This is a genomic window from Stenotrophomonas sp. YJH_SMC_14-1 (genome assembly GCF_059372275.1).
In genome coordinates this window covers 901,601-989,936 of sequence record NZ_JCAFVK010000002.1, presented here as the reverse complement: position 1 = coordinate 989,936, position 88,336 = coordinate 901,601, and the positions used below count along the sequence as shown (strand labels likewise).

General features: G+C 67.2%; 78 protein-coding genes, 1 other RNA gene and 1 riboswitch (1 of these 80 only partly in view). Of the genes, 38 read left to right on the top strand and 41 right to left on the bottom strand.

Annotation, left to right across the window (positions count from 1 at the left end; all coding sequences use genetic code 11):
- Window positions 1-548: 548 nt before the first annotated feature.
- Window positions 549-1,292, bottom strand: coding sequence for a basic secretory protein-like protein (locus tag AC5P9P_RS09440; protein WP_329772813.1), 744 nt, complete (start codon window positions 1,290-1,292; stop codon window positions 549-551).
- On the bottom strand, window positions 1,289-4,633 hold the full coding sequence (locus AC5P9P_RS09435) for a GH92 family glycosyl hydrolase (RefSeq protein WP_495232706.1): 3,345 nt from the start codon (window positions 4,631-4,633) through the stop codon (window positions 1,289-1,291). The genes AC5P9P_RS09440 and AC5P9P_RS09435 overlap by 4 nt, the downstream gene beginning before the upstream one ends.
- A gap of 421 nt (window positions 4,634-5,054) precedes the next feature.
- Between AC5P9P_RS09435 and AC5P9P_RS09430 the strand changes: the two genes are divergently transcribed.
- Genes AC5P9P_RS09430 through AC5P9P_RS09420 form a run of 3 tightly spaced genes read left to right on the top strand, consistent with a single transcriptional unit; the run spans window position 5,055 to window position 7,695 of the window.
- Window positions 5,055-5,252, top strand: a complete 198-nt coding sequence (locus AC5P9P_RS09430) for a zinc-finger domain-containing protein (protein ID WP_005410967.1) — start codon at window positions 5,055-5,057, stop codon at window positions 5,250-5,252.
- Window positions 5,253-5,267: 15 nt separating this feature from the next.
- Window positions 5,268-6,383, top strand: coding sequence for a glycosyltransferase (locus AC5P9P_RS09425; RefSeq protein WP_495232705.1), 1,116 nt, complete (start codon window positions 5,268-5,270; stop codon window positions 6,381-6,383).
- Complete coding sequence (locus tag AC5P9P_RS09420; protein ID WP_033835646.1) at window positions 6,364-7,695, top strand: O-antigen ligase family protein; 1,332 nt, start codon at window positions 6,364-6,366, stop codon at window positions 7,693-7,695. Before AC5P9P_RS09425 ends, AC5P9P_RS09420 begins: the two co-directional genes overlap by 20 nt.
- A gap of 46 nt (window positions 7,696-7,741) precedes the next feature.
- Here AC5P9P_RS09420 and AC5P9P_RS09415 read toward each other — a convergent pair whose 3' ends face one another.
- A complete protein-coding gene (locus tag AC5P9P_RS09415) occupies window positions 7,742-8,659 on the bottom strand; it encodes an LpxL/LpxP family Kdo(2)-lipid IV(A) lauroyl/palmitoleoyl acyltransferase (protein WP_033835645.1) in 918 nt (305 codons plus the stop codon).
- 60 nt (window positions 8,660-8,719) lie between these two features.
- Between AC5P9P_RS09415 and waaA the strand changes: the two genes are divergently transcribed.
- Both waaA and AC5P9P_RS09405 read left to right on the top strand, forming a co-directional pair.
- Window positions 8,720-10,018 carry a lipid IV(A) 3-deoxy-D-manno-octulosonic acid transferase gene (gene waaA / locus AC5P9P_RS09410; protein ID WP_049403581.1) on the top strand — a complete coding sequence of 433 codons (1,299 nt, stop codon included), beginning with the start codon at window positions 8,720-8,722 and terminating at the stop codon, window positions 10,016-10,018.
- A 216-nt stretch (window positions 10,019-10,234) separates the two neighbouring features.
- On the top strand, window positions 10,235-11,452 hold the full coding sequence (locus AC5P9P_RS09405) for an amino acid transporter (RefSeq protein ID WP_495232704.1): 1,218 nt from the start codon (window positions 10,235-10,237) through the stop codon (window positions 11,450-11,452).
- A gap of 87 nt (window positions 11,453-11,539) precedes the next feature.
- On the opposite strand, the gene AC5P9P_RS09400 is transcribed toward AC5P9P_RS09405, so the two are convergent.
- The 3 genes from AC5P9P_RS09400 to AC5P9P_RS09390 form a co-directional block, all read right to left on the bottom strand.
- Complete coding sequence (locus tag AC5P9P_RS09400; RefSeq protein WP_033835642.1) at window positions 11,540-12,898, bottom strand: TolC family outer membrane protein; 1,359 nt, start codon at window positions 12,896-12,898, stop codon at window positions 11,540-11,542.
- Between the two features lie 16 nt (window positions 12,899-12,914).
- Window positions 12,915-13,562, bottom strand: a complete 648-nt coding sequence (locus tag AC5P9P_RS09395; protein ID WP_033835641.1) for a protein-L-isoaspartate O-methyltransferase family protein — start codon at window positions 13,560-13,562, stop codon at window positions 12,915-12,917.
- Window positions 13,563-13,698: 136 nt separating this feature from the next.
- The gene (locus AC5P9P_RS09390; RefSeq protein ID WP_033835640.1) at window positions 13,699-14,379 is read right to left on the bottom strand and encodes a TetR/AcrR family transcriptional regulator; all 681 of its coding nucleotides are present in this window, start codon (window positions 14,377-14,379) and stop codon (window positions 13,699-13,701) included.
- Between the two features lie 117 nt (window positions 14,380-14,496).
- On the opposite strand from AC5P9P_RS09390, the gene AC5P9P_RS09385 reads away from it, so the two are divergent.
- Window positions 14,497-15,618 (top strand): efflux RND transporter periplasmic adaptor subunit, encoded by a 1,122-nt coding sequence (locus AC5P9P_RS09385; protein WP_033835639.1) that lies wholly within the window; start codon window positions 14,497-14,499, stop codon window positions 15,616-15,618.
- Window positions 15,619-15,622: 4 nt separating this feature from the next.
- Window positions 15,623-18,784 (top strand): efflux RND transporter permease subunit, encoded by a 3,162-nt coding sequence (locus AC5P9P_RS09380; RefSeq protein WP_005410957.1) that lies wholly within the window; start codon window positions 15,623-15,625, stop codon window positions 18,782-18,784.
- Between the two features lie 158 nt (window positions 18,785-18,942).
- On the opposite strand, the gene AC5P9P_RS09375 is transcribed toward AC5P9P_RS09380, so the two are convergent.
- The gene (locus AC5P9P_RS09375) at window positions 18,943-19,848 is read right to left on the bottom strand and encodes a LysR family transcriptional regulator (RefSeq protein ID WP_049432929.1); all 906 of its coding nucleotides are present in this window, start codon (window positions 19,846-19,848) and stop codon (window positions 18,943-18,945) included.
- A gap of 117 nt (window positions 19,849-19,965) precedes the next feature.
- Here AC5P9P_RS09375 and AC5P9P_RS09370 point away from each other — a divergent pair, with 117 nt between their 5' ends.
- Window positions 19,966-20,739, top strand: coding sequence for an SDR family oxidoreductase (locus AC5P9P_RS09370; RefSeq protein WP_033835636.1), 774 nt, complete (start codon window positions 19,966-19,968; stop codon window positions 20,737-20,739).
- A 73-nt stretch (window positions 20,740-20,812) separates the two neighbouring features.
- On the opposite strand, the gene leuB is transcribed toward AC5P9P_RS09370, so the two are convergent.
- The 9 genes from leuB to ilvC form a co-directional block, all read right to left on the bottom strand.
- Window positions 20,813-21,874, bottom strand: a complete 1,062-nt coding sequence (gene leuB / locus AC5P9P_RS09365; RefSeq protein WP_033835635.1) for a 3-isopropylmalate dehydrogenase — start codon at window positions 21,872-21,874, stop codon at window positions 20,813-20,815.
- Window positions 21,864-22,442: a 3-isopropylmalate dehydratase small subunit gene (gene leuD / locus AC5P9P_RS09360; protein ID WP_033835634.1), complete on the bottom strand. Its 579-nt coding sequence runs from the start codon at window positions 22,440-22,442 to the stop codon at window positions 21,864-21,866. The genes leuB and leuD overlap by 11 nt, the downstream gene beginning before the upstream one ends.
- Window positions 22,442-23,860: a 3-isopropylmalate dehydratase large subunit gene (gene leuC / locus AC5P9P_RS09355; RefSeq protein ID WP_005414408.1), complete on the bottom strand. Its 1,419-nt coding sequence runs from the start codon at window positions 23,858-23,860 to the stop codon at window positions 22,442-22,444. Before leuC ends, leuD begins: the two co-directional genes overlap by 1 nt.
- A 60-nt stretch (window positions 23,861-23,920) precedes the next feature.
- Window positions 23,921-24,700, bottom strand: coding sequence for a class I SAM-dependent methyltransferase (locus tag AC5P9P_RS09350; RefSeq protein ID WP_033835633.1), 780 nt, complete (start codon window positions 24,698-24,700; stop codon window positions 23,921-23,923).
- Between the two features lie 10 nt (window positions 24,701-24,710).
- Window positions 24,711-26,297, bottom strand: coding sequence for a 2-isopropylmalate synthase (locus AC5P9P_RS09345; protein WP_049403576.1), 1,587 nt, complete (start codon window positions 26,295-26,297; stop codon window positions 24,711-24,713).
- Entirely contained in the window at window positions 26,294-27,385 is a 1,092-nt protein-coding gene (locus AC5P9P_RS09340; RefSeq protein WP_033835631.1) for a threonine dehydratase, read from the bottom strand. The genes AC5P9P_RS09345 and AC5P9P_RS09340 overlap by 4 nt, the downstream gene beginning before the upstream one ends.
- A gap of 96 nt (window positions 27,386-27,481) precedes the next feature.
- A complete protein-coding gene (locus AC5P9P_RS09335) occupies window positions 27,482-27,733 on the bottom strand; it encodes an ACT domain-containing protein (RefSeq protein ID WP_005410947.1) in 252 nt (83 codons plus the stop codon).
- Window positions 27,717-29,453 carry an acetolactate synthase 2 catalytic subunit gene (ilvG, locus tag AC5P9P_RS09330; RefSeq protein ID WP_049403575.1) on the bottom strand — a complete coding sequence of 579 codons (1,737 nt, stop codon included), beginning with the start codon at window positions 29,451-29,453 and terminating at the stop codon, window positions 27,717-27,719. Before ilvG ends, AC5P9P_RS09335 begins: the two co-directional genes overlap by 17 nt.
- 39 nt (window positions 29,454-29,492) lie before the next feature.
- Complete coding sequence (gene ilvC, locus AC5P9P_RS09325) at window positions 29,493-30,467, bottom strand: ketol-acid reductoisomerase (RefSeq protein WP_005410945.1); 975 nt, start codon at window positions 30,465-30,467, stop codon at window positions 29,493-29,495.
- A gap of 657 nt (window positions 30,468-31,124) precedes the next feature.
- Between ilvC and ggt the strand changes: the two genes are divergently transcribed.
- Window positions 31,125-32,843, top strand: a complete 1,719-nt coding sequence (gene ggt / locus AC5P9P_RS09320) for a gamma-glutamyltransferase (protein ID WP_049453159.1) — start codon at window positions 31,125-31,127, stop codon at window positions 32,841-32,843.
- 638 nt (window positions 32,844-33,481) lie between these two features.
- Here ggt and AC5P9P_RS09315 read toward each other — a convergent pair.
- Window positions 33,482-35,059, bottom strand: a complete 1,578-nt coding sequence (locus AC5P9P_RS09315; protein ID WP_049431212.1) for a BCCT family transporter — start codon at window positions 35,057-35,059, stop codon at window positions 33,482-33,484.
- Between the two features lie 220 nt (window positions 35,060-35,279).
- A riboswitch (TPP riboswitch) is annotated at window positions 35,280-35,380 on the top strand.
- A gap of 82 nt (window positions 35,381-35,462) precedes the next feature.
- On the opposite strand from AC5P9P_RS09315, the gene thiC reads away from it, so the two are divergent.
- From thiC to AC5P9P_RS09285, 6 genes are all read left to right on the top strand, one after another.
- Entirely contained in the window at window positions 35,463-37,307 is a 1,845-nt protein-coding gene (thiC, locus tag AC5P9P_RS09310) for a phosphomethylpyrimidine synthase ThiC (RefSeq protein ID WP_012481195.1), read from the top strand.
- Between the two features lie 139 nt (window positions 37,308-37,446).
- Window positions 37,447-38,118 (top strand): ion channel, encoded by a 672-nt coding sequence (locus AC5P9P_RS09305; protein WP_005410941.1) that lies wholly within the window; start codon window positions 37,447-37,449, stop codon window positions 38,116-38,118.
- A 269-nt stretch (window positions 38,119-38,387) separates the two neighbouring features.
- Window positions 38,388-40,718, top strand: a complete 2,331-nt coding sequence (locus tag AC5P9P_RS09300; protein WP_049431208.1) for a winged helix-turn-helix domain-containing protein — start codon at window positions 38,388-38,390, stop codon at window positions 40,716-40,718.
- A 114-nt stretch (window positions 40,719-40,832) separates the two neighbouring features.
- Window positions 40,833-41,732: a helix-turn-helix transcriptional regulator gene (locus AC5P9P_RS09295; protein ID WP_005414398.1), complete on the top strand. Its 900-nt coding sequence runs from the start codon at window positions 40,833-40,835 to the stop codon at window positions 41,730-41,732.
- Window positions 41,733-41,781: 49 nt separating this feature from the next.
- On the top strand, window positions 41,782-44,745 hold the full coding sequence (locus tag AC5P9P_RS09290) for a TonB-dependent receptor plug domain-containing protein (protein WP_005410938.1): 2,964 nt from the start codon (window positions 41,782-41,784) through the stop codon (window positions 44,743-44,745).
- A gap of 178 nt (window positions 44,746-44,923) precedes the next feature.
- Window positions 44,924-45,130 (top strand): hypothetical protein, encoded by a 207-nt coding sequence (locus AC5P9P_RS09285; RefSeq protein ID WP_005410937.1) that lies wholly within the window; start codon window positions 44,924-44,926, stop codon window positions 45,128-45,130.
- A 57-nt stretch (window positions 45,131-45,187) separates the two neighbouring features.
- Here AC5P9P_RS09285 and AC5P9P_RS09280 read toward each other — a convergent pair whose 3' ends face one another.
- Window positions 45,188-46,309 carry an HDOD domain-containing protein gene (locus tag AC5P9P_RS09280; RefSeq protein ID WP_005410936.1) on the bottom strand — a complete coding sequence of 374 codons (1,122 nt, stop codon included), beginning with the start codon at window positions 46,307-46,309 and terminating at the stop codon, window positions 45,188-45,190.
- 152 nt (window positions 46,310-46,461) lie between these two features.
- Entirely contained in the window at window positions 46,462-46,998 is a 537-nt protein-coding gene (ppa, locus tag AC5P9P_RS09275) for an inorganic diphosphatase (protein WP_005410935.1), read from the bottom strand.
- A 184-nt stretch (window positions 46,999-47,182) separates the two neighbouring features.
- On the opposite strand from ppa, the gene AC5P9P_RS09270 reads away from it, so the two are divergent.
- The 4 genes from AC5P9P_RS09270 (at window position 47,183) to AC5P9P_RS09255 (ending at window position 52,389) form a co-directional block, all read left to right on the top strand.
- Window positions 47,183-47,656, top strand: a complete 474-nt coding sequence (locus AC5P9P_RS09270; protein ID WP_495232703.1) for a hypothetical protein — start codon at window positions 47,183-47,185, stop codon at window positions 47,654-47,656.
- A gap of 72 nt (window positions 47,657-47,728) precedes the next feature.
- The gene (locus tag AC5P9P_RS09265) at window positions 47,729-48,229 is read left to right on the top strand and encodes an RNA polymerase sigma factor (protein WP_005410933.1); all 501 of its coding nucleotides are present in this window, start codon (window positions 47,729-47,731) and stop codon (window positions 48,227-48,229) included.
- 104 nt (window positions 48,230-48,333) lie between these two features.
- Window positions 48,334-49,269: a FecR family protein gene (locus AC5P9P_RS09260; protein WP_033835624.1), complete on the top strand. Its 936-nt coding sequence runs from the start codon at window positions 48,334-48,336 to the stop codon at window positions 49,267-49,269.
- A gap of 201 nt (window positions 49,270-49,470) precedes the next feature.
- Window positions 49,471-52,389, top strand: coding sequence for a TonB-dependent receptor domain-containing protein (locus AC5P9P_RS09255; RefSeq protein WP_495232702.1), 2,919 nt, complete (start codon window positions 49,471-49,473; stop codon window positions 52,387-52,389).
- A 150-nt stretch (window positions 52,390-52,539) separates the two neighbouring features.
- Here AC5P9P_RS09255 and AC5P9P_RS09250 read toward each other — a convergent pair whose 3' ends face one another.
- Window positions 52,540-52,797 (bottom strand): DUF2789 domain-containing protein, encoded by a 258-nt coding sequence (locus AC5P9P_RS09250; RefSeq protein ID WP_495232701.1) that lies wholly within the window; start codon window positions 52,795-52,797, stop codon window positions 52,540-52,542.
- A gap of 107 nt (window positions 52,798-52,904) precedes the next feature.
- Here AC5P9P_RS09250 and AC5P9P_RS09245 point away from each other — a divergent pair, with 107 nt between their 5' ends.
- The 5 genes from AC5P9P_RS09245 to AC5P9P_RS09225 are packed head-to-tail and all read left to right on the top strand — an operon-like array spanning window position 52,905 to window position 55,857.
- The gene (locus AC5P9P_RS09245) at window positions 52,905-53,492 is read left to right on the top strand and encodes a biliverdin-producing heme oxygenase (protein WP_024957126.1); all 588 of its coding nucleotides are present in this window, start codon (window positions 52,905-52,907) and stop codon (window positions 53,490-53,492) included.
- A 31-nt stretch (window positions 53,493-53,523) separates the two neighbouring features.
- Window positions 53,524-53,991 carry a YbaN family protein gene (locus AC5P9P_RS09240; RefSeq protein WP_005410928.1) on the top strand — a complete coding sequence of 156 codons (468 nt, stop codon included), beginning with the start codon at window positions 53,524-53,526 and terminating at the stop codon, window positions 53,989-53,991.
- On the top strand, window positions 53,978-54,706 hold the full coding sequence (gene exbB / locus AC5P9P_RS09235; RefSeq protein ID WP_049403908.1) for a tonB-system energizer ExbB: 729 nt from the start codon (window positions 53,978-53,980) through the stop codon (window positions 54,704-54,706). The genes AC5P9P_RS09240 and exbB overlap by 14 nt, the downstream gene beginning before the upstream one ends.
- Window positions 54,707-54,715: 9 nt before the next feature.
- Window positions 54,716-55,141: a TonB system transport protein ExbD gene (exbD, locus tag AC5P9P_RS09230; RefSeq protein WP_005410926.1), complete on the top strand. Its 426-nt coding sequence runs from the start codon at window positions 54,716-54,718 to the stop codon at window positions 55,139-55,141.
- Complete coding sequence (locus tag AC5P9P_RS09225; RefSeq protein WP_231522123.1) at window positions 55,138-55,857, top strand: energy transducer TonB; 720 nt, start codon at window positions 55,138-55,140, stop codon at window positions 55,855-55,857. The genes exbD and AC5P9P_RS09225 overlap by 4 nt, the downstream gene beginning before the upstream one ends.
- A gap of 78 nt (window positions 55,858-55,935) precedes the next feature.
- On the opposite strand, the gene AC5P9P_RS09220 is transcribed toward AC5P9P_RS09225, so the two are convergent.
- Window positions 55,936-57,963 carry a sodium-translocating pyrophosphatase gene (locus AC5P9P_RS09220; protein WP_005410924.1) on the bottom strand — a complete coding sequence of 676 codons (2,028 nt, stop codon included), beginning with the start codon at window positions 57,961-57,963 and terminating at the stop codon, window positions 55,936-55,938.
- 308 nt (window positions 57,964-58,271) lie between these two features.
- Between AC5P9P_RS09220 and AC5P9P_RS09215 the strand changes: the two genes are divergently transcribed.
- Window positions 58,272-58,775: a hypothetical protein gene (locus AC5P9P_RS09215; protein WP_012481186.1), complete on the top strand. Its 504-nt coding sequence runs from the start codon at window positions 58,272-58,274 to the stop codon at window positions 58,773-58,775.
- Window positions 58,776-58,848: 73 nt separating this feature from the next.
- Here AC5P9P_RS09215 and AC5P9P_RS09210 read toward each other — a convergent pair whose 3' ends face one another.
- Window positions 58,849-59,238 carry a DUF488 domain-containing protein gene (locus tag AC5P9P_RS09210; RefSeq protein ID WP_033835619.1) on the bottom strand — a complete coding sequence of 130 codons (390 nt, stop codon included), beginning with the start codon at window positions 59,236-59,238 and terminating at the stop codon, window positions 58,849-58,851.
- A gap of 118 nt (window positions 59,239-59,356) precedes the next feature.
- Window positions 59,357-60,613: a 6-phosphofructokinase gene (locus tag AC5P9P_RS09205; protein WP_495232700.1), complete on the bottom strand. Its 1,257-nt coding sequence runs from the start codon at window positions 60,611-60,613 to the stop codon at window positions 59,357-59,359.
- 136 nt (window positions 60,614-60,749) lie between these two features.
- On the opposite strand from AC5P9P_RS09205, the gene AC5P9P_RS09200 reads away from it, so the two are divergent.
- From AC5P9P_RS09200 to AC5P9P_RS09190, 3 genes are all read left to right on the top strand, one after another.
- Complete coding sequence (locus tag AC5P9P_RS09200; protein ID WP_033835617.1) at window positions 60,750-61,313, top strand: adenylate kinase; 564 nt, start codon at window positions 60,750-60,752, stop codon at window positions 61,311-61,313.
- A 329-nt stretch (window positions 61,314-61,642) separates the two neighbouring features.
- Window positions 61,643-63,007 (top strand): UDP-N-acetylmuramate:L-alanyl-gamma-D-glutamyl-meso-diaminopimelate ligase, encoded by a 1,365-nt coding sequence (gene mpl, locus AC5P9P_RS09195; RefSeq protein ID WP_024957120.1) that lies wholly within the window; start codon window positions 61,643-61,645, stop codon window positions 63,005-63,007.
- Window positions 63,004-63,582 (top strand): LON peptidase substrate-binding domain-containing protein, encoded by a 579-nt coding sequence (locus AC5P9P_RS09190; RefSeq protein ID WP_012481182.1) that lies wholly within the window; start codon window positions 63,004-63,006, stop codon window positions 63,580-63,582. Before mpl ends, AC5P9P_RS09190 begins: the two co-directional genes overlap by 4 nt.
- Before the next feature lie 149 nt (window positions 63,583-63,731).
- On the opposite strand, the gene AC5P9P_RS09185 is transcribed toward AC5P9P_RS09190, so the two are convergent.
- Window positions 63,732-65,729, bottom strand: coding sequence for a bifunctional DedA family/phosphatase PAP2 family protein (locus tag AC5P9P_RS09185; RefSeq protein ID WP_033834485.1), 1,998 nt, complete (start codon window positions 65,727-65,729; stop codon window positions 63,732-63,734).
- 85 nt (window positions 65,730-65,814) lie between these two features.
- On the opposite strand from AC5P9P_RS09185, the gene AC5P9P_RS09180 reads away from it, so the two are divergent.
- Together AC5P9P_RS09180 and AC5P9P_RS09175 are read left to right on the top strand one after the other, a co-directional pair.
- The gene (locus AC5P9P_RS09180) at window positions 65,815-66,477 is read left to right on the top strand and encodes a serine/threonine-protein kinase (RefSeq protein WP_012481180.1); all 663 of its coding nucleotides are present in this window, start codon (window positions 65,815-65,817) and stop codon (window positions 66,475-66,477) included.
- Window positions 66,474-66,980: a DUF2867 domain-containing protein gene (locus AC5P9P_RS09175; RefSeq protein ID WP_049431197.1), complete on the top strand. Its 507-nt coding sequence runs from the start codon at window positions 66,474-66,476 to the stop codon at window positions 66,978-66,980. The genes AC5P9P_RS09180 and AC5P9P_RS09175 overlap by 4 nt, the downstream gene beginning before the upstream one ends.
- Window positions 66,981-67,031: 51 nt before the next feature.
- Here AC5P9P_RS09175 and AC5P9P_RS09170 read toward each other — a convergent pair whose 3' ends face one another.
- Entirely contained in the window at window positions 67,032-67,715 is a 684-nt protein-coding gene (locus tag AC5P9P_RS09170) for a hypothetical protein (protein WP_049403917.1), read from the bottom strand.
- Between the two features lie 108 nt (window positions 67,716-67,823).
- On the opposite strand from AC5P9P_RS09170, the gene AC5P9P_RS09165 reads away from it, so the two are divergent.
- The 3 genes from AC5P9P_RS09165 to AC5P9P_RS09155 all read left to right on the top strand — a co-directional run bounded on the left by AC5P9P_RS09165 (window position 67,824) and on the right by AC5P9P_RS09155 (window position 70,838).
- Entirely contained in the window at window positions 67,824-68,642 is an 819-nt protein-coding gene (locus AC5P9P_RS09165) for an SDR family oxidoreductase (protein ID WP_288469217.1), read from the top strand.
- A 93-nt stretch (window positions 68,643-68,735) separates the two neighbouring features.
- Entirely contained in the window at window positions 68,736-69,728 is a 993-nt protein-coding gene (locus AC5P9P_RS09160; RefSeq protein WP_049431194.1) for a YiiG family protein, read from the top strand.
- 159 nt (window positions 69,729-69,887) lie between these two features.
- Window positions 69,888-70,838, top strand: a complete 951-nt coding sequence (locus AC5P9P_RS09155) for a YiiG family protein (protein WP_065185337.1) — start codon at window positions 69,888-69,890, stop codon at window positions 70,836-70,838.
- Between the two features lie 61 nt (window positions 70,839-70,899).
- Here the strand turns inward: AC5P9P_RS09155 and AC5P9P_RS09150 are convergent, their stop codons facing one another.
- Window positions 70,900-71,772 (bottom strand): ion transporter, encoded by an 873-nt coding sequence (locus AC5P9P_RS09150; RefSeq protein WP_049403922.1) that lies wholly within the window; start codon window positions 71,770-71,772, stop codon window positions 70,900-70,902.
- A gap of 63 nt (window positions 71,773-71,835) precedes the next feature.
- Between AC5P9P_RS09150 and AC5P9P_RS09145 the strand changes: the two genes are divergently transcribed.
- Window positions 71,836-73,062 (top strand): acetylornithine transaminase, encoded by a 1,227-nt coding sequence (locus tag AC5P9P_RS09145; RefSeq protein ID WP_288469218.1) that lies wholly within the window; start codon window positions 71,836-71,838, stop codon window positions 73,060-73,062.
- Between the two features lie 53 nt (window positions 73,063-73,115).
- On the opposite strand, the gene AC5P9P_RS09140 is transcribed toward AC5P9P_RS09145, so the two are convergent.
- Window positions 73,116-73,718 (bottom strand): HAD-IA family hydrolase, encoded by a 603-nt coding sequence (locus tag AC5P9P_RS09140; protein ID WP_288469219.1) that lies wholly within the window; start codon window positions 73,716-73,718, stop codon window positions 73,116-73,118.
- Window positions 73,719-73,840: 122 nt separating this feature from the next.
- Between AC5P9P_RS09140 and azu the strand changes: the two genes are divergently transcribed.
- Entirely contained in the window at window positions 73,841-74,290 is a 450-nt protein-coding gene (gene azu, locus AC5P9P_RS09135; protein WP_005410908.1) for an azurin, read from the top strand.
- 123 nt (window positions 74,291-74,413) lie between these two features.
- On the opposite strand, the gene hemL is transcribed toward azu, so the two are convergent.
- Window positions 74,414-75,703, bottom strand: a complete 1,290-nt coding sequence (gene hemL / locus AC5P9P_RS09130) for a glutamate-1-semialdehyde 2,1-aminomutase (RefSeq protein ID WP_495232699.1) — start codon at window positions 75,701-75,703, stop codon at window positions 74,414-74,416.
- Window positions 75,704-75,719: 16 nt separating this feature from the next.
- Window positions 75,720-76,346, bottom strand: a complete 627-nt coding sequence (gene thiE, locus AC5P9P_RS09125) for a thiamine phosphate synthase (RefSeq protein WP_005410906.1) — start codon at window positions 76,344-76,346, stop codon at window positions 75,720-75,722.
- 67 nt (window positions 76,347-76,413) lie between these two features.
- Here thiE and AC5P9P_RS09120 point away from each other — a divergent pair, with 67 nt between their 5' ends.
- A complete protein-coding gene (locus tag AC5P9P_RS09120; protein WP_012481171.1) occupies window positions 76,414-76,605 on the top strand; it encodes a rubredoxin in 192 nt (63 codons plus the stop codon).
- Between the two features lie 78 nt (window positions 76,606-76,683).
- Here the strand turns inward: AC5P9P_RS09120 and AC5P9P_RS09115 are convergent, their stop codons facing one another.
- The 8 genes from AC5P9P_RS09115 to AC5P9P_RS09080 all read right to left on the bottom strand — a co-directional run bounded on the left by AC5P9P_RS09115 (window position 76,684) and on the right by AC5P9P_RS09080 (window position 80,759).
- The gene (locus tag AC5P9P_RS09115) at window positions 76,684-77,529 is read right to left on the bottom strand and encodes a SirB1 family protein (protein ID WP_049431179.1); all 846 of its coding nucleotides are present in this window, start codon (window positions 77,527-77,529) and stop codon (window positions 76,684-76,686) included.
- A gap of 144 nt (window positions 77,530-77,673) precedes the next feature.
- Window positions 77,674-78,117 carry a DUF192 domain-containing protein gene (locus tag AC5P9P_RS09110; RefSeq protein ID WP_005410903.1) on the bottom strand — a complete coding sequence of 148 codons (444 nt, stop codon included), beginning with the start codon at window positions 78,115-78,117 and terminating at the stop codon, window positions 77,674-77,676.
- Between the two features lie 21 nt (window positions 78,118-78,138).
- Window positions 78,139-78,786 (bottom strand): ribose-5-phosphate isomerase RpiA, encoded by a 648-nt coding sequence (gene rpiA / locus AC5P9P_RS09105; protein ID WP_111172499.1) that lies wholly within the window; start codon window positions 78,784-78,786, stop codon window positions 78,139-78,141.
- 22 nt (window positions 78,787-78,808) lie between these two features.
- Window positions 78,809-79,288 carry an EVE domain-containing protein gene (locus AC5P9P_RS09100; RefSeq protein WP_005410901.1) on the bottom strand — a complete coding sequence of 160 codons (480 nt, stop codon included), beginning with the start codon at window positions 79,286-79,288 and terminating at the stop codon, window positions 78,809-78,811.
- Window positions 79,285-79,878, bottom strand: coding sequence for a 5-formyltetrahydrofolate cyclo-ligase (locus tag AC5P9P_RS09095; RefSeq protein WP_033834478.1), 594 nt, complete (start codon window positions 79,876-79,878; stop codon window positions 79,285-79,287). The genes AC5P9P_RS09100 and AC5P9P_RS09095 overlap by 4 nt, the downstream gene beginning before the upstream one ends.
- Window positions 79,879-79,961: 83 nt before the next feature.
- A non-coding RNA gene (ssrS, locus tag AC5P9P_RS09090) (6S RNA) lies at window positions 79,962-80,147 on the bottom strand.
- Window positions 80,148-80,244: 97 nt separating this feature from the next.
- A complete protein-coding gene (locus tag AC5P9P_RS09085; RefSeq protein ID WP_329772766.1) occupies window positions 80,245-80,541 on the bottom strand; it encodes a cell division protein ZapA in 297 nt (98 codons plus the stop codon).
- A complete protein-coding gene (locus AC5P9P_RS09080; protein WP_005410898.1) occupies window positions 80,538-80,759 on the bottom strand; it encodes a TIGR02449 family protein in 222 nt (73 codons plus the stop codon). Before AC5P9P_RS09080 ends, AC5P9P_RS09085 begins: the two co-directional genes overlap by 4 nt.
- A 153-nt stretch (window positions 80,760-80,912) precedes the next feature.
- On the opposite strand from AC5P9P_RS09080, the gene AC5P9P_RS09075 reads away from it, so the two are divergent.
- Complete coding sequence (locus AC5P9P_RS09075; RefSeq protein ID WP_005410897.1) at window positions 80,913-81,461, top strand: YecA/YgfB family protein; 549 nt, start codon at window positions 80,913-80,915, stop codon at window positions 81,459-81,461.
- Between the two features lie 5 nt (window positions 81,462-81,466).
- Window positions 81,467-82,789 (top strand): aminopeptidase P N-terminal domain-containing protein, encoded by a 1,323-nt coding sequence (locus AC5P9P_RS09070; RefSeq protein WP_087944448.1) that lies wholly within the window; start codon window positions 81,467-81,469, stop codon window positions 82,787-82,789.
- Window positions 82,790-83,348: 559 nt separating this feature from the next.
- Here the strand turns inward: AC5P9P_RS09070 and pepQ are convergent.
- From pepQ to hemW, 4 genes are all read right to left on the bottom strand, one after another.
- Complete coding sequence (gene pepQ / locus AC5P9P_RS09065; protein ID WP_231522119.1) at window positions 83,349-84,680, bottom strand: Xaa-Pro dipeptidase; 1,332 nt, start codon at window positions 84,678-84,680, stop codon at window positions 83,349-83,351.
- A gap of 75 nt (window positions 84,681-84,755) precedes the next feature.
- The gene (locus AC5P9P_RS09060) at window positions 84,756-85,130 is read right to left on the bottom strand and encodes a PilZ domain-containing protein (protein WP_005410894.1); all 375 of its coding nucleotides are present in this window, start codon (window positions 85,128-85,130) and stop codon (window positions 84,756-84,758) included.
- Entirely contained in the window at window positions 85,127-87,406 is a 2,280-nt protein-coding gene (locus tag AC5P9P_RS09055) for a DUF1631 family protein (protein ID WP_495232698.1), read from the bottom strand. The genes AC5P9P_RS09060 and AC5P9P_RS09055 overlap by 4 nt, the downstream gene beginning before the upstream one ends.
- A 202-nt stretch (window positions 87,407-87,608) precedes the next feature.
- Window positions 87,609-88,336: the 3' portion of a radical SAM family heme chaperone HemW gene (hemW, locus tag AC5P9P_RS09050; protein ID WP_288469223.1), read on the bottom strand. The gene runs 499 nt beyond the window's last position; only the last 728 of its 1,227 coding nucleotides appear in the window; the start codon falls outside the window, past its right edge; it ends in the stop codon at window positions 87,609-87,611.

The window sequence follows — 88,336 nt, the reverse complement described above, 5'->3', positions numbered from 1 at the left end:
GGCGGACAAGAAGTTCTCGACTAAACGGCGTCAAACGGGCATTTTTATGGTGGTTCATCCGGGCTCTTTGGGGACTGGATAGGTGTGGTAACCACCATTTTCCAAAGATGCCCCGGATGAACAACCTACCGAGAGATCACAACTAGCAGTCGACTCTACCGGTCCCGATGCCGGTCCCACCGCTGCCACACGCGCTACGCAACCCGGTCATGTCCCTGCAACGCCGTTGCGGCCCAATACGTCCACGCGGCCTGGCCGTGGGAAGGGACCGGACCGGCCTTCCCACCCTGGGCCCGACCAACTTTCCATGGGCGAGGGTGTCATGCGCAATCGAGTGACGCGGCGGTACTTCCAGCAGCTGTTCGCGCTGTATGCCGGCTTCGTGCAGTCGCGCTGAGGCGTAGACGCCAGCGAGGTAGAGTCGACCGTTGGTCGACTATCGCGCGAAGCGCGGGGTTTTCGGGGGCCGTACGAAAGGCAGTCGACTAACAGTCGACTCTACCCAGTCGACTCTACCCAGTCGCCGCAATACCCAGTTGATCGCCCAGTCAGCGCCGCTTGCCGCGGCGCGCTGGTGCCGGCGGCGGTGCATCCGAACGCGGCTTGGCGTACTGCGTCCACAGCGCCGGCAGTGCCTTGCCGGTGTGCTTCTGCCACAGCGCCGGCGTATAGCGGCCGTCGCGCAGGGCCTTGTCCAGCGCCAGCACCAGGCCGGGATACTCGGCCTCGGCCCATTTCAGGAACGCGCCGGTCACCCGGTAGCCGCTGTCGAAATTCTGCCCCTTCTCGACCTTGCCCGGCAGCACCCAGCCTGCGGCGGCATTGTCCATGCCGTAGCGGTCGCGTGCGTAGTCGGCGATGCCTTCCACCAGCCAGCCCGGCACCCGTGCATCGTCGTAACCTGGATAGCCCTGCACGATGTGCATCGCCTCATGGGTGACCAGGTCGATGTCGTTCGGGTGCTGCGCCAACCAGCCTGGGTTGATGGTGATCGTCGCTGCCTGGTCCTTGTCGCCGACGAAGGCGATGCCGGTGTAGGCCGGATCGATCACAATGCGCACCATCGCCGGCGCGGCCGGGTGGAAGTCCGCGCGTTCGCGCAGGTAGGCGAAGAAGAACGTATCGATCACCCGCTTGCGCTGCGGCGCGGCCAGGGCGCCACGGGCGTCCTGGTAGTTCAGCGTCACGCCGTCGCGGGTCAGCTGCGTATCGAACGCCTGGGTCTGGCCGAAACTTGAGAAGGACAGGGCAACAAGGGCCAGAGGCAGAAGACGGTCGCGCATGCCGCTCATTGTACGGTGCCGGCAGCCAGCAGTTCGATCTCCGCCAGTGGCAGCCGTGCCGGTGCCGCCAGGCGCAGGCGGTATTCGCTGTAGCGGCCGGGTCTGGCGATGCGGAACGGACGGGTCTGGCGGGCGGATTCGAAGTCTTCGCCGCTGCGCTGGTCGAGCACGGTCCAGCTGCCGCCGCCGTTGCGCGCCTCCAGCGTCCACTCACCGCCCTGGATGCGGCCGTCGCCGCTGGTGAGCGTGTACATCGTCGGCGTGCCGTCGCTCAGTCCGGTCAGCGCGATGGTTGCGCCGCCGCCCAGGCCCACGGTGGTACTCGCATCGTCATCGACCAGTGCGGGCAGGGCGCGGCCATCGGCCAGCGTCGCCTTCGCGCCGCTGCCGAGCAGGTCGCGCAGCAGCTGCGGGCGCTGGCCGCGCGCGGTCAACGAGCGCGGCACATCGTCCACGCCGCTGCCCCAGCGCGAGGGACGGGGTCCCATCACGAAGTCGAGGGTCGCGCCCTTGGCGATCAGGTCGTGTGGCACCCAGGTCTTCGTCCACGGCTTGCCGTTGATCTTCAGCGACTGCACGTAGACGTTCTCGCGCGAGTTGTTGGCCGCGTTCACGGTCAGCACCGCGCCACCCTGCAGCTCCACTCGTGCATGTTCGAAGGCCGGCGAGCCGATCACGTACTCCGGGGCGCCCATGCGCAGCGGGTACAGGCCCAGCGAGGCCAGCACGTACCATGCCGAGGTTTCGCCGTTGTCCTCATCGCCCGGATAGCCCTGGCCGATCTCGCTGCCGACGTAAAGCCGCGACAGGATCTCGCGCACGTGCTGCTGGGTCTTCCACGGCTGCCCGGCATACAGGTACATCCACGGGATGTGGTGCGCCGGCTGGTTGCTGTGCGCGTACATGCCCATGCGTACGTCGCGCGCTTCGGTCATCTCGTGGATGGTGCCGCCGTAGGAACCGGCCAGTGCCGGGTCTGCGGTTTCCGGCGTGGCGAAGAAGGTATCCAGCTTCGCCGCCAGCTTGTCGCGGCCACCGTACAGCGCGGCGAGGCCTTCGCCGTCATGGGCGGCAGTGAAGGCGAAGGTCCAGCCGTTGGATTCGGTGTAATCGTGGCCCCACACGCGCGGGTCGTAGTCCTTGGCGTCCACGCGCCAGCGGCCATCGGCCCTGCGGCCCTGGAAGAAGCCGGCGGCAGGGTCGAACATCGTCGCGTAGCTGGCAGCGCGGTGGCGGAAGTAGTCGGCTTCGGTGCTGTAGCGCTCGCGTGCGGCGGGTGCGGTCGCGCGCTTGGCCAGCGCATCGGCCATGTTGGCGATGCCGAAGTCATTGAGTGCGCCTTCCATCGTCCACGACATGCCCTCATGCACGTCGGCGCTGGCGTAGCCCCGGAAGGTCGAACGGTCCATGCCCTTGCGGCCGACATGGCGGTCGGGTGGTACCACGGTCGCGTTCTTCAGCGCGGCGGCGTAGGCCTCGCCCGGATCGAAGCCGCCGACGCCCTTCAGCCACGCATCGGCGAAGGCCACGTCCGAGCTGGTGCCGACCATCAGGTCCGCGTAGCCCGGCGACGACCAGCGCGCGATCCAGCCGCCAGCGCGGTACTGCTCGATGAAACCCTGCACCATCTGCCCGGCATCGTCGGGCGTGAACAGCGCGTAGGCCGGCCAGGTGGTGCGGAAGGTGTCCCAGAAGCCATTGTTGACGAACACCTTGCCATCGCGCACGGCGGCAAAGGTGCGGGTCGCGCTGCCCTCGGTGTTGTCATCGCTGGCGCTGGCCTGGTTGGCGTAGCGCCACTCCGGTGCGGCGGCGCTGCCCACGTTCTCATGGCCGGAATTCGGGTACAGGAACAGCCGGTACAGGCTGGAATACAGCGTGGTCTTCTGGTCGTCGCTGGCATCGCCGATGTCGAAGCGGGCCAGGCGTGCGTCCCATGCATCCTGCGCACGGCCGGCCACGCTCTCCAGCGTATCGGTGGCGGCGATTTCCAGCGCCAGGTTTTGTCGTGCCTGCTCCACCGAGATCAGCGAAGTGGCGATGCGCATGGTCACCCGCCGGTCGCTGCCGGCATCGAACTTGATGTAACCGGTCGGTCGGCCGGTGTCGAGGCGACCGCTGCTGCGCCAGGGTCTGTCGAAGCTGGCTGCCACGTACATGCGGCTGGCGCCGTTGGACAGGCCGCTGCGCGTGTCGGTGTAGCCGGACAGCGTCTGCGTGGCGGCGTCCAGAGTCAGGCCACCGCGGGCATCGACGTTGTCGAACAGCAGGTTGGCGTCGCCTCCCTCCGGGAAGTCAAAGCGGAACAGCGCGGCATGGTCGGTCGGCGCGATCGATGCCGCGACGCCGTTGTCGAAGCGCACGTCGTAGCGGTAAGGGCGGGCGCTTTCGTGGCTGCGGTCGAACGACAGGGCACGTTTGCGGCGGTCAGCCTCCGGCACGCCACGACTGGCCGATGGCATCACCTGGAAGGTCTGGCGGTCGCCCATCCACGGGCTGGGTTGATGGCTCAGCGCAAGCGCCTGCAGCTGCGGACGGTTCTGAGCGTCGTTCTGCTCGTTCCAGCGGTACAGCCAGTTCAGCGCACCGGCATCGGTGACCGGGGTCCAGAAGTTGAACCCGTGCGGCACCGCCGTGGCCGGGAAATTGTTGCCACGCGAGAAGGTGCCGTTGGCCTGCGTACCGCGGGTGGTCAGCACCCAGTCGGAGACGCGCGCTGGCTGCTGCCGTGGCACTGCGTCCAGGCGAACGTCATCAATCCAGCCGGAGACCGGTGCGCCGTCGGCACTGGCCACCTCCAGTTCGATCGCCACCACGCGGCGGCCCTTCAGCGCGGGCACATCGCCCAGCCGCACCGCCTTGCGCGCCCATTGCTGCGGGTACAGCGTCTTCGAGTCGCCCTGCGCGCGGGCGCCGAGGGCCACCCCATGCTGGTCACGCGCAGCGCCGGCCGAAACCCGACTGCCATCGTCCAGCAGCAGGTCCAGAGACACATAGGTCGAAGCCACGGTGTCCTTGCCGACGATCTCCGGCAGCACCAACCACGACAGGGTGGTATCGGCCTCGATGGTCACGTCCGCCTTGAACAGTTCGCGCCGCACATTGCCACCTTCACTGCTGTAGCGCAGTGCGTGCAGGCCGCTGTAGCCGACATTGCGCTTGGCGGCGTAGGGCGCCGCGGGGCCATTGCCGATCATGACCTGCAATGCGCCTGCGGCCGGTTCCGGAGCCGGCTGGCCCGGCTCGAACGAGCTCTGCAGTCCCTGTGCCAGCACCGGCATCGCGGTAGTCGCACAGGCCAGGGCCAGGGCGAGCGGAAGCAGGGCGCGGCGTGGATCGGACAGGGTCATGCAAGGGTCTCCCGGAAGGGCTGGCGGCGGGCAGAACCCGCATCGGCGGACACCACGGACAGCATCGCTCCGCCCGCCGCGATGGCAGTGGAAGAGGCGATGCCGGTCCGGTGGGGGCGGGCCATGCGATCGGGTCGGATTGGGGCAGGCCGGGTTACGACCTGGCCCGATCCTGCAACAGCCGTGGCAACCTGACAAGTGCCATTTAGTTCGATCCAAATGCGGTAAATATCGTTGTCGGTGGTTTCCCGGGGTGAATCTGCAGGATCGGTCGGGAATTCCCGCCGGCACCTCATCCCGAAGTGGCACGCAAGGTCGCAGGGAATCGGCCCGGTACGCGCAAAGACCCGTTGCGGCGCAATGTCGGGGCGGCCTGGATGCTAGAATCACAGGCCTCGCAACCCGTTCATCGACATCCGCCATGAGCCATACCGCCACTGCGCCCGCCAACGCCGAGAAGCGCTACACCGTGCACCGCAGCGATCTGCCGCTGAGCTGCCCGACCCCGGAAATGGCGCTGTGGAACTCGCATCCGCGCGTGTACCTGCCGATCGAAGACGAGCCCAATGGCGAAGCGCAGTGCCCGTACTGCGGTTCCGTGTTCGTGCTGGCCGACTAAGCGGCCGCCCCTTCGATGCGCCGATTGACCGTGGTGCAGTTGCTGCCGGCGCTGCACTCCGGCGGCGTCGAGCGCTCGACCCTGGAAATCGCTGCGGCCCTGGTCGCCGCCGGCCATCGCGCGCTGGTGGTTTCCGCCGGTGGCCGCCTGGTGCAGCCGCTGCTCGACAGCGGTGCCGAGCACCTCACCCTGGACATTGGCCGCAAGTCGCTGCTGACCCTGCGCCACTTGCCGACCCTGCGTCGCTTGTTTGCCGAGGTTGGTGCGGACATCGTGCATGCCCGCTCGCGGCTGCCGGCCTGGCTGGGCCTGTACGCAATCCGTGCCCTGCCTGCCGCGCAACGCCCGCACTGGGTGACCACCCTGCATGGGCTGAATTCGCCCAGCCGCTACAGCGCGGTGATGACCAGCGGCGAACGCGTGATCTGCGTGTCCAACACCGTGCGCGATTACGTGCAGCGCCACTACCCGACCGTGCCCGAACAGGCATTGCAGGTGATTCCGCGTGGCGTCGATGTGGCCCAGTTCCCGCGCGTGGCGCGTGCCGATCGCCGTGCGCGGATGGCGCTTGCGGCAGAGCACCCATGGCTGGCGCAGGTTGAAGGCCCCTTGCTGCTGTTGCCGGGGCGTGGCACCCGTCTGAAGGGTCACGCACACGCATTGCAGCTGCTGGCGGATGTGCGCGCCGCCGGCGTGCCGGCACAGTTGTGGATGCTGGGCACCGATGAACCCGGCCGTGAAGCCTACGTGGCCGACCTGCGCCGGCAGGCGGCCGCGCTCGGCGTGGCCGAGGCCGTGCACATCAGCACGCCGACCGCACGCATCGCCCAGGCCTACGCGGCCAGCGACCTGGTACTGCAGCTGTCGGACAAGCCCGAAGCGTTCGGCCGCACCGTGGTCGAGGCGTTGTCGGTGGGCCGGCCGGTGCTGGGTTGGGACCATGGCGGAGTTGGTGAGCTGCTTCGGCAGCTGCAACCCGCAGGTGCCGTGCCGCTCGGCGATGCGCGGGCATTGGGTGAACGTGCGCTGGCCCTGCTGGCCCAGCCCCCGTCCTTGCCGACCCGCATCCCGTTTACCCTGCAGGCCATGCAGCGCGATACCCTCCGCCTCTATGCCGACCTCGCCGGCTGACCCCGCCGTCATCGTGCGCGACGACCGCGCCGGGCGCTGGGCGCCCTGGTGGGTGCTGGCGTACGTGGCGATGTGGCCGTTGCCAGGCATCGCCGAAACCGTGTTGGGCCTGGGCGCGCTGTACGCGGCGGCGCGCATGGTGACGCGCCGCCTGCAGCGCCGCCCGCATCTGTTGAGCACGGCGGCCTGGGCACTGACTTCGATCCTGTTCCTTGGTTACTGGCTGCCGCAGGCATTCTCCGCATTCGATGCGATCGATCCGGCGGCCTCGTGGACCAAGGCTGCTGCGGGCCTGCGCTATCTGCCCTTCATGTGGCTGGTGGCGATCGCGGTGGCTACGCCGGAGCGGCGGCGGCTGACCTTCGCGGGGCTGGCACTGATCACCGGCGCATGGACGCTGGATGCACTGGTGCAGGCGGTGGCCGGCACCAGCCCATGGTTCTGGTCGCTGGAACACCTGAAGCTGGCGGTCAGTGGCCACGCACTGTGCCCGGCCGACGAGGCCGCACTGGCAGATCGCCTCAGTGGCGCACTGGGACCGTGCAACCTGAAGTTCGGCCAGGTGCTGGCCAGCCTGTCGCCGTTCCTGCTGCTGCCCGCCGCGCGGCGCTTTGGCAACACGGGCTGGCTGCTGGCTGCGGCAGCGCTGGGCAGCGTGCTGCTGTTGGCCGGTTCGCGCGCCTCGTGGATCACCTTCGCGCTGGTGCTGGCCTACAGCGGCGTGCGCCAGTTCGGCTGGAAACGGCTGGCCGCGCTGGCGCTGGTGGCGGTGCTCGGCGCCGGTGCGCTGACCGCCAGCGTGCCGCAGCTGCGCGAGCGCTTCGCGCGTACGGCCATGGCCCTGGATGGGGGCGAGCGTGGTGTCGACGAGGCCCTGTCAGGGCGCGCGCGGATCTGGGAAGCCGCCGCCTGCATGATTGAAGAGCACCCGATCAATGGCGTGGGTGCACGTGGTTTCCGCGATGCCTATCCCGCTTGCGTGGCGGAGGAAGGGCCGGCCGTGTGGGGCAATGCCCCGGCGCTTCATGCCCATCAGATCGTGCTGGAAATCCTCGCAGAGACTGGAGTGATTGGTCTGTTGCTGTGGCTGGCGGCGGTGGCCCAGGCCTGGCGCGCATGGCGCTACGCGCCGGCAATGGCCCGCGAACGCGCGCGTCCGGCGATGCTGGCGCTGGCGGTGACCGTGTTCCCGCTGAACACCCATCTGGCGTTCTATTCGGCCTTCTGGGGTGGCCTGACCGTATTGCTGGCCGCGCTGTTCGCCGGCAGCCTGCTGGCGCGCGACGCGGATGAATCGCCGGCGCTGAAGTAACTGCGCATCCACGCCATGCGTGGATAGAGCCAATCCGCTCCCCGCGTTACTTGTAGAAAGCGCTCCGGCCACCCGGCTGCCGCTTGAATCGGCGATGGATCCAGAGGTACTGGTCGGGCGCCTCGCGCACCATCTCTTCGATGGCCTGGTTGACCCGCGTGGTATCGGCTTCCACGTCGTCGCTGGGGAAATTCTCCAGTGGCGCGCCGATCTTCAGGAAGTACTTCCCGCCTTCGCGGCGATGGAAATACGGGATCACCGCACAGCCGGTCATCCGCGCCAGCTGGTGGGTGGCGGTGATGGTCGAAGCGGTGTGGCCGAAGAACGGCACGAACACGGTGTCCTTGCCGCGCATGTCCTGGTCGGGCGCGTACCAGAGGAAGCCGCCCTTCTTCAGGTGGCGCACGGTAGCGCGGATGTCCTCATTGGCGAACATTGCCTTGGCGTAGCGCAGGCGGCCGAACTTCACCGCCCACTCGTACACCGGGTTCTTGTGCTTGCGGTACATGCCTGAAAGATCAACGTAGTCGCACAGCAGGCGCCCGCACATTTCCAGGGTCATGAAATGGCCGGACACCAGCAGCACGCCACGACCTTCCGCCTGCATCTGCCGTAGATGTTCCAGTCCTTCGATCTGCACCTGCGGGCGGATGCTGTCGATGCTGCCCCACCAGGCGCGGATGCACTCGAACACGCCCACACCCAGGGCATCGAAGCTGTCGCGCACCAGGCGCTGGCGCCAGGCCTCGTCCTTCTCGGGGAAGCACAGCTGCAGGTTGACCTCGGCGGCGCGGCGACGGCTGCCCAGCAGGCGCCAGGTGATCCAGCCGACGCCCCGGCCCAGCGCACGCTGCAGCATCCACGGCAGGCGGGCGATGGCGAAGGCGCCCAGCATGGCGGCGAACATCGGCCAGTTGCGGGGATCGCGCAGCGACGGGCGGACGGCGGTGGTGGCATCGGACATTGGCCCATTCTACCAAGGCGGCCGCGTGTCTTTCCCGGGGGGCTCCCGTATCCTTGCCGCATGCGTAAAGACCCTGTCGAATGGATCCTGCGCGGCCTGTACTCGGTCGTGCTCTACATCCTGCTGCCGATCACCGTGTACCACCTGGTCTGGCGCGGCTTCCGGGTCCGTGAATACTTCCGGCGCTGGGATGAGCGCTATGCCTCCTATCCGCAGCCCACCGGCCAACCGCGGGTCTGGCTGCACGCGGTCTCGGTGGGCGAAGTCAATGCCGCTGCGCCGCTGGTGAACGCGCTGCGCAAGGAGCGCCCGGACATCCGCTGGGTCATCACCACCATCACCCCGACCGGCTCCGAGCGCGTGCGTGCGCTGTGGGGCGACGCCCTGGACCACGTCTACCTGCCGTATGACGTGCCCGGCAGCGTCAACCGCTTCCTCGGCCACTTCCAGCCCAGCCTGGCGCTGATCCTGGAAACCGAACTGTGGCCGAACATGCTGTTCGGCTGCCGTGACCGTGGCATTCCGGTCTACATCCTCAACGCGCGCCTCTCGGCGCGTTCGCTGCGGGGCTACCGGCTGCTGGCGTCATTGATCCGCCGCGCACTGCGCACGGTCACCTGCGTGGCCGCGCAGTCGCAGGACGATGCCGAGCGTTTCGTGCAGCTGGGTGCCGCGCCGGAGCAGGTTCAGGCGCTGGGCAACCTGAAGTTCGACATCACTACGCCGGACGTGCAGGGCTTCGTCGAGCAGTTCCATGCCCGCGTGCCGGCCCGGCGGCCGGTGTGGATCGCCGCCAGTACCCATGATGGTGAAGAACAGGCGGTGATCGATCTGCATCGTCGCCTGCGCCGGCAGCACCCCGACCTGTTGCTGCTGTGGGCGCCCCGGCATCCCGAGCGCTTCCCGAAGGTGGAGGCGCTGGCGCGGGAGCAGGGCTGGAACGTGGCAACCCGGCGCGCGAAGCAGTGGCCGGAGGTTGGAACCGATGTGTTCGTCATCGATACCCTGGGCGAGCTGATGCCTTTCTATGCCTGCGCGCAGGTGGCGTTTGTCGGTGGAAGCCTGCAGCCGATCGGTGGCCACAACCTGCTGGAGCCGGCGGCGATGGGCACCGCTGCGGTGACGGGCCCGCACCTGCACAACTTCTCGGAGATTTCCCGCCGCATGCGCGAGGCGGGCGCGCTGTTGATCGGCGAAGACGTGCAGGCGGTCGGCGAACTGCTGCAGCACCTGCTCGAAGATCCGCAGGCACGCGAGGACATGGCGCGGGCAGGCTGCACGCTGATCAGCAACGGACGCGGTGCCCTGCAGCGTACGCTGGCGCTGGTCGGACCGCACCTGCCGCCGCCTTGCCGCTGAGTCCGAAGGGCCGGCGCACGCGACGTGACTGTCGTGAAAGACCGCGTCAATTCTGCTTAGCGACCTGGAATCTGTCGTAGCGGGACCGTGAGCTTCCTTGCCAACGTGCCTGCCGTCACATCGTGATGCGCATGGCGCGTATTCCGATACCGCCTCCCGGCACAGGCTGTCAGTCTGCTGTCGACCGCGCTTGGGCGGATATCAAGGGAACTTGCGATGGACAGCGACAGCAGCCCCGGCATCGATGAGCCCGGGTACGGCGATCGCCTTGTGGTGGTGGCACTGACCTTGCTGCTGGGAGGCGGCGTGGTCGCGCTGGTCGGGCAGCACACCGCAGCCCAGGCAGGCCCGGCCATCGTCCTGAGCCTGCTGCTGGCCGCGCTGGGCACAGGGCCGCTGCTGTACTGCCTGCACGTTCTGAACCAGCAAAGGCCCGCTGCCGATGGCCTGCATGGCGTGGTGCGGGACTGCTGGGGAGGCGTGCCGGCCGTTCTGCTCGGTGGCGCGCTGCTGCTGGAACTGGTGGTGACTGCCGCTGGCGTTGCGCAGTCCGTCGCCAACCATCTGCATGTTCTGCTGGCTGGTTGTGGAATCGAGGCCAGCAACGGGATGCCGGGTCAACTGATGGCTGCTGCCAGCCTGCTGTTGCTTGCAGCGGTCGGGTCGCTGCGGCCACACCGTGTGGTGCTGGTTGCCTGCGTGCTGCTGACGGTGAAGGTCGGCGCCGGCCTGCTGTTGCTGGTGCTGGCAGCCCGCCATGTGCACTACGCGTACTGGATTCCATGGCTGCCGCCGGCAACGGCACCCTATCGCTTCGGGATCGGCGGTGTACTGGCGGCGAGCGTGCCGCTGTACGGTGTGTTCGCCACCGTTGGCCTGGCGATGGGATTTCCTGGCATCGGCAGGCAGGCGAGGGCACGGCCGCCGCTGCTGCCGGCGTGCGTGCTGCTGGCCATGGTGCTGCTGATCGTACTGGCCGCGTTGCAGGCGGGCCTGGTCGAATTTCCGGCCCTGGCCAGCACGCGGCCTTTGTCGGTCGCCCTGCAGCATCACCCGCAGTTGTACTGGGCGATGCCCTTGCTGCCGCTGGCCGGAGTGGCAGGGTTGGTGGCGCTCATCCTGGTGCTGCTGATGTTGGCTGCGCGGGTGGCGATGCAGCTGTGGCCGACGGCAGGTGACCGATCCCTGGAGTTCCTGGAGAGACTGGTGCCGGTTGCCGTCGTCCTGTCGGCGGCATTGCTGGCGTTGTGGGCGCCCATGCGCAGCCTGCCGGTACTGCCTGGTCCGGCAACCCTGTTGGTGATGGGGGCCGTGTGCGTGGCCGTGCTGCGCGGACGGGCACCGCGGTCACGCGCCCTGCCGGTGCTGGCTCCCGTCGCCATCGCACTGTGTCTGCTGGCCGCAGTCGAACGGATGCGGGTCTGGCCCGGCTGACGGTCGGTGGGTGCATGCTTCCGTCCGCGCGACCAACAAAAAAGCCACCCTCGCGGATGGCTTCTTCGTGACCGGCAGGCTGACGACTCAGTGCGTGGTGGTTGCCGGGTTGCCCGCGTCCTGGGTCAGCAGGCGGTTGACGTCCTGCAGCTCGGCCACGTCCAGCGCACCCAGCGACTGGCTCAGCAGCAGGCGGTTCTGCAGGAAGGTGTAACGGGCCTGGGCGTAGTCCAGCTGCGCCGAGAACAGGATGCGCTGGTTCTGGATCACGTCCAGCACGGTACGGGTGCCGACTTCCAGGCCGACCTGCGAGGCGTCATAGGCGCTCTGTGCCGAGACCACCGCCAGGCGGCGGGCTTCCACTTCGCTGATGCCCTGTACCAGGGTCTGGTACGCATTGCGGGTGTTGCGGTCCAGGGCACGCTTCTGCTGCTCGTAGCCGTCCTGGGCAATGTCACGCTGGGCCAGCGCCTGGCGCACGCCGGACTGGGTAGCGCCGCCGGCGAAGATCGGCACGTTCAGGGTCAGGCCGATGCTGTTGGTGCGGGCGTCGGGGGACAGCGAGCCGGAGCCGGTGCTGTCGCCCCAGGTCGCGGTCTTGCCCCAGCTGCCGCCCAGCGACAGGGTCGGGTAGTGGCCACCACGCGCGGCCTGCACGCCGGCTTCGGCGGCGCTCACCTTCAGTTCCTGCGCCTTCAGCGCCGGATTCTGGGTGGTGGCCTGGTGCACCAGCTCGTCGATGTTGCCACGGTTGGCCGGCACTTCCGGACGGAAGTCGGCCGGCAGCCCACGCAGGTTGGTCACCGGCTGGCCGGTCAGTTCGGTCAGCGCCTGGTAGTTATCGGCCAGGGTGTTCTGCGCAACGATGGTGTTGGCGCGCGCCTGGTCGTACTGGGCGCGTGCTTCGTGCACGTCGGTGATCGGCGCCAGGCCCACTTCCAGGCGCTTGTCGGCGAAGTCGAACTGCTTCTTCGCAGCCGCTTCATTGGTCTGTGCGGCGTTCAGCGATTCGATCGCCACCAGCACGTTGAAGTAGGCCGCCGAGGTGCGCACGATCAGGCTGTCGTTGGCAGATTCGAGGGTGAAGTCCGCCGCCTTGCTCAGCTCACGCTGCGAACGCAGGTTGTTGATCTGGGTCCAGTTGAACAGCGTCTGGCTGCCATCGATCGTGTAATTGCGGCGCTTGTTGGTGAACGAGCCGGAGTTGATGTCGGCGTTCGGCTCGCTGCGCGTGCGGTTCAGCGTGGCCTGGCCGTTGATCTGCGGCAGCAGGGCGGCGCGCGCCTGCACGGCGCCTTCCTTGTCGACCAGCCGGGTCGATTCGGCGGCGGACAGCTGCGGATCGCCGTTGCGTGCCATTTCGTAGACCTGCAGCAGGTCGGCGGCATGGGCAGACAACGGCAGCAGGGCAGTGGCCAGCGCAACAGCGAGGGATCGGCGGATCATTGCGGCTTCCTTGGACTCAGAGGTGGAACTGGGGGGCCGGGGCGGCACCACGCAGGTAATCGATATCGGTCTCGAACAGGGACTCGGTGCTGCCGTCGGCCTTGACCAGCAGGGCCTCCATCGCCGGCGAGCGGCCGTGGATCACGAACAGGCGACCACCCGGACGCAGCCACGAGGCGAACTGTGACGGCACCACGTCGACCGCACCAGTGACACAGATCACGTCAAAGCGGCGTTCGGTCTGCCAGGACAGGGCGTCAGCCACTTCCACGCGGACGTTGGTGCCCAGGCCGGAGTCGTCCAGGCGGGCACGCGCGGCGGCGGCCAGCTCCGGGTCGATCTCCAGGCTCAGCACGTCGCGCGCCAGCGCGCCGATGCAGGCGGACAGGAAGCCGCTGCCGGTGCCGATTTCCAGCACTTCGTCACCCGGCTGCAGATCCAGTGCCTGCAGGGTACGGCCCTCGATGACCGGCTTCATCATCTTCTGGCCGTGGCCGATCGGCAGTTCGACATCGGCGTAGGCCAGCGCCCGGTGTGCATCGGCGACAAAAGCCTCGCGCGGCAGGCGGGCCAGGACGTCGAGCACCTTGATGTCCAGCACGTCCCAGGGACGGATCTGCTGTTCCACCATCAGTTCGCGGGCGTGGGCGTAATCAATCGTCATGAGGTTCAAATCCAGCGCAGTGGGCCGGCCATTTTACCGGTGCCGGAGGCCGGCGGCGCGCCCAGAGCATCAGCTGCCGGGTGGCCGGGGTCGCAGTGCCGGAAGTCATCGCGACCTCCGGTTCGTTCAGTTTTGGTTATTCAGCCGTCCCGGCCCCTCGCGGCGCATAGGCGCGCAGGAAGAAGTCGATGCTGGCGGTCACGTGGGCAAGAGGGTCGCACTCCACCGGTGACAGTGGCATGCCGCACATCATATGCATGTGCACTTCGCCCTTGACCAGGGTCAGGAACTGCTCGCCAGCCAGCGAATAGTCGGTGATTTCCAGCTCGCCGCGCTCGGCGCGTGCCCGCAGGAAGTCAGCCAGGGCCTCGCAGGTACGTTCCGGTCCTGCCTTCCAGAACAGCTCGCGCAGGCGTTCGTCGGTCTCCGGCGCCATCATCATGCGCTGGATCGAGATCGCCGCATCGGAAGTGATCAGTTCGAAGAAGGCCAGGCCGATGCCGATCAGCTGGTCGCGCAGCGGGCCGTCCGCGTCGGCCACGAACAGGGCATCGGGCAGCATTTCAACGCACTTTGACTGCACGGCCTCGGAGAACAGGGTCTCCTTGTCGCCGAAGTGGCTGTACACGGTCAGCTTCGAGACGCCGGCCTGGGCGGCAATGGCGTCCATGCTCACGCCGGTATACCCCTGTTCGATGAACAGTACCTTGGCTGCTTCGAGGATCGCCGCGCGCTTGCCCAGATCCTTGGGGCGCCCGGGTCCGGCGGCCTTGGCAGCGGGCTTGGCCGACGGCTTGCGGGAAGTGGAAGAACTCATCGCAACAATACTAGACCAAGCGGTTCGATATTTATACTATACCGGCCGGTTTATTAAATTGGGCCGGCAGTCGCGGCTCCCCCTTGTTGCAACCCTGCGTTTTCAGGACGTTGACCGATGAAGATCGTGCGCTGGATGGGCGGTATGGTGTGGGTGGCTGCGCTGGCAGCCTGTTCGGGACAGGAACAGGCGCCGCAGGCGGCCGTGCCGGTACTGGTGGTTCACCCCGGCGAACAGGCCGGACAGGCGCCGGCGGCATTCCCGGGCACGGTGCGTGCCCGTCAGGAAAGCCCGCTGTCGTTCCGCGTCGGAGGCAACCTGGTCAAGCGCCACGTCGATGCCGGCCAGCGGGTGAAGAAGGGCGACGTGCTGGCCGAACTGGACGTGGCTGACTTCGCGCTGCAGGCCCGTGCCTCACAGGCGCAGCTGGCTGCGGCCGAGGCCGACCTGGTGCGTGCCCGCGATGACCTGAAGCGCTACCAGGTGCTGGCCGACCAGCAACTGGTCAGCCGCTCGCAGCTGGACCAGCAGTCCGCGGCGTTCAAGGCCGCGCAGGGCCAGGCCAATGCGGCCCGCGCCAACCTCGATGTGCTGCGCAACCAGGCTGACTACGCGCAGCTGCGCGCGCCGGCCGATGGCGTGATCGCCAGCCGCGAGGCCGAAGCCGGGCAGGTGGTGTCCGCCGGCCAGACCATCTTCAACCTGGCCGCCGATGGCGGCCGCGAAGTGCTGATCGACCTGCCCGAGGCGACCATCCGCGACTACGCGGTCGGCCAGCCGGTCGAGGTGGAACTGTGGAACCGCCCGGGCCAGCGCCTGCCCGGTACGATCCGCGAGATCGCCGCCGCCGCCGATCCGCAGGCACGCACCTATGCCACCCGCGTCAGCCTGGCCGCCGATGCGCTGGCCGATGTCGAACTGGGCCAGAGCGCACGCGTCTACAGCAGCGCCGGTCGCCACGGTACCCTGCAGCTGCCGCTGGGCGCGCTGCAGCGCGGTGCCAACGGTGCCGCCAGCGTGTGGGTGGTCGATCCGGCCAACAGCACGCTGAAGGCCGCCTCGGTCACCACCGGTGCGTTTGGCAGCGAGACCGTGCCGGTGCTGTCCGGCGTGAACGCGGGTGACTGGGTGGTTGCCGCCGGTGGCCACCTGCTGCGGGCGGGCCAGCCGGTGATCGCCGTGGACCGGCAGAACCGCCCGGTGCTGAAGCCGGCCGCTGCCGCCAAGGCCAAGGAGTAAGCCGGTGCGCCGCTTCAATCTTTCCGAGTGGGCGCTGGCCAACCGCCCGCTGGTGCTGTTCGCGATGCTGGCCTTCGCGCTGATCGGCGCGTGGTCGTACAAGCACCTGGGCCAGTCCGAGGATCCACCATTCACCTTCAAGGCGATGGTGGTGCGCACGCTGTGGCCGGGCGCCACCGCTGAACAGGTCTCGCGGCAGGTGACCGAGCCGATCGAGAAGGCGCTGATGAACACCGGCGAGTACGAGTTCATCCGCTCCTATTCGCGCCCCGGCGAATCGCAGGTCATCTTCATGGCCCGCGACAGCCTGCGTTCCAGGCAGATCCCGGACCTGTGGTACCAGGTGCGCAAGCGCGTGGGCGACATCCGTGCGACGCTGCCGCGCGAGATCGTCGGTCCGTTCTTCAACGATGAGTTCGGCGACACCTACGGCAACATCTATGCGTTGACCGGCAAGGGCTTCGACTACGCGGTGATGCGCGACTACGCCGACCGCATCCAGCTGGAACTGCAGCGCGTGCCCGATGTCGGCAAGATCGACCTGGTCGGCCTGCAGGACGAGAAGGTGTGGATCGAGCTGTCCAACACCCGCCTGGCCACGCTGGGTGTGTCGATGCAGCAGGTACAGCAGGCGCTGGCCGACCAGAATGCGGTCACCGGCACCAGCTTCTTCGAGACCGCCACCGACCGCGTGCAGCTGCGCGTGACCGGCCAGTTCAACGACATCGAAGCGATCCGCCAGTTCCCGATCCGCGCCGGTGACCGCACCGTGCACCTGGGCGACATCGCCGAGGTCAAGCGTGGCTTCGCCGATCCGGCGTCGCCGAAGATGCGCTTCATGGGTGAAGAGGCCATCGGCCTGGCAGTGGCGATGAAGGATGGCGGTGACATCCTCAAGCTCGGCGCCAATCTCGATGCCGAGTTCGAGCGCCTGCAGAAGACCCTGCCGGCGGGCATGCAGCTGCGCAAGGTGTCCGACCAGCCGCAGTCGGTGGAAGAGTCGGTCGGCGAGTTCGTGCAGGTGCTGACCGAAGCGGTGGTGATCGTGCTGCTGGTCAGTTTCTTCTCGCTGGGCCTGCGCACCGGCCTGGTGGTGGGCGTGACCATTCCACTGGTGCTGGCGATGACCTTCTTCGTCATGCACTACTTCGACATCGGCCTGCACAAGATTTCGCTGGGTGCACTGGTGCTGGCGCTGGGCCTGCTGGTGGACGATGCGATCATCGCGGTGGAGATGATGGCCACCAAGATGGAGCAGGGTTACGACCGCCTGCGCGCGGCCAGTTTCGCCTGGGAATCCACCGCGTTCCCGATGCTGACCGGCACGCTGATCACGGCGGCCGGCTTCCTGCCCATCGCTACGGCGGCCTCGAGCACCGGTGAGTACACGCGTTCGCTGTTCCAGGTGGTGACCATCGCGCTGGTGGTGTCGTGGATCGCGGCGGTGCTGTTCATCCCGTACCTGGGCGACAAGATGCTGCCGGACCTGTTCAATCCGCAGCCGCCGAAGCCGGGCAGCGTGTCCGCGCGCTGGCATGCCAAGCGCCAGCAGTGGGCCGACCGCTATCCGGCGCTGGCCAACCTGATCGCGCCGCCGCAGCACGGGCACGACCACGATCCGTACCAGCGCCCGTTCTACCGCAGCTTCCGTCGCTTCCTCGATGGCTGCCTGCGCCACCGCTGGTGGGTGATTGCCGCGACCATCGCCCTGTTCGTGTTCTCGCTGATGATGTTCCGCTTCGTGCCGCAGCAGTTCTTCCCGGATTCGACCCGGCCGGAACTGATGGTGGACATCGAGCTGGCCGAGGGCGCATCGCTGCGCTCGACCCAGGCCCAGGCCGAGAAGCTGGAGAAGCTGCTGTCCAGCCGCGAGGGCATCGCGAACTACGTGTCCTACGTGGGCACCGGTTCGCCGCGCTTCTACCTGCCGCTGGACCAGCAGCTGCCGGCCACCAACTTCGCCCAGTTCGTGGTACTGGCCAAGGACATCAAGGCGCGCGAAAGCACACGTGACTGGCTGCTGCACGAGGTGATTCCGAAGTTCCCGGACGTGCAGATGCGCGTGACCCGCCTGGAGAACGGCCCGCCGGTCGGCTATCCGGTGCAGATGCGCATTTCCGGCGAGCACATCGAGAAGGTGCAGGCGATCGCGCGCCAGGTCGAAGCCAAGGTGCGCGAGAACCCGCACGTGATGAACGTCAACCTGGACTGGAGCGAGCCGAGCAAGGTGGTGCGGCTGGTGATCGACCAGGAGCGTGCGCGGGCGCTGGGCGTGAGCAGTGCCCAGGTCAGCCAGTTCCTGTCCAGTTCGCTGGCCGGGCAGTCGGTGAGCGTGTACCGCGAGGGCAACCGCCAGATCGAGATGCTGCTGCGTGGCCCGGCCGACGAGCGCAACCAGCTGGAGCTGCTGTCGAGCCTGTCGATGCCGACCGCCAACGGCGGCAGCATCACGCTGTCGCAGGTGGCGACGATGGAGTACGGCTTCGAGGACGGCATCATCTGGCACCGCAACCGCCTGCCGACGGTGACCGTGCGTGCCGACATCAGCGATGGCATGCAGCCGCTGGACGTGGTGCATCAGATCCTGCCGACGCTGGATGGCATCCGTGCCGAGCTGCCGAACGGTTACCTGCTGGAAACCGGCGGTACCGTGGAGGATTCGGCACGTGGCCAGAACTCGATCAAGGCCGGCATGCCGCTGTTCCTGGTGGTGGTGGCCACGCTGCTGATGCTGCAGCTGCGCAGCTTCTCGCGTGCGGCGATGGTGCTGGTGACCGCGCCGCTGGGCATCATCGGCGCGACGTTGTTCCTGCTGCTGTTCCGCGCGCCGTTCGGCTTCGTGGCACTGCTGGGCACGATCGCGCTGGCCGGCATGATCATGCGCAACTCGGTGATCCTGATCGACCAGATCCAGCAGGACATCGATGCCGGGCATGACCGCTGGCATTCGATCATCGACGCGACGGTGCGCCGCTTCCGCCCGATCGTACTGACCGCGCTGGCGGCCGTGCTGGCGATGATTCCGCTGTCGCGCAGCGCGTTCTATGGCTCGATGGCGATCTCGATCATGGGCGGCCTGATCGTCGGCACGGTGCTGACCCTGGTGTTCCTGCCGGCGTTGTACGCGGCATGGTTCCGGGTGAAGCCGGACGAATCCGGGGCGTAATGCCCCGGGTTCTGCGGCCACCGCCCTGGTAGGTGCCAACCTTGGTTGGCACTGCGGCACGCATCCACGCATGGCGTGGATCTACAGCAGCTGGTCTTTGCCCTGGTAGGTGCCAACCTTGGTTGGCACTGCAGCACGCATCCACGCATGGCGTGGATCTACTGTAGCTGCAGGCCGCTCCGTAGCACTGGCAGCAGCCATTCGATGAACACCTGCACGCGTTGCGCGCGGTGTTGCCGGTGCGGCTGCAGCAGGGTCACCGGTAACGGCTGCGCCACGTACTGCGGCATCACCTCCACCAATGCGCCTGACTGCAGTTCGGCCTGCACGTCGTAGCGCGGAATCTGCAGCAGCCCCAGCCCCGCCACACAGCACGCGATCGACGCTTCTGCACTGTTCACCCGCACCCAGCCGGGCATCGGCAATGTGCGTAGCTGCGTACCCTCCTGCCATTCCCACGCTTCCACCCGCGCCGTGGTCGGCGACGCGTAGTTCACCGCCCGGTGCTGCTGCAGGTCGGCAGGTTGCTGCGGCACACCGTACTCGCGCAGGTAGGCCGGCGCGGCCACGTTGACGAAGTCGAGCTGGCCCAGCGTGCGCGCGACCAGGCTGGAATCGCCCAACTGCCCGACCCGCAGCACGGCGTCGCAGCCGTCTTCGATCAGGTTCACCGCGCGGTCGGTCATGCCCAGGTCGACTTCCACCTGCGGATAGCGCGCGAAGAAGTCGGGCAGCGCCGGGGCGAGGATGCGGCGGCCGATGCGGCTGGGCACGTCGATCTTCAGCTGGCCCACCGGCTGCGCGTCGTCCTGCCGGAACAGCGCTTCGGCGTCTTCAACTTCGGCGATCAGGCGCAGGCAGCGGGCATGGAACACGTCGCCGTCGTGGGTGGTCGACACCCGTCGGGTCGAGCGCTGCAGCAGGCGGGTGCCGAGCCGCTGCTCCAGCTCCGCAATGGCTGCCGAGACGGTGGAGCGGGGCAGGCCGAGCTGGTCGGCGGCGCGGGTGAAGCTGGCGCACTCCACCACCCGGGTGAAGATGCGGAAGCGATCGATCCGGTCCATTGTTCGCTGGCTCTGGAAGGTTAAGTCAATGCGGCGGGCTTTATCCGCATTTTCTGCACGATATCGTCGTCAGGGCAGGGTTGCCACCCCGGGCAGCCCCCTCCCGAGACCGACGCCATGACCGACCATTCCCTCAAGGGCAGGACCGTGCTGATTGCCGGTGGCGCCAAGAACCTGGGCGGACTGATCGCCCGCGACTTCGCCAGCCAGGGCGCCAAAGCCATCGTCATCCACTACAACAGCGCCGCCACCCAGGCCGATGCAGAGGCGACCGTCGCCGCCGTGCAGGCCGCTGGCAGCAAGGCCGTTGCCCTGCAGGGCGACCTGACGTCGGCGGCAGCGATGGAGCGCTTGTTCGCCGATGCCGTGGCCGCAGTCGGCCGTCCCGACATCGCCATCAATACGGTCGGCAAGGTGCTGAAGAAGCCGCTGCTGGAGATCAGCGAAGCCGAGTACGACGAGATGAGCGCGGTCAACGCCAAGGCCGCGTTCTTCTTTCTCAAGGAGGCTGGACGCCACGTCAACGACGGTGGCCGCGTCTGCACTCTGGTCACCTCACTGCTGGGTGCGTTCACGCCGTTCTATTCCAGCTATGCCGGCACCAAGGCGCCGGTTGAGCATTTCACCCGCGCGGCGTCCAAGGAGTTCGGTGAGCGCGGCATCTCGGTGACTGCGATCGGGCCGGGCCCGATGGACACGCCGTTCTTCTACCCGGCCGAGAGTGCCGATGCGCAGGCGTACCACAAGACCGCGGCCGCGCTCTCGGCGTTCACCCGCACCGGCCTGACCGACATCGCCGACATCGTGCCGTGGATCCGCTTCCTGGTGACCGATGGCTGGTGGATGACCGGGCAGACCATCCTGGTCAATGGTGGGTACACCACCAAATAATGTAGCCACCCCATGGGTGGCTGCCCGCAATGTCCGGAGGGAGAGGCGCCACGCATGGCGTGGCGCTATCGGATCAGTTGAGTTTGGCCAGCACTGCGTCGGTGGCGGCTGCCGTGCTCACCGCCTGGCCCTTGGCGGCCAGATCGGCGGTGAACACGCCGTCGTCCAGCACGGCGTGCACGGCGGCTTCCACCGCAGCGGCTTCCGTTTCCAAACCCAGCGAATGGCGCAGCAGCATCGCGGCGCTGAAGATCGTCGCGTACGGATTGGCGATGCCCTTGCCAGCGATATCCGGGGCCGAACCATGGATCGGTTCGTAGATGCCGACCGCGCCCGGCTCGCCCAGCGAGGCCGACGGCAGCAGGCCCAGCGAGCCGGCCAGCATCGAGGCTTCGTCGGTGAGGATGTCGCCGAACATGTTCTCGGTGACGATCACGTCGTACTCGCGCGGCTTGGCCAGCAGATGCATGGCCATGGAATCGACCAGCTGGTGCTCCAGTGCAACGTCCGGGAATTCCTCGCGGCCGATGCGCGCGGCCACGTCGCGCCACAGGCGCGAGGTCTCCAGCACGTTGGCCTTGTCCACCGAAGTCACCTTGCCCCGGCGCTGTTGCGCCAGGCGGAACGCACTACGCAGCACGCGCTCGATTTCGGCCACGGTGTAGCGGCACAGGTCGCTGGCGCTGTCGGCATCGCGGGTCTTGTCACCGAAGTAGATGCCGCCGGTCAGCTCGCGCACCACCACGAAGTCCACGCCCTGCAGCAGTTCGGCCTTGATCGGCGACGCGTGCAGCGCGGCCTCATGGGTACGCACCGGGCGCAGGTTGGCATACAGGCCCAGCGCCTTGCGGATCGCCAGCAGGCCCTGTTCCGGGCGCACCTTGGCGTTGGGATCGGACCACTTCGGGCCGCCGACCGCACCCAGCAGCACCGCGTTGGCGACCTGGCAGGCAGTCAACGTAGAGGCCGGCAGCGGCTCGCCGTGGCGGTCGATGGCGATGCCACCGATGTCGTGCTCGCTGAAGGTGAAGGTGTGGTTGAAGCGTGTGGCGACAGACTTCAGGACGGCGACTGCCGCGGCGGCCACTTCCGGGCCGATGCCATCACCGGGCAGGACAACAATTTCAGCGTGCATGCTCACTCTCGTAGCGTTCGATTTCAGGGACACGGCCCAACAGATACCCCAACTGGTCGACGCCTTCCAGCAGGCAGGTCTGCGAGAAGCCATCCAGCGGGAAGGAATAGACGCGCCCATCGGGCGTGCGCAGCTCGCGCGCGGCCACGTCGATGGTCAGCTCGTCGTCCGGGCGCTGCATCAGCGCCTGCACGTCGGCTTCGTCCAGCACGATCGGCAGCAGGCCGTTCTTCAGCGAGTTGCCGCGGAAGATGTCGGCGATCTCGCTGCTGACGATGGCGCGCAGGCCGAGGTCGGTCAGTGCCCACGGTGCATGCTCGCGCGACGAGCCGCAGCCGAAGTTGCGGCCCGCCAGCAGGATGCTGCGGCCGGCGTTGTGCGGCTGGTTGAAGGCGAAGTCGGCCACCGGCGAACCGTCGGCCTGCCAGCGCCAGTCATTGAACGCGTTGCGGCCCAGGCCGGCGCGTTCGGTGGTGGACAGGAACCGCGCCGGAATGATCTGGTCGGTGTCGATGTTGGTCTGGCGCAGCACCACGCTGGCCGAGGTCAGGGTACGGGAACCGGCCATCACGCCACCTCCTGTGCGAACAGTTCGCGGGTATCGGCGACGTGCCCGTTCACCGCGGCCCACGCCGCGCTCATCGGCGAGGCCAGCAGCGTGCGCGAACCAGGACCCTGGCGGCCTTCGAAATTGCGGTTGCTGGTGCTGACGGCCAGCTGCCCGGGCGCGACCAGATCGCCGTTCATGGCGATGCACATCGAGCAGCCCGGCTCGCGCCACTCGGCACCGGCCGCGCGCACGATCTCGTGGATGCCTTCGGCCTCGGCCTCGCGCTTGACGATCTCCGAGCCCGGCACCACCAGCATGCGCACCCGGTCAGCGACGCGACGACCGCGCAGCACCTGCGCCACCTCGCGCATGTCGCTCAGGCGGCCATTGGTGCACGAGCCGACGAACACCACGTCCACCGGCGTGCCCGCCAGCGCCTTGCCGGCCTGGAAATGCATGTAGTCCAGACCCTTCTGTGCGGCGGCATCGTTGGCGGCGGGGATCGGTGCATCCACCGCGATGGCGGTGCCCGGATGCGTGCCCCAGGTCAGGGTCGGGCGGATGTCGGCGGCGTCGATGTGCACTTCGCTGTCAAAGCGCGCGCCGTCATCGCTGCGCAGCTGCTGCCAGCGTGCGACGGCCGCATCGAAGTCGGCACCCTTGGGGCCGCGCGGGGTAGCAGCGACGAAGTCGAAGGTGACCTGGTCCGGTGCCACCATGCCGGCACGCGCACCCGCCTCGATCGACATGTTGCACAGGGTCATGCGCTGTTCCATGTCCATCGCTTCGATGGTGCTGCCACGGAACTCGATGACGTGGCCGGTGCCGCCGTTGACGCCGATCACGCCGATGATGTGCAGGACCACGTCCTTGGCGCCGACGCCGGGCGCCAGCGGGCCATCGACGGTGATCGCGAAGGTCTTCGCCTTGCGCTGCAGCAGGCACTGCGTGGCCAGCACGTGGCCGACTTCACTGGTGCCGATGCCGAAGGCCAGTGAACCGAACGCACCATGGGTGGAGGTGTGGCTGTCGCCGCAGACGATGGTCATGCCGGGCTGGGTGAAGCCTTGTTCCGGCGCGATCACGTGGACGATGCCGCGGTTGTCCGAGGCCATGTCGAACAGTTCGATGCCGTGCTCGGCGCAGTTGCGTGCCAGGGTGGCGACCTGAGCTTCGGACGCAGCGCTGGCGTAGGGAAGCGTACCGTCGGCGGCAGGCGGCAGGGTTGGCGTGGAGTGGTCCATCGTCGCCTTGGTGCGGTCCGGGCGGCGCGGCGACAGGCCGCGCTCGCGCAGTTCGGTGAACGCCTGCGGCGAGGTCACCTCGTGGATCAGGTGCAGGTCGATGTACAGCACGGCGGGGGCGCTGTCGGTTTCGGGAACCACCACGTGGGCGTCCCACAGTTTGTCGTACAGGGTGCGGGGTGCGGAAGTCATGCGTATGCCTGGCAGAAGTACGAAAGAGCGAACATCAGTAAAGAAAACGGAACGGTCAAGTCAGCGACGGCGGGCGAGCACGCGCAGGCGCACGTAGTCGGCCAGCGGCTGGCCGGCGGCATTGCGCGGCAGCTCGGCCAGCAACGCGGTGGCGGCCTCGCGCACGGTAGCGCGGGCCTCGGCCGGCAGGTCGTCCAGCAGTGGTGCGGCGAAGACCCGCAGCCAGCCGGCCACGCCGGTCGGCAATGCGGTCGGGCGCGGCGTGCACTCGATCAGTTGCACCTGGAAGCCATGCTGGCGCAGGCGGTCGGCGTAGGCATCGGCGGTCGGGAAATACCACTGGAAGGTGCTGGCGCCATGGCCGTGGGCCACGCGCGCGGCCTGTACCGCCGCGATGATCGTGGCCACGTTGCCGTGGCCACCGAATTCGGCGACAAAGCGGCCGCCGGGGCGCAGGGCGCGGCGCACGCCTTCCAGCACGCGGTCCGGAGTCGTCATCCAATGCAGTGCGGCATTGCTGAACACTGCATCGAACTCGCTGTCGAACGACAGCGCGTGGCCGTCCATCACCTGCGCGTCGACACCGCGTGCGCGGGCGGCGACCACCAGTTCCGGCGAAGCATCCACACCGTGGATGCGTGCGCCGCTCAGCGCCAGCTCGGTACTGAGTACGCCATCGCCACAGCCCAGGTCGAGGATGCGCTCACCGGCGCGCGGGTCGAGCAGGCGCGATACCGCGCCGCCGAGCAGCGGCACGAAGCCGGCATCGATCGCATAGTCCTGGGCGTTCCACTGCTGGCCAGCGGCGCTGGCCGGGGTGGGGATGTCGAAGGCGCTCATGGCGGGGTCCTCAGGCGGTGGCGGCGGTGGCAACGTCGGTGTTGCTGTGGGCGGCAGCCTGGCGCTGGCGCAGCAGGCGGTTGGCCACATCCAGCCAGGCCAGCGCGGAGGCTTCGATGATGTCCTTGCTGGTGCCGGTGCCGTCGTACTCCACACCCTCGTGGCGTACGCTCAGATTGGCTTCGCCGCGCGCATCGGCGCCGATGCCGACGCTGTGCACGTGGTAACTGTCCAGCATCAGCTGCACGCCGGTGGCGGCCGACAGTGCGCCGAACAGCGCATCGACCGGGCCGTCGCCCTGCGCGGTCTCGGCCACGCGGTTGCCGTCCGGGTCGGACAGTTCGACCAGTGCGTTGGCGCGGCTGCCGACATCGCTGATGGTCATCGAGGCCAGGCGGTAGCCCTGTGCGTTGGAACCACCCTGCATCAGCGTCTGCAGATCGGCATCGGTGACCACGCGCTGCTGTTCGCACAGGCCCTTGAACTGCTCGAACACCAGCTTCAGTTCGTCTTCCTCCAGCCAGAAGCCCAACGCACGCAGGCGCGCTTCAACGGCGGCACGGCCACTGTGGCGGCCCAGCACCATCTGCGAATCCTCCCAGCCCACGTCTTCCGGGCGCATGATTTCGTAGGTGCCGCGGTGGCGCAGCATGCCGTGCTGGTGGATGCCCGATTCGTGGGCGAACGCATTGGCGCCGACGATGGCCTTGTTGCGCTGCACCGGCATGCCGACCAGGCGCTGCAGCAGCTGCGAGGTACCGACGATGCGCGGGGTGTTGATCGAACTGTCCTGCTCGTAGAAGGCCTGGCGCACCTTCAGCACCATCGCGATCTCTTCCAGCGAACAGTTGCCGGCGCGTTCGCCGATGCCGTTGATGGTGCACTCGACCTGGCGCGCGCCGCCTTCGATGGCGGCCAGCGAGTTGGCCACGGCCAGGCCCAGATCATTGTGGCAGTGCGCGCTGAAGATCACGTTGGTCGCGTTCGGTACATCTGCGACGCCGGCGATGACCTGCTGGAACATCGCGCGGATTTCTTCCGGCGTGGTGAAGCCGACGGTGTCGGGCAGGTTGATGGTGGTGGCGCCGGCGGCGATCGCCACGCGCGCGACTTCGATCAGGTAGTCCAGCTCGGTACGGGTGGCATCCTCGGCCGAGAATTCGACATCGTTGATATAGGAACGGGCCAGCGATACGTGCTTGCGTACCGACTCCAGTACCTGTTCGCGGGTCATGCGCAGCTTGTGCTCGCGGTGCAGCGGGCTGGTCGACAGGAACACATGCAGGCGCGGGTTGGCCGCGGCTTCCAGTGCGCGTGCCGAGGTCTCGATGTCGGCCTGCAGGCAGCGCGACAGCACCGCCAGGGTCAGGCTCGGGCGGCGCAGTTCGCGGCCGATCAGTGCCATCGCTTCGCGGTCGGACTGCGAGCTGGCCGGGAAGCCGGTCTCGATGATGTCCACGCCCAGTTCGTCCAGCGCACGCGCCATCACCAGCTTCTGCGGCGGGCTCATGCTGCAGCCGGGGGACTGCTCGCCGTCACGCAGGGTGGTGTCGAAGATGCGGATGCGCGGGGTGGTAATTCGTTCGATGGTGGTCACAGGGAAATCTCCTCGACAGCGGGCGTTGCGGCTTGCAGGTGGGAAGGGGAAGGCATGGGGGAGGGCGGCGCGCTGGCCTTGGCGGGCGAGCGGGGTGTTTCGCTGCGCCGTCGCCGTGGCTTGCGCGGCGGGCGCGGTCGGATGTCGGTAAGCAGGCCGGCCAGCACGCCGGCATCGATGTTCCCGCCGGACACCACCGCGCACTTGCGGCGGCCCGCGACGCGGCGGCCAGCGGCCAGCGCCAGCGCGCCGGCACCCTCGGCAATGATGTGTTCTTCCAGTGCCAGCCGGACCAGGGTTTCGCGCAGTTCGGCTTCGCGCACGATCACCACATCGTCCAGCAGCGAGGTGCACAGGCGACGGGTCAGGAAGCCGGGGATCTTCACCCGCACGCCGTCGGCCAGCGAGGCGACGGGTGCGATCTCGCGCACGTCGCCGCGGATCGCGCGTGCCATCGAATCAACGCCTTCCACCTGCGCGCCGACCACGCGCACGCCCTGTGATTTCAGCGCCAGGGCCACGCCGGAAGCCAGGCCACCGCCACCGATCGGCACGATCACCACGTCCGGGGCATGCGCGGCCAGCTCGATGCCGACCGTGCCCTGGCCGGCGATCACGTCGGCATCGTCGAACGCGGACAGGAAGCGGTAGCCGTGGCGTTGTGCCAGTTCGACCGCGAAGGCGTAGGCTTCGTCATAGCTGTTGCCGTGCTGGCGCACGGTCGCGCCCCAGTGGGCGACGCCGGCGATCTTGGTGGCGGGTGCACCATGCGGCATCACAGTGATGGCCGGCACATCCAGGCGATAGGCGGCCCAGGCCACGCCCTGGGCGTGGTTGCCGGCCGAGGCGCAGATCACCGGCCGGGTGTCGCCGCGTTCGCGGCCGGCCAGCAGTGCATTCAATGCGCCGCGCACCTTGTAGGAACCGGTGCGCTGCAGGTTCTCCAGCTTCAGCCAGGTACCGAAGCGTTCGGCGTGGTGCAGCGGGGTGGGCGGCAGGAAGCGGCGCAGGCGGGCCTGCGCTGCCAGGACGTCGGCGACGCTTACGTCGCCGACATCGCTTTCCTGGCTGGTGTCAGCGGCCGGCATGGGCCACCAGCGCGGTGCGGGCGACCGCCGCATGCGGGCACGGGCGGCGAAGAAGACGCCTCCGTACCGGCACCGTGGTCGCTACGGTACGGGTGTTCATGGCGATACTCCTTCCACGGCGGTGACCTGCACGGACACGCAGTCGTAGATCTTCTCGATCTGCCGGCACAGCGTTTCCGCCGGGCGCTGGCCATCGACGACCAGCTGCAGGTGCCAGCGGCCATCGTCGGCGGCCACCGGCGCACCGCTGATCGCACGCGGCGCAAAGCCGCGGCGTTCGGCCATGCCGATCACGCGCAGCAGCGCGCCTTCGGCCGGGTGCAGCACCAGGTCAAGCCGGTATTGCATTGGGGGTCTCCTGGCGGGCGTGGGCGGGATTGCTTTCCAGCATCGTGCTGTTGGCGGTGTTCGGCGGCACCAGCGGCCACACGTTGGCGCGTGCATCGATGGCCACGTGCAGCAGCGCCGGGCCGGGCTCGGCCAGCAGCGCGGCCAGGCCGCCTTCCACGTCGTCGCGGTTGTCGATGCGGGTGGCGGCAATGCCGAACACCTGCGCCAGGGCTACGAAGTCCGGGTTGTCGGACAGGTCGATCTCGCTGTAACGCTCGGCGAAGAACAGTTCCTGCCACTGCCGCACCATGCCCAGCGAACTGTTGTCCAGCAGCACGATCTTCACCGGCAGGCGGCAGCGGGCGATGGTCGCCAGCTCCTGCACGTTCATCATGAAGCTGCCGTCGCCGGACACCAGTACCACGGTGCGCTCCGGGCAGGCGAACTGCGCACCCATCGCCGCTGGCAGGCCGAAGCCCATCGTGCCCAGTGCGCCACTGGTCAGGTGGTTGCGGGGGTGGTTGAAGCGGCAGTGCTGGGCCACCCACATCTGGTGCTGGCCGACATCGCAGGCGATCACCGCATCGGCCGGGGCCAGCTCGCTCAGTCGCTTCAGCAGCGCCGGGGCGTAGATGTGCTGGCCCGGTGCGTCGTAGCGGGCCGCGAAGCGATCGCGGTGCTGCGCACAGCGCTTGCGCCACGCGTCCTGGTGGGCCCTGGGGGAGGGGAAGGCCGCACGCAGGGCACGGATGGCGTGACCGACGTTGCCAGGCACGGCGATGTCGGCAGTGCGCAGCTTGGAGATCTCGTAGGCGTCCGCATCGATGTGGACGACGCGGGCAAATGGCGCGAACTCGGCCAGCTTGCCGGTCGCGCGGTCGTCGAAGCGCGCGCCCAGCACCAGCAGCAGGTCGCTTTCCTGCACCGCCATGTTGGCGGCGCGGGTGCCGTGCATGCCCAGCATGCCCAGCGACTGCGGATGGTGGGCCGGCAGTGCACCGAGGCCGCGCAGGGTCATCACGGTGGGGATGGCACTGGCCTCGACGAAGTCGCGCAGGTCCTGCACGGCATCACCCAGGGCGATGCCGCCACCTGCGTAGACCACCGGCTTTTCGGCCGCCGCCAGCGCGGCGATGGCCTCGGCGATGGCGGCCTCGGCCGGCGCCGGCGGCGGTTCGACGCTGCTGGGCACATGCGCCGGCAGATGGCTGGCATCGGCCAGTTGCACATCCTTGGGCAGGTCGATCAGCACCGGGCCGGGGCGACCCTCACGGGCAATGCGGAACGCATCGGCCACCACGCGCGGCAGGTCATCGACGCTACGCACCAGCCAGCTGTGCTTGACGATCGGCATCGTCAGGCCGAACACATCCAGTTCCTGGAAGGCGTCGGTGCCCAGCAGCGGCGTGCCGACCTGGCCGGTGATGCAGACCATCGGTACCGAATCCAGCATCGCATCGGCAATGCCGGTGACCAGGTTCGAGGCGCCCGGGCCGGAGGTGGCCACGCAGACGCCCACCTGGTTGCTGGCGCGGGCGAAGCCGTTGGCGGCCAGGGCCGCGCCCTGCTCATGGCGTACCAGGATGTGCTTCAGCGACGAATCCACCAGCGCGTCGTAGAACGGCATGATGGTGCCACCGGGATAGCCGAACAGCGTGCGGACGCCTTCGGCCTCCAGCGCCTGGGTCAGCCAGCGCGCGCCGTTGGGCGGCGCGCTGCGATGTGTCGAAGAGTTCATGGGGGAACCTTGCAAAGCGGGTGGGGGAGGGCCGCGTGGTTACGCAGCCTGTCCTTGCAACCAGACCATCTTGGCGCGCAGTTCCTTGCCCACCTTCTCGATCGGGTGCTCCAGGTCGGCCTGCTTGAACCTGTTGTAGTTCGGCAGGCCCGCTTCGTACTCGGCCACCCAGTTCTTGGTGAAGGTGCCGTCCTGGATGTCCTTCAGCACCTCCTTCATGCGTTCCTTGGTGCCGGCATCGATCACGCGCGGGCCGCTGACGTAGTCGCCGTACTGCGCGGTCTCGGAGATGAACTCCAACATGCGCGAGATACCGCCTTCATAGAACAGGTCCACGATCAGCTTCAGTTCGTGCAGCACTTCGTAATAGGCGATCTCCGGCTGGTAGCCGGCTTCGACCAGGGTCTCGAATCCGGCCTGCACCAGCGCCGAGGCACCGCCGCACAGCACCGCCTGCTCACCGAACAGATCGGTTTCGGTTTCTTCCTTGAAGGTGGTCTGGATCAGGTTGGCGCGCGCACCGCCGAGGCCGGCGGCATAGGCCTGCGCATGCTGCGCGGCCTTGCCGCTGATGTCCTGGTAGACCGCCCAGATGCACGGCACGCCACGGCCGATCTCGTACTCACGGCGCACCAGCGCGCCGGGGCCCTTCGGCGCGACCAGCACCACGTCCAGGTCGGCACGCGGCTCGATCATCCCGTAATGCACGTTCAGGCCATGCGCGAACAGCAGGCATGCACCCTGTTTCATGTTCGGCGCCAGCACGTCGTTGTAGAGCTTCTTCTGCACCATGTCCGGGGTCAGCACGGCAACCAGGTCGGCGTCCTTCACGGCCTCGGCGGGCGCGATCACGGTGAAGCCATCGGCCTGCGCCTTGGCTTCGGTCGGCCCACCCGGACGCAGGCCTACCACCACGTCGAAGCCGGATTCGCGCAGGTTCAGTGCGTGGGCGCGGCCCTGGCTGCCGTAGCCGATGACGGCGATCTTGGTCTGGGGCAGGTCGTTGGTGCTCATGGGGGAGGTTCCTTGCGGTGGGAAGAAAAAAGAACGGCCGGTCGTCGAGGTGACGTGCCGGCCGGTCAGGGGAAAGCGGTGGAGGAGGCGCCGCGCATCGCACAGGCACAGCCACCACAAGGCGTGGTGGTGCAGGTCCGGGTTGTGCGATGAGCGTTGGTCATGGTGGTTGCGTCTGAAACCAGGTTCTGAAATGAAAAAACCCGCACCGGGGCGGGTGCGGGTTTTTGAAGAGTTCCGGTGTGTGTGTTGCTTACACGCTGGCTCGTCCCGCACCTGTTGGTTGGGTAATAAGTACGAGCACAAGAATCGAACGCAGCGAGGCGGCGCCGGTGTCGGCGGCTTCGATGTGGGTTCGCGGTGGCGTGTTGTGATGCAACATGTGATCGAGAGAAACACAGCCATTTCGGCGGTGTCAACCCTCGCGACGGATTTTCTATCGGTTTCCGCTGCATCCAGCGCAATTGCTTGCGGCACAAGGATGGTTGCTGCTGAAAGTGTTTCGGTGAACCCGAATTCACTCCTTTCGGGGCGGTTTTTGCGCGGAATCCGGTGGATTTTTCCGCCCAAGGATCAACGTCCATGACGTCTGTCCGATACCGCTTGAAGGCCGCACCGGCGAAGATCGGGGAACCACCCGTCCATCGGAACCCGACCGTGTCCCGACGCCTTGCCCGTTCCCTGCTCGCCGCCGCCGTATTGGCTGCCGTACCGGCGCTGTCCTTCGCCGCCGACCGCATCACCGGCCACACCTTCGCCACCCGTTCGGAGGTGATCGCCCCGCATGCGATGGCCGCGACCTCGCAACCACTGGCCACCCAGATCGCGCTGGACGTGATGAAGGGCGGCGGTTCGGCAGTGGACGCGGCGATTGCCGCCAACGCCGCGCTCGGCCTGATGGAGCCGACCGGCAACGGCATCGGCGGCGACCTTTTCGCCATCGTGTGGGATCCGAAGACGCAGAAGCTCTACGGCTACAACGGCTCGGGCCGCTCGCCGAAGTCGCTCACACTGGCCGAGTTCCAGCGCCGTGGCCTGAAGGACATCCCGGCCACCGGTCCACTGCCGGTGTCGGTGCCGGGTGCCGTCGATGGCTGGTTCGCGCTGCACGACCGCTTCGGTCGCAAGCCGATGGCCGACAACCTGGCGCCGGCCATCCGCTACGCCCGCGAGGGTCACCCGGTGGCCGAGGTGATCGCCTACTACTGGGACCGCTCGGTGCCCAAGTTGTCGCAGTACCCGGGCTTCAAGGAGCAGTTCACGATCAACGGCCACGCCCCGCGCAAGGGCGAGATGTGGAAGAACCCGAACCTGGCCAGCACCCTGCAGAAGATCGCCGACGGTGGCCGCGACGCCTTCTACAAGGGCGAGATCGCCCACACCATCGGCGACTACTTCAAGGCCAACGGTGGCTACCTGAGCTACCAGGACATGGCTGACCATCATGGCGAGTGGGTCGAACCGGTCAGCAGCAACTACCGTGGCTACGACGTCTGGGAACTGCCGCCGAACAGCCAGGGCATCGCCGCACTGCAGATCCTCAACGTGCTGGAAGGCTACGACTTCTCGAAGATCCCGTTCGGTTCACCGGAACACGTGCACCTGTTTGTCGAAGCGAAGAAGCTGGCCTTTGCCGACCGTGCGCGTTTCTACGCCGACATGGCGTTCCAGCCGGCACCGGTGCAGAAGCTCATCTCCAAGGAGTACGCCGCGCAGCGTCGTGCGCTGATCTCGATGGACAAGGCGTTGAAGGAAGTGCAGCCGGGCACGCCGAAGCAGCTGGAGGAGGGCGACACGATCTACATGACCGTGGCCGACGCCGACGGCATGATGGTTTCGCTGATCCAGTCCAACTACCGTGGCATGGGCAGCGGCATGGCACCGCCCGGTCTGGGTTTCATCCTGCAGGACCGCGGCGAGATGTTCGTGCTGCAGAAGAACCATCCCAACGGCTACGCGCCGGGCAAGCGCCCCTTCCAGACCATCATTCCGGCCTTCATCACCAAGGGCGGCAAGCCGTATGCCAGCTTCGGCGTGATGGGCGGCGCGATGCAGCCGCAGGGCCACGCGCAGATCGTGATGAACCTGGTGGACTTCGGCATGAACCTGCAGGAAGCCGGTGATGCACCGCGCATCCAGCACGAAGGCTCGACTGAACCGACGGGTCAGGCCACGGCGATGACCGATGGTGGTGAAGTGAATCTGGAAACCGGCTTCCCGTACGAGACCGTGCGCGCGCTGATGCGCAAGGGGCATCGCATCGTGTTCGCCGATGGGCCTTATGGCGGGTACCAGGCGATCATGCGCGATCCCGAGAGCGGGGTTTACTACGGCGCTTCGGAGAGCCGCAAGGACGGGCAGGCGGCGGGGTATTGAGGTTTCCCGGCCACCGGGCTGAGCCCCCTCTGCGGTGGTGGTTCGTGGAAGCGGGATCATGTGATTGGGCCGGGCGGGTGGGCTGTTCGGGGGACGCCGTGAATCCGTCCCTGGAGGCTTGGCAGCCGCATCCATGCGGCTGACACCCCCGCCCAGCCCACCCGCCCGGCCCCTGACAGTTTCCGTGGCCGCCACCGCAGGAAGAAAAGGAAGAAGATCAAAAGCAAAGGCAACAGCAACAGCCGCGCGCTGTGGGTTGGGGTCGGATCCGTTTTCCGAAGGAAAACGGATCCGACCCCTTCTTGTTTTCCGATACACCTCATCCACGCATAGCGTGGAAAACCCACCGTCACACGGAAACTGTCGGGGGTGGGGCGGCGTGGGCTGGCAGGACCGTTGGCGCCATGGGCCCGAGGCATGCCTCGGGCGGGTTGGGCAGGATGCCCAACCCCGGTCTTGCCATGTGCGCAGGACAGCGCACACGAGCAAGGCGCCATCGAGCCCCCAGGGATGGGTTTACGGCGTGTCCTGCCAGCCCACACCGCCCCGCCAAACTAGCAGCAACCCAGAGCTGCTTTTGAGGTTGCTGTTGTCGTTGCTTGAGAAAAGCGGTGCAGCCGCAGGCTGCAAAACAACCCTCAATCCTGATCGTGCGCGCGCGCTGCCTCGGCCTGCGTCTCCTCCTGCGCCGCCATCTCGCGTGCGATCCACGCATCGATCATGTGCCGCTGGCGCTGCGCCTGCCGTCGCTCGCGGGTGTACTCCTGGTCCAGCACCCGATACAGCGACACCATCACAAGAAGCATCAGCAGCGCGAACGGCAGCGCAGCGATGGTGATCATGCCCTGCAGCGCCTCCAGTCCCCCTGCCAACAGCAAGGAACCCGCCACGAGCGCAATGCCGACACCCCACGCCACTTTGTGCTTGCGCAATGGCTCGCCCGCGTCGTCCGTGGACATGCTGGCCAGCACAAGTACCGCAGAATCAGCCGAGGTCACGAAGAAGATCATCAGTAGCACCAGCGCAATGCACGACAGCAGCAACGGCAGCGGCAGGCTGTCGAACATAGTGAACAGCACCGTTTCATAGCCGTTGCCCAGTGCCTGCAGCAGGTCGGCCTGGCCGAAGATCTGCATCCAGATCGCGGTGCCACCGAACACCGAGAACCAGAAGAAGCCCAGCAGCGTCGGTGCCAGCACCACGCCGATCACGAACTCGCGAACGCTGCGACCGCGCGAGATGCGCGCGATGAACGAACCGACGAACGGTGCCCAGGAAATCCACCAGGCCCAGTAGAAGATCGTCCAGTCCGCGACCCAGGTGCTGGACGAGAACGGTGACATGCGCAGGCTCATCGTCACCAGCTGGTTGAGATAGGAGCCCAGCGTCGTGGTGAACGTGTTGAAGATCGCGCCAGTCGGGCCGAGTACCAGCACCAGCGCCAGCAGCAGCGCCGCCAGTGCAAGGTTGAAGTTGGACAGCCATTTCATGCCGCGGCCGACGCCGCTGAGCGTGGACGCCATGTACAGAACGAAGGCCACCGCAATGATCGTCAACTGCAGCGGAACGCCCGCCTGCACGCCGAATACGCGTTCCACGCCGGCTGCGATCTGCACCGTGCCGAAGCCCAGTGCTGTAGCCACGCCAACCGCAGTGGCGACGACAGCGGAGATGTTGACCACATGCCCGATCCAGCCACGATGGTGACGTCCGATGATCGGTTGCAGCATGTCGCTGATCTGGCCACGGCCGTTGCGGTTGAATTGGAACCAGGCCATTGCCAGGCCGATCAGCGCATAGATGGCCCACGGGTGCAGGCCCCAATGGAAGAACACGTAGCGCATGGCAGCACGGGCAGCGTCCATGCTTTCGGGTGCCAGCCCTTCCGGCGGCTTGCTGAAATGCGAGATGGGCTCGGCCGCACCCCAGAACACCAGGCCGATGCCCATGCCGGCGGCGAACAGCATCGACATCCAGCTGGCACGCGAGAACTCGGGTTCGGCGTCCTCGCCGCCGATGCGCAGGTTGCCGAAGCGGCCGAACGCCAGGTACATCAGGAACACCAGCGCCAGGAACACCACCAGCAGGTACAGCCAGCCGACACTGCGGATGACTTCTGCCAGCATCGACTGGACCACTGTGTTGAAGGGGCCGGGGGCGATACCGGCGAGCAGCACCAGCAGCAGAACCAGTGCGATGGAAACGCGAAACACCATGAAGGAGCTTCTCCGATCAAGGGGGATTGAGGGGAGCGAGCAGAGCTTGCGGCGAAGGGCCGGCGGCATGCAGCATGGACCGGGCAGGGGCCGCGAAGGCGGCGGGGAACGCATCGATCTCAGCGACGCGATGGCGTGCACGTTACTGAACGCGACGTCATGGTTCCGTTAACGAATGGCGACCTGGTCCCGGAGGCGGGCGGTCTATGCTCTAATGCGCACCAAGAAGCGGGGGTACCGGGCCATGTGGCCACGGTTGAGACAGTCCCTTGGAACCTGATCCGGCTCATACCGGCGTAGGGAAGCTTTGCAATGCAGCCGTGCCCGGACTCCGCCCAAGGACCGTCCGTGCGCGGGTGCCGTGCGCCGCCGCTTCGTCCCTGACCTTCCTGGACGATGCCCGATGAACGCACAGCTCTCCGCCCTGCAGCAACAGGCCCAGCAACTCTCCGCATCCGTGACCCGGCCCATTCCCGGCTCGCGCAAGATCCACGTGCCTGGTTCACGCCCGGATCTGCAGGTGCCGATGCGCGAGATCGCGCTGACCCGTACGCCGACGTTGTTCGGCGGCGAAGAGAATGCGCCGGTGACCGTTTACGACACGTCGGGCCCGTACACCGACCCGGAGGTGCGCATCGATCTGTCCGCTGGTTTGCCGGCACTGCGTCGCGGCTGGGTGGAAGAGCGCGGTGATACCGAGCAGCTTGAAGGACTGAGTTCTTCGTTCGGCCGCGATCGCGAGCATGACCCGAAGCTTGACGCGGTGCGTTTCCCCGCGCGCAGCCTGCCACGCCGTGCACGTGCCGGTGCCAACGTCACCCAGATGCATTACGCGCGCCGCGGCATCATCACGCCGGAAATGGAATTCGTCGCCATCCGCGAGAACCAGCGCCTGGACGCGATCCGCGATGCGGGCCTGCTGCAGCAGCACCCGGGCGAGGCCTTCGGTGCGTCGATCCAGAAAGTCATCACCCCGGAGTTCGTGCGCGACGAGATTGCACGTGGCCGTGCGGTGCTGCCCAACAACATCAACCACCCGGAAAGCGAGCCGATGATCATCGGCCGCAATTTCCTGACCAAGATCAACGCCAACATCGGCAACAGCGCGGTGTCTTCTGGCATCGCCGAGGAAGTGGAGAAGCTGGTGTGGGCGATCCGCTGGGGCGGTGACACGGTGATGGACCTGTCCACCGGCAAGCACATCCACGAGACGCGCGAATGGATCATCCGCAACTCGCCGGTGGCGATCGGTACCGTGCCGATCTACCAGGCCCTGGAGAAGGTTGACGGCCGCGCCGAGGCACTGACCTGGGAGATCTTCCGTGACACCCTGATCGAGCAGGCCGAGCAGGGCGTGGACTACTTCACCATCCACGCCGGCGTGCTGCTGCGCTACGTGCCGCTTACCGCCAAGCGTGTCACCGGCATCGTCAGCCGCGGCGGCTCGATCATGGCCAAGTGGTGCCTGGCGCATCACAAGGAGAACTTCCTCTACACGCATTTCGAAGACATCTGCGAAATCATGAAGGCCTACGACGTGACCTTCTCGCTGGGCGACGGGCTGCGCCCGGGTTGCATCGCTGATGCCAACGACGCGGCGCAGTTCGGCGAACTGGAAACGCTGGGTGAACTGACGAAGATCGCCTGGAAACACGATGTGCAGACCATGATCGAAGGCCCCGGCCACGTGCCGATGCAGCTGATCAAGGAAAACATGGACAAGCAGCTGCGCGAATGCGGCGAAGCGCCGTTCTACACGCTGGGGCCGCTGACGACCGACATCGCGCCGGGCTACGACCACATCACCAGTGCGATCGGCGCGGCGATGATCGGCTGGTTTGGCACGGCCATGCTCTGCTACGTGACGCCGAAGGAGCACCTGGGCCTGCCCAACCGCCAGGACGTGCGCGACGGCATCATGGCTTACCGCATTGCCGCGCACGCGGCCGACCTGGCCAAGGGTCATCCGGGCGCGCAGGTACGCGACAACGCGCTGAGCAAGGCGCGCTTCGAGTTCCGCTGGGAGGACCAGTTCCACCTGGGCCTGGATCCGGAAAAGGCCAAGGAATTCCACGACGAGACGCTGCCGAAGGACGCGCACAAGCTGGCCCACTTCTGCTCGATGTGCGGACCGCACTTCTGTTCGATGAAGATCACCCAGGACGTGCGCGACTACGCCGAGGCCGGCATGAAGGAGAAGTCGCAGGAGTTCCGTGCTGGCGGGGCCGAGGTCTACCGCCAGGGGTGACGGGTAACGGGTAGTGCCGGCCGCCGGCCGGCATTCCGTCGTGCACGGGACCGGGGGGAGTGCTGGCCAATGGCCGGCACTACCGTTCATCACGCCGCGCCCGGCTATCCTCCGCGCATCGCCCAGGGGAAAGGACGCCATGCCCGTTGCCACGACCACCCGCTGGCTGGCCATCGCCCGCCGCCATCCTTCGGCCTGGCTCCTGGCCGCCCAGTTGATCGCGGTACTGCTGTATCCCGCCCTCGATGACACCGCCGCTGGCCGGGCGGCGCTGGGCATGTTCGGCATGGCGGTACTCGGCCTGGCGCTGTGGGTGGTCCAGCGCAGTCCGCTGGGCACGTGGCTGGCATTGCTGCTGGCCATTCCATCGGTGGTGTTCTCGCTGGCTGGCGCCCTGCTGGACCGCAGCGCGCTGCTGACCACCGCGCAGCTGCTGGAAAGCCTGCTGTACTTCTATACGGCCGGGGCATTGATCGCCTACATGCTGCAGGACCATCGAGTAACACGCGACGAACTGTTCGCAGCCGGGGCAACCTTCACCCTGCTGGCCTGGGGGTTCGCCTTTGCATTCGCGGTGTGCCAACAGTGGTATCCAGGCAGTTTCCAGGGTGCGACTGCTGGCCCCGAGCGCAGTTGGATGGAGCTGCTTTATCTGAGCTTCAGCTTGTTGTCCGGAGTTGGATTGAGTGACGTCGTGCCGTTGCACCCGCAGGCACGGGCCCTGGTGATGCTCGAACAGTTCGCAGGCGTCATGTATATCGGCCTTGTGGTGTCGCGTCTGGTCGGGTTGACCATGCTTCGGCGCATGTGAAAATGAACGCCAGATAAAAATTTCGCGCCCAAAAGGGCGCGAATGGTGATGCAGATTATGTGAATGCGTCGGCGAGAGAGAGCCTGAGTGTCGACCCCGTCATAGGCGGGGTAACCGGCTTAGGCTAATATCCGGGGGCGTTATTGTTTTTGCGGTATGCGCCGATGCTTTGTGCGGAATCTGGCTTTTCGATGGCCCTGTCCAGGGACGGTGGGGACGGTATTGCTGGTGAGCCCTGCCCAGATCCCGTCCCTACTGTATAGCGGAAAATGAACAGCAGCGAACTCACGCCCATTGACGCCGACCGCGTGCAGGTCGGCGACTGTGTCATTACCTTGTCCTCGCGTGAGGTCGAGGTTGAAGGCGCGCGCCGTCCGCGGCGGCTGACGCCGAAAGCGCTGGGCGTACTTCGCGTGTTGATGCGGCAGCCTGGGCGCGTGGTCACCCGTGAAGAGCTGTTTGCCGAGGTCTGGCCCGATACGTTGCCGACCAATGACGTGCTGACCCAGGCCGTCACCCAGCTGCGCAAGGCGTTCGCCAACGACGACGACAATGGCCAGGCCTACATCGAGACCATCGCCAAGAGCGGCTATCGGCTGCTGGTACCGGTGCAGGCGCTGGACGACTTCGAGCCGGTGGCGGAAGTGGATGCGGTGGCCGTTGCGGATGTGATGCCGTCGCCGGACGGTGCCGGCACGATTCCGGCGCTGGCCGTGCCTGGAGCGCCTTCACGCCGGCGCGGCTGGCGCCAGCTGCGCCGCCAGCTGTTGTGGGTGCTGGGTGTGATGATGCTGGCCGCGCTGCTGGTCATGGCCACATTGTTGCTGCGGCGCGGGCCGGAGCCGAGTTCACCGGTGGATGCAGCGGTCGAGAACGGCGTGCGGGTGATCGGCAGCCCGCAGCGTCCCTATCGCCTGATCACCGCTACCAGTGGTTTTGAAACCTATCCCACACTTTCGCCGGACGGCTCCCAGGTTGCCTACGAAGGCGCCAACGAGGATGGCGCCGGAGGTGGTGTGATCAAGGTGCAGACCTCGGGCAATGCGCCGGCCCGGCAGCTGGCGCTGCCGCCCAAGGGGGCCAGTGACCGTTTCCCGAGCTGGTCACCGGACGGGCGCGAGATCGCTTTTGCCCGCTTTGGAGCCGACGGCGGTTGCCAGGTGCTGATCGCCAGTGCCACTGGCGGCGGCGTGCGCCAGGCGACCCGTTGCGATGGAACCGAGCTGCTCAGCTTCGACTGGACACCGGATGGCCGCGGCCTGGTCTTTGGCAGCATGGTGGGCCGCTACGCCCATCGCGGCATCCGTGTGCTCGACCTGGCCAGCGGCCAGTGGCGGGCGTTGGACTACGCGGTCGATCAGGATGATTTTGACTACGCGCCACGCTACTCGCCCGACGGCAAGTGGCTGGTGTTCGTGCGCAATCCACAGATGGGCGACCTGTGGCGGATGCCGGCCGGAGGCGGTGAGCTGGAGCAGTTGACCAACGAATCCGCCGAACAGCGTGGCTGGGCCTGGCTGGGCGATGGGCGCAGCATCGTGTTCGGCCGGCGCGTGGACAGCGAGGTGCGGTTGTACTACCTGGACGTGGAGCGCCGCACCTTGCGTGATGCCGGCCTCGACGACGCACAGTGGCCTGCGGTGTCGCGCCACGGCGACGTGCTGGCCTTCGTTCACCGCCGTGCCCAGTTCGGCGTGTTCAAGGTGCCGATGGCCGGCGGCAGCGCCGAGCGGCTGTTCGCGTCCAGTGGGCGCGACGGGCAGCCGATGGCGGCGCCCGACGGTCGCCAGCTGGTCTTCACCTCCGATCGTTCCGGCAGTTTCGCGCTGTGGTGGGCGGACATGCAGCGGCCCGACTCACTGCGGCCGATCGAGGGCCTGCGTCCGGAGGGGCGGCAGGCGCCGGACTGGTCGGCCGACAGCCGCCAGCTGCTGGTGGTCGGGCGTGACGAGCATGGGCGTACCGTTGTCTACGAGATCGCCCCGCGCGACGAGCACCTGCAACCGCTGCCGGTTCCGGTGGATCAGCCGCTGCAGGCCCTGTACGGGGCAACCCCGGAGCAGCTGCTGGTAGTCGAGCGCGATGCAGAGCAACGCACCCGGTTGAGCCTGTTCGATCGCAGCGTGACCCCCTGGCGCCGCCTGGCCAGTATCGACGGCGTCTCCCAGGCGCGTTTCGATCGGGGCAATGGCCGCGTGCTGTTCACACGCCTGGCGTCCGGCGGCTTGTGGTCGGTGGATGCGGCACTGTCCCCGGCCAGCGTGCAGCAGGTCAGTGAAGACCGGCCCAGCCGATGGCGCTATCGCACCTGGACGGTGGCGGGCACCGGAGGCATCGGGTATCTCGGCAACTCGACCGAATGCGGTACGACCTTGATCCATATCCAGGCCGGCACCGAAGCCCCCGAGCGCTGCCTGGACCGGCAGCGGCTCAGTGCGGGCAACGGCATCAGTGCCAGCGCCGATGGCCGGGATCTGTACGTCGCACTGGCGGTCAGCGATGGTGCCGACATCGGCGTCATGCAGCTGCCCCGGTCGGCGCCGGCACTGTTCCCGGCCTTTCTCAAGTCGTTGATCCTGAAGAAAAATATCTCTTCGTGATTTTTTCGTTGAGTTCTCGCCGCGAATTCGTGGCGATCTCGGCGGATTTTCCTGACGGGCTGACGCCTGATTAGGCAAAACGGAAGCCTGTATCAGGCAAACCCGTGGTGCCCCATGCGTCAACTCTCGCTGGCCGATCGTGGCCAAACCGTCTCCCTCGACAAGGCGCTGGACGATCTCGCGCCGACCTGCATGGGCGTGGCCCGGCTCGGCAGCCTGCAGACGGCAGGGTCAAGCTTCACTGTCTGGCTGCAGGTGCGGGGCAGTTCCTGGGTGGAAGCCAAGGAAGGGCGTTTCCGCCTGCGCCATGGTGAGTGGATTGCCTTCGAGAAGGAGTCGCGCCCGTTGGTGCAGGCCGGCCGTAACGGACTGTGCGTGGGCCTCAGCCTGACTGCGGAGGCGATGCGGGTGCTGTCCGAGATGGCCGACTGCGGCCTGTATGCCGGTCGTGGTCGCATGAGCCGCGGCGACGCCCGCGTTGCCCTGCGCCTGTGGCGCGATGCGCTCGACAGCGGCCTGCCGGCGCAGGCGCTGCGGCCCCTGCTGTTGCACCTGGCCGGCCTGCAGCGTGATCTGGCCGACAATGTACAGCGCTGCCCCGGTCGCTCACGCAGCCGCAAGCGCCAGGTGTTCGGCCGCATGCAGCGTGCCCGTCTCTATCTGGAGGGCAACAGCCACCGCGTGGTGCGGATCGGCGAGCTGGCCGAGCTGACCAACTTCTCCAGCTGGTACCTCTCCAAGACCTTCCAGAGCCTGTATGAAGAGAGCCCCCAGTCGCTTTCGGCACGGTTGCGCCTGGAGCGGGCCGCCGATCTGCTGCGCGACACCGACATGATGGTGGGCGAGGTCGCCGCGGCCAGCGGATTCGACAACTGCTGCAGCTTCGCACGGGCCTTCCGCGCCCGTTACGGGCAGTCTGCCTCCCGGTTCAGGGAAAACGGCGGCTTGCTCCCGCCACACTCTGCAAAGTCTACGGTTGGGTCGCGCAAATACAGCATCGCAACGCAATCGTAACGTGCTGGAGCGTTTTAACACGCTACTAACACGTACCTTGGAGAGATTGATGAACGTTCGCACCCCTGCCGTGCGGCTGGGCCTGCTGCCCGCCGGCATCGCGCTGGCGCTGGCACCGGCATTTGCTTCCGCACAGGAAGCCAGTGCCCCGACCACCCTTGATCGCCTGGAAGTCACCGGCTCCCGCATCCGCTCGGTGGATGTGGAAACCTCCCAGCCGGTCCTCACCGTAAGCCATGAGGACATCCAGCGTTCGGGCCTGGTCAGCGTCGGCGACCTGCTGCAGAACCTGTCCGTGGCGGGCACCCAGACCTTCAGCAAGGCGGCCGTGCTGGCGTCCAACCCGGAACAGGGCGGCCAGTACGTCAGCCTGTACAACCTGGGTGAGCAGCGCACGCTGGTGCTGGTCAACGGCAAGCGCTGGAGCACCAGCCTGGCCGGCTTCACCGACATGTCGACCATCCCGACCTCGCTGATCGAGCGCATTGAAGTCCTGAAGGACGGCGCCTCGGCGATCTACGGTTCCGACGCCATCTCCGGCGTGGTCAACATCATCCTGCGCAAGAACTTCGACGGCGCCGAGGCCAGTGCCTACTATGGCCAGAACAGCCACGGCGACGGTTCCAAGACCCAGTACAGCCTGACCCTGGGTGCCAGCGGCGAGCGCTCCTCGATCGTGTTCGGCGCGAACTACATCAAGGAAGATCCGGTGTGGGCCAAGGATCGTGGCCTGACCAAATACTCCTATGGCCAGGGCCACAAGGAAGACGGTCTGAGCCCGGCTGGCCCGTGGGGTCGTTTCACCGATCCGCGTGCCGAAGGCACCGCCGGTGCTGGCGAATACAACAAGGCTGGCAAGTGGGTCCCGAACACCTGGGTGGTCAACCACACCGGTTCCTGGGACACCCCGGTCGGCGTTGGCCAGCCGTCGAACAACTTCAACAACTACCACCTGATTGGTCTGGACGACTACTACAACGCCTCGCAGCAGATGATGCTGAACCAGGGCGCTGAGTCGAAGACCATGTTCACCTCGGCCAGCTACGACATCAACGACAACCTGCGTCTGAAGTCGACGGCGATGTACTCCGAGCGCGATTCCAAGCGCCAGATCGCCGGCTACCCGCTGACCGGCACCTCGCAGCCGCAGTTCCCGGTGGCGATCAGCAAGGACAGCATCTACAACCCGCTGGGCAACTGGGCCAACCCGGGCGCCGGCGTTGACATCGGTGGCTGGGGCCGTCGTATCTTCGAACTGCCGCGCATCACCCAGAACAACGTCAAGTCGCTGCACTTCGACGCGGCCCTGGAAGGCAACTTCGACTTCAACAACCGTCCGTTCGACTGGGATGTGGGCATCAACTACAACCAGTTCGACGTGACCCAGACCAGCTCGGGCAACATCAACCTGCTGGCCCTGAAGAACGCCCTCGGCCCGTCGTTCATCAACGCCAATGGCGTCGCCCAGTGCGGCACCGCTGCCAACCCGATCGCGCTGGGCACCAGCCCGGGCAGCTGCGTTCCGTTCGACCTGCTGGGCGGCGCCAGCGCCGCGACCCCGGATGCGCTGAAGTACATCAACACCCTGCTGAACTCGACCGGCCAGAGCAAGAGCAAGCAGTACTTCGCCAACATCACCGGTTCGCTGTTCGACATGCCGGGCGATGCGGGCGAGTTCGCCTTCGCTGCCGGTTACGAGCATCGCGAAGTGTCGGGCTACGATCACCCGGACGCACTGTCCTCCTCGGGTTACACCACCGAGCTGGCCGCGCAGCCGACCGAAGGCAAGTACAAGACCAACGAGTTCTACCTGGAACTGATGGTGCCGCTGCTGCGTGACCTGCCGGGTGCCAAGGAGCTGTCGCTGGATATCGCCAGCCGCTACTCGGACTACGACAAGTTCGGCAACACGGTCAACAGCAAGTTCAGCGTGACCTGGAAGCCGATCGACGACCTGCTGGTGCGTGCGACCTACGGCGAGGGCTTCCGTGCCCCGACCCTGGACGACACGTTCGGTGGTGGTTCGCAGACCTTCGACAAGTTCACCGATCCGTGTGATGCCGTGTTCGGCCAGCGCAGCAACCCGGCCGTTGCAGCCCGTTGCGGTGCTGAAGGCCTGGCGTCCGACTTCCGTCAGACCGACGCTGCCGGTCGTCCGATCAGTGCCCGTGACACCCAGGGTAACAACCCGTTCAACTCGGGTGTGGGCAACGACAAGCTGCAGCCGGAAACCAGCAAGACCCGCACCGCGGGCCTGGTCTGGAGCCCGAGCTTCGTCAGCGGCCTGAACGTCTCGCTGGACTGGTACAAGATCACTGTCGACAACGTGATCACCGCGCTGTCGGCGAACTACGTGCTGAACCAGTGCTACCAGAACGGTGTGCAGGCCTTCTGTGACCAGTACAGCCGTGGCGACGTCGCCAACGGCCAGCAGGTCACCGGCCTGAGCCGCGGCAACGCGAACCTGGGCTCGCTGGAAACCGAAGGCTACAACTTCGGCGTCCGCTACCGCATGCCGGAATACAGCTTCGGTACCCTGTCGTTCAACCTGGACACCAACTACCTGACCAGCTTCCGTCAGCAGGCCACCAAGGGTGCTGCATGGGATGACTACGCAGGCTACTGGAACTACCCGCGTGTCCGCGGCACCCTGGCCAGCACCTGGACCAAGGGCGACCTGTCGGCCACCTGGACCATGCGTTACTACGGCGGCTTCCGCGACTTCTGCTACGACCAGGAAAATGGCCTGGAGTGCAACCAGCCGGATTACTACACCGAGAACGGTGGCTGGAGCGGTGGCCTGGGTGCCAACAAGAAGGGCGCGATCGTCTATCACGACATCTCGGCCACCTGGCAGGCCCCGTGGAACGGCAGCGTGACCGTCGGTGCCCGCAACGTGTTCGGCAAGACTCCGCCGATCACCTACGCGGTGACCAACGCCAGTGCCGTGCAGCTGGACCCGATGCTGGATTACGACCGCTTCCTGTTCATCCAGTACAACCAGCGCTTCTGATCCATCGAAGCCTGAAGGCAAGACGAGGAGGGCGGGCCGCAAGGCCCGCCCTCTTTGCGTTTGGCAGAGCCGGGTCGGGAAACTCTGAATCGGGCGGTTCAGCGACAGGGTCACGCCTGTCGCAACTGGACCGCTGGTAGGTTCGCAGAGGTCCATTCCGGACCAAGGAGAGCGCGAAATGAACAACGCGATGCCACGTATGTTTGCTGCTGCAGTTCTCGCCGTCCTGAGCCTGGCCGGCAGTGTGTCGGCCGGTCCGCTGGTGTGTGCCAATGGCCGTTATTGCGCGGAGGTGCGCAGCAACTGCATCAAGGCCGGTGAGGATGCGGCGTACTGCCAGTTCCTGTTCGAGCGCTGCGTGTACGACCACTGCGCGCAGCCCTGATGCAACGAAGGCGCGTCCCTGCGGACGCGCCTTCATCGTGTGGATTGCCGGTGGAGCTCAGGCTTCGCTCGGCGTAAGCCCCATCAGGCTGTTGGCATGTTCGCGCCACTGCGGCAGCTTGTTGAGCACGCCCGCGCGCTGCAGATAGTCCTCATCCACCGGGTCGCCGTTGACCAGCGCCAGGGCCACATGCACCGCACCGGTCACCCAGAAGCTGCGGGTGTTGGCGCGCTGCGGCTGCAGGTGGAATGCCACCGCTTCGATGATCGGCATCGGCAGGCCCCACAGCCCCAGCAGGTAGGCACCGGCTTCGGCATGGCCCGGTCGGGTATCACCGGCCAGCGATGGCTCGGTGCGCTCGTTGCGTACGCCGGGCAGCAGCAGGCCGATGTCGGCCAGCAGTGCCGCGGTTGCGCCCAGTTCGGCACTGGATTCGGGCAGCAGGCGTGCGGCCAGGCGCGAGGCGAGCAGGGCGCGCTGCTGCAGCGAGTTGCGTTCGGCAGTCGACAGCGTCGGCGCCGAGAACACCTCACTGGCCAGCACCAGGTCACGCAGCGTGGCCAGGCCCAGCCGGGTGACCGCAGTACGCAGGTCGGCAATGGTGCGGCCCTGGCTGAAGAATGCCGAGTTCGACAACTGCAGCACCTTGGCGGCGATGGCCGGATCGGCGGCCACCAGCTTGGCCACGTCGGCGCTGTCGGCGTCGTCATCATGCTCCAGCGCCTGGGTCAGGCTCAGGTACAGGTGCGGCGGCGACGGCAGTTTCTCGATGCGGCCGATGGCATCGCGCAGGCGCGGGCTGTCCAGCACTTCGCGCAGCTCTTCCAGGCTGGTCAGCGCTTCCAGCAGTACTTCCGGTGCCAGTGGCAACGGCAGGAAACGGTGAGCGACACCGATCAGGCGTGCCGGCGGCGGCCGGTTGCCATGCTGTGCGTCCACCAGCGCGATGCGGATGGTTTCCGGACGCAGGGTCCTGATCTGGCCGAGCAGCGTGGTGGCATTGAGGTCCGGCAGCTGCGGGCAGACAATCACCGCGTCCACGCCCTGGGTGGCAACCGCGGTCATCGCGGTCTGGCCATCGGTGGCGGTCAGCGGCTGCCAGTCTTCCCCAAGATCGGCAATGAATTCGGTCAGCTCAGCCGGCAGGCTGGCTGCATCCCCAACAAGCAGAATACGCACGACACATTCCCCTGGCTGTCTCGACGATGGATGTCGATGACGTGTGAAGTGACGCAATTTACCTAATACGGCAGCAAGAGTGATGTGCCGTCATCATGAAACGTGACCCGCATCGCTCCGGCAGGGTACCGCCGGAGCGATCCGGTTCAGGCTCAGGCCTTGCTGTCGAGGTGGCGCTGGTGCGCCTCGATCAGGATCTGCTTGGCCTCAGCGGCGCCGCCCCAACCGTCCAGCTTGACCCACTTGCCCTTCTCCAGGTCCTTGTAGTGCTCGAAGAAGTGGCCGATGCGCTCCAGCCAGTGGCTGGACACCTGGGCGATGTCTTCAACGTGGGCGTAGCCACTGAAGATCTTCGAGACCGGCACGGCCAGGATCTTCTCGTCGCTGCCCGCCTCATCGCTCATCTTCAGCACGCCGACCGGACGGCAGCGCACGACCGAGCCCGGCACCAGCGGCAGCGGCAGCACCACCAGCACGTCGGCCGGATCGCCGTCGCCGCACAGGGTGCTCGGCACGTAGCCGTAGTTGCAGGGGTAACGCATCGGGGTGGACAGGATGCGGTCGACGAAGATCGCGCCGGTTTCCTTGTCCACTTCGTACTTCACCGGCTCCGAGTCCTTCGGGATCTCGATGATGACGTTGATTTCTTCCGGCGGGTTCTTGCCGGGCGAGACGAGTTCCAGACCCATGGTCGTGCTCCAGGTGGGGGATATAGACGGATAGCCCCCCATTTTATGCCTTTGCCGGGCGCTGTGCAGAGGGAGGGGCTGACCGCTGCGTGGGGCAGGGACCCACGTGGCAGGCCGGGGTTGGCTGATAGGGCCGGCCGGTGCGGGGGCGCAGGCTGGAACGACCTTGCCAAGGAGTCCGCCGATGAAAGTGTCTGCCCTGCCGTTCGCCCTGTTCTGCATGCTGCTGGTTGCGCCGTTGGCCCAGGCCTCTCCTTACGTGGACCTGATCGACTACCCGCGGCAGGAAGCCAACTGGGACCGCTTCTTTGCCCTGGAGGGACGTCTGCATTACGGGTTCGACGCGATCTGCGGCGATACCTTCTGCGAAGGCGAGTACAGCGATATCCGCGCCCTGCGCCTGCGCTGCTCGGTGGACGCGGTGCGCGGCACGGTGCATGAGTGCCTGTGGGCATTTGCCGCCAGTGACCTGGCTGTGTCGCGGCATGACGGTGCGATCGTCGCCCGGCAACCGACCTGGCTGTGCCGCCTGCCGCTGGTGCCTGGCACACCGGTGGAGGCCTTCCATGCCGCGCTCGCCGCCCGCAATCCACTGCATGACCCGTTGCCGGGGACCTCGCGGAGCGTCTATGACGGGCTGACCGGGTGCATCCATTGATGCGAACGTGACTGATTCTCATTAACGGAGTAGCATGCGCGGCGCCTTCCGTCTGTCGTCCCGGTTCCGCGCATGTCCTCCAATGCCGCCTCCCTCACCGAACTGCTGATCCGCGAGCGGCCTGCGCTGTTGCGCCGGGTGCAACGCATCCTGGGGGGCGACAACGGCGCCGAGGACGTGATCCAGGCGGTGTGGTTCAAGGCGCGTGGTGTCGATGACAGCCAGGCCATCGACAATCCGCGTGCCTACCTGTACCGGCTGGCCGCCAACCTGGCCACCGACCACGGCCGCGAATCGACCCGGCGCAACCGCCTGCTGGCCGACCACTACCTGTGGGGAGCGGACGAGGTCATCTCGACCGAGGAACAGGCCATGGCCCAGGACGAGCTGCAGCGTGTCCTGGATGCGGCCGGACACCTGCCGGAGCCGACTCGCACCATCTTCCGGCTCAACCGCCTGCAGGGCCTGACCCAGGCCGAGATTGCCCGCCGCCTCGGGGTGTCGGTGACCACCGTTGAGAACCATGTGCGCACCGCGTTGCAACGCCTGGCCTGGGCGCGCAGCGGCCGATGATCGCCCCGGCTTGGGGCTGGCCCTCGCTGAAACGTCTTGATCACTGGACCGTGGATGCGGTCTAGTTCCCCCGCCCGCGCTTGAATGCGCCTGTCCGCCAGCCGATGAGCCCGCCGAGCACGCTGCCCGCCGCCAATGACGATGCCCTGGCCGAACAGGCCCGGGGCTGGATTGCGTGGCTGGCCTCGGGTGACATCGGCGAGGGGCGCATGCACGAGTTCGAGCGCTGGCTGGCAGAGCCGGGGCACCGCCGGGCCTTCGAGCACGAGCGCACGCTGTGGCGCAGCGTCGGGCCACGCCCGCTGGCCCGGTGTGCCGAACGCCGCCGCCCGCATCGAATGCGCTGGGCGATGGCCGCTGCAGCTGTGCTGGCGATGCTGGTGGCATGGCCGGAGGCCTGGTTGCGGCTGCAGGCCGACCATCGCAGCTCGCACGTCGTGCAGAACGTAACGCTGCCCGATGGCAGCCGCGCAGTGCTGGATGCGGACAGCGCGATCGCCGTGCGCTTCGATGCGCACGCACGCGAGGTCGAGCTCCTGCGCGGGCGCGTCTGGTTCGAGGTCAGCCCGGATGCGCAGCGGCGTTTCAGCGTGCGTGCCGGCAATGGCGTGGTTGAGGACATCTCGACCGCGTTCACCGTCGCGCGTGGCGATGACGGGGTGGAAACCCAGGTCGGGCAGGGCAGGGTGCGTGTGGCCAGCCCGGCCGACGGTGGCTGGACCTACCTGCAGGCGGGCCAGCGTGCCGTCTATGGCGAGCGCAACGGCGTGACGCGTCTGCAGGATGTGGCGGCCGACAGCGTGGGCGCGTGGCGCCAAGGCGAGCTGCTGCTGGAGCAGGCCAGCGTCGCCGACGCCGTGCAATGGGTGGGGCGCTATCGTGCCGGCCCGACGTTCGTGCGCGGTGATCTGTCGCGATTGCCGGCGATCAGTGCGGCGCTGCGCATCGATCGCCCGGAACAGGCGCTGGACGCGTTGGCGGCGACGGCAGGTCTGCAGGTCACCCGCCTGCCGCTCGGCGTCGCCATCATCCATCAGTAGATCCACGCCATGCGTGGATGATGTTCCCGATGTGCCGGCCAACGGTCGGCACCCTCTGCGGCCGCAAATCGCCCTTGGGGTTGCCGCGCGCCCAACCGTCTTACCCCGCGAACGTACCCGCCGCCGCCACGTACGTCGCCGTGTCCGCCTGTGTTGCGGATGACGCCGCGCCTGCGGCACCGATTACCTGACAGGTTCCCCATGTTCGACTCCCATCGTCCGGGCCGCGCGCCGCGCCCGTCCCGCCTGTGCATTGCATTGCTGGCTGCCGGCCTGGCCAGTGCCACGCCATCCGTGCTGGCACAGAACGCCCGTGGCGATCACGCCGCCGTACAGCGCTTCGACATTCCGGCGCAGCCCCTGGACGAGGCGCTGCGCAGCTACATGCGCCAGTCCGGCGTGCAGGTCGTGTATCCGGCCATCCTGGCCCACGGGGTGAGCTCGCGTGCGGTCAATGGCAGCCTGCCGGCCAACGAGGCGCTGCAGCTGCTGCTGCAGGGCAGTGGCCTGGCGGTGCGCCGGGTCAGCGCAGATGCAGTCGCGCTGGAAGCGGCGACGCCGGCGCAGGCCGACAGCGGCGTGATCGTCACCGACACGCTCAGCGTGGCCGGCGACCGCGTCGACAGTGGCGCGACCAGCGACGAGGCGCGCCTGCTCGACAGCTATCGCAGCGTCGGTTCCACCACCACGCTCAACCGCACGCAGCTGGAGCGTTTCCGCGGTACGTCCAACGGCGACATCGTCAAGGGCGTGGCCGGCGTCACTGCCGGTGACCCACGCGTCGGCAATGGTTTCGACGTCAACATCCGCGGCATCCAGGGCCAGGGCCGCGTGCCGGTGATCATCGACGGTGGCCAGTCCAGCATCGATACCTACCGCGGCTACGCCGGTCAATCGCAGCGTACCTACCTCGACCCGGACCTGATTTCCAGCCTGACCATCACCAAGGGCCCGAGCCTGCAGGCCAACGCCTCTGGCGGCATCGGCGGCGTGGTCGAGATGGAGACGCTGAAGATCGGCGACGTGCTGCGCGAAGGGCGCGACTTCGGCTTGCGCGTGCGCGGCGGCCTGGCCAACAACAGCGCCAACAACCTGCCTTCCTACAGTGCCGCGCCGCGCAACGATCGCAGCGCCACCGGCAGTCAGTTCTTCAACGTGGCCGCTGCGGGAAACTGGGACCGCTTCGATCTGGTCGCCGCCTACGCCTACCGCGACAATGGCAACTACTTCTCCGGCAAGCACGGCTACGACGACTTCCCACAGACCCGGCGCACGCTGGCACCGCTGAATCCGCCGCGTACCGAGGTCTTCAATACCTCGGCGCGCTCGAAGTCGGCGCTGCTCAAGGGCACCTGGCGTATCGACGATGCACAGACCCTGGAAGCGGGCTACCGCCGCTACGAAGGCACCGCCGGCGAGATCATGGCCTCGCAGATCATCCGCGTCGATCGCGACCGCGTTCCGCAATGGGATCCGGGCCACGTCGACATGGACAGCTACACCCTGCGCTATCGCTTCCACCCGGACAGCGAGCTGGTCGACCTGCGCGTCAACGCCGCGTACGCCGACACCGACAGCGTGATGTACAACAGCCTGACCGGCATCACCCCGTGGTATTTCGATCGTCGTACCGAGTGGTACGACGCGCCCAGCTTCAGTGGTGACCCCGGCTACAAGGATGCCTACCGCAATCCGCTGCGACAGAAGCGCTTCGGACTGGATGCCAGCAACACCTCGAAGTTCGACACACGTGCTGGCGCGTTCACCCTCGACTACGGCCTGTCCTACAGCGACGAAGACATCGCGCCAGGCAGTTCGGGGCCGGTCATGCACGATGACCTGATCAACAACCGCTTCCTGCGCAACGCCGAGCGCAAGGAATACAGCGCCGTGGCCTCGCTGAAGTGGCAGCCCGATGAACACTGGGAACTGCTGGCCGGCGGCCGCTGGAACCGCGTGGATGTGCATGACCGCAACCGCCTGGCCACGCCCGATGCTTATGAGGTGCAGGGCCAGTACCGCTACACCGAACTGCTCAATGGCAACCCGGCGCTGCCGTCGTGGCGGGCCAAGCGCATCGCGCTGCTGAACTGGTATCCGGATGCCAACGGCAACTTCACCCAGGAATCGCTGCTGGCCTCGCCGTACAAGAAGGGCACGGTGGGCGACATCGGTGGCTGGAACTTCTACGACGCCGGCAAGGCGCAGGACCTGGAAGTGCCGGTCAGCTGGACCTGGTCGCAGCCGATCCGCCGTCGCGATACCGCGTTCTCGCCGACCGCCAGCGTGGCCTACCGCTTCAGCGAAGACACCATGGTCTACGTGAAGTACGCCGAAGGCACCAAGCTGCCGAGCCTGTTCGAGACCACGCTGGGCCTGTTCACCGCCGCCAAGCCGGTGGGTGAGTTGAAGCCGGAGCGCGCGCGCAGCTGGGAAATCGGTGCCAGCACCCTCCGCTATGACCTGTTCACTGCCGGCGATCGCCTGGCGCTGAAGCTGGCGTACTTCGATACCCGCATCGACGACCTGATCACCCGTGACTACCGCACGCTGTCGGCGGGCCTGATCCGCAACGTCGACCAGTTCAAGGTCTCGGGCATGGAGTTCCAGTCCAGCTATGACAGCGGCAAGGTATTTGCCGATCTGTCCGCACACTATTACTTCAAGGCCAAGACCTGCGCGCCGGACATCGCCGCCGAGCGCCGTGCCTATGGGGCGCAGCGCAGGAACGGCGAGCTGGCCAACACGCCCGACTGCGTGGACGGCGGCTTCGAGGGCTCGTACACCAATACCCAGAACCCACCGCGCTACATGGTCAACCTGACCCTGGGCTCGCGCCTGTTCGACGAGCGCCTGACCTTCGGCACCCGCGTGGTCCACAACGCCGGCCCGATCAGCAAGCTGGACAAGGACTGGAACGTGGGCCTGTCGGCGATCCAGCAGCTGTACCGGCCAACCACGCTGGTGGACCTGTTCGCCAGCTGGAGCTTCAACGACCAGCTGTCGGTGGAAGCCGGCGTGGACAACCTGACCGACCGCTACTACCTGGACCCGCTGGCCCTGGGCGTGATGCCGGCCCCGGGCCGCACCGCGCGGCTGGCGTTGACCTGGAAGTACTGATCGGTCGCGGATGAGTGGTGGGGTCGGATCCCTTTCCTGCGGAAAGGGCTCTGACCCCGGCGAGCCCCAACCGCCCTCGGTGGGTGCGGACCTTGGTCCGCACCGCTTCTGCCGTGCAATCGACAGCGCCGGGCCATGCCCGGCGTCTATTTACAGCCCGCTCGAAGCCTTTACCGCATCTTCGTGCAGCGACTCGTTCAGCTCATCCACCACCGTGGTCCATGCCGCATCGGCCTGCAGTGATTCGGACAGGAACTGGCGCTGGGCATCGTTCCAGTACGGTGCTTCGACCACTTCGACATCGGTGGCCAGCTGGTGCTCGCGGATGAAGCGGCCGATGCCCTCGGCGCTGGCATCCAGGCCCAGCTGCAGGAACAGGTTGGTCATGCGCGGTTCGGTGGTGATCATCGTCGGTTCCGGATGGACAAGGGGATGGCCCATTATCGGTGTAGACGGCCTTGGGGAAAGCCCCGTGGCAGACGTCTACAGCACGACGACCCCCTTGGCATTCCCCCATGAACGCACACATCGCCCCTGAAGAAAGCCGCAGCCTGCGGCTCAAGGCCGCCACCCGCGACAGCCACGGTGCCCTGGACAAGCGCATCATGGCCGGCGACATCTTCGCCGACCGCAGCAATTTCGCCCGTTTCCTGCGCGTGCAGTATCGCTTCCACCGCAGCATCGATGCGCTGTATGCCAACCCTGCGCTGGACGCACTGCTGCCGGACCTGGGCGAGCGCCGCCGCCTGACCCAGGTCGCGCGCGACCTGCAGGACCTGGAGCAGACCCTGCCGGGGGCTGACATCGCGGCGTTGCCGTCCGATCTGGAACTGCCCGCCGCGTTGGGCTGGCTGTACGTGGCTGAAGGCTCCAACCTGGGCGGCACCATTCTGTACAAGATGGCTGCCAAGCTCGGCCTGGACCGTGATTTTGGCGCCCGCCACCTGGCCGCGCATCCGGATGGCGCGGCGCGCCACTGGCGTGAGTTCACCGCGGCGCTGGACGCGGTACCGCTGAGTGCCGAGCAGGAGCAGCAGGTGATCGATGCGGCCGACGCCGCGTTCCGCAGCGTGCACGGCCACGTCGAAGTGGAATTCGCCTGATGCACGGCGCACGCCCACAGGTGCAGCGCTGATGCGCTGGCTCTGGTTCGCGCTGGGCTGGCTGATGGTCGGGCTCGGGGTGATCGGCGCGTTGCTGCCGGTGATGCCGACCACCATCTTCCTGATCCTGGCCGTGGGCTGCTTCGCGCGCAGCTCGCCGAAGTTCGAGCAGCGCCTGCTGGCGCATCCGCGCTACGGCCCGTCGCTGCGGTTGTGGCGCGAGCAGGGCGCGGTATCGCGCAAGGGCAAGGCGTTTGCCAGTGCCGGCATGGCGCTGGGCTTTGCCCTGTTCTGCTGGGGCGCGCACCCGTCCTGGCGCCTGCTGTTGGGCGTGGGCCTGTTCTTCGCGGTCAGCGCCGGCTACGTGCTGAGCCGACCGGCACCGCGGCTGGAACCCCATCCGGTCGTGGAAGTGGACGACGCCAATGATCCGCGCGCGGCCCGTCGTCGCGCAGCGACCCCTGATGCTGATGGAAACCGAGACGATGCTGCCTGCTGACCTGGTCCCCGTGGCCGCCCCCGCATTGACCCCGTGGGGCATGTACCTGGCCGCCGACGTGGTGGTAAAGGCCGTGATGATCGCGCTGGCACTGGCGTCGCTGGCCACCTGGACCATACTGCTGGCCAAGGGTTGGGAACTGACGCGCCAGGCCCGGCAGCTGCGTGCGGCGCGCGCGCTGTTGCTGCAGTCCGCACAGCTGCCGCCGCAGAGCGAAGAGGCAAGCCTGCAGCAGGGCACCGCGCTGGCGATGCTGGACGCAGCACGCACCGAACTGCGTCTGTCGCAGGATCTGGATAGTCGCGACGGCATCAAGGAGCGCATCGCCTCGCGCCTGGACCGCATCGAGCTGGAGACCGCGCGCGTGCAGCGGCGTGGCATCGGTGTGCTCGCCAGTATCGGCGCGGTGGCGCCCTTCGTCGGCCTGTTCGGCACGGTGTGGGGCATCATGAACAGTTTCATCGGCATCGCACACAGCAACACCACCAACCTGGCGGTGGTTGCGCCCGGCATCGCCGAGGCCCTGCTGGCGACCGCACTCGGCCTGGTCGCGGCGATTCCCGCGGTACTGGTCTACAACCATTTCAGCCGCGTGCTGGCCGGCCTGCGGGGCCTGCTCGGCGATCTGTCGGCGGCCGTGCAGCAGCTGGTCTCGCGCGATCTTGATCGTGCCGTGCCGCGTACCGCAGCGGCACCGCTGCGCGCGGTGCACTGAGGCGCGACGATGGCGATCAGGACCGCGTCCGACCGCGACGACGCACCGGAAGAAGCACACGAGATCAACGTCACGCCCTTCATCGACGTGATGCTGGTGCTGCTGATCATCTTCATGGTAGCCGCACCGCTGGCCACCGTATCAGTGCCCGTGCAGCTGCCGGCCAGCAGCGCCAGTGCCACGCCGCCCGAACAGGCGCCGGTGTATGTGACGGTGCAGGCCGATCTGTCGCTGCGCGTGGGCGAGCAGGCGGTGGCGCGTGACGGGCTGGCCGCTGCATTGCAGGCGGCCACCCACGGCGACACCGCGCAGCGCATCTTCCTGCGTGCCGATACCCGCGTGCCTTACGGTGAACTGATGGCGACGCTGGACGCGCTGCGTGGCGCAGGCTACTTGAAGGTGGCACTGGTTGGACTGGAGCAAGGCGCGCGATGAGCGGATTGCGGCGCTGGGCGACCAGCCTGGTGATCGTGCTGCTGGTGCACGCGCTGCTGATCGGCGCGGCCTGCTGGTGGGCGACGCGCGCACCGGTACTGGCTGCGACGGCGCCGCCCGCCGCGCTGATGCTGGAACTGGCACCGATGGCGCAGGCACCGCCGGTGCCGCCGCGCGAGGTCGCCACCGGTCCACTGCAGCAGCAACAGCAGCGGCAGGCGCCGAAGCCGGCCCTGCGCGAGCAACCGAAGGCGCCGGTGCAGCCGCAGGGTGACCTGCCACCGCCGCGTACACCAGAGCCGACGCCCTCGCCGGATGTCGCCGACGCCAATGTCGCGCAGACCAGCGCACCGCCACAGGTGGCCGCTGACGCCGCCGCGCGCTACGCCGCACCGCAGACCACGGCGGGTGAGCGCAGTCGCGCCGAGGCAAGCTGGGAAGGTCGCCTGCTGGGGCACCTGCAGAAGCATCGCCGCTATCCGCGCCAGGCCGAGCGGCTGCGCCAGCAGGGCGTGGTCTACGTGCGCTTTGCCGTGGCCCGCGATGGCGCGGTCTCGGGGTTGAAGCTGGGCCGCAGCAGTGGCTTCGCGCTGCTTGACCAGGAGACGCTGGACACCGTGCAGCGCGCCAGCCCGGTACCGGCGCCGCCGGCCGAAGTGGCCGGCGACCCGGTGGACGTGATGGTGCCGGTGTCGTTCTTCCTGCGCGGGCGGTGATTGACGGTGGGCTCGGATCCCTTTCCCCAGGAAAGGGCTCTGACCCCATCGAGGCCGTCATCCACGCATGGCGTGGATCTACAACAGCGGCACCAGCAGCAGCGCGACGATGTTGATGATCTTGATCAGCGGATTGATCGCCGGGCCGGCCGTGTCCTTGTACGGGTCACCGACGGTATCGCCGGTCACCGCAGCCTTGTGCGCCTCGCTGCCCTTGCCGCCGAAGTGGCCATCTTCGATGTACTTCTTGGCGTTGTCCCAGGCGCCACCGCCGGTGGTCATCGAAATGGCCACGAACAGGCCGGTCACGATCGTGCCGATCAGCAGGCCACCCAGTGCGCGTGGCCCCAGCAGCAGGCCGACCACCACCGGCACCGCCACCGGCAGCAGCGAGGGCACGATCATTTCGCGGATCGCCGAGCGGGTCAGCATGTCCACCGCCTTGTCGTACTGCGGCTTGCCGGTGCCCTGCATGATGCCGGGGATCTCGCGGAACTGGCGACGTACTTCCTCCACCACCGCACCCGCCGCGCGGCCGACCGCTTCCATCGCCATCGCACCGAACAAGTAGGGAATCAGGCCGCCGATCAGCAGGCCGATGATCACCGTGTGGTCGCTGAGGTCGAAGCGGAATTCCTGCCCCGGATGTGCAGCCTGCAGGTTGTGCGTGTAGTCCGCGAACAGCACCAATGCGGCCAGTGCGGCCGAACCGATCGCATAGCCCTTGGTCACCGCCTTGGTGGTGTTGCCAACCGCATCCAGTGGATCGGTGATGTCGCGGATCTCCGAGGGCAGCTCGGCCATCTCGGCAATCCCACCGGCGTTGTCGGTGATCGGCCCGTAGGCATCGAGAGCGACGATCATGCCGGCCATCGACAGCATCGCGGTGGCGGCGATGGCGATGCCGTACAGCCCACCCAGCGCGAACGCGCCCCAGATCGCCGCACACACGGCCACCACCGGCAGCGCGGTGGACTTCATCGAGATGCCGAGGCCGGCGATGATGTTGGTGCCGTGGCCGGTGGTCGAGGCCTGCGCCACGTGCTGCACCGGCTTGTACTGGGTGCCGGTGTAGTACTCGGTGATCCACACGATCAGCCCGGTCAGGACCAGGCCGATCAACGCGCAGCCGTACAGGGCCATCGGCCCGTGCACGTTGTCACCCATCAGGCCGGTAGTGATCGGGTAGAAGGCGATGGCGGCCAGCACGCCGGAGACGATCACGCCCTTGTACAGCGCGCCCATGATCGAGCCGCCAGGCTTCACTTTGACGAACAGCGCGCCGATGATCGAGGCGATGATCGATACGCCGCCCAGCACCAGCGGATACAGCACCGCATTGGCGCCTGCCTCGGCCAGCATCAGGCTGCCCAGCAGCATCGTTGCGATGACGGTCACCGCGTAGGTCTCGAACAGATCGGCGGCCATGCCGGCGCAGTCGCCCACGTTGTCACCCACGTTGTCGGCGATCACCGCCGGGTTGCGCGGGTCGTCCTCGGGAATGCCGGCTTCCACCTTGCCGACCAGATCGGCGCCGACGTCGGCGCCCTTGGTGAAGATGCCACCGCCCAGCCGCGCGAAGATCGAGATCAGCGACGAGCCGAAGGCCAGGCCGACCAGCGCATGCAGCGCCTGTTCCATCGGCAGGCCCATGCGCAGCAGCAGCGCGTAGTAACCGGCCACGCCCAGCAGGCCGAGGCCGACCACCAGCATGCCGGTGATGGCACCGCCGCGGAAGGCGACGTCCATTGCGGCGCTGATGCCGTGGCGTGCAGCTTCGGCAGTGCGCACGTTGGCGCGTACCGACACGTTCATGCCGATGTAGCCGGCCGCGCCGGATAGTACCGCGCCGACCGCGAAGCCGATCGCGGTGTACCAGCTGAGGAACACACCGACCAGCACGAACAGCACCACACCGGCCACGCCAATGGTCAGGTACTGGCGGTTGAGATAGGCACGCGCACCTTCCTGGATCGCCGTGGCGATCGCGATCATGCGTTCATTGCCGGTGGGTTGGCGCAGGATCCAGCGCGCCGAGACGATTCCGAACAGGATCGCGAGAATGGCGCAGCCCAGCGCCAGTGACAGCCCGTGACGTTCCAGCATTAGACCCCTCCGCAGAATGGATGTAGGCATCCAGTGGCGATGAACGGCACCACGAGGGGGACGACGGGCTGCAGCCTGGAACCAACCCGTACCGACCTTGGCGGTCGTCCGACGTATGGCGGTGTTCAGCATTCCCTGGTGCCCGCAGTATGCGTGCCGCGCACTGTAGAGTCGAGCCGTGCTCGACTGGCTTCTGCGAGCCGCAGCGCATGCCGCCAGTCAATGGGCTTGATTCGAGAGCCACCGGCCTTTGCACCCCGTTAAGCCAGCCTCTGCAAGCCTGCGTGGAGTCCTGAAGGAGATCCCCCATGCGCCTGTCCCTGTTGATGCTTGCCGCCCTGGTCCCGGCTGTACCGGCGCTCGCCGCGGAAACCCCGGAGCTACAGCGCGCCGTGGGCGCTCCGCAGGCGGTAGGGGCGGTGCATACGCTGCGGCAGATCCCCGAGGCCTGTGCGCGCCTGGAAGGCGCCTTCACCGGGCAGGCGGCCGAGCCGTACCGCTTCTCTGCGGTGCGTACGAGCGAACAATGCCAGCCACGCGCGCGCTTCGTCGACTACGCCAAGGCGCAGCCAAGTGCCGACAAGGGCTGGAAGCTCAATGATGTGATCCGCGTGCCCAGCGCCGCGTGCCCGGCGCAGCAGGCGGTGGTGCGCGTGTGGCGGCTGCCGTCGACCAACAAGGTGGAGCTGGACGGTCAGGGCCAGTCACGCATCTATCTGGAAGAGGCCAGGAAGCAGGCCGCTGCCGGCCAGATTCCGCAGGTAACGATGTTCGCCGCGCAGCTGCAGGTGGAAGGCAAGGCCTGCAATTGAATTTTGCGTGGGCGGTGTACCCACGCGGTCATCCACGGGTAGTGCCGGCCGCTGGCCGGCAACCCTGCAATCATCACTCCGCCAGCGTCGCCCCGCGCGCCACCAGCAGCTCGCGCAAAGCCCTGCGATGGCAGTGCGCCTCATCCTCGCAGTAGCACCCCACGCTGATGTCGTTGTGCTGCGACAGTGCGGCAAGCAGGTCCAGTGCATGGGCGGCATCGGGCGCTTTCATCTCGGCCTTGTAGTGGCGGAAGAACGCGGTCCAGTCGGCGGCCGTCTTCGCCTCATGCGCCCGCTTCACCAGTTCCGCGCTGGGTGACAGGGTCGGGAACCAGACGTCGTACCAGTCCTGTTGGGCGAACTCGCTGCGCGGCACGCCGCGCGGCGGCCGCCGCACGGTGCCGATGCGCAGGCCCTCGCCAGGCACGCGCGGCGTACCGAGTCGAACAACACGCAATGCCATGGTGTGCCTCCACTAAAAGGGGACGGAGGGGATTAAGTCGTATCCGACCCACTACTGACGCTGTTGGAGATGACAGAGGGGCGTATGCGACTTAATCCCCTCCGTCCCCTTTTTCGGGTCAGCTCTCGAACGGCGGCAGCTTCTGCTTCACCGCCACGTTCTTCAGGGTGACGTACTTCGGCAGGCCGTCGGCGCCATACGGCAGCGGTGCTTCGCCCTTGATCAGCGGCGACAGGTAGGCCCGCGCCCTGGCGGTGATGCCGAAGCCGTCGCGGCGGATGAAGCCGGCGGGCATCTTCTTTTCATGGTTGGCGATCTTCGACAGTCGCGCCGCCTCGATCTTCCAGCGATAGGGCGCATCGCTGCTGCGCACGATCACCGGCATCACGCCGTTCTGGCCCTTCAGCGCCAGCTGCACGGCGGCCTTGCCGACCGCCTGCGCCTGCTCCCAGTCGGTCCTGCTGGCCAGGTGCCGGGCCGAGCGCTGCAGGTAGTCGGGCAGCGCCCAGTGCACCTTCAGGCCCAGCTGGTCCTTGACCCTGCCGGCCAGGTGCGCGGCCACGCCACCCAGCTGCGAGTGGCCGAACGAGTCCTTGCCGCCGCCAGCGTCAGCGACGAAGCGGCCATCGGCGTTGGCGATGCCCTCCGACGCCACCACCACGCAGTAGCCGACGCGCTCGACCACGGCCTTCACCTTGGCCAGGAACGCCGCCTCGTCATAGGCGCGTTCGGGCAGCAGGATGATGTGCGGCGCTTCGTCATCGCCGTTGCCGGCAAGGCCGGCGGCCGCGGCCAGCCAGCCGGCGTGGCGGCCCATCGCCTCGTAGATGAAGACGCGGGTGGAGGTCTCGGCCATCGCCGCCACGTCCAGTGCCGCTTCCCGCACCGACACCGCGGTGTACTTGGCCGCCGAGCCGAAGCCGGGGCAGGTGTCGGTCACTGCCAGGTCGTTGTCGATGGTCTTGGGCACGCCGATGCAGGTCAGGTCGTAGCCGGAGGCCTTGGCCAGCTGCGAGACCTTCAGCGCGGTATCGGCCGAGTCATTGCCGCCGTTGTAGAGGAACCAGCGCACGTCGTGCGCGCGCAGCACCTCCAGCAGGCGGTCGTAGCGGGCGCGGTCGGCGTCCAGCGATTTCAGCTTGACCCGGCAGGAGCCGAAGGCGCCGCCCGGGGTATGGGCGAGGGCGCGGATGGCCGCAGCGCTCTCCTTGCTGGTGTCGATCAGTTCCTCGCGCAGCGCGCCGAGGATGCCGTTGCGCGCGGCCAGGACCTTGATGCCCTTGGCCCGGGCCTGCTCGATCACTGCCGCCGCCGTGGCGTTGATGACCGCGGTGACACCACCGGATTGGGCGTAGAGGAGAGTACCGTTGCGCATGCGTCTACCTGCTCGGGGGAAAGGACATTGCAGGGACATTACCCGGATGCGGTAAAGTGGCGCTATTGCGGTGCAGCGATACCGGTCCGTCCGGGACGCGAACCTTCTTTGTTTTCAACACGTTGGAGTCAGGTCAATGCGATTGGTTCTGTTGGGACCGCCCGGTTCGGGCAAGGGGACACAGGCGACGCGCCTGAAGGAAAAGCTGGGGATCGCCCACATTTCGACCGGTGACATGCTGCGCGCGGAAATCGCCGCGGGCACGGAGCTGGGCAAGCAGGCCAAGACGGTGATGGATGCCGGCAACCTGGTGTCGGATGACATCCTGCTGGGCATGCTGGAGTCGCGCCTGACCCAGCCCGATGTCGCCAAGGGCTTCATTCTTGATGGCTACCCGCGCAATGTGGCCCAGGCCAATGCGATGGACGGCCTGCTGGCCAAGATCGGCCAGCCGCTGGATGCCGTGGTGCAGCTGGACGTGGCCACCGAGCTGCTGGTCGAGCGCATCGCCGGTCGTGCCAAGGAACAGGGCCGCGCCGACGACACGCCGGACGCGGTGCGCCAGCGCCTGCAGGTCTACAACGACCAGACCGCCCCGGTGGTCGACTTCTACGCCGGCCGTGGCACCCTGGCCCGCGTCGATGGCGTCGGTGAGCTGGACGAGATCGAAGCCCGCATCCTGGCGGCGATCAAGGGTTGATCCGGCGGGGCCGGTCTGTTGCCGGCCCTTCGGGCGCAAAAAAACACAGGCCTGGTCCGTGAGGATCAGGCCTGTGTCGTTTGACAGGCGCCAGCGAAGGGCTTGCTCAGGGCCCCGCAGCATGAGCTCCCTTGGGGATGGCCTCTTGGGGAGTAGGACCGGTTCGGGTACTGCGGCTGGCAGTTCGAATTGTGTCCGGGTTCACAGAACATCGCTATCGGGAATTCCCTGACAGGTGATTGGAGTTTTCTCACATCCCGTGTAGGACTTGTCTTACCCGGGGGCGGACATTGGCCCTATACAGCCGTCATCGGTCACAATCCTCGGTCATGAGCAGCGTACATATCCTTGCAATCGCCGGCACCTTCATGGGCGGCGTGGCCGCCCTGGCGCGGGAACTGGGCCATACGGTCAGCGGCAGCGACCAGGCCATCTATCCGCCGATGTCGACCCAGCTCGAGCAGCTGGGCATCGCCCTGGACCAAGGCTACCGCGCCGACAGCGTGCCGGCCGGCACCGATGACGTGGTGATCGGCAACGCCCTCTCGCGCGGCAATGCCGCCGTTGAGGCCGTGCTCGACGCCGGCCAGCGCTACATTTCGGGAGCGCAATGGCTGTCCGAACAGGTACTGCCGGGTCGCGACACGCTGGCCGTGGCAGGTACCCATGGCAAGACCACCACCACCACCATCCTCACCTGGCTGCTGGAAAGCGCCGGTCGTTCGCCCGGTTTCCTGATCGGCGGCGTCGCCGAGGATTTCGGCGTCTCCGCCCGGCTGGGCCAGGGCCGCGAGTTCGTGGTCGAGGCCGACGAGTACGACACCGCGTTCTTCGACAAGCGCAGCAAGTTCGTGCACTACCGGCCGCTGGTGGCCATCCTCAACAACCTTGAATACGACCACGCCGACATCTTCCCGGACGTGGCCGCGATCCAGCGCCAGTTCCACCACCTGGTGCGCACGGTGCCGGCGCGTGGCCGACTGATCGTCAACGGCGAGGACCCGCATCTGGCCGAAGTGCTGGCGATGGGCTGCTGGACCCCGGTCGAGCGCTTCGGCTTCGACCCGTCGCTGGAATGGCATGCCGAGCTGCTGGCCGCCGATGGCAGCGCCTTCCGCGTACACCACCGCGGGCAGGCAATGGGCGATGTGCACTGGTCGTTGCTGGGCCGCCACAACGTGCTCAACGGCCTGGCTGCGCTGGCTGCCGCACATGCGGTGGGCGTGGCGCCGGCCGACGTGATTCCTGCGCTGGCGCGCTTCCGCAGCGTCAAGCGCCGCATGGAAGTGATCGGCCGCCATGACGGCATCACCATCTACGACGATTTCGCCCATCACCCGACCGCGATCGCCACCACGCTGGAAGGCCTGCGTGCCAAGGTGGGTGACGCGCGCATCGTGGTCGCGATGGAGCCGCGCAGCAATTCGATGCGGCTGGGCGCTCACGCGCAGGCGCTGGCCCCGTCGCTGGCGTTGGCTGACGAGGTGGTGTTCCTGCATCGCCCGGAACTGGCCTGGGATGCGGCCGCGGTGATCGCCGCAGTGCGAGGCGAAGCGCACGCGGTGCCCGATACCGACGCGCTGCTGGCGCAGTTGCAGGCCAGCGCGCGCAGCGGCGACCACGTGGTGTTCATGTCCAATGGGGGCTTCGACGGCGCACCGCGCCGCTTCCTCGCCGCGCTGCAGGCCCGATGAGCAGCGACACATCACTGCCGCTGTTTCCGCTGCACACCACGCTGGTGCCGGGTGCAGCGGTCGGCCTGCGCGTGTTCGAGCGGCGTTACCTGGATCTGGTCCGCGACAGCGGCCGCAGTGGCGAGGGCTTCGGTGTCTGCCTGATCCTCGACGGCCAGGAAGTGGGAGCCCCGGCGACACCGGCAGCGTATGGCGTGCAGGTACGCATCGAAGACTTCGATGTCGGCGCCGACGGTGTGCTGCAGTTGCGCCTGCGAGGCACCCGCCGCTTCCATGTCGAGCGCACCCGCGTACGCGACAACGGCCTGGTGGTGGCCGACGTGCGCTGGTGCGACGAAGACCCCGACGATGAGCTGCGGCCGCAGCATGCGCTGCTGGCCACGGTGCTGGGGCACATCATCGAGCAGGCCGGTGAGGCCTATGCGCCGGCCAATCCGGCGTTGCTGGACCAGGCCAGCTGGGTTGGCTGGCGGCTGGCCGAACTGCTGCCGCTGAGCGAGCAGCAGCGCCTGCAGCTGCTGCAGATGGACGACCCGCACCAGCGGTTGCAGCAGTTGCTGGGCTGGATGCCGTAGCAGCCTGCCTCGGGTGGGTGTGCACCTTGGTGCACACGCTGATGCATGCGGGGAATGTCATTCACGTATGGCGTGGATCTACTCCGCCGGGCATGGTTCGGCGCTACCTGTCGTGTTCCGGCAGCGCCGGGTCATGCCCGGCGGCCTCCTCAGGGCGTTGTCGTCTTCAACCGCAGCACCGGCAACCCGGTTTCGCTGTGCACGTCCTCGCGCTGCGGCAGGCCCTGCACGGCGTCCTTCACCGCGTTCAACGCCGGGTCGACGCCACGCAGCGGGTGCCACATGCCGATCCATTCGAAGTGGCGTTCGTAACGCAGGGTCTGTGCACTGCCCAGCCACAGCGGCGTGTTGCCCGCCTGCAGCTGCGCGGGTGCCGGCCACAGGCGCAGCACATAGCGTTCGTCCGGCTTCGCACCCTGGCGCACCATCAGCAGTGCTTCCACGCGGGTGTCCAGCGTGGCCGGCAGCACCGGCAGTTCATCGGCGCCGGTGTTCTTGTCCAGCATCAGCAGCGCCTGCTGCCAGCCTGCCTGTTCCTGCCGCTTCCAGCCACGCGCTTCCAGCTGCGCCTGCAGCGGTGCCAATGGCCCGGCCACCTGCACGTCCAGCGGCCAGCGCTGGTCGTCGTCGAACTCGTTGCGGCGCGCCGGCAGCGTGGCCCAGTCGTGCTGCCACCAGGCCTGCATGTCCATCGCCTGCGGGGCCGGCAGGGTCGGTTCGAAGCGTTCCAGCTTCACCGGGATGTTGCGCGGTGCGTACCACATCGCCGCCACGGCGAAGACGCCGTAGAACAGCCAGGCCACCGGCTTCACCCAGAACGAGCGGTTGAAGCGGCGGCGATAGGCGATGCCCAGCACCAGCAGCCAGAACGTGCCGAACAGCATGCCGCCGATCACGTCGCTCAGCCAATGCGCGCCCAGGTACAGGCGCGAGAAGCCGATCAGGCTGACCACGATGCCCGAGACCAGGTACGGCCAGACGCGGGTGCGGCCGGGCATCTCGCGTGCGATCAGCACCGCGAAGAAGCCGAAGGTGATGGTGGCCATGGTCACCGACACCGACGGGAAGCCGAAGCCGCTGCTGGCGTCGATCGGGCGCACCACATCCACGGTGGCGCCCAGCAGCATGGTCAGCGCCAGGCCGAAGGCCAGTGCCGCCAGCCAGTGAGCAGCGGCCATCCAGCGTCGGCGCCAGATCAGATAGCCCATCGCCGCGGCGGTGGCTGGCAGCAGGACCTGCCAGGCCCCGAGCGACGCCAGCGCAGCCATCGGGTAGTCGGCCAGCGGATTGCGCAGCGCCAGCATGGCCTGGTGCACCAGCAGGTCGATCGCCAGCGGCTCGCCGTGTGCGACCACCACGGTCAACAGCGCGAACCAGCCCCAGCCCAGCAGGAGCAGCATCAGCGCCAGCATCGCCAGCGGCACCGATTCGCGCCGCTTCGGGTCCAGCACGCCAACGGTGTAGCGGCCCAGCGTCGGGTGGCGGTTGGACCAGTCCAGCAGGCGTGCCAGCCAGTTGTCCATGCGTGCGGCAGACCAGCGGTAGCCGTACAGCACGATGGCCCAGACCAGGCCAAGGATCACTGCCAGCAGGCCGACCACCACCACCAGCCGCCCGGCCACAGCAGCCACCGCGTCGTACGCTTCGCCGAGGATCCAGCCCGGCGCCAGGAACAGCACCGCCCAGGAAATGCTGGCGATGCCGCTGGCCTGCACGTAGCGGCTGGCGGGCATCTTCATCATGCCGGCGATGGCCGGCACGAACGGGCGGATCGCGCCGACGTAGCGTGCCACCAGGATGCTCTTGAAGGCATTGCGGCGGAACAGGTTTTCGCCCCGGTCGAGCAGCTGCGGGTAACGGCTGAACGGCCACACGCCACGCAGGCGGTCGCCCCAGCGGCGGCCGATCCAGTAACTGATGCCATCGCCGGCAAACGCACCCAATGCCGCAGCCGCCACCGCGTACGGCCCGGAGATCTGGCCCAGGCCAATGAACACGCCCACCGCGAACAGCAGTGGCAGTGCCGGCACGATGGCGCCAAGAATGATGACCGCATCGCAGAAGGCGATGAGGAAGATAACGGCGCCCGCCAGCACGGGGTGAGCGGCAATCCACGCGAGCGTGGCGTCGATCCATGAAGAGTCCATTGCCCGATTATAGGGGCGTGAAGGTGACTGGTTCCCAGCCGCTTCGTGACCGTTTGCAACCGGCGCCATCGCCTAGAATGGAGTCATGCCGCATACGCCAGACGCTCCCCACCGTGCTTTGAAGGCCGACAGTTTCGGTCAGATCCTTCTGGTTGAAGGGCCCGATGGCCCGTTCGTACGCCGCGATCTGGGGGCCACGCCGCTGTGGCTGCGGTTGCCCGCGTGGTGGCTTGCACGTCGCGAAGCACGCGCGCTGCGCCATATCCATGGCATGGCCGATGTGCCGCAGCTGCTGGCCTGGGATGGCCGCCACCTCGACCGCAGCTTCATGGCCGGCGATGCCATGTACCAGCGTCCGCCGCGCGGCGATCTGGCCTGGTTCCGCGCCGCGCGTCGCCTGCTGCAGCAGCTGCATCGCAATGGCGTGGCCCACAACGACCTGGCCAAGGAAGCCAACTGGCTGGTCACTGAAGATGGGCGACCGGCGCTGATCGACTTCCAGCTGGCGGTGATCGGCAACCCGCGCTCGCGCTGGATGCGGCTGCTGGCCCGCGAGGACCTGCGCCACCTGCTCAAGCACAAGCGCATGTACTGCCGCGAATCACTCACCCCGGTGGAGAAGCGCGTGCTCAAGCGCACCTCGTGGGTGCGCGAACTGTGGTTCGCCACCGGCAAGCCGGTCTACCGCTTCGTCACCCGCCGCATCCTGCACTGGGAAGACAACGAGGGGCAGGGACCGAAGCCGTGAGTGCATCGCAGGTGATGAGCGTGCCGCCGAGCGCGGGCAGCGTGCTGCGAACTCAGCTGCCCGGTGCGGATTTCGTGCATGCGTGCCATGCGACCACCCGTCGTGATGGGCGCTCGGCCTTGCAGGCCTATCGCGACATGGCCGCGAGCATTCCCGGTTGGTTCGATGGTCTGATGGCGCTGCGCAACCAAGGCATGCGCCTGCTTGGGATGAAGCACCTTGGCTCATTGCGTGCGGTGCAGGACACCGACGATCCGGCTGCCGGCCAGCGGCTGGGCATCTTCACCCTGCAGTCGCTGGATGACGATGCCATCGTGCTGGAAGACGATGATCGCCACCTGCGCGTACAGCTGGCCCTGCAATGGCAGGGCGATGCGCTGGAAGTGGTGACGGTGGTGCATACGCATAACGCATTCGGGCGCCTCTACATGCTGCCGGTCGCGCCCGTGCACAGGTTGATCGTGCCGCATCTGCTGCAGAAGCAGGTGCAGGCGTACCGATGATTCGACACTGCGCTCGCCGGGCCATGCCCGGCGACACGCGGCGTTTCCGGGTTACGGCGTCGCCGGCACCACCTGCTGGCCGATGAAGTTGCGCTTGGCATCGAAGTCATAGGCGATCTGCAGCTGGCCCACGTCCGGGCAGGCGTGGCAGTCGCGCAGCGGTGTGCGGTACAGCAGGCGGATCCCGCCGCCCTCCAGCGGTGTCGCTCCGGCCGATTGCGCCGGCGCGAACGGCGTGGCCTGCGGGTTGGCCTTCAACAGCTCCTGCACGGCCGGGTCGGCACGCAGCGTGTTGTCCAGCTGTACGGCATCCACATCGATGCGCTTGCCGCTGGCGTCGACCAGGCGGGTGCCTTCGTTGGTGTTGGCCCGGAAGGGATACTCGACCGTGGCAATGCCCAGCCCCTCGTTCTCATGCCAGGCGGTGACATACGCCAGTTCCCCGGCGCTGGACAGTTGCTCGGCCGCGGTGATCGCCTCGGCGCTTGCTCCCCCCGCTCGCATCGCATCGCGCAGGCAATCCCGGGTGGCGGCATTCTCGCCCTGGCGGCATGCGTTCAGATCGCCATCCCAGACCACGGCCTCGCTCCAGCGCATCTTGCCGTCGGCGGCGGCCTTCTCCGCGCTGGGCGCGTCACCGGCGGGTGGCTCCTTGCCGGGTTCCGGCGAACGGCCCTGGCAGGCAGTCAGCAGGGCAAGCCCCAAGGCAGGCAGCAACAGGCGGGAACGGCGCATGGCGTGGACCTCGTGCGTTGGCTGGAGGCCCGAGTATCGTCAAGGCCGGGTGAACTCCGCGTCGGCGCGGCATACTAGGGGCTCATTGCATACGCTGGAGTGTGGAACGTGGGCAGTCTGCAGGGCAAAACGCTTTTCATCACCGGAGCCTCGCGTGGGATCGGCCTGGCCATCGCACTGCGCGCTGCGCGCGACGGCGCCAACGTGGCCATTGCGGCCAAGTCGTCGGTGCCGAATCCGAAGCTGCCGGGCACCATCCATACCGCGGCTGAAGCGGTGACGGCGGCAGGCGGGCAGGGCCTGGCCCTGAAGTGCGACATCCGCGAGGAAGAGCAGGTGCACGCGGCGGTTGCGGCCACGGTCGATACCTTCGGCGGCATCGACATCCTGGTCAACAACGCCAGCGCGATCTGGCTGCGCGGTACGCTGGATACGCCGATGAAGCGTTTCGACCTGATGCAGCAGGTCAATGCGCGCGGCAGTTTCCTGTGCGCGCAGGCCTGCCTGCCGTACCTGCTGCAGGCGCCGAATCCGCACATCCTCACCCTTGCACCGCCGCCCAGCCTGGAGCCGAAGTGGTGGGCACCGCATACCGGCTACACGCTGGCGAAGATGGGCATGAGCTTCGTTACCCTGGGCCTGGCCGCGGAATTCGGCCCGCAGGGCGTGGCGGTGAATGCGCTGTGGCCGCGCACGGTCATCGCCACCGATGCGATCAACATGATCCCGGGCGTGGATGCGGCCGGCTGCCGCACGCCGCAGATCATGGCTGATGCCGCGCATGCGATGCTGGTACGCGAAGCGGCGGGCTTCCATGGCCAGTTCCTGATCGACGATGACGTGCTGGCGCAGGCGGGTATCACCGATCTTTCGGGCTACGCAGTGGATCCATCGCGTCCGTTGCTGCCGGATCTGTTCCTGGATTGATCGTACGTCGCCGGAAGAGGCCGAGGGCTGCGACCTTCGGCCTGCTGCGCTAGAATGTGCGGCTGTAATCGTTTTCAACAGGGATGTGAGCACATGTCACGCACTCTTTCCGTCGCGGCGCTGGCCGCTTCGCTGTCGTTGATCCTGGCCGCCTGCGGTGGCAAGGCACCCGCCGCTGCGGGCGGCGCCGCTGCCTCCGGCACGCCGGACGCCAGCGCGGCGCCGTCCGACCCGCAGCAGCAGTTGGCCGCCAAGCTCAACGCCTACATCGGCTGCTTCAACGCGCTTGATTCGAAGACCCACGGCAGCATCGAGTCCTATACGCGCTGGATCAAGGATGTCGCCGCCGGCCCGACCGGTCGCGAGACACAGGTGTACGGTCCGTTCGAGATCAGCGATTACGACATGAAGCAGTGCGATGCCCCGGTGACCGAGGCGATGGCTGCCAAGCCAGTGCTGGCCGAACTCGATGCTGCTGCCGGCCACTACCAGCAGGCGCTGAAGGCACTGGTGCCGATCAGCAAGGACGCGCACGACTACTACGATCGCCAGGACTACGAAGACGACCAGTTCGCCAAGGGCAAGCAGCTGCACGCGCCCTTGATGGCCGCCTTCAAGGATTTCGTGGCTGCCAGCGAAACGTTCAATGCCGAGCTGGAGCGCCAGAACGACGCCGCCCAGCGCGAGCAACTCAAGGCACTGGAGCAGGCCGAGGGTCGCACGCGCGAGTACTACCGCCTGGCGATGATGCTGGAAGCCAAGGCCATCATGGATCTGATGAGCGAGGATGATTTCGATCAGGCCAAGGCCCGCGAGCGTCTGGATGCGTTCAACCGCATTTCCGACGAAGCGCATGCGAAGGTGGCTGACCAGGAGCCGGGCAAGCTGGACTGGAACAGCTTCGAGCGCGAAGCCGAGAACTTCCGTCGGGAAGGCAAGGAGCGGCTGCACCGGGTCAGCAGCAAGACGCCCTACAGCGATTTCGAACGGCGTATGCTGGATTCGCCCTCGATGGCGCCGCGCGGCTCTGCCAGCAAGCTGATGCAGGAATACAACTCGCTGGTTTTCCAGAGCAACCGCCAGTAATCGCAGCGTCCATCGTGTCATTTGTGTCGCAATCGAACAGGTCGATTGCGACGCATCGCATCGCACACTTCCGAACGGCAGGGCCTTTGCGAGGCCGCCGATGCGGGTGCTTGCGTCATGCGCGAGGATATCTACCGCCTCTTTCTGCAAGGAATCGATTTGAACGCTTCTGTACGCCTGCTTCCCCTTCTTCTGCTCGGCACGCTGGTCGGTACGGCCGGTTGCGACAAAGTGCCGGGGCCGGCGGCGGCCGATCCCGGCCTGGAGAAGGTCAACGCCTACATCGAGTGCTACAACGGCGTTGAACAACCCATCCACGAAGGCTTCCAGACCTACACCGGCTGGATGAAGGACCCCGAAGCCGGTCCGACCGGCAAGGAAACGCAGCCGCGCTCACCGGGCAAGGTGCTGTCGCACCGCGTGGAGTACTGCGGCCAGGCGCTGACCGATGCGCTGGCAAAGAACCCGTCTACCGCGCTGGATGCACCGGCGCGTGACTACCAGCAGGCCTTCCAGTCGCTGTACGCGCTGATCGAACGCGCCGACGGCTACTTCACCCGTGAGGATTATCGCCGCGATGGCGGTGAGGGCCTGCGCAGCCAGCACGCGCCGTTGATGCAGGCCTATGCCGGGTTCTTCAAGGCCAGCGAGGCACTGGATGCGGCACTGGAGAAGAACGAGAACGATCGTCGCGCGGCACAGCTGAAGCAGATCGAGGAGAGCGAAGGCCGTTCGCTGGCCTACTACCATCTGCGCCTGCTGGGCGATGGCAAGCAGCTGGCCATGGCCTTCCAGGGCGACGCACCGGATCTGGCGGCGTTGCGCGTACAGCTGGCCGATTACCAGGCGCTGGTGACGGAAATCCAGAACTCCGGGGTGGGCAAGGACGACCCGATGTGGGGCCACGTGCAGCGTTCAGCGGACAAGCTGGTACGCACCGCCGGGCGCGGCGTGGAGCGTCTGCAGCAGGGCAAGCCGATCACCGCCGAAGGGCTGGCTGCCGAGCGCAAGGCCTCCGGCAGCTGGGACACCTCGGCGCCGGAAGGTGCGCAATCCACTCTGCTGGACGCCTACAACGATCTGGTCTCCACCAGCAACCGCCTGCGATGAGCAGCGCGCGCATCCATGCATAAGCGCCAAGGGTAGTGCCGGCCGCTGGCCGGCATGCGCCTCAATGGTTGAACGGATCCGGTAGCTGACCGCCGCACTTGCGGCAATACCGTGCATCCGGCTCGTGGCCTTCCAGCCCACACTCCGGGCAGCCACGCGCATCGCGGCGCGCGGCCTGCTCGGCTTCACGCATGGTGCTGGCCAGTTCGGCGGTGTAGATGCCGGTGGGCACGGCGATGATGCTGTAGCCGATCAGGATCAGCACCGAGGTGACGAAGCGGCCGAGCACGGTCTGCGGCACGATATCGCCGAAGCCGACCGTGGCCATGGTCACCACCGCCCAGTACATGCTGGCCGGGATGTTGGTGAAACCGTGTTCGGGGCCCTCGATCACGTACATCAGCGCACCGGCGATGATGGTGATGGTGATCACCGTGAACAGGAACACCAGCACCTTGCGCCGGCTGCGCCACAGCGACGTCATCAGGACGCCGCTTTCCTCGATGTAGCGGGTCAGCTTCAGGATGCGGAACACCCGCAGGATGCGCAGCGCGCGCACCACCAGCAGGCTCTGCGCGCCGGGGATGAACATCGACAGGTAGGCGGGCAGGATCGACAGCAGGTCGATGATGCCCCAGATGCTCACTGCATACCGCAGCGGGCGCTTGACCACCGCCAGCCGCAGCAGGTACTCGGCGGTGAAGATGATCGTGAATCCCCATTCCAGGATGTACAGGCCGGTGGACCATTCGGCATGCAGGTGCTGCACGCTGTCGATCATCACCACCAGGATGCTGGCGACGATCGCCACCACCAGGATCAGGTCGAAATTGCGCGAAGGGCGGGTGTCATGGCGGTAGATGATGTCGAACCACCGACGGCGCCAGCCGGTCTCGGTGGCGGGGTTGAGCTGGGGGGCGGAAAACGGTCGCATGGGCGCATTGTGCCGCAGGGGTTCCGGCGCGAGAATGGGCGTTCCTGAACCCTGCCGACTGCCATGACCGCCGCGACCGATCCGCTGATCTCCCTTTCGCACTATTACCTGCCGGTCTACAAGCCCCGCCAGGTGGTACTGGAGCGAGGCCAGGGCGCCCGCGTATGGGACAGCCAGGGCCGTGAGTTCATCGACCTGGCTGCCGGCATCGCCGTGTGCGGCCTGGGCCACAACGATCCGGACCTGGTGGCCGCGCTGGTCGAGCAGGCCGGCAAGCTCTGGCACACCAGCAACGTGTTCTACAGCGCACCGCCGCTGCACCTGGCCGAGGAACTGGTGAAGGCCAGTCGTTTCGCCGAGCGGGTGTTCCTGTGCAACTCCGGCACCGAAGCCAACGAAGTGGCGATCAAGATGGTCCGCAAGTGGGCCTCCAGCCAGGGCCGCCCGGCCGACAAGCGCGTCATCATCACCTTCCGTGGCAGCTTCCACGGCCGCACCCTGGGCGCGGTGACCGCTACCGCGCAGCCGAAGTACCAGGAAGGCTACGAGCCGCTGCCGGGTGGCTTCCGCTACATCGATTTCAACGACGAAGTGCAGCTGGAAACCGCGATGGCCGCCGGTGACGTGGCGGCGGTGATGCTGGAGCCGATCCAGGGCGAGGGCGGCGTGATGCCGGCCAAGTCCGGCTTCCTCAAGCGCGTGCGCGAACTGTGCGACCAGCACGACGCGCTGCTGGTGCTGGACGAGATCCAGGCCGGCATGGGCCGCACCGGCACGCTGTTTGCGCACTGGCAGGACGACGTGGTGCCGGACATGGTCACCCTGGCCAAGGCACTGGGTGGCGGCTTCCCGATCGGTGCGATGCTGGCCGGCCCGAAGGTGGCCGAGACCATGCAGTTTGGCGCGCACGGCACCACCTTCGGTGGCAACCCGCTGGCCGCTGCGGTGGCCCGCGTGGCGCTGCGCAAGCTGGCCTCGTCGGAGATCGCCGCCAACGTCAGCCGCCAGTCGAAGGCGCTGCGCGATGGCTTCGCGCGCATCAACGAAGAGTTCGGCGTGTTCAGCGAGGTGCGTGGTCGCGGCCTGATGCTGGGTGCGGTGCTGAGCAAGGACTTCGCCGGCCAGGCTGGTGCGATCCTCGACCACGCTGCCGGGCAGGGGCTGCTGACCCTGCAGGCCGGCCCGGACGTGCTGCGCTTCGTGCCATCGCTGAACATCACCGACGAAGAAGTGGCCGAAGGCCTCAAGCGCCTGCGCGCGGCAATTGCCGCGTTCATCGCCGCGCGCTGACGCGCTGGCGTCGGGGGCGGATCCCTCTCCTGCGGAGAGGGCCCTGACCCCGATCAGCCCACCGCGTAACGCTTCAACACCTTGCCCAACCCACGGCCATCGCGCACGGTTTCCGCGTGCAGGCCGGCGGCGCGTGCGCCACGCACGTTGGCGAACAGGTCATCGACGAACAGCGTGCGCGCAGGTGCCACGTCCAGTGCTTCCAGCGTGCGCAGGAACACTGCGGGCGCCGGTTTGCGCAGACCGAACTCCGCGCTGCAGAACACGCGGCCCTGCAGCGCAGGGAACAGTTCCGGTAGCAGAGTGGGCAAGGCCTGCTGCATCAGTGCGCCGTTGTTGGTCAGCACCGCGATTGGCAGTTGCAGGGCCTGCAATCGTTGCAACACGGCCGCCTGAGGATGGCTGGCGGCCCGTCGCGCCGCGGTCCATGCAGCCACATCGACAGTCGTGCCCAGAAGTTCTCCCAGCTGCGCCAGATAGGCCGGGCCATCCAGCGTGCCATTGTCATGTGCCGCTTCCAGCCCGCTGTCGTACAGCGCGGCCTGCACGGTTTCCGGCGCGACATCCAGCGCCTGTGCCAGATGCAGCACGCGCTGCGCGCGCTGGTACTGCACCAGCACGCCATCCACATCCAGCAGCAACAGATCGATCCGCATCGGCCGAGCATGCCATCGCGGTGGATGCGCGGAAACCCTGGAGTGCGCGTGCGACAGACGGTCGCAGACGCGGCCACAGGGGGCTGCCTAGAATGGCGCTTGAATCCGCAGGAGATGCAACGATGAAGGCTTGGATGGTGGCAGTGGGACTGGGCGCGCTGATGCTGGCGCCGTCGGCGATGGCGCGGGTGTGTGCGGTCAGCATCGACAGCACCGACCAGATGAGCTTCAGCAGCCGCGAGATCAAGGTCGCCGCCGACTGCACCGCCGTGGACCTGACCCTGCGCCACACCGGCAAGCTGGCTGTCACCGCGATGGGTCACAACTGGGTGCTGACCCGTACCGCCGATTACCAGCCGGTGGCGATGGCGGGCATGCGCATGACCCTGGCCGACAGCTACCTGCCGAAGGCCGACAAGCGCGTGCTGGCGCACACCAAGGTGATCGGCGGTGGCGAGACCACGCGCGTGCGCTTCTCCACCCAGGGCCTGCAGAAGGGCGGTGACTACACCTTCTTCTGCTCGTTCCCCGGCCACTTCGCGATGATGAAGGGCAAGTTCGTCTTCGGTTGAGCAGCCACGCATGGCGTGGCTCTACCAGTAGATCCACGCCATGCGTGGATGAAAAAAGGGGACGGAGGGGATTGAGTCGTTCGTGCACAAACGACTCAATTCCCTCCGTCCCCTTTTTTGCGATCAGCCCTTGGCAGCCCTGAACGCCACGCGTGCTGCGGCCAGCGTCGCCTCGATCACGGCATCGTCGTGGGCGCTGGACAGGAAGCCGGCCTCGTACGCCGACGGGGCCAGGAACACGCCCTGCTCCAGCATCGCGTGGAAGAAGCGGTTGAACGCCGGAATGTCGCAGGCGGTAGCCTGCGCATAGGTCTCCACCTTCTCGCTGGTGAAGAACAGCCCGAACATCGCACCCACGCAGGTGGTGGTCACGGCCACACCGGCGTCGGCGGCGGCCGCTTCCAGACCCGCACACAGGCGTGCGGTGCGCTCGGCCAGGTCGGCATGGAAGCCCGGCTGCTGGACCAGCTCCAGCATCGCCAGGCCGGCGGCCATTGCCACCGGATTGCCGCTCAGCGTGCCGGCCTGGTAGATCGGGCCGGCCGGTGCGATCTGCTGCATCAGCTCGCGGCGACCACCGTAAGCACCCACCGGCATGCCACCGCCGATGATCTTGCCGAAAGTGGTCAGGTCCGGGGTGATGCCGTAATGCGCCTGCGCACCGCCGAGGGCAACACGGAAGCCGGTCATCACTTCGTCGAAGATCAGCAGCGCGCCATGCTTCGTGCACAGCGCACGCAGGTGTTGCAGGTAGTCCTCGCGCGGCGGGATGCAGTTGGCGTTGCCGACCACCGGTTCGATGATCAGGCCGGCGATGTCCTCACCCTGCTGTTCGAACAGGGCGGTGGCCGCTTCGAAGTCGTTGTAGGGCAGGGTCAGGGTCAGTTCGCTCAGGCCGGCCGGGACGCCCGGCGAGGTCGGCACGCCCAGGGTCAGCATGCCGCTGCCGGCCTTGACCAGGAACGAGTCGCCGTGGCCGTGGTAGCAGCCTTCGAACTTGACGATGCGGTTGCGGCCGGTGGCGCCACGCGCCAGGCGGATCGCCGACAGCGTGGCCTCGGTGCCGGAGTTGACCATGCGCACCATCTCGCACGATGGCACCAGGCGGGTGATGGTCTCGGCCATGGTGACTTCGGCCGCGCACGGCGCACCGAAGGACAGGCCATTGTCGATCGCCTTCTTCACCGCCTGGCGCACGGCCGGGTGGTTGTGGCCGACGATCATCGGGCCCCAGGAACCGACGTAGTCGATGTAGCGGTTGCCATCGACGTCGTACAGGTAGGCGCCATCGGCGCGTTCAACGAAGAACGGCTCGCCGCCGACCGACTTGAACGCACGTACCGGCGAATTGACGCCGCCCGGCAGCAGCTGCTGGGCACGGGAGAACAGGGCGTGGGACTGGTCGTGGTTCATGGGGCTTTCCTGGGCATTACGCGAACTGGGCGAGATAGGCGCGCTGGGTCGCGACCGGGTCCGATGCGGCATAGATACCGCTGACCACGGCCACCAGATCGGCGCCGGCGTCGATGATGGGACCGACATTGTCCGGCGTCAGGCCGCCGATCGCCACCCGCGGCACGCCGAGTGCGGCGCTTTGCCGCAGCAGGTCGGTGTGGGCGCGGCTGCTGGTGACCTTGGTGGTGGTTGGGAAGAAGGCGCCGAAGGCCACATAGCTGGCGCCGGCCGCCACGGCCTTCTCGGCATTGGCCAGTTGGTCGTAGCAGGAGGCGCCGATGATGGCCTCGGCACCGAGCAGCGCGCGCGCGCTGGGGATGTCCCCGTCGGTGCCGCCCAGATGCACGCCGGCCGCGCCCACGGCCTTGGCCAGCACCGGATCGTCGTTGACGATCAGCGGCACGCCGTGGGCGGCGCACAGGCCTTGCAGGGCCGTCGCCTGTTCCTGCCGCAGGGCATCGCTGGCGGTCTTGTTGCGGTACTGCAGCCAGGTGGCACCAGCGGCCAGCAGCGGCGCGGTACGGGCCAGCAGGCGCGCGGTATCGGGCTCGTCCGGGGTGATCAGGTAGACGCCGCGGGGCGCCGGGGAAGCAGAAGTCATCGATGGCTACCGGTGCGTGGGCTGCAATGGGACAATGGCGGCCCGTGAATCCAGCCCCGATTATCCGATGAGCGACGCCAGCCCCACCACCCTGCGAACCTGGATGTGCGTGGTCTGCGGCTTCCTGTACAGCGAAGCGGAAGGCTTGCCGGAGGAGGGTATTGAGCCCGGGACGCGTTGGGAGGACATTCCCGAGACCTGGACCTGTCCGGACTGCGGGGTGACCAAGGCCGATTTCGAGATGGTCGAGGTCGATTGACCGGCGGGCCACCCGGCCCATCCTGTGGGTGAGGACCGTTGGGGTGGGTGTGGACCGTTGGTCCACACACCGACACCCTCAATGCAGCCGCGGCACCGGCCCGCCGAGGTCGATCAGCTTCTCGCGCAGCCACTGCGCATCGCTGGCCTCGGGATTGCGCTTCAGGTACTGCCCCAGGTCATGGCGGGCACCGGCCAGATACTCCAGTTGCAGGTACGCCAGGCCGCGGTCGCGCAGCGCGTCGTCCTGCTCGGGCGCCAGTTTCAGCAGGCGGTCGGCACTGCGTGCGGCACGATCCCATTCACCGGCTTCGGCGTAGACACCATGCAGGTTGCGCAGCATGCGCATCAGGATCGCGCGCGCCGGCGCCGGGTCGAGGATCTGCGCCAGCACCTGGTCATCGGGCATCTGTCCGCCCAGGTGTGACTTGGCGCGTTCGCGCAGTTCGTCCACGTCCAGTGGCCGGCCACCGTTGAACGGGTCCATCACCAGCACGCCGTCGTCCACCGGCAAGCGCACCAGGAAGTGGCCGGGGAAGGACACGCCATCCAACGGTATGCCGAGCCGGCGTGCGACTTCCATCTGCACCAGCGCCAACGAGATCGGATTGCCCAGGCGTCGCTCGAACACCTGGTTGAGGTAGCTGTTGCGCGGGTCGTAATACTCGTCGTGGTCGCCGCTGTAGCCCAGCTCGTCGAACAGGTGGCGGTTGATCGCCGCCATTTTCAGTGAGCTGTTGTCGATGCTCTCCACTTCCGAACGGAGGTGGTCGACATGGCTCTGGATCAGCGCGTCGTAGGTGGACGGCTGCAGATCGGGGTATTCATCGCGCGCGATCAGCAGCGCGGTCGGCAACAAGGGCAGCGCCTCGTCTTCGAGGTCGGCCAGTGCATCCCAGTCGGGGAGTGTGATCCGGTCCTGCATGACCACAGACTGGCGTCATTCGCAGGCGGTTTCAAGCGGTGCCGCGTGAAAAATCCAGGGGTCAGATCCCTTTCGCGTGCGAAAGGGATCTGACCCCTGCAGGGTTGCCGGCCAGCGGCCGGCACTACCGCGGGCAGAACCCTGTTACTCGATGCCTGGGCCGAACTTCAGCTCCGTGCCGTCCTTCAGCTTGAGCTTCTCGGCCTGGCCGGCGTTGAGCTCCAGCACGTAACGTGCCGGGCCACCGCTGGGGTAGGGCGGGCACATGTCGCCGGCCGAGCACGGCGGCACATCACGCTGCTGGCTGACCAGCTTGCGCTGGCTGTCGAAGTACAGGATGTCCAGCGCGATCCTGGTGTTCTTCATCCAGTACGCCTGCATTTCCTCGCGGTCGTGGATGAACAGCATGCCGTGGTCGGCCGCCATCTGGTCGCGGAACATCAGACCGCGTGCGCGGGTTTCATCGTTGGTGGCCAGCTCGACCTGGTAGCGGGCGCCATCCAGTTCGACCCAGTGGCGGGCCGCGTCGGTGGCGCAGCCAGCCAGGGCCAGCAGCGGGAGCATCAGCAGCGAACGCAACAGCGACATCGTCAGGATCCTTCGAAAGGGTCAGAGCACGACCGGCGGCTCGCCGCCGACGATCACCACATCTGCGCGGCGGCGCGCGAACAGGCCGACGCAGACCACGCCCGGCAGCTGATTGAGCTCGCGCTCCAGCTTTTCCGGATCGGTGATCTGCAGGTTGTGGATGTCCAGGATCTGGTTGCCGTTGTCGGTGACCACGCCTTCACGCCAGGTCGGCTGGCCGCCGGTCATGTCGCGGATCTGGCGGGCGACCAGGCTGCGCGCCATCGGGATCACTTCCACCGGCAGCGGGAACCTGCCCAGCACCGGCACCTGCTTGCTCGGGTCGATGATGCAGATGAAGCGCTCGCTGGCCTCGGCGATGACCTTCTCGCGGGTCAGCGCGGCGCCGCCGCCCTTGATCAGGCACTTGTTGGCGTCGCACTCATCGGCGCCATCGACGTACAGCGACAGGTTGCCGCTGTGGTTCAGCTCGATCACCTCGATGCCGTGCTGCTTCAGGCGCGCGGTGCTCTGCTCGGAGCTGGAAACAGCGCCCTTGATGCGGTGCTGGATGCGGGCCAGGGCATCGATGAAATAGGCCACGGTGGAACCGGTGCCGACACCGACGATCATGCCGTCTTCAACGTACTCGATGGCTTTCTCGGCGGCCAGGCGCTTGGCTTCGGACATGGGAGAACTCTCAGGCAGGGAATCAGGATTTCTTTTCCAGCGACAGCAGCAGCTTCCACTGCGCGGCGGTCACCGGGAACACCGACAGGCGGTTGCCCTTGGCAACCAGCGGGAAGCCCTCGCCGAGTTCTTCGGCGTGCAGCTTGATCTCGTCCAGCGCGATCACCTGCTTGAGCTTGCGGTCGAATGCCACGTCCACCAGCATCCAGCGCGGGTTTTCGCGCGTGCTCTTGGGGTCGTGGTAGTCGGATTTCGGATCGAACTGGGTGTCGTCCGGGTAGGCCGTACTGGCCACGGTGGCCAGGCCGACGATGCCGGGCACCTTGGTATTGGAGTGGTAGAACAGGATGCCGTCGCCCACCTGCATGCCATCGCGCATGAAGTTGCGCGCCTGGTAGTTGCGCACCCCGTTCCAGGGTTCGACCTTGACCTTGGCCAGGTCATCGATGGAGAAGGCGTCCGGTTCGGACTTCATCAGCCAGTAGCGCTTGCGGGCGGTCATGCGTTCACGGGGGCAGCGGAGGGGAACAGGGTGCCGTCTTCGGTGCAGATCGCATCCACCGGCACGTCCCACGACGCCACCGGCAAGGACTCGACCTGCTGCACCGCGAACGCAGCACCGACCAGCCAGGGCGGCGCCGGCCGGTCGTGGCGGAAGGCGAAGCTGCGATCATACCAGCCGCCCCCCATGCCCAGCCGCCGGCACTGCGTGTCGAAACCCACCAGCGGGGCCACCACCAGCGCCATCTGTGCTGGTTCCAGTGTGTCTTCCAGCGCCACGTCCGGCTCGGGAATGCCGTAGCGGTTGCTGGTCAGCGGCTGCCCCGGCCGCCACGGCGCGAAGCGCAGCACGTCGCCGGCCAGCACCGGCAGGCAGTAGGTGAGGCCTTCGGGCAACTGCAACTGCCAGCGGTGCAGGGCGATCTCGCCATCCAGCGCCCAGTAGCCGGCCACGGCGCCTTCGCGCGGGGCGAACGGCAGGGCGAGCAGGGCATCGGCAAGCGATTCGGCGGCGGCGATGCGCTCAGCGGCGGAAAGGTCGCGGCGGCGTTGCCGCAGGTCGTGGCGCAGGGCCTGGCGCGGGTCGGTCATGGCAGCGTGCGGCAAGGATCAGCCGTCATTGTGCCGGAAAGAACAAGGGCGACGCCCGAAGACGCCGCCCTTGCTGGAATATTGCATTCTCCGCAATGTCGATGCATGCGAAACGACCTTGAACCCGGGGGCTCAAGTGGGAACGCTGGAGAACCATCGGGCTTCCCGCTGCAAGGCGGACCTGCACTCCCGGCGCTGTCGCGCTCCCGGTGTCGTTCTTAAGGGACAAGGCGAATGTTTGCACATGCCGTCGAGTACCGCAGAGAACGCGTGGCCATTATAGCCAGCACGCAGGATCTGGATAGGCCGTTCGTCGGCAACAGTCCGTGCCAATTCAGATATGAGAAGACGCGTTTTGCACGATTTTCAGGCGCCGCCGTCGATGGCGCGGTCCAGGCGCCGGTTCAGGTCGGCCAGGGTCTGCTGCAGGGCCACGGCCTGGCGGGCGTTTTCGTCGCGCAGCAGCTGCAGTTCGTGGGCCAGGTTCAGCGCGGCCAACACGGCGACGCGATCGACCGCGGCCATGCGGTTGCTGCCGCGGATCTCACGCATGCGAGCATCCAGCAGGCGCGCGGCGGCCATCAGGCTGTCACGTTCATCGCTGCCGACGCCCACGGTGTATTCACGATCGAGGATGCGGACACTGACCGGTTCGGCGCTCATGTGTGCTGCTCCAGGGATTTGAGCCGGCTGATCATTGCTTCCACCCGCGAACGTGCCTGCTCATTCTTGGCCAGCAGCGTCGAGCGCTCGGCCACCAGCTGCTCCTGCTGGTGGCGCAGGCTGCGGTTCTCCTCGGCCAGGCGCTGGTTGCGTTCAAGCAACGCTTCCACGCGGGCGGCGAAGTCCTGCAGCTGGGCAAGGGGATCGGCGGGTTCCATGCGGGCACGATAGGCAAGCCGGGCAAGGGCGGTCAAGCGTTGTCGCAGCAAGGCTGGACGCCTGCGGAGAGGATGCCGTCGGGTTGCTACACTACGGGGTCTCACGGGCGCGCGCGTGCGCGCCCCGGGTTTCCTTTCCGAACGAGCCGCACGATGACCGAACTTCCCTCCGTCGACGACGTTACCCGCGCCAGCCAGGCGTTGGGCCTGGGCGCCACCGCTGCAGAGCTGCACGGCGCGCTGTGCGGCTGGCTGGCTGCCGGCGGTGCCCCCGGCAACGACTGGCCGGCGCGCGTGCTGGCCGACGACAACCTGCCGCCGGTGGCCGCCGACAGCGTGCTGGGGCAGCTGCTGCAGGCCACCATCAAGCAGCTGGAAGACCGCGACTTCGCCTTCGAGCTGCTGCTGACCGACGGCGACGACGTATCCGCGCAGGCCGATGCCATGTTCAGCTGGACCCGGTCCTTCCTGGGCGGCTTCGGCCTGGGCAGCGGCGGCCGCCGCCCGACCCTGTCCGAAGAGGGCGAGGAAGCGCTGACCGACATGGCCAGCCTGGCGCGTGCCTCCAGCGAGGATTTCGAGGCCGGTGGCGATGATGACGACGAAGCTCTGTCGGAGATCGAGGAATTCATCCGCGTGGCGGTGCTCCTGCTGCACGGCGACGTGGTGCTGGCCTCGCGCCATCGTCAGCGCCTGAACTGATGGACATCAAGCAGCGCACCGGCATTGCCGCCGGCGAGTACAAGCGTCGCCGCCGCCAGCTGATGGACATGGCCGGCGAGGACGCGATCCTGGTGCTGCCGGCGGCGGCCGAGAAGGTGCGCAGCCTCGATACCCATTATCCGTTCCGGCAGGATTCGGATTTCCAGTACCTGAGCGGCTTCCCGGAGCCGGAAGCAGTGCTGGTGCTGATCCCGGGCCGACGCCACGGCGAGGCCATCCTGTTCTGCCGCGAGCGCGATGCCGAACGCGAAGCCTGGGACGGCAGCCGCGCCGGCCAGGAAGGCGCGGTGGCGCAGTACGGCATGGACGACGCCTACCCGATCGATGATCTGGACGACATCCTGCCGGGCCTGCTGGAAGGCCGTTCGCGCGTCTACTACCACTTCGGCCGGGATGCCGACTTCGACCTGAAGCTGATCGGCTGGGTCAACCGCGTGCGTTCGCAGGTGCGCCACGGGGCGCAGCCGCCGCACGAGTTCCTCGAACTGGGCCACCTGCTGCACGAGCAGCGCCTGTTCAAGTCCGGTGCCGAAGTGGCGTTGATGCACCACGCCGCGCAGATCAGCGTGCGTGCGCATCTGGCCGCGATGAAGGCCGCCAGGGCCGGCATCCACGAGTACGAACTGCAGGCGGAGCTGGAACGCGTGTTCCGCGCCAATGATGCGGTGCCCGCGTACTGCAGCATCGTCGGCGCCGGCCGCAACGGCTGCATCCTGCATTACCGCGACAACAACGCGCGTTCGCGCGACGGCGAGCTGGTGCTGATCGACGCCGGTGCCGAGTACCGTGGCTACGCCAGTGACATCACCCGCACGTTCCCGGTGAATGGCCGCTTCAGTGCCGAGCAGCGTGCACTGCACGACCTGGTCGGCGATGCGCAGGCCGCTGCGTTGGCCCAGGCCAGGCCGGGCGTGCCGTACGAGGCCGGTCACCTCGCCGCAGTGCAGACCCTGACCGAGGGCCTGCTGCGGTTGGGCCTGCTGAAGGGTACGCTGGAAAAGAACCTGGCCGAAGGCCTGTACCAGCGCTTCTACCGGCACAAGACCGGGCACTGGATCGGCATGGACGTGCACGACGTGGGCGACTACCGCCTGGCCGGTGACTCGCGTCTGCTGGAGCCGGGCATGGCGTTCACCATCGAGCCGGGGTTGTACATCGGCGTGGATGACACGACGGTGGAGCCGCGCTGGCGCGGTATCGGCATCCGTACCGAGGATGACGTGCTGATCACCGACGATGGCCATCGCGTGCTGACCGAAGGCCTGGCGCGCAGCGCCGACGAGATTGAAGCGGTGATGGCGGGGTAAGGGGTGTTCTGCAGGGCTTGCAGCCCTGCACCCGCGGTAGTGCCGGCCGCTGGCCGGCAACCTCAACAGCAACAGCAACAGCGGGCATTCCGTGGGATGGCGGGGCACTGTGGGTTTGCGGGGACGCCGTAAACCCGTCCATGGGGGCTTGGTCGCGGCATCCATGCCGCTCACACCCCGCAAACCCACAGTACCCCGCCTTCGACAGGTTCACGCGGCTGTTGGTGGGTGCCGATCGTTGATCGGCACATCTGTCAGATATCGAATGAATCATCCACGCATGGCGTGGATCTACGGGCAATTGCGGCTGTTGGGTAGTTGTCGACCGTGGTCGACACAGAGCGAGCGCAGCGAGCGACCCGCTTCTGCTTCTCTTTTTTCTTTTCCGTGGTTGGACGCGGCAGGAAACTGTCAAAGGTGGGGCGGGTAGGCCATGCAGGGGCGTTGGCGCCATGGATGGCGCCATCGAGCTTACAGGGACGTACTTGCAGCGTCCCCTGCATGGCCTACCCGCCCCACCAAGCGCGGCTTCTGAATTCAGCGCCCCACCACGAGGGGCTCAGCCGTTCGCCGCCGCAAACGCCGGCCGCGTCAGGTTGTCCGCCTCGCCATCAGTGCACAGCACTTCGTCTTCGATGCGGATGCCACCATACGGACGGAAGAAGTCCACGCGCTCCCAGTTGATCGCATCACCATGGCCGGCGTCCTTCACTTCGTTCAACAGCATGTCGATGAAGTACAGGCCTGGCTCGATGGTCACCACCATGCCCGGTTCCAGCACGCGGGTCAGGCGCAGGTAGGGATGGCCGGCCGGGCGCTCGATGCGGCCACCTTCGTCGCTGGCGGCGAAGCCGGCCACGTCGTGCACCTGCAGGCCGATCAGGTGGCCGATGCCGTGCGGGAAGAATGCGGCGCTGACGCCGGTCTCCAGCGCGGTCTGTGGCGACACCTTGATCACGCCGAAGTCCCTCAGCACGCCCATCAGCGAAAGATGTGCGTCCACGTGCAGCTGCTTGTAGTCGAAGCCCGGGCGCACCGCTGCGCACATCTGCTGCTGGGCGGCGTCGACGGCCGCAATCATCGCGGCGAATTCGTCGTGGCCCTGCGCGGCGTAGGTGCGGGTGATGTCGCTGGCGTAGCCGTGCGCACTGGCGCCGGCGTCGATCAGGAAGCTGCGCAGCGGCTGCGGTGCCTTGCGGCCCAGCTCGGTGTAATGCAGCACGGCGGCGTGTTCGTTCAACGCCACGATGTTGCCGTAGGGCAGCTCGTTGGCATCCTGGCCGACGGCCTGGCAGTACGCCATGTGGATGCTGAATTCGTCGGCACCGTTGCGGAACGCGGCCTCGGCGGCGCGGTGGCCGCGCACGCCCAGCACCTGGGCCTGGCGCATCAGTGCGATTTCATACGGTGTCTTGCTGCCGCGGTGCCATTCCAGGTAGTTCACCACCGGCGCTGGATTGTTCGGCACGTAGTTGCCCAGTGCGCTCTGCGGCTCGCCCAGGATCGCGCAGCGCGACGGGTCGGCCGGCAGCAGGGCCAGCGCCTCTTCGGGCTTGCGGATGATGTGGATGTCGAAGTGCTCCACCCACCAGCCACTGGGGGCGTCCGGTACCACGTGCCAGTAGTCGAAGGGCTGGTGGAAGATCACTGCCGGGCGCTTGCCCGGGGTGAACACGATCCAGCTGTTGGGCACGCGGGTCAGCGGCAGCCAGGCCTTGAACTGCGGGTTGACCGCATACGGGTAGTCGCGGTCGTCGAACACCTGGTAGTGCAGGGTGCCGCTGGGCACCACCAGATGGTCGAAGCCGCCGCGGGCCAGCGCCTGCTCGGCGCGTCGGCACAGCACGGCCAGGTGGTCGGAATACAGGGCGCCGGGGTCTTGCTGGATCATTGCGGTGGCTCGACACGGAAAACGGCCTTAGATTCTGCCGCATACCGCGAAAAACCGCTGTGCCGGAACCGGCACTCAGGCCGTCGAAACCGGTCCCTCGTCGCTGTCTTCGCCCACCCACTGCCGCAGCAGCTGTCGATGTTCGCGCGACAGGGTCAGGAAGCGGAAGCCGGTCCAGCTCTGCCCGGGAACGTGTGCGGGCTCGCTCCACAGCAGATGCACGCCTACGTCGATGGCCTGCTGGCGGCCATCACCCAATGGCAAGGGAAAGCGCAGCTGGTACAGCGCATCCTCGCGCAGCGGCATGCTGGCCAGCATCAGCATGCCAGTTTCGGAGACATTGCCGAGGCGCCCGACCACGCACTCGCGCATCTGGTCGGTAACCGGCACCAGGTCCGAGACCTGGCGGCGCGGCGCGCGGCGGGTGTCCTGCGGCGGTACGGCTTTCATGCGGGGGTCTCCTGTGCGCGAGCCGTGGCCAGTGCGCGCAGCGCACCGAGGCTGGCTTCCCAGGCACGGTCGACCAGCCGGCCCTTGTCTTCGGTGACCAGCTGCGCGCGCCCGGCACTGATCTGCCGTGCCAGCGCATCCAGGTCGGTATCGGTGATCTTCTGCCCGCGCGCATTGACGAACAACGCGTGGCCGGTCAGCAGGCTGTACCAGGACAGGCGCTGGCGGCGCATCGTGCCATCGCCCGTGTCGATGTCGAACCAACTGCCGAACGGCAGGCTGGACAGCTGTTGGTAGGCGGCTTCTTCGGCGCTGCTGCGCGGCGTGGCAGGTGCGGCGCCACTGTTCGTGCCGGCGTGCTCGCCCAGGCGCGCACGTGCCTTGAGGCGTGCGCTGAGCTCGGTACGCGAGGTGCTTTCATCCTCGCCGCCGGGCGTGGCCAGCCTGCGCGCTACAGCGGCGGCTTCCTCGGCGTGGTAGCCGACCTGCAGCAATGCGGCCTCCACGTCCGCTGCCAGTACGGTATCGGTGCCGCCGGGAGCGTCGATGGCCTGCGCGGTGATGGCAGCGATGCGCTCGGTCTGTTGCAGGCGCTCCTGCCATTGCGGTGAATCGTCGCCATGGCGCAGGCGGGTGAGGGTCAGTGCATCGGCCCAGGCCTGGCGCAGCAAGGTCTGCACGAAGCGCGGTGGCGACCGGGTGTCGCAGCACTGGTCGATCTGTGCGGTGGCCTGGCGACGGGCCAGTTCCAATCGTTCCTTGCCGCGCGCGGCTTCCACATGGCGGCGCTCGGCCAGTTCGGCACGATGGGCCGCCGCGCGCTGGTGCTGCTGCACGTCTTCACTGGCGGCGGCAAAGACTTCCGGCGAACGCGCATCCTGCCCCAGCAGGCCCTGCACGCTCTGCGCCATGCGCTGCAGCAACTGCGGGTCGACATCCTCATCGCCCAGCCAGTTGGCGCCGACTTCGGCGATCTGATTGAGCAGCTCACGCCCGGGGTGTTCGTCGCGCACGAAGAAGCCCGGATCGGCCATGGCGGCGCGTGCCAGAGGTACCTGCAGGCGGGCCAGCAGCGCGGCCGGCACTGGATCGGGGCGCTGCTGCTGTTGCACCTGCTGCATCAGCATGCGCAGCAGGTCGAGGTTGTCCCGGTCGTGACTGCCCAGCTGGGCCTGCGCACCATGCTCGCTGCGCAGCTGCGCGACCACGGCAGCCTGCAGGTCGGCCACACCGGTTGCCGCACTGGACTGGGCCTGCAGGCGCGCGAGTACCGCGTCGACTGCCGCGCTGGGCACCGCGCCGCTGTCCGCCGGGGCAGGGCTGCCGTGCCGTGCCTGCTGCAGCAGTTCATGCAGTGCACTGCCGGTGGAGGTGGTCACGCCCGGCGTGGCGGGGCCGCCTGCGCCGCCCTCGTGGAAGGCGTCCTGTACCAGGCTGGACCAGGAGCCGGCCGGTGCCGAACCGTTCCAGCCTGTCAGGGGGGCTGCGGTGCGCTTGGCCGGCTGCGTGGTGCGGCCGCCCCCCACCGACTGGGTGATGATCCGCCGCGTGCTCGACGAGCGTGCCAGGTAGGGGGTGTAGACCAGCCCCGGCAGTACACCGGACTGGGCCAGCAGGGCATTGGCACGGTCAAGGATATCGCCCAGCCGTTCCAGCACCTGCCGTTCGAAACTGCGATACAGCGCCAGCTGTACCTCGACGCTCAGCGCGTCCTGTTCGGCAATCCGGCGCACCATCGCGCACAGTGCCTGCGGTGCCAGTGGCAGGGTGTCGGCCTCGAAGGCCGGCGCCGCCGCCAGCACGCCCAGGCGTTGGCCAAGCAGGTTCAGTGTGTTGGTTGAACGCAGGGTTTCGCGCCGCACCATCTCGGTCAGCAGCAGGTCGCGATCCACTTCGTGCTCATCAACCAGCGACAGCCCGAGCATGCCCGGCAGCGCTGGCGGCCCAGCACTGGTACTGACAGCGCTGACCGGTTCGCGCAACCGCGCGAGGGCGTCGGCCACGGCATCGAGCATGCGATCGGCGAAATGGCCGGCGAAGGCGTGCAGCTGTCCACGCTGGGCCATCAGCTCGGCCTGCTGCTGCGGATTGCGTGCGCGGTCGGCGTCGTGCAGCAGGGTCTGCTCCAGCGCCTCGACGGTCAGGATCAGGGGCGCCGCCAGCGTCTGCCGGCACAGGCCGATCAGCGCGCCCAGCAGCTCACGTACCCGCGGTGGCAGATCGCTGGCGGCCAGGCGGTTCTTGTCGGCAGGAGTGATGGAAAAGACAGCTGACATCGGCAGGCGGTACCCGGATTCCCGCGGATCGATCTGGTGAATCTACCGTGTCGGCCGATGTAGGCGCTACTTTAGGCTGAACGTGAATCGCATCCGCCGGGCCTGGCCCGACCGATGAACGGTAGTGCCGGCCGCTGGCCGGCAGATATGTCTTCACCGGATTGCCGGCCAGCGGCCGGAACGATCCTCTGTCAGGCGAGGATCAATCCTCCAGGAACAGGCTCACCACATCGTTGGTGAAGCGGCGGCCCAGCTCGGTCGGCTGCACATGGCCATCGGTCATGTCCAGCCAGCCGCGCTGCACGGCCTCGGCCAGGGGAGCGTCCAGCACGCTGCGCGGCAGCCCCGTGCGCGACTCGAAATCGCGCAGGCCGAAACCTTCGTGCAGGCGCAGCAGGTTGAGCATGTACTCGAACGGCAGGCGCTCCGGCGCGATCACATCGTCGCCGCCGAACGAGGCGGGCGTGCCGGCGCTGTCCAGGTAGGCCTGCGGGTGCTTCAGCTTCCAACGTCGCAGCACATGCTCCTCGGCGCCGGAACTGATCTTGCCGTGCGCGCCGGCACCGATGCCCAGGTAGTCGCCGAAGCGCCAGTAGTTCAGATTGTGCGCGCTCTGCCGGCCGGGGCGCGCATAGGCGCTGACCTCGTACTGGCCGAAACCGGCCTGTGCCAGCAATGCCTGGCAGTGTTCCTGCATGTCCCAGGCGTTGTCTTCATCGGGAATGCCCTGCGGCGGCCGCGCGAAGAACACCGTGTTCGGTTCCAGGGTCAGCTGGTAGTGGGAGATGTGTGCCGGCTGCAGCGCGAACGCGCGTTCCAGGTCGGCCTCGGCACCGGCCAGGGTCTGTTCCGGCAGCGCGTACATCAGGTCGATGTTGAAGTTGTCGTAGCCCGCGTCCTGCGCCATCTTCACCGCGCGCTCGGCTTCGC

Bases quoted from the DNA above. Each gene is read 5' to 3' on its own strand.
- AC5P9P_RS09440 (WP_329772813.1), bottom strand. From the start codon at position 1,292: ATGAGCGGCATGCGCGACCGTCTTCTGCCTCTGGCCCTTGTTGCCCTG.
- AC5P9P_RS09435 (WP_495232706.1), bottom strand. From the start codon at position 4,633: ATGACCCTGTCCGATCCACGCCGCGCCCTGCTTCCGCTCGCCCTGGCC.
- AC5P9P_RS09430 (WP_005410967.1), top strand. From the start codon at position 5,055: ATGAGCCATACCGCCACTGCGCCCGCCAACGCCGAGAAGCGCTACACC.
- AC5P9P_RS09425 (WP_495232705.1), top strand. From the start codon at position 5,268: ATGCGCCGATTGACCGTGGTGCAGTTGCTGCCGGCGCTGCACTCCGGC.
- AC5P9P_RS09420 (WP_033835646.1), top strand. From the start codon at position 6,364: ATGCCGACCTCGCCGGCTGACCCCGCCGTCATCGTGCGCGACGACCGC.
- AC5P9P_RS09415 (WP_033835645.1), bottom strand. From the start codon at position 8,659: ATGTCCGATGCCACCACCGCCGTCCGCCCGTCGCTGCGCGATCCCCGC.
- waaA (WP_049403581.1), top strand. From the start codon at position 8,720: ATGCGTAAAGACCCTGTCGAATGGATCCTGCGCGGCCTGTACTCGGTC.
- AC5P9P_RS09405 (WP_495232704.1), top strand. From the start codon at position 10,235: ATGGACAGCGACAGCAGCCCCGGCATCGATGAGCCCGGGTACGGCGAT.
- AC5P9P_RS09400 (WP_033835642.1), bottom strand. From the start codon at position 12,898: ATGATCCGCCGATCCCTCGCTGTTGCGCTGGCCACTGCCCTGCTGCCG.
- AC5P9P_RS09395 (WP_033835641.1), bottom strand. From the start codon at position 13,562: ATGACGATTGATTACGCCCACGCCCGCGAACTGATGGTGGAACAGCAG.
- AC5P9P_RS09390 (WP_033835640.1), bottom strand. From the start codon at position 14,379: ATGAGTTCTTCCACTTCCCGCAAGCCGTCGGCCAAGCCCGCTGCCAAG.
- AC5P9P_RS09385 (WP_033835639.1), top strand. From the start codon at position 14,497: ATGAAGATCGTGCGCTGGATGGGCGGTATGGTGTGGGTGGCTGCGCTG.
- AC5P9P_RS09375 (WP_049432929.1), bottom strand. From the start codon at position 19,848: ATGGACCGGATCGATCGCTTCCGCATCTTCACCCGGGTGGTGGAGTGC.
- AC5P9P_RS09370 (WP_033835636.1), top strand. From the start codon at position 19,966: ATGACCGACCATTCCCTCAAGGGCAGGACCGTGCTGATTGCCGGTGGC.
- leuB (WP_033835635.1), bottom strand. From the start codon at position 21,874: ATGCACGCTGAAATTGTTGTCCTGCCCGGTGATGGCATCGGCCCGGAA.
- leuD (WP_033835634.1), bottom strand. From the start codon at position 22,442: ATGGCCGGTTCCCGTACCCTGACCTCGGCCAGCGTGGTGCTGCGCCAG.
- leuC (WP_005414408.1), bottom strand. From the start codon at position 23,860: ATGACTTCCGCACCCCGCACCCTGTACGACAAACTGTGGGACGCCCAC.
- AC5P9P_RS09350 (WP_033835633.1), bottom strand. From the start codon at position 24,700: ATGAGCGCCTTCGACATCCCCACCCCGGCCAGCGCCGCTGGCCAGCAG.
- AC5P9P_RS09340 (WP_033835631.1), bottom strand. From the start codon at position 27,385: ATGCCGGCCGCTGACACCAGCCAGGAAAGCGATGTCGGCGACGTAAGC.
- AC5P9P_RS09335 (WP_005410947.1), bottom strand. From the start codon at position 27,733: ATGCAATACCGGCTTGACCTGGTGCTGCACCCGGCCGAAGGCGCGCTG.
- ilvG (WP_049403575.1), bottom strand. From the start codon at position 29,453: ATGAACTCTTCGACACATCGCAGCGCGCCGCCCAACGGCGCGCGCTGG.
- ilvC (WP_005410945.1), bottom strand. From the start codon at position 30,467: ATGAGCACCAACGACCTGCCCCAGACCAAGATCGCCGTCATCGGCTAC.
- AC5P9P_RS09315 (WP_049431212.1), bottom strand. From the start codon at position 35,059: ATGGTGTTTCGCGTTTCCATCGCACTGGTTCTGCTGCTGGTGCTGCTC.
- thiC (WP_012481195.1), top strand. From the start codon at position 35,463: ATGAACGCACAGCTCTCCGCCCTGCAGCAACAGGCCCAGCAACTCTCC.
- AC5P9P_RS09305 (WP_005410941.1), top strand. From the start codon at position 37,447: ATGCCCGTTGCCACGACCACCCGCTGGCTGGCCATCGCCCGCCGCCAT.
- AC5P9P_RS09300 (WP_049431208.1), top strand. From the start codon at position 38,388: ATGAACAGCAGCGAACTCACGCCCATTGACGCCGACCGCGTGCAGGTC.
- AC5P9P_RS09295 (WP_005414398.1), top strand. From the start codon at position 40,833: ATGCGTCAACTCTCGCTGGCCGATCGTGGCCAAACCGTCTCCCTCGAC.
- AC5P9P_RS09290 (WP_005410938.1), top strand. From the start codon at position 41,782: ATGAACGTTCGCACCCCTGCCGTGCGGCTGGGCCTGCTGCCCGCCGGC.
- AC5P9P_RS09285 (WP_005410937.1), top strand. From the start codon at position 44,924: ATGAACAACGCGATGCCACGTATGTTTGCTGCTGCAGTTCTCGCCGTC.
- ppa (WP_005410935.1), bottom strand. From the start codon at position 46,998: ATGGGTCTGGAACTCGTCTCGCCCGGCAAGAACCCGCCGGAAGAAATC.
- AC5P9P_RS09270 (WP_495232703.1), top strand. From the start codon at position 47,183: ATGAAAGTGTCTGCCCTGCCGTTCGCCCTGTTCTGCATGCTGCTGGTT.
- AC5P9P_RS09265 (WP_005410933.1), top strand. From the start codon at position 47,729: ATGTCCTCCAATGCCGCCTCCCTCACCGAACTGCTGATCCGCGAGCGG.
- AC5P9P_RS09260 (WP_033835624.1), top strand. From the start codon at position 48,334: ATGAGCCCGCCGAGCACGCTGCCCGCCGCCAATGACGATGCCCTGGCC.
- AC5P9P_RS09255 (WP_495232702.1), top strand. From the start codon at position 49,471: ATGTTCGACTCCCATCGTCCGGGCCGCGCGCCGCGCCCGTCCCGCCTG.
- AC5P9P_RS09250 (WP_495232701.1), bottom strand. From the start codon at position 52,797: ATGATCACCACCGAACCGCGCATGACCAACCTGTTCCTGCAGCTGGGC.
- AC5P9P_RS09245 (WP_024957126.1), top strand. From the start codon at position 52,905: ATGAACGCACACATCGCCCCTGAAGAAAGCCGCAGCCTGCGGCTCAAG.
- AC5P9P_RS09240 (WP_005410928.1), top strand. From the start codon at position 53,524: ATGCGCTGGCTCTGGTTCGCGCTGGGCTGGCTGATGGTCGGGCTCGGG.
- exbB (WP_049403908.1), top strand. From the start codon at position 53,978: ATGCTGCCTGCTGACCTGGTCCCCGTGGCCGCCCCCGCATTGACCCCG.
- exbD (WP_005410926.1), top strand. From the start codon at position 54,716: ATGGCGATCAGGACCGCGTCCGACCGCGACGACGCACCGGAAGAAGCA.
- AC5P9P_RS09225 (WP_231522123.1), top strand. From the start codon at position 55,138: ATGAGCGGATTGCGGCGCTGGGCGACCAGCCTGGTGATCGTGCTGCTG.
- AC5P9P_RS09220 (WP_005410924.1), bottom strand. From the start codon at position 57,963: ATGCTGGAACGTCACGGGCTGTCACTGGCGCTGGGCTGCGCCATTCTC.
- AC5P9P_RS09215 (WP_012481186.1), top strand. From the start codon at position 58,272: ATGCGCCTGTCCCTGTTGATGCTTGCCGCCCTGGTCCCGGCTGTACCG.
- AC5P9P_RS09210 (WP_033835619.1), bottom strand. From the start codon at position 59,238: ATGGCATTGCGTGTTGTTCGACTCGGTACGCCGCGCGTGCCTGGCGAG.
- AC5P9P_RS09205 (WP_495232700.1), bottom strand. From the start codon at position 60,613: ATGCGCAACGGTACTCTCCTCTACGCCCAATCCGGTGGTGTCACCGCG.
- AC5P9P_RS09200 (WP_033835617.1), top strand. From the start codon at position 60,750: ATGCGATTGGTTCTGTTGGGACCGCCCGGTTCGGGCAAGGGGACACAG.
- mpl (WP_024957120.1), top strand. From the start codon at position 61,643: ATGAGCAGCGTACATATCCTTGCAATCGCCGGCACCTTCATGGGCGGC.
- AC5P9P_RS09190 (WP_012481182.1), top strand. From the start codon at position 63,004: ATGAGCAGCGACACATCACTGCCGCTGTTTCCGCTGCACACCACGCTG.
- AC5P9P_RS09185 (WP_033834485.1), bottom strand. From the start codon at position 65,729: ATGGACTCTTCATGGATCGACGCCACGCTCGCGTGGATTGCCGCTCAC.
- AC5P9P_RS09180 (WP_012481180.1), top strand. From the start codon at position 65,815: ATGCCGCATACGCCAGACGCTCCCCACCGTGCTTTGAAGGCCGACAGT.
- AC5P9P_RS09170 (WP_049403917.1), bottom strand. From the start codon at position 67,715: ATGCGCCGTTCCCGCCTGTTGCTGCCTGCCTTGGGGCTTGCCCTGCTG.
- AC5P9P_RS09160 (WP_049431194.1), top strand. From the start codon at position 68,736: ATGTCACGCACTCTTTCCGTCGCGGCGCTGGCCGCTTCGCTGTCGTTG.
- AC5P9P_RS09150 (WP_049403922.1), bottom strand. From the start codon at position 71,772: ATGCGACCGTTTTCCGCCCCCCAGCTCAACCCCGCCACCGAGACCGGC.
- AC5P9P_RS09145 (WP_288469218.1), top strand. From the start codon at position 71,836: ATGACCGCCGCGACCGATCCGCTGATCTCCCTTTCGCACTATTACCTG.
- AC5P9P_RS09140 (WP_288469219.1), bottom strand. From the start codon at position 73,718: ATGCGGATCGATCTGTTGCTGCTGGATGTGGATGGCGTGCTGGTGCAG.
- azu (WP_005410908.1), top strand. From the start codon at position 73,841: ATGAAGGCTTGGATGGTGGCAGTGGGACTGGGCGCGCTGATGCTGGCG.
- hemL (WP_495232699.1), bottom strand. From the start codon at position 75,703: ATGAACCACGACCAGTCCCACGCCCTGTTCTCCCGTGCCCAGCAGCTG.
- thiE (WP_005410906.1), bottom strand. From the start codon at position 76,346: ATGACTTCTGCTTCCCCGGCGCCCCGCGGCGTCTACCTGATCACCCCG.
- AC5P9P_RS09120 (WP_012481171.1), top strand. From the start codon at position 76,414: ATGAGCGACGCCAGCCCCACCACCCTGCGAACCTGGATGTGCGTGGTC.
- AC5P9P_RS09115 (WP_049431179.1), bottom strand. From the start codon at position 77,529: ATGCAGGACCGGATCACACTCCCCGACTGGGATGCACTGGCCGACCTC.
- AC5P9P_RS09110 (WP_005410903.1), bottom strand. From the start codon at position 78,117: ATGTCGCTGTTGCGTTCGCTGCTGATGCTCCCGCTGCTGGCCCTGGCT.
- rpiA (WP_111172499.1), bottom strand. From the start codon at position 78,786: ATGTCCGAAGCCAAGCGCCTGGCCGCCGAGAAAGCCATCGAGTACGTT.
- AC5P9P_RS09100 (WP_005410901.1), bottom strand. From the start codon at position 79,288: ATGACCGCCCGCAAGCGCTACTGGCTGATGAAGTCCGAACCGGACGCC.
- AC5P9P_RS09095 (WP_033834478.1), bottom strand. From the start codon at position 79,878: ATGACCGACCCGCGCCAGGCCCTGCGCCACGACCTGCGGCAACGCCGC.
- AC5P9P_RS09085 (WP_329772766.1), bottom strand. From the start codon at position 80,541: ATGAGCGCCGAACCGGTCAGTGTCCGCATCCTCGATCGTGAATACACC.
- AC5P9P_RS09080 (WP_005410898.1), bottom strand. From the start codon at position 80,759: ATGGAACCCGCCGATCCCCTTGCCCAGCTGCAGGACTTCGCCGCCCGC.
- AC5P9P_RS09075 (WP_005410897.1), top strand. From the start codon at position 80,913: ATGACCGAACTTCCCTCCGTCGACGACGTTACCCGCGCCAGCCAGGCG.
- pepQ (WP_231522119.1), bottom strand. From the start codon at position 84,680: ATGATCCAGCAAGACCCCGGCGCCCTGTATTCCGACCACCTGGCCGTG.
- AC5P9P_RS09060 (WP_005410894.1), bottom strand. From the start codon at position 85,130: ATGAAAGCCGTACCGCCGCAGGACACCCGCCGCGCGCCGCGCCGCCAG.
- AC5P9P_RS09055 (WP_495232698.1), bottom strand. From the start codon at position 87,406: ATGTCAGCTGTCTTTTCCATCACTCCTGCCGACAAGAACCGCCTGGCC.